94 protein-coding genes and 5 pseudogenes (2 of these 99 cut by a window edge) are annotated in these 115,343 nt (G+C 58.6%); 43 read left to right on the top strand and 56 right to left on the bottom strand.

The genetic code is table 11. The features are described from left to right. A protein-coding gene (rnt, locus tag V476_RS04675; RefSeq protein ID WP_003428806.1) for a ribonuclease T crosses the window boundary here: on the bottom strand, positions 1-656 show its 5' portion. It extends 22 nt beyond the left edge of the window; only the first 656 of its 678 coding nucleotides appear in the window; it begins with the start codon at positions 654-656; the stop codon falls past the left edge of the window. After that, the gene (gene pyrC, locus V476_RS04670; protein WP_003428805.1) at positions 653-1,696 is read right to left on the bottom strand and encodes a dihydroorotase; all 1,044 of its coding nucleotides are present in this window, start codon (positions 1,694-1,696) and stop codon (positions 653-655) included. The genes rnt and pyrC overlap by 4 nt, the downstream gene beginning before the upstream one ends. Positions 1,697-1,845: 149 nt before the next feature. On the opposite strand from pyrC, the gene V476_RS04665 reads away from it, so the two are divergent. Continuing rightward, complete coding sequence (locus tag V476_RS04665; RefSeq protein ID WP_003428804.1) at positions 1,846-2,748, top strand: flagellar protein MotY; 903 nt, start codon at positions 1,846-1,848, stop codon at positions 2,746-2,748. Positions 2,749-2,868: 120 nt separating this feature from the next. Beyond that, positions 2,869-4,086 carry an argininosuccinate synthase gene (locus V476_RS04660; protein WP_003412906.1) on the top strand — a complete coding sequence of 406 codons (1,218 nt, stop codon included), beginning with the start codon at positions 2,869-2,871 and terminating at the stop codon, positions 4,084-4,086. Positions 4,087-4,474: 388 nt separating this feature from the next. Here V476_RS04660 and V476_RS04655 read toward each other — a convergent pair whose 3' ends face one another. Continuing rightward, entirely contained in the window at positions 4,475-4,996 is a 522-nt protein-coding gene (locus V476_RS04655; RefSeq protein ID WP_024960409.1) for a hypothetical protein, read from the bottom strand. Between the two features lie 1,274 nt (positions 4,997-6,270). Here V476_RS04655 and V476_RS04650 point away from each other — a divergent pair. Beyond that, on the top strand, positions 6,271-6,897 hold the full coding sequence (locus tag V476_RS04650) for a response regulator transcription factor (RefSeq protein WP_002554843.1): 627 nt from the start codon (positions 6,271-6,273) through the stop codon (positions 6,895-6,897). Between the two features lie 152 nt (positions 6,898-7,049). On the opposite strand, the gene V476_RS04645 is transcribed toward V476_RS04650, so the two are convergent. The 4 genes from V476_RS04645 to metG all read right to left on the bottom strand — a co-directional run bounded on the left by V476_RS04645 (position 7,050) and on the right by metG (position 11,026). Then, positions 7,050-7,232: a PA3496 family putative envelope integrity protein gene (locus V476_RS04645; RefSeq protein ID WP_003363588.1), complete on the bottom strand. Its 183-nt coding sequence runs from the start codon at positions 7,230-7,232 to the stop codon at positions 7,050-7,052. Positions 7,233-7,338: 106 nt separating this feature from the next. Continuing rightward, on the bottom strand, positions 7,339-7,977 hold the full coding sequence (gene nth, locus V476_RS04640; RefSeq protein ID WP_024960408.1) for an endonuclease III: 639 nt from the start codon (positions 7,975-7,977) through the stop codon (positions 7,339-7,341). Beyond that, a complete protein-coding gene (rsxB, locus tag V476_RS04635) occupies positions 7,974-8,849 on the bottom strand; it encodes an electron transport complex subunit RsxB (protein ID WP_024960407.1) in 876 nt (291 codons plus the stop codon). Before rsxB ends, nth begins: the two co-directional genes overlap by 4 nt. A 128-nt stretch (positions 8,850-8,977) precedes the next feature. Next, the gene (metG, locus tag V476_RS04630) at positions 8,978-11,026 is read right to left on the bottom strand and encodes a methionine--tRNA ligase (protein WP_024960406.1); all 2,049 of its coding nucleotides are present in this window, start codon (positions 11,024-11,026) and stop codon (positions 8,978-8,980) included. A gap of 185 nt (positions 11,027-11,211) precedes the next feature. On the opposite strand from metG, the gene apbC reads away from it, so the two are divergent. Then, positions 11,212-12,306, top strand: coding sequence for an iron-sulfur cluster carrier protein ApbC (gene apbC, locus V476_RS04625; protein ID WP_024960405.1), 1,095 nt, complete (start codon positions 11,212-11,214; stop codon positions 12,304-12,306). Between the two features lie 148 nt (positions 12,307-12,454). Here apbC and V476_RS04620 read toward each other — a convergent pair whose 3' ends face one another. Continuing rightward, the gene (locus V476_RS04620; protein WP_002554837.1) at positions 12,455-12,664 is read right to left on the bottom strand and encodes a cold-shock protein; all 210 of its coding nucleotides are present in this window, start codon (positions 12,662-12,664) and stop codon (positions 12,455-12,457) included. Positions 12,665-12,983: 319 nt separating this feature from the next. On the opposite strand from V476_RS04620, the gene dcd reads away from it, so the two are divergent. Both dcd and V476_RS04610 read left to right on the top strand, forming a co-directional pair. Then, on the top strand, positions 12,984-13,550 hold the full coding sequence (dcd, locus tag V476_RS04615; RefSeq protein WP_002554836.1) for a dCTP deaminase: 567 nt from the start codon (positions 12,984-12,986) through the stop codon (positions 13,548-13,550). A gap of 113 nt (positions 13,551-13,663) precedes the next feature. Continuing rightward, the gene (locus V476_RS04610) at positions 13,664-13,882 is read left to right on the top strand and encodes a hypothetical protein (protein ID WP_004389919.1); all 219 of its coding nucleotides are present in this window, start codon (positions 13,664-13,666) and stop codon (positions 13,880-13,882) included. 65 nt (positions 13,883-13,947) lie between these two features. On the opposite strand, the gene pdeM is transcribed toward V476_RS04610, so the two are convergent. The 12 genes from pdeM to V476_RS26645 all read right to left on the bottom strand — a co-directional run bounded on the left by pdeM (position 13,948) and on the right by V476_RS26645 (position 28,760). Beyond that, positions 13,948-14,604 (bottom strand): ligase-associated DNA damage response endonuclease PdeM, encoded by a 657-nt coding sequence (pdeM, locus tag V476_RS04605; protein WP_024960404.1) that lies wholly within the window; start codon positions 14,602-14,604, stop codon positions 13,948-13,950. Next, entirely contained in the window at positions 14,601-17,093 is a 2,493-nt protein-coding gene (locus V476_RS04600; protein WP_024960403.1) for a ligase-associated DNA damage response DEXH box helicase, read from the bottom strand. The genes pdeM and V476_RS04600 overlap by 4 nt, the downstream gene beginning before the upstream one ends. Positions 17,094-17,355: 262 nt before the next feature. Beyond that, complete coding sequence (locus V476_RS04595; RefSeq protein WP_003412889.1) at positions 17,356-18,120, bottom strand: ABC transporter ATP-binding protein; 765 nt, start codon at positions 18,118-18,120, stop codon at positions 17,356-17,358. A gap of 9 nt (positions 18,121-18,129) precedes the next feature. Next, a complete protein-coding gene (locus tag V476_RS04590) occupies positions 18,130-19,248 on the bottom strand; it encodes a succinylglutamate desuccinylase/aspartoacylase family protein (protein WP_024692274.1) in 1,119 nt (372 codons plus the stop codon). Between the two features lie 12 nt (positions 19,249-19,260). Beyond that, positions 19,261-19,971 carry an ABC transporter permease gene (locus V476_RS04585; RefSeq protein WP_004404160.1) on the bottom strand — a complete coding sequence of 237 codons (711 nt, stop codon included), beginning with the start codon at positions 19,969-19,971 and terminating at the stop codon, positions 19,261-19,263. Next, positions 19,968-20,696 (bottom strand): ABC transporter permease, encoded by a 729-nt coding sequence (locus tag V476_RS04580; protein WP_003363567.1) that lies wholly within the window; start codon positions 20,694-20,696, stop codon positions 19,968-19,970. The genes V476_RS04585 and V476_RS04580 overlap by 4 nt, the downstream gene beginning before the upstream one ends. Positions 20,697-20,773: 77 nt before the next feature. Further along, positions 20,774-21,556 carry a transporter substrate-binding domain-containing protein gene (locus V476_RS04575; RefSeq protein ID WP_003428785.1) on the bottom strand — a complete coding sequence of 261 codons (783 nt, stop codon included), beginning with the start codon at positions 21,554-21,556 and terminating at the stop codon, positions 20,774-20,776. A gap of 343 nt (positions 21,557-21,899) precedes the next feature. After that, complete coding sequence (locus tag V476_RS04570; protein ID WP_024960402.1) at positions 21,900-23,603, bottom strand: ATP-dependent DNA ligase; 1,704 nt, start codon at positions 23,601-23,603, stop codon at positions 21,900-21,902. Beyond that, positions 23,600-24,646 (bottom strand): ligase-associated DNA damage response exonuclease, encoded by a 1,047-nt coding sequence (locus tag V476_RS04565; protein ID WP_010436866.1) that lies wholly within the window; start codon positions 24,644-24,646, stop codon positions 23,600-23,602. Before V476_RS04565 ends, V476_RS04570 begins: the two co-directional genes overlap by 4 nt. Positions 24,647-25,161: 515 nt before the next feature. Beyond that, positions 25,162-27,636, bottom strand: a complete 2,475-nt coding sequence (locus tag V476_RS04560) for a penicillin acylase family protein (protein ID WP_024960401.1) — start codon at positions 27,634-27,636, stop codon at positions 25,162-25,164. A gap of 170 nt (positions 27,637-27,806) precedes the next feature. Beyond that, entirely contained in the window at positions 27,807-28,451 is a 645-nt protein-coding gene (locus V476_RS04555; protein WP_024960400.1) for a glutathione binding-like protein, read from the bottom strand. 108 nt (positions 28,452-28,559) lie between these two features. Continuing rightward, on the bottom strand, positions 28,560-28,760 hold the full coding sequence (locus V476_RS26645; RefSeq protein WP_003314401.1) for an SEC-C metal-binding domain-containing protein: 201 nt from the start codon (positions 28,758-28,760) through the stop codon (positions 28,560-28,562). 158 nt (positions 28,761-28,918) lie between these two features. Here V476_RS26645 and V476_RS04545 point away from each other — a divergent pair, with 158 nt between their 5' ends. The 3 genes from V476_RS04545 to V476_RS04535 all read left to right on the top strand — a co-directional run bounded on the left by V476_RS04545 (position 28,919) and on the right by V476_RS04535 (position 30,473). Continuing rightward, entirely contained in the window at positions 28,919-29,575 is a 657-nt protein-coding gene (locus V476_RS04545) for a LexA family protein (protein WP_024960398.1), read from the top strand. Positions 29,576-29,703: 128 nt separating this feature from the next. Then, positions 29,704-29,952: a DUF1654 domain-containing protein gene (locus tag V476_RS04540; RefSeq protein ID WP_003314405.1), complete on the top strand. Its 249-nt coding sequence runs from the start codon at positions 29,704-29,706 to the stop codon at positions 29,950-29,952. A gap of 191 nt (positions 29,953-30,143) precedes the next feature. Then, positions 30,144-30,473, top strand: a complete 330-nt coding sequence (locus tag V476_RS04535) for a hypothetical protein (protein ID WP_003314406.1) — start codon at positions 30,144-30,146, stop codon at positions 30,471-30,473. A gap of 9 nt (positions 30,474-30,482) precedes the next feature. Here the strand turns inward: V476_RS04535 and V476_RS04530 are convergent, their stop codons facing one another. Beyond that, positions 30,483-30,974: an LEA/WHy family protein gene (locus V476_RS04530; RefSeq protein ID WP_003314407.1), complete on the bottom strand. Its 492-nt coding sequence runs from the start codon at positions 30,972-30,974 to the stop codon at positions 30,483-30,485. A 117-nt stretch (positions 30,975-31,091) separates the two neighbouring features. Between V476_RS04530 and V476_RS04525 the strand changes: the two genes are divergently transcribed. Both V476_RS04525 and V476_RS04520 read left to right on the top strand, forming a co-directional pair. After that, entirely contained in the window at positions 31,092-31,643 is a 552-nt protein-coding gene (locus tag V476_RS04525; protein ID WP_024960397.1) for a hypothetical protein, read from the top strand. Between the two features lie 111 nt (positions 31,644-31,754). Beyond that, positions 31,755-34,190 (top strand): TonB-dependent receptor, encoded by a 2,436-nt coding sequence (locus V476_RS04520; protein WP_024960396.1) that lies wholly within the window; start codon positions 31,755-31,757, stop codon positions 34,188-34,190. Positions 34,191-34,433: 243 nt separating this feature from the next. Here V476_RS04520 and V476_RS04515 read toward each other — a convergent pair whose 3' ends face one another. Continuing rightward, entirely contained in the window at positions 34,434-34,907 is a 474-nt protein-coding gene (locus V476_RS04515) for a YchJ family protein (protein ID WP_003314410.1), read from the bottom strand. Positions 34,908-34,910: 3 nt separating this feature from the next. After that, a complete protein-coding gene (locus V476_RS04510; RefSeq protein ID WP_003314411.1) occupies positions 34,911-35,408 on the bottom strand; it encodes a DUF6231 family protein in 498 nt (165 codons plus the stop codon). A gap of 642 nt (positions 35,409-36,050) precedes the next feature. Here V476_RS04510 and V476_RS04505 point away from each other — a divergent pair. The 8 genes from V476_RS04505 to V476_RS04470 all read left to right on the top strand — a co-directional run bounded on the left by V476_RS04505 (position 36,051) and on the right by V476_RS04470 (position 43,371). After that, the gene (locus tag V476_RS04505; RefSeq protein WP_003314413.1) at positions 36,051-36,728 is read left to right on the top strand and encodes a hypothetical protein; all 678 of its coding nucleotides are present in this window, start codon (positions 36,051-36,053) and stop codon (positions 36,726-36,728) included. A gap of 24 nt (positions 36,729-36,752) precedes the next feature. Further along, the gene (locus V476_RS04500) at positions 36,753-37,640 is read left to right on the top strand and encodes a 2Fe-2S iron-sulfur cluster-binding protein (RefSeq protein ID WP_024960395.1); all 888 of its coding nucleotides are present in this window, start codon (positions 36,753-36,755) and stop codon (positions 37,638-37,640) included. 14 nt (positions 37,641-37,654) lie between these two features. Beyond that, positions 37,655-38,866 (top strand): ATP-grasp domain-containing protein, encoded by a 1,212-nt coding sequence (locus V476_RS04495; RefSeq protein ID WP_024960394.1) that lies wholly within the window; start codon positions 37,655-37,657, stop codon positions 38,864-38,866. Then, positions 38,863-40,026: an ATP-grasp domain-containing protein gene (locus V476_RS04490; protein ID WP_024960393.1), complete on the top strand. Its 1,164-nt coding sequence runs from the start codon at positions 38,863-38,865 to the stop codon at positions 40,024-40,026. The genes V476_RS04495 and V476_RS04490 overlap by 4 nt, the downstream gene beginning before the upstream one ends. Before the next feature lie 14 nt (positions 40,027-40,040). Continuing rightward, a complete protein-coding gene (locus tag V476_RS04485) occupies positions 40,041-41,138 on the top strand; it encodes an arginine deiminase family protein (protein WP_024960392.1) in 1,098 nt (365 codons plus the stop codon). Positions 41,139-41,153: 15 nt separating this feature from the next. After that, the gene (locus tag V476_RS04480) at positions 41,154-42,101 is read left to right on the top strand and encodes a DMT family transporter (protein ID WP_024960391.1); all 948 of its coding nucleotides are present in this window, start codon (positions 41,154-41,156) and stop codon (positions 42,099-42,101) included. 243 nt (positions 42,102-42,344) lie between these two features. Then, on the top strand, positions 42,345-42,620 hold the full coding sequence (locus V476_RS04475) for a DUF1145 domain-containing protein (protein ID WP_003363526.1): 276 nt from the start codon (positions 42,345-42,347) through the stop codon (positions 42,618-42,620). After that, positions 42,613-43,371, top strand: coding sequence for a hypothetical protein (locus V476_RS04470; protein ID WP_017279540.1), 759 nt, complete (start codon positions 42,613-42,615; stop codon positions 43,369-43,371). Before V476_RS04475 ends, V476_RS04470 begins: the two co-directional genes overlap by 8 nt. Positions 43,372-43,440: 69 nt before the next feature. Here the strand turns inward: V476_RS04470 and V476_RS04465 are convergent, their stop codons facing one another. From V476_RS04465 to V476_RS04455, 3 genes are all read right to left on the bottom strand, one after another. Then, positions 43,441-44,472 (bottom strand): purine-nucleoside phosphorylase, encoded by a 1,032-nt coding sequence (locus V476_RS04465; RefSeq protein WP_024960390.1) that lies wholly within the window; start codon positions 44,470-44,472, stop codon positions 43,441-43,443. Between the two features lie 26 nt (positions 44,473-44,498). Next, on the bottom strand, positions 44,499-45,458 hold the full coding sequence (locus V476_RS04460; protein ID WP_024665270.1) for a nucleoside-specific channel-forming protein Tsx: 960 nt from the start codon (positions 45,456-45,458) through the stop codon (positions 44,499-44,501). Between the two features lie 180 nt (positions 45,459-45,638). Continuing rightward, entirely contained in the window at positions 45,639-46,103 is a 465-nt protein-coding gene (locus V476_RS04455; RefSeq protein WP_024683172.1) for a CopD family protein, read from the bottom strand. Positions 46,104-46,210: 107 nt separating this feature from the next. On the opposite strand from V476_RS04455, the gene dinG reads away from it, so the two are divergent. The 5 genes from dinG to V476_RS04430 all read left to right on the top strand — a co-directional run bounded on the left by dinG (position 46,211) and on the right by V476_RS04430 (position 52,459). Continuing rightward, the gene (gene dinG, locus V476_RS04450; RefSeq protein ID WP_003402334.1) at positions 46,211-48,355 is read left to right on the top strand and encodes an ATP-dependent DNA helicase DinG; all 2,145 of its coding nucleotides are present in this window, start codon (positions 46,211-46,213) and stop codon (positions 48,353-48,355) included. 109 nt (positions 48,356-48,464) lie between these two features. After that, the gene (locus V476_RS04445; RefSeq protein ID WP_024960389.1) at positions 48,465-49,613 is read left to right on the top strand and encodes an EstA family serine hydrolase; all 1,149 of its coding nucleotides are present in this window, start codon (positions 48,465-48,467) and stop codon (positions 49,611-49,613) included. Positions 49,614-49,766: 153 nt separating this feature from the next. Next, the gene (locus V476_RS04440) at positions 49,767-50,903 is read left to right on the top strand and encodes an OmpA family protein (RefSeq protein WP_024960388.1); all 1,137 of its coding nucleotides are present in this window, start codon (positions 49,767-49,769) and stop codon (positions 50,901-50,903) included. Between the two features lie 296 nt (positions 50,904-51,199). Then, on the top strand, positions 51,200-51,847 hold the full coding sequence (gene pdxH, locus V476_RS04435; protein ID WP_024960387.1) for a pyridoxamine 5'-phosphate oxidase: 648 nt from the start codon (positions 51,200-51,202) through the stop codon (positions 51,845-51,847). 147 nt (positions 51,848-51,994) lie between these two features. Beyond that, positions 51,995-52,459 carry an outer membrane lipoprotein gene (locus V476_RS04430; RefSeq protein WP_003314430.1) on the top strand — a complete coding sequence of 155 codons (465 nt, stop codon included), beginning with the start codon at positions 51,995-51,997 and terminating at the stop codon, positions 52,457-52,459. A gap of 106 nt (positions 52,460-52,565) precedes the next feature. Here the strand turns inward: V476_RS04430 and V476_RS04425 are convergent, their stop codons facing one another. The 8 genes and pseudogenes from V476_RS04425 to V476_RS26640 form a co-directional block, all read right to left on the bottom strand. Then, complete coding sequence (locus V476_RS04425) at positions 52,566-54,179, bottom strand: NAD(P)/FAD-dependent oxidoreductase (RefSeq protein ID WP_024684620.1); 1,614 nt, start codon at positions 54,177-54,179, stop codon at positions 52,566-52,568. Between the two features lie 97 nt (positions 54,180-54,276). Beyond that, positions 54,277-54,957, bottom strand: a complete 681-nt coding sequence (locus V476_RS04420; RefSeq protein WP_003314432.1) for a COG3650 family protein — start codon at positions 54,955-54,957, stop codon at positions 54,277-54,279. A gap of 256 nt (positions 54,958-55,213) precedes the next feature. Beyond that, a complete protein-coding gene (locus V476_RS04415; RefSeq protein WP_003314433.1) occupies positions 55,214-55,915 on the bottom strand; it encodes an ABC transporter ATP-binding protein in 702 nt (233 codons plus the stop codon). Beyond that, positions 55,916-56,683 carry a high-affinity branched-chain amino acid ABC transporter ATP-binding protein LivG gene (gene livG / locus V476_RS04410; protein WP_003314434.1) on the bottom strand — a complete coding sequence of 256 codons (768 nt, stop codon included), beginning with the start codon at positions 56,681-56,683 and terminating at the stop codon, positions 55,916-55,918. It abuts the gene before it with no gap. Next, positions 56,680-57,945 (bottom strand): high-affinity branched-chain amino acid ABC transporter permease LivM, encoded by a 1,266-nt coding sequence (locus V476_RS04405; protein ID WP_003314435.1) that lies wholly within the window; start codon positions 57,943-57,945, stop codon positions 56,680-56,682. Before V476_RS04405 ends, livG begins: the two co-directional genes overlap by 4 nt. Then, on the bottom strand, positions 57,942-58,865 hold the full coding sequence (gene livH, locus V476_RS04400) for a high-affinity branched-chain amino acid ABC transporter permease LivH (protein ID WP_003314436.1): 924 nt from the start codon (positions 58,863-58,865) through the stop codon (positions 57,942-57,944). Before livH ends, V476_RS04405 begins: the two co-directional genes overlap by 4 nt. Before the next feature lie 227 nt (positions 58,866-59,092). Continuing rightward, positions 59,093-60,217, bottom strand: a complete 1,125-nt coding sequence (locus tag V476_RS04395) for a branched-chain amino acid ABC transporter substrate-binding protein (protein ID WP_003425596.1) — start codon at positions 60,215-60,217, stop codon at positions 59,093-59,095. Positions 60,218-60,292: 75 nt separating this feature from the next. Beyond that, positions 60,293-60,544, bottom strand: a pseudogene (locus V476_RS26640) (hypothetical protein); the annotation flags it as partial. Between V476_RS26640 and V476_RS04390 the strand changes: the two are divergent. Further along, on the top strand, positions 60,543-60,848 hold the full coding sequence (locus V476_RS04390; RefSeq protein ID WP_024960386.1) for a DUF2288 domain-containing protein: 306 nt from the start codon (positions 60,543-60,545) through the stop codon (positions 60,846-60,848). The pseudogene V476_RS26640 and the gene V476_RS04390 sit on opposite strands and share 2 nt — an antisense overlap. A gap of 149 nt (positions 60,849-60,997) precedes the next feature. Here V476_RS04390 and V476_RS04385 read toward each other — a convergent pair whose 3' ends face one another. Together V476_RS04385 and rapA are read right to left on the bottom strand one after the other, a co-directional pair. After that, a complete protein-coding gene (locus V476_RS04385; RefSeq protein ID WP_024960385.1) occupies positions 60,998-63,289 on the bottom strand; it encodes a putative bifunctional diguanylate cyclase/phosphodiesterase in 2,292 nt (763 codons plus the stop codon). A 240-nt stretch (positions 63,290-63,529) separates the two neighbouring features. Continuing rightward, positions 63,530-66,376 (bottom strand): RNA polymerase-associated protein RapA, encoded by a 2,847-nt coding sequence (gene rapA, locus V476_RS04380; protein WP_003425586.1) that lies wholly within the window; start codon positions 66,374-66,376, stop codon positions 63,530-63,532. A 233-nt stretch (positions 66,377-66,609) separates the two neighbouring features. Between rapA and V476_RS04375 the strand changes: the two genes are divergently transcribed. Both V476_RS04375 and V476_RS28550 read left to right on the top strand, forming a co-directional pair. Then, positions 66,610-66,951 carry a hypothetical protein gene (locus V476_RS04375; protein ID WP_003348204.1) on the top strand — a complete coding sequence of 114 codons (342 nt, stop codon included), beginning with the start codon at positions 66,610-66,612 and terminating at the stop codon, positions 66,949-66,951. 100 nt (positions 66,952-67,051) lie between these two features. Beyond that, a complete protein-coding gene (locus V476_RS28550) occupies positions 67,052-67,210 on the top strand; it encodes a hypothetical protein (protein ID WP_003314444.1) in 159 nt (52 codons plus the stop codon). Positions 67,211-67,421: 211 nt separating this feature from the next. On the opposite strand, the gene V476_RS04365 is transcribed toward V476_RS28550, so the two are convergent. Both V476_RS04365 and V476_RS04360 read right to left on the bottom strand, forming a co-directional pair. After that, positions 67,422-69,071 (bottom strand): pectate lyase family protein, encoded by a 1,650-nt coding sequence (locus V476_RS04365; RefSeq protein ID WP_024960384.1) that lies wholly within the window; start codon positions 69,069-69,071, stop codon positions 67,422-67,424. Positions 69,072-69,244: 173 nt separating this feature from the next. Then, a complete protein-coding gene (locus V476_RS04360) occupies positions 69,245-69,715 on the bottom strand; it encodes a MaoC family dehydratase (RefSeq protein WP_003314447.1) in 471 nt (156 codons plus the stop codon). 368 nt (positions 69,716-70,083) lie between these two features. Between V476_RS04360 and fadD2 the strand changes: the two genes are divergently transcribed. Both fadD2 and fadD1 read left to right on the top strand, forming a co-directional pair. Next, the gene (gene fadD2, locus V476_RS04355; RefSeq protein ID WP_024960383.1) at positions 70,084-71,772 is read left to right on the top strand and encodes a long-chain-fatty-acid--CoA ligase FadD2; all 1,689 of its coding nucleotides are present in this window, start codon (positions 70,084-70,086) and stop codon (positions 71,770-71,772) included. A 354-nt stretch (positions 71,773-72,126) separates the two neighbouring features. After that, positions 72,127-73,818 (top strand): long-chain-fatty-acid--CoA ligase FadD1, encoded by a 1,692-nt coding sequence (fadD1, locus tag V476_RS04350; RefSeq protein ID WP_024693515.1) that lies wholly within the window; start codon positions 72,127-72,129, stop codon positions 73,816-73,818. A 108-nt stretch (positions 73,819-73,926) separates the two neighbouring features. Here fadD1 and V476_RS29260 read toward each other — a convergent pair. Together V476_RS29260 and V476_RS04345 are read right to left on the bottom strand one after the other, a co-directional pair. Further along, a pseudogene (locus V476_RS29260) lies at positions 73,927-74,058 on the bottom strand (IS110 family transposase); the annotation flags it as partial. A 32-nt stretch (positions 74,059-74,090) separates the two neighbouring features. Continuing rightward, positions 74,091-74,336 (bottom strand): type II toxin-antitoxin system Phd/YefM family antitoxin, encoded by a 246-nt coding sequence (locus tag V476_RS04345; RefSeq protein WP_003402372.1) that lies wholly within the window; start codon positions 74,334-74,336, stop codon positions 74,091-74,093. Positions 74,337-74,509: 173 nt separating this feature from the next. Between V476_RS04345 and hrpA the strand changes: the two genes are divergently transcribed. The 4 genes from hrpA to V476_RS04325 all read left to right on the top strand — a co-directional run bounded on the left by hrpA (position 74,510) and on the right by V476_RS04325 (position 85,967). Further along, positions 74,510-78,421 carry an ATP-dependent RNA helicase HrpA gene (gene hrpA / locus V476_RS04340; RefSeq protein ID WP_024960382.1) on the top strand — a complete coding sequence of 1,304 codons (3,912 nt, stop codon included), beginning with the start codon at positions 74,510-74,512 and terminating at the stop codon, positions 78,419-78,421. 241 nt (positions 78,422-78,662) lie between these two features. Next, the gene (locus tag V476_RS04335; protein ID WP_003425567.1) at positions 78,663-79,784 is read left to right on the top strand and encodes a beta-ketoacyl-ACP synthase III; all 1,122 of its coding nucleotides are present in this window, start codon (positions 78,663-78,665) and stop codon (positions 79,782-79,784) included. 120 nt (positions 79,785-79,904) lie between these two features. Beyond that, entirely contained in the window at positions 79,905-84,800 is a 4,896-nt protein-coding gene (locus tag V476_RS04330; RefSeq protein ID WP_024960381.1) for an NEL-type E3 ubiquitin ligase domain-containing protein, read from the top strand. A 39-nt stretch (positions 84,801-84,839) separates the two neighbouring features. After that, positions 84,840-85,967: a GNAT family N-acetyltransferase gene (locus V476_RS04325; protein WP_016568774.1), complete on the top strand. Its 1,128-nt coding sequence runs from the start codon at positions 84,840-84,842 to the stop codon at positions 85,965-85,967. A gap of 723 nt (positions 85,968-86,690) precedes the next feature. Here the strand turns inward: V476_RS04325 and V476_RS04320 are convergent. The 3 genes from V476_RS04320 to V476_RS04310 form a co-directional block, all read right to left on the bottom strand. Then, a complete protein-coding gene (locus V476_RS04320; protein WP_016568773.1) occupies positions 86,691-88,523 on the bottom strand; it encodes an ABC transporter ATP-binding protein in 1,833 nt (610 codons plus the stop codon). 101 nt (positions 88,524-88,624) lie between these two features. Further along, a complete protein-coding gene (locus V476_RS04315; protein ID WP_024961436.1) occupies positions 88,625-89,188 on the bottom strand; it encodes a peptidylprolyl isomerase in 564 nt (187 codons plus the stop codon). Positions 89,189-89,420: 232 nt separating this feature from the next. Further along, a complete protein-coding gene (locus V476_RS04310) occupies positions 89,421-90,344 on the bottom strand; it encodes a LysR family transcriptional regulator (RefSeq protein ID WP_003402385.1) in 924 nt (307 codons plus the stop codon). Positions 90,345-90,411: 67 nt separating this feature from the next. Between V476_RS04310 and V476_RS04305 the strand changes: the two genes are divergently transcribed. After that, on the top strand, positions 90,412-90,726 hold the full coding sequence (locus tag V476_RS04305; RefSeq protein WP_003314461.1) for a hypothetical protein: 315 nt from the start codon (positions 90,412-90,414) through the stop codon (positions 90,724-90,726). A 187-nt stretch (positions 90,727-90,913) separates the two neighbouring features. On the opposite strand, the gene V476_RS04300 is transcribed toward V476_RS04305, so the two are convergent. Beyond that, positions 90,914-95,746: a M10 family metallopeptidase C-terminal domain-containing protein gene (locus tag V476_RS04300; protein ID WP_024961437.1), complete on the bottom strand. Its 4,833-nt coding sequence runs from the start codon at positions 95,744-95,746 to the stop codon at positions 90,914-90,916. Between the two features lie 267 nt (positions 95,747-96,013). Between V476_RS04300 and V476_RS04290 the strand changes: the two are divergent. Continuing rightward, a pseudogene (locus tag V476_RS04290) lies at positions 96,014-96,891 on the top strand (carboxylate/amino acid/amine transporter). A 1-nt stretch (position 96,892) separates the two neighbouring features. Here V476_RS04290 and V476_RS04285 read toward each other — a convergent pair. Next, positions 96,893-97,627: an SDR family NAD(P)-dependent oxidoreductase gene (locus V476_RS04285; RefSeq protein WP_003314465.1), complete on the bottom strand. Its 735-nt coding sequence runs from the start codon at positions 97,625-97,627 to the stop codon at positions 96,893-96,895. Positions 97,628-97,705: 78 nt separating this feature from the next. Then, on the bottom strand, positions 97,706-98,251 hold the full coding sequence (locus V476_RS04280) for a BRO-N domain-containing protein (RefSeq protein WP_024961439.1): 546 nt from the start codon (positions 98,249-98,251) through the stop codon (positions 97,706-97,708). Positions 98,252-98,704: 453 nt separating this feature from the next. Here V476_RS04280 and V476_RS04275 point away from each other — a divergent pair, with 453 nt between their 5' ends. Then, a complete protein-coding gene (locus V476_RS04275) occupies positions 98,705-99,280 on the top strand; it encodes a DUF1349 domain-containing protein (protein WP_024961440.1) in 576 nt (191 codons plus the stop codon). 56 nt (positions 99,281-99,336) lie between these two features. Here the strand turns inward: V476_RS04275 and V476_RS04270 are convergent, their stop codons facing one another. The 3 genes from V476_RS04270 to V476_RS04260 all read right to left on the bottom strand — a co-directional run bounded on the left by V476_RS04270 (position 99,337) and on the right by V476_RS04260 (position 101,678). Further along, on the bottom strand, positions 99,337-99,774 hold the full coding sequence (locus tag V476_RS04270; protein WP_024961441.1) for a DUF3757 domain-containing protein: 438 nt from the start codon (positions 99,772-99,774) through the stop codon (positions 99,337-99,339). A gap of 473 nt (positions 99,775-100,247) precedes the next feature. Beyond that, positions 100,248-100,631, bottom strand: a complete 384-nt coding sequence (locus V476_RS04265; protein WP_024961442.1) for an MFS transporter — start codon at positions 100,629-100,631, stop codon at positions 100,248-100,250. Between the two features lie 45 nt (positions 100,632-100,676). Next, positions 100,677-101,678 carry an AraC family transcriptional regulator gene (locus tag V476_RS04260; protein ID WP_024961443.1) on the bottom strand — a complete coding sequence of 334 codons (1,002 nt, stop codon included), beginning with the start codon at positions 101,676-101,678 and terminating at the stop codon, positions 100,677-100,679. Between the two features lie 91 nt (positions 101,679-101,769). Here V476_RS04260 and V476_RS04255 point away from each other — a divergent pair, with 91 nt between their 5' ends. Next, positions 101,770-102,813 (top strand): SDR family NAD(P)-dependent oxidoreductase, encoded by a 1,044-nt coding sequence (locus V476_RS04255; protein ID WP_235810953.1) that lies wholly within the window; start codon positions 101,770-101,772, stop codon positions 102,811-102,813. 58 nt (positions 102,814-102,871) lie between these two features. After that, entirely contained in the window at positions 102,872-103,168 is a 297-nt protein-coding gene (locus V476_RS04250; protein WP_003314475.1) for a YciI family protein, read from the top strand. Positions 103,169-103,536: 368 nt separating this feature from the next. Here the strand turns inward: V476_RS04250 and V476_RS04245 are convergent, their stop codons facing one another. The 4 genes from V476_RS04245 to V476_RS04235 all read right to left on the bottom strand — a co-directional run bounded on the left by V476_RS04245 (position 103,537) and on the right by V476_RS04235 (position 107,768). Then, positions 103,537-105,657: an alpha/beta hydrolase domain-containing protein gene (locus V476_RS04245; RefSeq protein ID WP_024961445.1), complete on the bottom strand. Its 2,121-nt coding sequence runs from the start codon at positions 105,655-105,657 to the stop codon at positions 103,537-103,539. A 275-nt stretch (positions 105,658-105,932) separates the two neighbouring features. Further along, positions 105,933-106,214, bottom strand: coding sequence for a type II toxin-antitoxin system RelE/ParE family toxin (locus V476_RS26635; protein ID WP_003319672.1), 282 nt, complete (start codon positions 106,212-106,214; stop codon positions 105,933-105,935). Beyond that, positions 106,204-106,395: a type II toxin-antitoxin system RelB family antitoxin gene (relB, locus tag V476_RS04240; RefSeq protein ID WP_003319671.1), complete on the bottom strand. Its 192-nt coding sequence runs from the start codon at positions 106,393-106,395 to the stop codon at positions 106,204-106,206. Before relB ends, V476_RS26635 begins: the two co-directional genes overlap by 11 nt. A gap of 62 nt (positions 106,396-106,457) precedes the next feature. Beyond that, positions 106,458-107,768 (bottom strand): mechanosensitive ion channel family protein, encoded by a 1,311-nt coding sequence (locus V476_RS04235; protein WP_032633502.1) that lies wholly within the window; start codon positions 107,766-107,768, stop codon positions 106,458-106,460. 159 nt (positions 107,769-107,927) lie between these two features. On the opposite strand from V476_RS04235, the gene V476_RS04230 reads away from it, so the two are divergent. Both V476_RS04230 and V476_RS28800 read left to right on the top strand, forming a co-directional pair. Beyond that, positions 107,928-109,040 (top strand): XAC2610-related protein, encoded by a 1,113-nt coding sequence (locus tag V476_RS04230; protein ID WP_024961447.1) that lies wholly within the window; start codon positions 107,928-107,930, stop codon positions 109,038-109,040. A gap of 262 nt (positions 109,041-109,302) precedes the next feature. Then, a pseudogene (locus V476_RS28800) lies at positions 109,303-109,422 on the top strand (IS3 family transposase); the annotation flags it as partial. 126 nt (positions 109,423-109,548) lie between these two features. Here V476_RS28800 and xopAF read toward each other — a convergent pair. Then, positions 109,549-110,190, bottom strand: a complete 642-nt coding sequence (gene xopAF / locus V476_RS28795; RefSeq protein ID WP_308457697.1) for a XopAF/AvrXv3 family type III secretion system effector — start codon at positions 110,188-110,190, stop codon at positions 109,549-109,551. A 577-nt stretch (positions 110,191-110,767) separates the two neighbouring features. Next, positions 110,768-111,317: pseudogene (locus V476_RS04220) on the bottom strand (mechanosensitive ion channel family protein); the annotation flags it as partial. A gap of 339 nt (positions 111,318-111,656) precedes the next feature. Here V476_RS04220 and V476_RS27955 point away from each other — a divergent pair. Further along, on the top strand, positions 111,657-112,571 hold the full coding sequence (locus V476_RS27955; RefSeq protein ID WP_146050739.1) for a hypothetical protein: 915 nt from the start codon (positions 111,657-111,659) through the stop codon (positions 112,569-112,571). 74 nt (positions 112,572-112,645) lie between these two features. Here the strand turns inward: V476_RS27955 and V476_RS04210 are convergent, their stop codons facing one another. After that, the gene (locus V476_RS04210; protein ID WP_024961148.1) at positions 112,646-113,539 is read right to left on the bottom strand and encodes a LysR family transcriptional regulator; all 894 of its coding nucleotides are present in this window, start codon (positions 113,537-113,539) and stop codon (positions 112,646-112,648) included. A gap of 105 nt (positions 113,540-113,644) precedes the next feature. Between V476_RS04210 and V476_RS04205 the strand changes: the two genes are divergently transcribed. Together V476_RS04205 and V476_RS04200 are read left to right on the top strand one after the other, a co-directional pair. Beyond that, complete coding sequence (locus V476_RS04205; RefSeq protein ID WP_024961147.1) at positions 113,645-114,907, top strand: MFS transporter; 1,263 nt, start codon at positions 113,645-113,647, stop codon at positions 114,905-114,907. After that, a protein-coding gene (locus V476_RS04200; protein WP_024961146.1) for an alpha/beta hydrolase crosses the window boundary here: on the top strand, positions 114,904-115,343 show its 5' portion. It continues 589 nt past the right edge of the window; only the first 440 of its 1,029 coding nucleotides appear in the window; it begins with the start codon at positions 114,904-114,906; its stop codon lies beyond the right edge, outside the window. Before V476_RS04205 ends, V476_RS04200 begins: the two co-directional genes overlap by 4 nt.

Below are 115,343 nucleotides of genomic sequence, written 5' to 3'. Positions count from 1 at the left end.
CCGCCCATTTCTTTCCAGCGATTGACGATGCCGCAGAACAGCTCTGCCGTCTTCTCGGTGTCGTAACGGGCCGAGTGTGCCTCGCGCCCGTCGAAGTCGATGCCGGCAGCCTGACAGGCCTTTGCCAGCACGGTCTGACCATAAGCCAGGCCGGCGAGGGTGGCGGTGTCGAAGCTGGAGAACGGGTGAAACGGGTTGCGCTTCATGTCCATCCGCGCGACGGCGGCATTGACGAAGCCGAGGTCGAAGCTGGCGTTGTGCCCGACCAGCACCGCGCGTTTGCAGCCATTGGCCTTGAGGGCCTTGCGCACGCCGCGAAAGATGTCGTTCATCGCGGTTTCTTCGCTGACTGCCATGCGCAGCGGGTGATCGAGCTTGATGCCGGTGAACTCCAGCGCCGCCGCTTCGATATTGGCACCTTCGAACGGTTCTACGCGGAAGAAATAGGTGTGTTCCGGGAACACGAAGCCTTTTTCATCCATGCCGATAGTCACCGCAGCGATTTCCAGCAAGGCATCGGTGGCTGAATTGAATCCGCCGGTTTCTACGTCGACGACCACTGGCAGGTAGCCGCGAAAGCGCGCCGCCATCGGGTGACGGGAACCGCCGCCACCGCCGTGGCCTTCGTGTTCGTCGTCAAAATTATCTTCACTCACGCGTGTTCCTCCAGACGCCAGCGCAGTGTTTCACCAGCGCGCAGCGGGATAACAGTCAACTCACCGAACGGCAGGCTGGCAGGGGCGGTCCACTCGTCACGCACCAGCGTGATGGTGTCCTGATTGGCGGGCAAGCCGTAGAACGCCGGACCGTGAAGGCTGGCGAAGCCTTCCAGCTTGTCCAGAGCGTTACGCTGCTCGAAAGCTTCTGCATACAGTTCGATGGCTGCGTAGGCGGTGTAGCACCCGGCGCAACCGCACGCATTTTCCTTGGCATGCTGGGCATGCGGCGCAGAGTCGGTGCCCAGGAAGAACTTGCCGCTGCCGCTGGTGGCTGCGTCGAGCAGGGCCGTCTGATGCGTATTGCGCTTGAGGATCGGCAGGCAATAGAAGTGCGGACGAATCCCGCCGACCAGCATGTGATTACGGTTGTAGAGCAGGTGATGCGCGGTGATGGTCGCCGCGACATTGGCGGAAGCTTCATTGACGAACTGCACCGCTTCACCGGTGGTGATGTGTTCGAACACCACTTTCAGGGTCGGGAAGCGCTCGACTACACGACGCAGGTGCTCATCGATGAAGACCTTCTCGCGATCGAATACGTCGATTTCGCCACGTGTCACTTCCCCGTGCACCAGCAGCAGCATGCCGACTTCGGCCATTGCTTCGAGGGCAGGGAAGATCTTGTCGATGCTGGTGACACCGGAATCGGAGTTGGTGGTCGCGCCGGCCGGATACAGCTTGGCCGCATACACGAAGCCACTGGCCTTGGCGGTGCGGATGTCGTCGGGCGTGGTCTGGTCGGTGAGGTACAGCACCATCAACGGCTCGAAGCGGCTGCTGGCCGGGCGTGCAGCCAGAATGCGCTGGCGATAGGCATCGGCTTGCTGCGCGTTGCGTACCGGAGGCACGAGGTTGGGCATGATGATTGCGCGGCCAAAAGTTCGCGCTACGTCAGCAACGGTATGAGGCAAGACAGCTCCGTCACGGAGGTGAATATGCCAGTCGTCGGGACGCAGGAGGGTCAGGCGGTCAGACATTGGGGATTCCAGGCGGGTCAAACTCGCTGGGAATGCTACCGGAAAAGACTCTCTCAGGCATCCGCTATCAAGTTTTGCATGAAGTTACCGATAGCTCCCTTGTCAGTCGGTAATTTTCTGTTTCGCGTTCATTTCCAGTGGAGCCTCCCGTGCGCCAGCGATATTTAGCCCTGCTCAGCATGTTTGCCAGCCTCCCGGCGATGGCTATCAGTTTCCAGACGCGTCTGGAGAGCATCGAGTGGAAGGTCGAAGGCGATCAGTTCGAATGCCGCCTGACTCAACCGATCACCGACTTCGGTGCTGGTGAGTTCGTGCGCCGCGCGGGCGAGCAGGCGACGTTTCGCCTCAAGGCTTCATACAACATGCTCGGTAACGGCACTGCGACGCTGCTGGCCGCTGCTGCACCGTGGCAACCGGGCCGCGGCGACATCAACCTGGGATCGGTGCGCGTCAGCAATGGCGATATTCCCTTCAATACCTCTCAGGCTCAGGCCGGACGTCTGATCAGCGGTCTGATGGACGGGCGCAGTCCGCTCATTCGCCACTACACCCGGGACGGCGGCCAGATGGAAGTGCGTCTGCTGCCGGTCAAGTTCAGCAAGGCATTCAGCGATTACCAGGCATGCACTGCCAAGCTACTGCCGATGAACTTCGATCAGATCAAACAGGCTGAGGTGGGTTTCCCGGGTGGCGGTATCGAGCTGGATGCCCGCGCCAAGGCGCGTCTGGACAACATGGTCGCCTATTTGAAGGCCGACCCGACCGTGAATCGTATCGAACTGGACGGTCATTCGGATAACAGCGGCAATCGTCTGACCAACCGTGACCTTTCCCGCCGTCGCGCGCTGGCCGTCATGGATTACTTCAAGGCGCAAGGTATACCCGAGCAGCAAATCACCCTGCGCTTTCATGGCGAGCGCTACCCGCTGGCGCCCAACACCAATGAAGCCAACCGTGCGCGCAACCGTCGTGTGAACGTGCACCTTGAGCGTGTTGCGCCCGATGAGCGCCCGGTGCCGGTTGCGTCTGCCAGCGCAGCGCACACTTCTTAAAGCCTGTAAAAAACATCTGTCAGACGTCGCCTTGTCGTCACAAGCTGTCGCGCCCCTGTAAATTTGCCGGTTTGAACGGTAGAATCAGCGGTTTTCCGTACAACCCGGTGGAGTGATGGCATGGCGGACGTAAACAAGGTAGTTCTCGCGTATTCCGGTGGTCTGGATACTTCGGTAATCCTCAAGTGGCTGCAAGATACGTACAACTGCGAAGTGGTGACCTTTACCGCTGACCTGGGTCAGGGTGAAGAAGTCGAGCCGGCACGCGCCAAGGCGCAGGCCATGGGCGTGAAAGAAATCTACATCGATGACCTGCGCGAAGAGTTCGTGCGCGATTTCGTCTTCCCGATGTTCCGTGCCAACACCGTCTATGAAGGCGAGTACCTGCTGGGTACCTCCATCGCCCGTCCGTTGATCGCCAAGCGTCTGATCGAGATCGCCAACGAAACCGGCGCTGACGCCATTTCCCACGGTGCAACCGGCAAAGGTAACGACCAGGTACGTTTCGAGCTGGGTGCCTATGCGCTCAAGCCAGGCGTCAAGGTCATCGCTCCGTGGCGCGAATGGGATCTGCTGTCGCGCGAGAAGCTGATGGACTACGCCGAAAAGCACAACATTCCCATCGAGCGTCACGGCAAGAAGAAATCTCCGTACTCCATGGACGCCAACCTGCTGCACATCTCTTATGAAGGCGGCGTGCTGGAAGACACCTGGACCGAGCACGAAGAAGACATGTGGCGCTGGACCAAGTCCCCCGAGGACGCGCCAAACGTTGCGACCTACCTTGAGCTGACCTATCGCAATGGCGATATCGTTGCGCTGGACGGCGTCGAAATGACTCCGGCCACTGTGCTCGCGACCCTCAACCGCATCGGTGGCGAAAACGGTATCGGCCGTCTGGATATCGTTGAAAACCGTTATGTGGGCATGAAGTCCCGTGGCTGCTACGAGACGCCGGGTGGCACCATCATGCTGCGTGCTCACCGCGCCATCGAATCGATCACTCTGGACCGCGAAGTCGCCCACCTCAAGGACGAACTCATGGCCAAATATGCCAGCCTGATCTACACAGGTTACTGGTGGAGCCCGGAGCGTCTGATGCTGCAGCAGATGATCGACGCGTCCCAGGCCCACGTGAATGGTGTGGTGCGTCTGAAGTTGTACAAGGGCAATGTGATCGTCACCGGCCGCAAGTCGGATGATTCGCTGTTCGACGCCAACATTGCGACGTTCGAAGATGACGCAGGTGCCTACGATCAGGCCGATGCAGCGGGCTTCATCAAGCTCAACGCATTGCGCATGCGGATTGCAGCCAACAAGGGCCGCAAGCTGTTCTGATACAGCAAGTTGTTAGACAAGTGCAGCCCGTTCAGGGCTGCACTTCAAATACTATCGACAGGGTCATTCTTTCCAGGCGTCATGTAAAAAGACGTCAAGGCAGTGAAGTCATCGTGGTTGATAGGCAGGGTATATGTGCTATGCAAGGTAGCCGTACACCTGGAGAGCAATGCCTGTTTTACCATGCATTTCAGCGTGCAGCCTTCGCCAGAAGCATCAAGTATTTAGTCTTTGAAAATCTTCTTACAGTGATCGCTGGTAAAGTGCGTATTTGTTTTGGTGTTTTCCTACAGTAGCTGTAGAAGTTCAGGGCAGGGAATAACAGCGTTTTCCATCGGCCAGCTGAAACGTATCGCACACTGTTTTTTTTTTGCGTAATTATTCAGGGTCAGTCGCTCTCCTGTCGTGGCCGGAATTCAAACCGGTATGCCTTGCCGATGCTGAGTACATGGCGAAGGCTAAGATCGAGTATCCGGGCAATCTCGGACGCGGTATAGCCCAATGCCGAGTAGTGCATGGCGTGACCTGCAACGACGTCATCGATGTTCGTAACGTCATCAAGGGCCTCGCTGCGTGGGACAATCAAGGGCTGGCTGAGGTTGATGGTCACGCCATGTTCTGTGGCCAGTCGGCGAACATCCCTTTTATTCATCCGCAATGAATACTGTAGCGCGGTAAAACCGGCCCCCTTGCCCGCCAGATACCTCAGTTGCTGCACTTTACCAGCGACTTCAAGCCTCTGTTCTGCCGCACGTTTTGTACGCGGTGATGACGGGGCGGCTAATTCAGCGGTCTCTCCTTCTGGAATGACTGCAATAACACCACCACGGGCAATAAAGGCTTCCACTGCGGTAGTGAGATCAGACGCGGTGGGCATTGATGACCGCGTACGAGCGTATTTAGTGTTCATGGTACATCCCTTTTGAACATGGTTATACACAGGGCCTACTCGAAAGAGTTGCCAGGAGCCCTGAGCGTTTCCAGAAAGCAGCGATGCCGGATCGGCTAGATACCCAGTGCGCTATTTCATCCGGCCGCGCACTATATGAAGCCTGCTTGAACGCACCGTTGAGGGAGTGCGCAAGTGCAGTACGCAGCAGCAGGAAGTCATATAGCTGCGCGTATTCAAAGGCAGTAATTAATAAAAGTTGCTGTTAAAAAAGTAACGACTGGTAATAAATTTTGCAAGAGGAAAATGGTTGGGTACATGAATTGATTGAGTGATTTTTATAATGTCTTACGAGTTGTAAAGTTGCGTCTGCTAATCGTGTAGTCCATTTCCTATTCGAAAGAACGTGTCTGGCTTTGAAATAAAAAATGGTATTTGCTACTTGTCGAAAGAGCTAATTATGGTCTTGAATGATGTAGGGTTATGCTATGGTGTATGTAAGATTTTGCGACACTGAAAGGATGGGCCTTGTTGGATATAGCCATGTCAATGATAGGTTTGTAGAAGTGTGGCACTTTGAGGTTGTGTGTTTGTTTGTAGGATTTTTCTTGCCATTCTGTGAGGGTTTTCCTTAAATAAATATTTGTACGAAATTCTGTAAATAATGTGTAATTTTTAAACCTTGTTTACGTATGTAGCGTGTGGGATGTATCCAGTGGTCTTTGGACCTGTGTGTACAGGGCAGGGCATCTGCATGCAGAGACTTTCAGTCGCCCTGCTAGAGGGGCGTTATGTGCAGGTGTCGCTTTCCGGGCGGCAGACTGATAGCCATGGGCTGTGACAGCAGTCGGGCGCTACCGGGGGCGGGGATCGACCTGTTTTTTTAATGATTCAGCTAAAGGGAATTGGTTTAAGTAGCTGGCGATAAGCCATGTGTCGAGTCGGTTCGTGACACTGATGCAGGAATGCTTTGGCAATACGGTTAACAGGTGCAACAGGGTCACATTTTTGAATGTAAGAGTTAGGCGGCCGCCTGTTGTACGCATTTATCTACTGATGCTGCGATGCTTGTGCTGCGGCGATCAGCAACAATATTCACCAGGTTCCGAAAAGGAAGGCTCTGTGAGAATTAATAAAAAATGTACGTTCCTGCCAAGTATTGTAGGAAGTTTCTGCTGTAATTGTAGGAATGGTCTTTGGCTGTCAGTCCACAAGGGTGAGCGCCATGCAAAGCAGTAAACGACTAAGTTATTGTGCTGGCTCTGAAAATTCGAATAGCGAAAAATGGACTGCCCATGAATAAAGTGCTGATCGTGGATGATCATCCCGTCATTCGCCTTGCTGTACGCATGCTGATGGAGCGTCATGGCTATGAGGTCATCGCGGAGACTGACAACGGTGTGGATGCGCTGCAACTGGCGCGTGAGCACCTCCCGGATATCGTCATTCTTGATATCGGTATCCCCAAGCTCGACGGGCTGGAGGTAATCGCCCGTCTGTCAGCCATGACGTTGCCATTCAAGGTTCTGATCCTCACCTCTCAGGCGCCGGGCCACTTCTCCATGCGCTGCATGCAGGCCGGGGCCGCCGGCTATGTCTGCAAGCAGCAGGATCTGACCGAGCTTCTAAGTGCCATCAAGGCGGTACTGTCAGGGTACAGCTACTTTCCCAACCAGGCGTTGCACACTGTTCGCTCCAGTATGGGCAACGCGAGTGAGTCGGACATGGTTGACCGACTTTCCGGCAGGGAGATGATGGTTTTGCAGCAGTTGGCCCGAGGCAAGACCAACAAGGAAATTGCAGACGGCATGTTTCTGAGCAACAAGACCGTCAGCACCTATAAAACGCGTTTGTTGCTCAAGCTCAACGCACATTCTCTGGTCGATCTGATCGAGCTCGCGCAGCGTAACGGGCTGGTATGAATAAGGCACTGTTTAAAAGGGGGCGTGGCTGATAACCGGTCGTGCAGGTCGGCTATCGAACATTCATTTTCCGTATTGATCACGTATCGAAGCCTCTTCTGGAGAGGCTTCAAATGCCCTGATCGAGCAAGTCAGTGCGATTTCAGGGCTGTCTAGAAATCGAAGTCGTAATCAGCCAACTGCTTCTGCAAACGCCGCTCTTCAAGCAGGTTGTCGATGGTGCGCCGTTTGCTCAGGTTGGTCTTCGCCGGCTCGACAGTCACTGGTTCTGTGTCGTCCGTGTCGACGGAGACGAGGTCGTCGTCTACGTCCAGTTGTTCGTTGTCAGTGCTCATGAAGTCGACTCCAGGGCTTGTGCTCTCTGGCGCTTCTTATATCGACAATCCAAAGGTGGGTAAAAAAGATTTTTTCAATCGGCAAGGCAGCAATGATCGGTATGGCTCAATCGTCGGATGTTTTTGCCTTGTAATCGCACAGATCTTCTATACGGCAACTGCCGCACCGCGGTTTACGGGCCTGGCAAACGTAGCGCCCGTGCAGAATCAGCCAGTGATGAGCGTCGAGCAGGTAGTTTTTCGGCACAAATTTCATCAGTTGCCTTTCCACCTCCACTACATTTTTCCCTGGCGCGATGCCTGTGCGGTTGCTGACGCGGAAGATATGCGTGTCTACCGCCATCGCGATCTGGCGGAAAGCGGTGTTGAGCACCACGTTAGCGGTTTTGCGCCCGACGCCCGGCAGCGCCTCGAGTGCTTCCCGGGTTTGCGGTACTTCACCGTTGTGCAGCTCCACCAGCAGGCGGCAGGTTTCAATCACGTTTTTGGCTTTGCTGTTGTAAAGGCCGATTGTCTTGATGTACTCGGAAAGCCCCGCTACACCCAGTTCGTAGATGGCCTGTGGTGTATTGGCTACCGGGTAAAGCCTGGCAGTCGCCTTGTTGACGCTTACGTCGGTGGCCTGGGCGGAAAGGATGACGGCTATCAGCAGTTCAAAAGGCGTGGTGTAGGCCAATTCGGTTTTTGGGTCCGGATTGTCCTCATGCAGCCTGCGAAAGATTTCCTGGCGTTTTGCGGCATTCATGGGTGGAGCTTTTCCTCGGAATTAGCCTGTGCGGGGGGTGGCAGAAGTGCTGCAAGTGTCTGCTCGGCAGCTTCGTATTCGCGCTGCAATTCCACAAGCCTGGCGGCCTGCTCCGCAATGGGGGGGTGACCAAACGCCTTGAGCGACTTGTTGAGTTGCGCGCGGCTCATGGCCAGCGCAATTCGGGCTTTTTTCAAGGCCTCATCCGGTCCGGCAGGCTTGTCGTTCCGGGCGAGTGCAACGGCGGATCGAGGCAACACGTCCCGAGCGGATTCAACGCGCTGCGACCGCGCAAGGCGCTCTGCCAGCCGCTTTTGCTGCTCCCGGTGCAGGCGTGCATTTCGTGCTTCGAAACGCATTCGGGCATGACTACGCTTGCGCTGCCGCGCCTCCTGCAGCTCGGGGGTAGGGGCCAGACCGCCGACGATGGGCGTGACCGTTGCCAGTGGCAGCGGATGCATTTCAATACAATCCACCGGGCACGGCGCAACGCACAGATCACAGCCTGTGCATTCATCGATGATCACGGTGTGCATCAGCTTGGCTGCGCCGAGAATGGCATCCACGGGGCAGGCCTGAATGCATTTGGTACACCCGATGCACTCTGCTTCGCGAATGAAGGCAACCTGTGCAGGTGCAGTGCCGCGTTGCATATCCAGTGTCAGGACCGGAACAGACAGCAGTTCGGCCAGCTGGACTATCGTTTCGTCGCCGCCCGGGGGGCACTTGTTGATGGCTTCGCCGCCAGCGATGCCTTCGGCGTAGGGCTTGCAGCCGGGATGGCCGCACTTGCCGCACTGAGTCTGCGGCAGAAGGGCGTCGATACTGCGGATGAGGTCCACGTCGGGAAGCAGGCGAATCAATTCAGTCATGGTCTTGCCAGGTGACCAACAGGTGTTCTGTCTATCTGGAGAGCAGCATTATCGGACAGATCAGGGAGCTTGCGAATGCGTAAAGGCCCGGTATCTGCCTGATGGCAGGATACCGGGCCTTGCGTTTTTTACTTGATGCGCTGGCCTGGCTTGGCACCGCTGTCGGGGCTGAGCAGATAGATCTCCTCACCGCCGGGGCCTGCCGCCATCACCATGCCCTGCGAAATGCCGAAACGCATTTTTCGCGGCTTGAGGTTGGCGATCATCATGGTCAGACGGCCTTCGAGTTCGGACGGGTTCGGGTATGCGCTCTTGATGCCGGAAAAGACATTGCGCTGCTCGTCGCCGATGTCCAGAGTCAGGCGCAGCAGCTTGTCGGCACCCTCCACGTGTTCGGCCTTGAGAATCAGCGCGACGCGCAGGTCGATGGCGGCAAAGGCGTCAAAGTCGATTTCCGCCGAAAGCGGCTCTTTGGCGAGTTCGCCATTACCGGCAGGCGCGGTGTCCGCCGACGAGTCGGTAGCGGTCAGGTCTTCCTTGGAGGCAGTGGCCATGGCCTCGACCTTGACCGGGTCGATACGGGTCATCAGCGCCGAGAAAGGGTTGAGCTGATGATTGGTCAGCAAGATCTTGTGGTCTTCCCAGGTCAGTGGTTCGACGTTGAGAAATTTTTCTGCATCGGCGGCCAGATTGGGCAGGACCGGCTTGAGGAAAATCACCAGTTGGCGGAACAGGTTGATGCCCAGCGCACAGACGGCCTGGACTTCATCCTGCCTGCCTTCCTGTTTGGCCAGCGCCCATGGCGCTTTTTCCGCGATGTAGGCATTGGCGCGGTCCGCCAGGGCCATGGTCTCGCGCATGGCGCGGGCGAAGTCGCGGGCTTCGTAGGCATCGGCAATGCTGGGTGCAGCCGCCAGAAACGCGTCGGTCAGCTCGGGCGCGGCATTGGCTTCGACCATCACACCGGCGTTGCCCTTGTGAATGAACCCGGCGCAACGGCTGGCAATGTTGACAACCTTGCCGATCAGGTCGGAGTTGACCTTTTGCACGAAGTCTTCGAGGTTCAGATCGAGGTCGTCGACGCCACGGCCCAGTTTGGATGCGTAGTAATAGCGCAGGTACTCGGGCGGCAGGTGGTCGAGGTAGGTGCGCGCCTTGATAAAGGTGCCACGCGATTTCGACATTTTCTGGCCATTGACGGTCAGGTAGCCGTGGACATTGATGCCGGTCGGTGTGCGCAAGTCAGCGCCTTCCAGCATGGCAGGCCAGAACAGAGCGTGGAAGTTGACGATGTCCTTGCCGATGAAGTGATAGAGCTCGGTGGTCGCGCCCTTTCCCCAGTACGCATCGAAGTCCAGGTCTGGACGACGCGCACACAGGTTCTTGAAGCTGGCCATGTAGCCGATCGGCGCATCAAGCCACACGTAGAAGTATTTGCCTGGCTCGTCGGGAATTTCAAAGCCGAAATAGGGCGCATCGCGGGAGATGTCCCACTGCTGCAGGCCACTGTCCAGCCATTCGGCGATCTTGTTGGCAACGGCGTCCTGCAGGGTACCGCTGCGTGTCCAGCGCTTGAGCATGGCGTCGAATGCAGGAAGGTCGAAGAAGAAGTGCTTCGAGTCCTTTAGCACCGGCGTGGCACCGGAAATCGCCGACTTGGGGTCTTTCAGATCCGTCGGGGCATAGGTGGCGCCGCACTTTTCACAGTTGTCGCCGTACTGATCCTCGGCCGCGCATTTCGGGCAGGTGCCCTTGATGAAGCGGTCGGCCAGGAACATTTTCTTTTCCGGGTCGAAGTACTGGGTAACCGAGCGCGTCGCGATATGACCCGCATCGCGCAGACGCTTGTAGATCATGCTCGACAGTTCGCGGTTCTCGTCAGAGTGCGTCGAGTGGAAATTATCGAAGTCCACCAGGAAGTCGGCAAAGTCGGCGCTGTGTTCGGCCTTGACGTTGGCGATCAGTTGCTCTGGCGTAATACCTTCCTTTTCGGCGCGCAGCATGATTGCCGAGCCATGGGCGTCGTCCGCGCAGACATAGATGCATTGATTGCCGCGGTGCTTCTGAAAACGCACCCACATGTCGGTCTGGATGTACTCGAGCATGTGGCCAAGGTGAATGGAACCATTGGCATAGGGCAGGGCGCTGGTAACGAGAATCTTGCGTGGCTCGGACATGGGGCTCGGCTACTTGAAGTGAAACGGAGACCGGCCACTATAAAGGTCTGAACGATTTTTTTCACCCGTGCGGTTGTGGGAATGCTCCTGAATGGTTGGGCGCGGTTTAGTGAAATCATGTGGGCTGCTGGCAGAACAGGTACGATGGTCGGCTGTTCCAGTCAGTCTTTTTACGGAGTAAGCCCATGAGCGCAGTCAATCGCGCAGCGGTGGAGACGATTCTTCGCCAGTACACCGACCCCTATCTGAATCAGGATCCGGTCACTGCCGGTTGCGTCCGGTCCATCGATATTCACGGGGCACAGGTCAGCGTGCAACTCGAATTGGGCTATGCCGCCGACCTGTTCAAGAACGGCTGGGCGCACGTGCTGAAAACCGCCATCGAGAATCTGGACGGCGTCAGTTCGGCCACCGTCGCCATCAGCAGTGTAATCAGCGCGCACAAGGCCCAGAGCCAGATTCCGGGGCTTGCCAATGTGAAAAACATTGTCGCCGTCGCGTCCGGCAAGGGCGGTGTCGGCAAGTCCACGACCGCCGCCAATCTGGCCTTGGCGCTGTCTCGCGAAGGCGCTCGCGTCGGTATCCTCGATGCCGATATCTATGGGCCGAGCCAAGGGGTGATGTTCGGTATTCCCGAAGGCACGCGGCCGAAGATCAAGGACCAGAAGTGGTTCGTGCCGGTCGAGGCGCATGGCATCGAGGTGATGTCGATGGCCTTTCTGACCGACGACAACACGCCGATGGTCTGGCGCGGACCGATGGTGTCGGGGGCTTTGCTGCAATTGGTCACGCAGACTGCCTGGAATGACCTGGACTATCTGGTCATCGACATGCCGCCCGGCACCGGTGATATCCAGTTGACGCTCGCGCAGAAAGTCCCGGTGGCGGGGGCCGTGATTGTCACCACACCACAGGATCTGGCTTTGCTGGATGCGAAAAAGGGTGTCGAGATGTTCCGCAAGGTCAACATTCCGGTACTGGGCGTGGTGGAAAACATGGCGGTGCACATCTGCTCCAACTGCGGCCATGCCGAGCATCTGTTCGGTGAAGGTGGCGGCGCGAAGCTGGCGACGCAGTATGATGTCGAGCTGCTGGCGTCACTGCCGCTTTCGATGCTGATTCGCGAGCAGGCAGATGGCGGCAAGCCTACGGCGATTGCCGAGCCGGAGAGTCAGATTGCGATGGTGTATCAGGAGCTGGCACGTCACGTCGGTGCGCGGATCGTGTTGCAGGAAGCTGCAAGTCCAGCCATGCCGACGATTTCGGTAAGCGACGACTGATTGGATGGTGATGATCGGGCGGGGGAGGTGCTGTGCTTCTCTCGTTCTGGTCAGGCGTCCAGCGGGTGTTCAGCCAGCGAGAGGTCAAAAGGCGGGCAATAAAAAACCCCGCTTTTGAGGGCGGGGTTTTTAAGCGAATCAGTACAAGTTAGATAACTTGAACTTCTTCAGCTTGCATGCCTTTCTGACCGCGGGTAGCGATGAAAGAAACCTGTTGGCCTTCTTTCAGGCTTTTGAAGCCGTCGGATTGGATAGCTTTGAAGTGCACGAACAGGTCGTCACCGGATTGTGGAGTGATGAAGCCGAAGCCTTTTTCATCGTTGAACCACTTAACGGTACCAGTTTGGCGATTGGACATAGTATATCTCCTTGGACAAAGTTAACTGCGGCGTAGGAAGAGCCCTGGCCGAGACTGAGTGCAAAGAGCTGGAAAATTCATGGAGATGGTTGGATCGAAATTCAACATCGTGTAGAGATTCTCAGTGACACAAGCAACACAGTGACGCCACCTTAACCCTTTTTTCCGAACGTGCCAATGGTCTGTTGATGATTATTTCCATTCGCAGCGAAACAGCCCGGCCGGTCACGCGAACTCGCGATCTGTTGCCTTTGAACCCTCGGCCTCAGCCCGGTAAGATGCCGGATATCTTTTTCACCTCGCTATTCAGGACACCGCCATGAGCATCAAATCGGACAAGTGGATTCGCCGCATGGCGCAGGAACACGGGATGATCGAGCCCTTCGTAGAGCGCCAGGTACGTGGCGAAGGCGCTGATCGGGTGATCTCTTTCGGGGTGTCCAGTTATGGCTACGACGTGCGTTGCGCCGACGAATTCAAGGTCTTCACCAACATCAATTCGGCCACGGTCGACCCGAAAAACTTCGATGAAAAAAGCTTCGTCGATATCAAGAGCGACGTGTGCATCATCCCGCCCAACTCGTTTGCACTGGCGCGCACCGTCGAATATTTCCGCATTCCGCGTAACGTTCTGACCATCTGCCTGGGCAAGAGCACCTACGCGCGCTGCGGCATCATCGTCAATGTCACGCCGCTCGAGCCTGAGTGGGAAGGCCATGTAACGCTGGAGTTTTCCAACACCACCACACTGCCGGCCAAGATCTACGCCAACGAAGGCGTGGCGCAGATGCTGTTCCTTGAGTCCGATGAGGAGTGTGAAGTGTCCTATAAGGATCGGGGTGGCAAGTACCAGGGTCAGCGTGGCGTCACCCTGCCGCGTACCTGATTTGCGCTCCAGCTGACTAGTGGAATTGAATTAATACTCTATTACGCACTCTATCTGTTCACATGCTTTCGCATAATTCATTACGTGCGAAAGCCTTTGATCTGGAGTGCCCTATGAAGACTACTTTCAAAATCTCTGAACAGGTTCAATCTCCGCTTAACGAGATCGGGCTGCTCGCCTGGTCATTGATGGCTCATTCCGATCTCAGCCCGGAGCTGAACATGGTCGGTGGCGGGATCCCGGGTAATCCAGATCCCGATACTCCGTTTCAGCCAACCGAGCCAGGCGGGCCTACTGTTCCTGACGAGCCGCCACCTGCACCTGTGGCCTGATTATCAGAAAACTGCCTGCTGTTCTCGTGAGCAGCGGGCAGTTTTGTATGTGGCGACCGGCGACGCTATGCCACTCGCCACACGGCATCACCGCCGGTCACGTAGATCGTACTGTCCGGTGCGGGGCGAATCTGAAAACCGCCCGTGAACTCGCCGAAGGCTGGCAGCAGACTGACTTGCCGGCCCAAGTAGAAGCACGCCAGCCGCAAGCTTTGCCGGCCGCGCCCGTGTAGTCGATACACCGGATGAACGTGCCCGGCCAGTACGTGCAGGTCAGGGTGCGGATCGGGCTCGTGCTGCAGGGCAAATGGCCCGAGTGCCAAGGGCTCGGGGACCACATCAATGCCCAGAGAGGCGGGCGGATCGCCGGCTCGTTTGTCATGGTTGCCGCGGATCAGTGTGATGCGTAGTGTCGAACGCTCTGCCCGCCATTGTTGCAGCGCCGCCAGCGTGCCGACCGCGTGAGATTCCGGCGCGTGCAGGAAATCGCCCAGAAAGATCAGATGATCGCAGGGATAGGCATCCAAAAGGCTGTCCAGGCGGCGCAGATTCGCCTGTGTAGTGCCGTGCGGCACCGGTTGGCCGAGCTTGCGATAGGCGGCCGCCTTGCCAAAGTGCGCATCGGCAATCAGCAAGGATCGTTTGGCGGGGTAGTAGATGGCCTTGTCGGCCAGCAGCCACAGCTCTTCTCCTGCCAGCGTGACAGCCAGATACGGGCTCATTGTTCAGGCTCCGGGCCAGCGGCTTTCTCCAGGTCGCGGACCATGCGCGCGATGCGGTCGGCAAGTTTCTCCGAACTGAGGCTTTCGCGAAAGCGCTCGACCAGCAACGGAAAGGCCAGCGGGGTCGCGCGCTTTATTGCGTGCAGGTCCAGCGTGCGGCTGTTGATCTGGCGCAACGTCAGTTCCAGACGCTGCAGGTCCAGTTCCTGACGCAGGACTTCCTGTTCGGCCTGGGTCAGCAGCATGTTGTCAGCGTCGTACTGCTTGAACACCTCGAAGAACAGCCCGCTGGATGCCTGAAGCTGACGATTGCTCTTGGCTGCGCCAGGGTAGCCGGAAAACACCAGTCCGGAGATGCGCGCGATTTCCCTAAAGCGCCGCAGGGCCAGTTCGCCAGCGTTCAGGCTGGCGATAATATCGGCTAACAGATCCGTTTCGCTGAACAGTTCAGCCTGCAACGTCTGCGCCCAGTCGATCTCGCTGGCGCTGAGCAGCTCCAGCCCGTAGTCGTTGACGGCGATGGAAAAGGTCAGCGGCTGATGCCGGCTCAGGCGCCAGGCCAACAGGCTGCCCAGCCCCAGATGCACGTGGCGGCCGGCGAACGGGTAGAGGAACAGGTGCCAGCCTTCCCGGGACTTGAGTGTTTCGGCCAGCAATGTGTCGCGTCGTGGCAGCCCTGACCACTGCTGCTGCACTTCCAGCAGGGGTTTGATGGCGCGCATTTCCGGGCTGTTGAATTCGCTCCGCGCAGCGGCATCGAACTTCTCCACCACGGCATCCGCCAGTTCGCTGGACAGGGGCATTCGACCGCCATTCCAGCGTGGTACGGCGGCTTTCTTGCCGGTCGCGCGTTTGACGTAGGCCGTCATGTTTTCCACTCGAACCAACTCCAATAAGCGTCCGCCGAACAGAAAACCATCACCGGGTTTGAGTCTGGCGATGAAGCCTTCTTCGACGCTGCCCAGCGAGCCACCACCGCCGCCTTTTTTCCAGTATTTCAGGTTGACGGTGGCCTCGCTGACGATGGTCCCCACGCTCATGCGGTGGCGTCTTGCAAGACGCGCATCGGGGACCCGCCAGACGCCGTCCTCGTCAGGTTCGGCGCGGCGGTAATCAGGGTAGGCGGTCAGCGAGTGGCCGCCGTTGCGGACAAACGCCAGCGCCCATTGCCATTGCTCGTCGCTGAGGTCGTGGTAAGCCCAGGCGCTGCGTACTTCGGCCAGCAGCTCATCGGGACGGAAGCCACCGCCCAGGGCGATGCTGACCAGGTGCTGGACCAGCACGTCCAGCGGCTGGTGTGGGGATTCGCGGGGCTCGATCATCCGAGCTTCGACGGCGTCATGGGCGGCAGCAGCTTCGACCAGCTCCAGGCTGTGGGTCGGCACCAATGTCACGCGCGAAGGGCGACCCGGTGCGTGGCCCGAGCGCCCGGCGCGCTGCATCAGGCGTGCGACACCTTTGGGCGAGCCGATTTGCAACACGCGCTCGACCGGCAGAAAGTCCACGCCCAGGTCCAGGCTGGAGGTACACACCACGGCCTTGAGTGCGCCTTCCTTCAACGCGCGCTCGACCCAGTCGCGGACCTCTCGGGCCAGCGACCCATGGTGCAGGGCAATCAGCCCGGCCCAGTCGGGGCGGGCTTCCAGTAGCGCCTGATACCAGATTTCCGACTGCGCCCGGGTGTTGGTGAACACCAGACAGCTCGCGCTGCTTTCCACCTCGGCCACGACCTGCGGCAACATGCGCAGGCCCATGTGCCCGGCCCACGGGAAGCGTTCGATGGACGGCGGCAACAGCGTATCGACCTGCAAGTCCTTGACGATTTTGCCTTGCACGGTCACGCCGCCGTCGCCGATCAGTACCTGCTGCGCGTGTTGCTGATTGCCCAGCGTCGCGGAAATACCCCACACGATCAGTTGCGGATTCCAGCGCCTCAGGCGCGCCAAGGCCAGTTGCAACTGCACGCCGCGCTTGTTGCCGATCAGCTCGTGCCATTCGTCCACCACCACCATCTTCAGTGTCGACAAGGCGACCTGAGCGTCGGCACGGGTCAGCAGCAGCGTCAGGCTTTCTGGGGTGGTGATCAAGGCAGAGGGCAGCCGCCGACTCTGCCGGGCGCGTTCGCTGCCGCTGGTATCGCCGGTGCGCAAGCCGACCGACCACGGGATGTCCAGTTCGGCCAGTGGCGCCTCAAGGGCGCGGGCGGTATCGGCGGCCAGGGCGCGCATGGGCGTGATCCACAGGACACTCAGCGGCTCGGCAGGCGGTTTGCGTTTGCGGGGTTTGTTGTCAGCGGTGAGCGTATTGGCTTTGGCGAAGCGGTTGAGCGCGGCGAACCATACGGCGTAGGTCTTGCCCGAGCCGGTGCTGGCATGCAGCAAACCGGACTCGCCATTCTTCACCGCCGCCCAGACCTCTTTCTGGAACGCAAAGGGCTTCCAGCCTCGGGCGAGAAACCATCGTCGAGCGAAATCGGTGGGTCTGCTCATCCGTTTGAGTGTGCTCTGAGTGGCGTTAAGTCAGAGACAGCAGAGAAAGGGTAATAGTTTTAAATGGTTATGTGGCTGATCGTTCCTGGATTGCCTATCGTGCCGATACCAGGGATACCACCATGACTATCGTGCCGATGCTCCGCGTCGGCATGCCGTTCTGGACGCTCTGCGTCCTCTTGATGACGTAGAGCGTCTTCCACGCTTGAGCGTGGGAACGAGATTTGAGGGGGATCGAGACGTGTGTACGCAGCAATCCGTGCTACTTCAGATTGCCGCTCAAGAACTGCTGCAAACGCTCGCTTTTCGGGTTGTTGAGGACTTCGTCCGGGTGGCCGGATTCTTCGATCTGGCCCTGGTGCAGGAACACAACCTGGCTCGCCACCTTGCGCGCGAAACCCATTTCGTGGGTGACCAGAATCATCGTCCGGCCTTCTTCAGCCAGGCCCTGAATGACCTTCAGCACTTCACCGACCAGCTCCGGGTCCAGCGCGGATGTCGGTTCGTCGAAGAGCATGATTTCCGGCTCCATCGCCAGCGCACGGGCGATGGCCACGCGCTGTTGCTGGCCACCGGAAAGAAACGCGGGGTACTGATCGGCGACACGCTCAGGCAGGCCGACCTTTTCCAGGTATTTGCGCGCGCGAGCTTCGGCTTCGGCCTTGGGCACGCCCAGGACCCGGCGCGGCGCCATGGTGATGTTTTCCAGCACGGTCATGTGCGCCCACAGGTTGAAGTGCTGAAACACCATCGCCAGCCGCGTACGGATACGCTGCAGCTCATCCGGGTCGGCAACGCGCATACCGTCCTTGTCGCTGACCATGCGTACTTGCTTGCCATCCAGGCTCATCGCCCCGTCACTGGGCTGTTCGAGAAAGTTGATGCAGCGCAAAAAGGTGCTCTTGCCGGAGCCACTTGCCCCGATCAAACAGATGACGTCACCGCTGCTGGCCTTGAGCGATACGCCTTTGAGCACGTGATTGTCGCCATAGCTTTTGTGCAGGCCATCGATGGTCAGTTTGTACATGACAGGTCCTCAAGGAGAAAGTAGATAGCCGCTGCGATAGGCATGGGTGCCGGCGATGTGCGCAATGACCATGCCGGCAGTCGCCATGCGGCGCAGGGAACGCGCATACAGCAGGCCTGCGTTGAGGGCATGGATGCAGGTCACGGTATCGCTGATCGGGTCGATGACCTCGGCAATCAGTTGGCCGGCCTCGACGTGTTCGCCGGGCATTGCGCAGAACACCAGCAGGCCGCCGACCGGCGTAGCCACCGGTTCGACCGCTGCCAGTGGCGTAGCGGGGTAGAGCAGTTCGGGTAGCGGCTGCAGATCGCCGTCAATCATGCCGGCATCGATCAGGTAATGAATGATCGCCTGGCAGTCGCGGCTGGCCAGCGCATGGTTGACATCGCCTTGCCCGCGCAGCTCCAGGGTCACCGAAAAGCTGCCCATGGGAATCGGAAAGCGCTCGCCAAAGCGTTGCTGCAATTGCCACCAGACCAGCGTGAAGCACTCATCGAACGACTGCCCGCCTGAGTCGGTCGCCAGCAGGCTGGCGTGCGCGCCCAGGTAGCGTGATAACGGTTCGACTTTCGGCCAGGCTTCGGGCGTGGTGTACAGGTGCTCGACCGACTCGAAATCACAGTGCAGGTCCAGCACCATGTCGGCATCGCAGGCCAGGCGCTGCAGGGTCAGGCGCAACGAATGCAGTTGTGTGGTCGCCGGTACGGCATTCAGCGCCGCCAGCAGGCTGTCCCTTACCAGCGCGCAGTTGTGCTCTGCGTCGTTAGTCAGTCGGGCTTCGATGTCATCACCGACCTGAGTGCAGAGGTCGCTGAACCCGCGATTGAAGTTCTGGCCGCTTTCCAGCTCGTAGCGGCCCAGCGGGGTGTCCATCAGCACTTGTTCCAGACCGATCGGGTTGGCGACGGGCACCACAACGATTTCGCCCAGCAGTCGCCCGGCGTTTTCCAGTTCGGCCAGACGCTGCTTCAGGTACCAGGCCACCAGCATGCCCGGTAGCTCGTCGGCATGCAGCGACGCCTGAATATAAACTTTGCCGGCGCCGTTTTGCGGCCCGTAATGAAAGCTGTGGATTTGCCGGCCAGTGCCGGGCACTGGCGAAAGCAAGTCATGGGTGTGATGGCGCATGTTCAGTCCTGATTAATGGGCCGGGCCGAGAAAGGCCAGCCAGCGGCGTTCGGCAAGGCGGAACAGCCCGACCAGAATGAACGTCACGGTCAGGTACATGACGGCGGCGATACCGAAGGACTGGAAGGTCATGAAAGTGGCGGAGTTGGCATCCCGCGCGACTTTCAGGATGTCCGGCACCGTGGCGGTAAAGGCCACAGTGGTCGAGTGCAGCATCAGGATCACTTCGTTGCTGTAATACGGCAGTGAACGGCGCAGCACCGACGGCATGATCACGTAGGCATAAAGCTTCCAGCCGGTCAGGCCATAGGCCTTGGCCGCTTCGACTTCGCCGTGGGCCATGCTGCGGATCGCCCCGGCAAAGATCTCCGTGGTGTAGGCGCAGGTGTTCAGGGTGAAGGCCAGGATCGTGCAGTTCATCGCATCGCGAAAGAACGCATCGAGCATCGGCTGTTCACGTACTGCGGCAAGGCTGTAAATGCCGGTGTAGCAGATCAGCAGCTGTATATAGAGAGGCGTACCGCGAAACAGGTAGGTGTAGAACTGCACCGGCCAGCGCACCCAGCGTTTTCCAGACACCCGCGCAATCGACAGCGGGATCGACACGCAGAAGCCGATGACGATGGAGGCGCTGAGCAGCCACATGGTCATCGCCAGGCCGGTCACGTTGACGCCATCTGTATAAAGGAAGGGTTTCCAGTATTCCTGCAGCAATTCGATCATCGCTGTGCCTCCCGGCTGCCTGCGGCGTAATACCGCTCAGCCCAACGCAGGGCGAAGTTCGAGGCGCTGGTGATCAGCAGGTAAATCAGTGCCGCCAGCACCAGAAAGTAGAACAGCTGATAGGTGCTCTTGCCCGCATCCTGTGACGCCTTGACCAGATCAGCCAGACCGATGATCGATACCAGCGCAGTCGCCTTGAGCAGCACCTGCCAGTTGTTACCAATCCCCGGCAGCGCGTAACGCATCATCTGCGGGAACACGACGTAACGAAAGCGCTGACCGCGTTTCAGTCCATAGGCTGTCGCTGCCTCCACCTGACCGCGAGGCACGGACAGAATCGCGCCGCGAAACGTCTCTGTGAAGTACGCACCATAGATGAAGCCCAGGGTGATGACGCCTGCGCCGAACGGGTTGATCTCGATGTATTCCCATTCCATCGCGTCGGTCAGCATGGTGAGCCAGGTTTGCAGGCTGTAGAAAATCAGCAGCATCAACACCAGGTCCGGAACACCACGGATCAGTGTCGTGTAAATTTGCGCCGGCACGCGCAGCAGCGCGGAGCTCGACAGTTTGGCGCTGGCCCCGATCAGTCCGAGCAGAATGCTCAGAGCAAGCGACAGCACAGCCAGTTTGACGGTCATCCAGGTGCCTTCCAGCAACAGCGGGCCAAAGCCCTTCAGGCTGAATGCCGAGAGTCCCAGGTTTTGCATGAGTGCATCGAGCATGGATAGGCCTTGTTACCAACAAAAACGCCCACCGATCGGGCGACGAATGATCGCCGAAATCGATGGGCGTCGGGGTGTTATTTACCGCTGTAGAGGTTCAGGTCGCCAAAGTGTTTTTTCTGGATTTCAGCGTAGGTGCCGTCTTTATGCATCGCCTCGATGCCTTTATCCAGCAGCGCTTTGAGTTCCTTGTTGCCCTGGGCAATGCCGATGGCGGTTTTGGCTGGCAGCAGTTCGCTGTCGATAGGCTTGCTGACTTCGTAGTCAGCACCGGCCGGCGATTTCAGGAAGCCCAGTTCGGCCTGTAGCATGTCCTGGATCGAGGCGTCGAGACGACCGGAGGTCAGGTCGGAGTAAACCTGGTCTTGGTTGGCATAGGCCTTGGTGGAAATACCTGCCTTGTCCAGTACGGCCTTGGCGTAGGCTTCCTGGATGGTGCCTTGCTCATAACCCACGGTCTTGCCTTTCAGGCTGGCCGGGTCGGCGGTAAAGCCTGCACCCTTCTTGAACACCAGCGAGGTCGGGCCGGAGAACAGTTCGTTGGAGAAGTCGATGACTTTTTCGCGAGCAGGGGTCACGGTCATCGAGGAAATGACGCCGTCGAATTTGCGTGCCTTGAGGCCGGGGATCATGCCGTCGAAGTCGCTTTCGACCCATTTGCAGGTGACTTTCAGCTCTTTGCAGATCGCATTGCCCAGATCGATATCGAAGCCGACCAGGCTGCCATCGGCCGCTTTTGATTCGAACGGTGCGTAGGATGGATCGACGCCAAAGCGCAGTTCCTTGTATTCCTTGGCCATGGTGTTACCGGCGGCGATGCACAGAGCCAGTGCAGAAAGAGTCAGCCATGCTTTTTTCATTGTTCAGTCCTTAAAACCTTAAATGGGGCGTTGGGAATACGCGAAGCGTGCTACCGGCAAGTGCCAGACAGGCATTGGGTAGCAATTTCCGAACCAGAGGAACGAACGTGCGTTTGAAATGTAAGGCGTTGTCGCTATTTCGTATAAACGGCTGGCAATTGGCCGCCCATGCGCGCTTACAGGGTTGCTGTTCATCGCCCGGTACTACGCAGGGAGCTTTGTCAGGCGAGACAGAGCGGAAGATTGGTAACGAATCAGGAAGTTTCCTATAAACGATCAGGATGATTTGCCTGTTGGTGTTTCAAAAAGGTGCACGGTATTTGCTATGCGCCCTTTTGGTGCTCTAGTTCAGCAGGTCTTGCAGCGTCGCCAGACTGTCGGCTTCGGCGACCGGCTTGTCTTGCCGCCAGCGCAGCATCCGAGGGAAACGCACCGCGATGCCGCTCTTGTGACGCTTGGACAGGGCGATACCTTCAAAGCCCAGCTCGAACACCAGCGTCGGAGTGACGCTGCTGACCGGCCCGAACTTCTCCACCGTTGTCTTGCGAACGATGGCGTCGACCTTGCGCATTTCTTCATCGGTCAGCCCCGAGTAAGCCTTGGCGAACGGCACCAGCGTGCGCTCAGTGGCGTCGGGCGGGCCGTCCCAGACTGCAAAGGTGTAGTCGCTGTACAGACTGGCGCGTCGTCCGTGACCGCGTTGCGCGTAAATCAGCACGGCGTCGACGCTGAACGGGTCGATTTTCCATTTCCACCACACCCCCATGTCCTTGGTGCGACCGACGCCGTACAGCGAGTCGCGAGCCTTGAGCATCATGCCCTCGACGCCCAGGCTGCGCGAGGCCTCGCGTTGGGTGGCCAGGTCGAGCCAATCCTTGCCTTTGAGCACCGGGGAGGGCATCAGCACCTCGCTCTGGCAGGTTTCGATCAGGGCTTCCAGTTGCGAGCGGCGCTCATGTTGCGGGCGACTGCGCCAGTCATCGCCTTGCCACTCCAGCAGGTCATAGGCCAGCACCACGACCGGAACGTCGGCAAGAATCTTTTTGCCCAGCGTCTTTCGGCCTATGCGCTGTTGCAGCAGGGCGAACGGCTGAACCGAAGGCGCAGCCACAGGCGCATCGCTGTTCAAGGCAAACTCCGCATCGGCATCGGGCTTCGCATCGGGGGCTTTCCAGACCACGATTTCGCCGTCGATCACCGTGCCGTCCGGCAGGCACTGCACCAGGCTGTGCAACTCCGGAAAACGGTCGGTTACCAGCTCCTCGCCGCGCGACCAGATCCACAAGCGCCCGTCACGTTTGACCAGTTGCGCGCGAATACCGTCCCACTTCCATTCCACCTGCCAGTTCTGCGCCGGACCGAGCAACGCCTCGAACTGATCGGCGGGCTGTTGCAGCGAGTGGGCGAGAAAAAACGGGTAGGGCTGGCCGCCGCGTTGGGCGTGCTCATCTTCGGATTCAGGCGCGATCAGCTTCAAATAGCGCTCGGCGCTGGGCCGGTGCGACAGGTCGGTGTAGCCCACCAGTCGTTGTGCGACACGCTTGCTGTCGATGTCTGCCAGCGCCGCCAGCGCACGGGTGACCAGCAGCTTGGACACGCCGACGCGGAAACTGCCGGTGATCAGCTTGATGCAGACCATCAGGCTGCTGCGGTCCAGCTGCGACCAGAACAGCGGCAGCCGCTCGGCGAGTTCTTCAGGCGGCAGACCGCGCAATGGCAACAGCTTGTCTTCCATCCATGTGGCCAGGCCTTCGTCATTACTGTGGTCGGCCTGGGGCAGCAACAGCGACAGGGTTTCCGCCAGGTCACCGACTGCCTGATAGCTCTCTTCGAACAGCCATTCCGGCAGACTTGCCAGGGTCATTGCCTGTTCGCGCAGTACACGGGTAGGCACCAACTGTCGTGGGCGTCCGCCTGACAGAAAGTACACTGCCCAGGCTGCGTCCTCTGCTGCCGCCTTTTCGAAGTAGTCGCGCATTGCGGCGAGTTTGGCGTTGCTTGACGTGGTCGCGTCCAGCTGTGCGTAGAGTTCAGCAAAGGCTTTCATGATTGAGCCTCACCCGTGCCTGCCGCCTCGGGTTCGCTGGTTGCCGGGTTGCTGTCCTCTTCATCACCGTATTCGGTGCTGAAGCCCTGCGCGTCCAGGCCCAGTTCTCGCAGGTAGCGCACCAGTATGCCGACCGAGCCGTGGGTCACCATGACGCGTTCGGCGCCGGTCTGTTCAACAGCCCATAGCAAGCCTGGCCAGTCGGCGTGATCGGACAGCACAAAACCGCGATCCACACCGCGCCGGCGTCGTGTGCCGCGCAGCATCATCCAGCCGCTGGCAAACGCATCGCTGTATTCGCCAAAGCGCTTCATCCAGCTGCTGCCACCTGCCGAAGGCGGTGCCAGAATCAACGCCTGACGCAGCGCGGGATCGGTCTTTTTGAAATCGCCGGCGTACTGGGTTTCCGGGATGTAGATGCCGCCTTCACGATACACACGGTTCAGCGGCTCTACGGCGCCGTGTACCAGTATCGGCCCGATCTGCGCGTCAATGCCGTGCAGGATGCGCTGGGCCTTGCCGAACGAGTAGGCGAACAGCACGCTGGCCTTGCCCTGGGCTGCATTGGCACGCCACCACTGGTTGATGCCTTCGAAGATCTGCGCCTGCGGCGCCCAGCGATAGATCGGCAGGCCGAAGGTCGATTCGGTGATAAAGGTATGGCAGCGCACCGGCTCGAAGGCCGCACAAGTCCCGTCCGGCTCGACTTTGTAGTCGCCGGAAGCTACCCAGACCTCGCCTTGGTACTCCAGTCGCACCTGCGCCGACCCCAGCACATGCCCGGCCGGATGCAGGCTCAGCTTCACGCCGTGATGGGTGATGGTTTCGCCGTATTCCAGGGTCTGCAGATTGATGTCCTGCCCAAGGCGCGAACGCAGAATGCCTTCGCCACTGGCGGCTGACAGGTAATGCTCATTGCCGGTACGGGCATGGTCGCCATGCGCATGGGTGATGACGGCGCGTTCGACAGGACGCCATGGATCGATATAGAAATCACCAGGTGGGCAGTACAAACCTTCGGGGCGAGCAACGACAAGATCCATGGGGCAACCGTATGGATGGGCTTGTTAGCTATGAGCCGGGAAGGATCTGGAAGTTCGGGGAGTTTGCGTGAGCGCTGCGGAGCGTGAGGCGCGATAAATGTCCAGAAGAACACTATCGTGCATAAAAGCGCTTTTTTGTCGCGATGGCACAGACGACGCAGAGTGCGACGTAAGTGACGGCTGAGTCCTGGCGCTGATCCGGGGGTAGCCTGGCAGGACGCCAGGCTAGCCGCACCGCGCCATGGATGGCGCGTTGCGGCGACCCCCGGATCAGTGACAGGGCGAAGGAACCCGACGAAGTCGGGCCGGAAACGGAGCGAAAGGCTTTGGTTACTTTGGCCTCATCAAAGTAACTCGCCGAGGGGCGAAAAGGTGACTTGAGTCGAGCCTAAATCCACCTGACACCGCAGAACCGCTGTGTGACGCAGAGCGTCACGAAAGGCATTACCACGCTGGAGCGTGGGAACGATAGGTGTCCTGGAGAACATCCTCGTGCCCATGCTCCCTTTCGGCGCTTACTTGCCCGGTGTCAGCGTCAGGCGTTGCTTGCCGTAGCCCTTTTCGTAGTTCTGTTGTTGCACCGGAATCGACTGGTACTGGCCTTTCTGCCACGGCTCGATACTGTTGGCGTAATACGGGCTGGCCGGGTTGTCGGATTGGCCGGTGCTGATCAGGCCGGTCATTGGTTCGACCAGGCTGAAGTCGACAATCATGCGCAGACCGGGGGCCATGCGGGCGTCGAAGCCCTTGCCCCACTCGAAGCCGGACACGTTCAGCGTCGTGTGATCACCACCCGCTGGTGTGGCGCTACGGTTGAACTCGCCGCCACCCAACTGCTTGGCCAGCGGGCTGGTCGAGACCCAGTTGTCACGGTGCAGTTTGCCCCATTGCCAGGCCTTGTGATCGCTGCCCAACAGGCTGTCGCCACTGGTGATGGCAGCCGCCAGACTGCGCGCGAGGATGGCCGGTTTGTCTTCCTTCTGCGGGGTTTTGACGTCATCCCAATAAGGACTGTCATCTCGGCCCAGTAGATGGTCGGCCTGTGGTGAGTAGGATGAGCTGGCATTGGCCACCAGTGCCTGCCAGGCAGGGCTGGTTTCCGGACCCAATTCATCAAGGAAAATCTGCTTGGCGCTTTCCTGCAGAAACAGCTCGTACAGCGCCGCATCGGCCGAGGTAGCACTGAGCTTGCCATCGAACGCCATCAGGCGCGTGAACGCTTCGCGGGCCTTGTTGCGATCGGCTTCGGGCAGGGCATCGATGGCCTGTTTGAGCGGCTTGCTCATGCCCGGCGCCTGGAACATGGTCTTGAGCTTGGCGGCGAACGTCGTGGTCTGGTCGTATTGCATGGCGATGGTGCTGCGCAGGTCCTGCTTGCCACCGTTGGCCAGTTCGGCAATCCGCTCGGCGCGCTCCGGGTAGCCCCACGAGTTGGAGAGCTGCATGCCGTAGCCTTTCGGAATGGTGCGCTGGTTGGCCGCTGCGAGCCAGCCTTGGCGCGGGTCCTGATCATAAGGGTGGAGCATTGAGTCGGCAAAACCGTCCCAGTCGTACTTGCCATCCCAACCCGGCGAAGGCAGCAGACCCTGGCCTTCACGGCGGTTCGGGAAGCGGCCGGTGACCTGCCAGCCAATGTTCGAGGCGTCGGCAAAGATCATGTTCAGGGTGATCGCCCGAATCTCGCGGCTGGTATCGAAGGCTTTCTCGACGTTGGGCGCACGGGACAGATCGAAGAACGCATCCAGGCTCTTGTCGTCCTTGAAGTTCGGGACTTGCAGCGCCAGGCTCAAACCATTGCCGGGCGGGGTTGCAGAGGCGTTGAGCAACGCGCCGTGGCGGGTTTCGTACACGGTTTCACGCAGCGGGCTGCCGCCCTTGACCAGAAAGGTTTCCTGATGCGCCGCCGCTGGCACCCATTTGCCGTCAGCCATGTAGGAGACGCGGTTGCCTTCGCGCTTGATCTTCTCCAGAAACAGGTCCTGGTTGTCACCCTTGACGCTGCTCATGCTCCACGCCAGCTTGCCGTTGAAACCGCTGAGCACCAGCGGCATGCCAGCGATGGTGACGCCGGACACCTGATATTTCGGTGCGCGTATCTGCACGAAGCTCCAGGCAGAATTGAGCCCGGCAGGCAGCTGCATGTCACTGGCCAGCAGACTTTTGCCGTTGCGACTGCGTTGTGGCGCGATGGCCCAGTTGCTGGAGGCCGCAACGCCGAGCATGTTCAGGTCCGAGAGCTGCAGGGCGATCCTGTTCAGATCGCTCAGGCCGGTGACCTGATTGTTGAGGTTCAGGCCCTTGAGCTTGTCGGCTTCGGCAAATGGTAATTCTTCGTCAGGATAGGTCGGCAACAGCCAGGCGAGTTTGTCCGCGCTGACTTTCTGCGCCAGAACCAGCGCCGACAGCTCTTCCTGCAGGTTTACCGACAGGCTGAAATTGAGCAGGCTGAAGATCAGCGCCGAGTCTTCCGGCTTCCAGTATTCCGGCTTGTAGCCCGAACTGGCGATCTCGGCAGGCAGCTTGTCGCGATAACGGAACAGGTAGGCGTTCACACCGCGTGCATAGACATCGAAGAAACGTTTCAAGCGTGGCGACGCGGCGTTGTACAGGTCGCTGGCGTTCTGCTTGAGGTTGACCGAGCGCATCAGGCGGTCGACGTCCAGCGCATCCGCGCCGGCCATTTCCGACAAGCGGCCCTGTGCTAGCAGACGCATCCCGAGCATCTGACCGATTCGATCACCGGCATGAACGTAGCCGAGCGTGAACAGCGCATCGTGGTAGCTGCTGCTTTCTATCAGCGGCATGCCCATCGTGTTGCGGCGCACCGAAACATTTTGCGCCAGCCCTTTGAGCGGGAATGTCCCGGAAACAGGCAGCACGGTCTCGGGATCGCCGCCGCCCAATTGGCAGCCGGCAAGGCTGAGGAAGCTCGCCGCAGCGGCGGCAGCGCCGAATCGGGGTAGAAAATGACGAAGGGCTGGCGAGGCCATGGGCAAGCTCCTGGAGGGGTAACGTACAAAAGCCGCTACGTTAGAGAGCAGCCCGCCAGCGCGCAAGCGGGAAGGGCGAGTTTATTTCAGGATTTTGCAGAAGTGACCAGACGGCTCTTGTGCCATTGCTCAGCGCAGGCACAAGAGTCGCCATTTGAGTCCAAGGGGACTCAAGGCTTCGACGGGTTGATCTTCTCGACCAGCGCATACGCGCGTTGGGTCGCTTCTCGACCGGCGATGCTGTCGAACCAGCGCTTGAGGTGCGGGAAGCCGTCCAGATTCTGCTGTTGATAGGTGTGCGGCACGATCCATGGGTAGATCGCCATGTCGGCGATGCTGTACTCGTCACCCGCCACAAACTGGCGATCGGCCAGACGCTTGTTCAGTACGTCATACAGTCGTGCGGTTTCTTTGACGTAGCGCTCGATCGCGTAGGGGATCTTTTCCTTGGCGAAACGATTGAAGTGATGATTCTGACCGGCCATCGGACCGAGCCCGCCCATTTGCCAGAACAGCCATTGCGACACTTCCTGGCGACCACGTAGATCCTGCGGGATGAATTGCCCGGTCTTCTCGGCGAGGTACAGCAGAATGGCGCCCGACTCGAACAGGCTCAGCGGTGCGCCGCCGTCAGCAGGCTGGTGATCGACAATGGCCGGGATGCGGTTGTTGGGGGCGATTTTCAGGAATTCGGCTTTGAATTGCTCGTCTTTGCCGATGTTCACCGGAAAGATCGTGTAGGGCAGACCTGCCTCTTCCAGAAACAGCGTGATTTTGTGCCCGTTGGGCGTGGTCCAGTAATGCAGGTCGATCATTGAGCGCTCCATGTGGGTGACCGAAACCCCATGTTTTACCTTGCTCACCTGCCGTCTACAAATGAAAACGGCCTGCAATGCAGGCCGTCGTCCATAATGCTCCGCGCCTTACGCGCCGTGGCATTTCTTGAATTTCTTGTCGCTGCCGCACGGGCAAGGATCGTTACGACCGACATCTTTAAGGGTATTGCGCACCGGTTCCTGGTGAGCGTGACCGCAGTCTGGACCGTGTACATGGCCGTGCTGGTGGTCGTGGTGATCGTGATCATGGTTGCAATCGGGGCCATGCACATGGGCTTGCTGGTTCATCGGTTTTACTCCGCAATTAAATCTGGCGCGCATTATCCCGCAAATCACGGCCAAGCAGTATCGGGATATTGGGATTCGCACAGCGCCATTTTTTAAGTATGCTTAGTATAAGTTGAGCATTTTTCAGTATTCTTTATTACCGTGTGCGGAGCCGACTCATGACCCGACAGGAACGTATCGCCAGGGCAATCGCCACCAGCGGCCTGAAGAAAGGTGAGATTGCCGCCCAGTGCGGCGTGGCCAACTCTGCCGTTACCCAATGGATCAGTGGGGAAAGCAAAAGCCTGCGGCCGGAAAATCTTTACGCACTGGCCAGGGCCACGGGCTTTCGTGCCGAATGGCTGGCGATTGGCGAGGGGCCGGAACAGGCGCCTGCCTTCGACGCCAACGTTGCGCTGATCGATCAGCCGAAAATGTCCTTCCGCTATCCGGTGATCAGCTGGGTGTCGGCGGGCTCCTGGGAAGAGGCGGTTCAGCCTTATCCCGACGGCTTTTCCGACCGCTATGAAATCTCCGACTACGACTCCAAGGGGCCGGCGTTCTGGCTGGAGGTCAAGGGCGATTCGATGACCGCGCCCACCGGCGTCAGTGTGCCGGAAGGAATGATGATTCTGGTGGACACGGAGGCTGATGTGCAGCCCGGCAAGCTGGTGATCGCCAAGCTGCCCGCCAGCAACGAGGCGACGTTCAAGAAGCTGGTCGAGGACGGTGGCACACGCTACCTGAAGCCCCTGAACCCGGCGTACAAAATGATCGAATGCGGTGCCGACTGTCGCATTATCGGCGTAGCGGTGAGGATGACTGGCAAGCTGTAAGCCTCGCATGACAAGGCTTGCAGGCTTTTTCGCCAAAGATGCTCGGCAGGAAACGTCCTACGAAATGCTTGCGAGGTTCATACAGCTGGAATACTGTATTTATATACAGTTATGCCTCGGAGGCTATCATGGCTGGCAATGATACTGGATCGACAGGCAGGTCTTCCTACGAACAGATCGGCAAGCGCATTCAAAGGCTGGTCTCCGCGCCGAATGTTCAAAAGACCCAGTGGGTCATCGTCGCTCGTCGTGATGATGAGCCCGTGGACAGCTGGAACGTGGTGCTGCAGGAAATCGAAGAGACCGAAGGCATCGAGATTGACCGTCAGCCAGACGGTTCGGTAAGGATTGGCTGGCAGCGCTACATCGACAACTGACCTCAAGCCTCTGATGTTCGCCCGGTGGCGCGGCGGGTTGGTGGCATACGTTTGCTTGTGGTTTTAAGCATGCTTAATTTTTTCGGTTTTCTAACGGTGCCTGCGCCGCAGCAATCCGCGGCACGCCCCCCCAGTGTCTGAATTTTTCTGTGTTCGTGAACGGCTGTATTTCTTGAACGGAGTCAGAAGCGATGGATATCTTGAATGGTTTGGCAGACCGAGGCGAATGGCTGGTAGCCGGTCTGGTGGGTGCGATCATTTCTGGCTGGTGGCATAAGGCAGGTCTGCTCGACTGGCGTGCCTGGCTGGTTTTTCTGGTGACCGGCGTGGCCTGTGCAGTATTCCTCACCGGCATCGCCAGTGATTACCTTGGCGTGGCAGATCCGCGCAACACTACGGGGGTGGGGTTTCTGCTGGGATCGTTCGGCGGTGCGCTGATCAGTGCCGTCAACCGGGCATTGTGGGCCGCGGACATCTGGAAGTTTCTTCTGGAGCTGATCAAGGGCAAGCTGGGCGGATAGGCTGAATGATTAACGGCGCTGGATCAGGTCTTCCGGCAGCACGTCGCCTGAAGTGCCGATGCGCACGTTGTGCCTGAACACGATGCCGGTCTTGAGCTTGCCGTCCAGCTGATAATGAACCGGCTCATCAGGCTTTTTCAGCAGTTGAGCGATGTACCGTGCGTAGCGCCAGAGGTTGGTGCGAATCGGCACAACAAAGGTTTTGCGGCTATTACCGTCGACGACAAACCAGTCGCTGAACGTGTCATCGACAAGGACCATGTCATTGAGGGTGATCTTGTACTTCAGGCCACGTACCAGCAAGCTGTCTTCGTTGGGGTTATCGACTTCGAAGTACAGCTTGAAATCCTGCTGTGTCAGCCTCGCCTTGACCACCTGGACCTTCAGCAAATGCACTTCCGGTTCCTGAGTGCGGTCAAAACTCAGGAGCGAGCATCCGCTGAGCCCGGACAGGATCAACGCAAGGCTTATGATTCTTGTAATGTGCGCCTGAAAAAACATGGATGTGCTCCCTTTGACGCCTGAGTCTACCAACTCGACGTTCAACGGCAACGCGCTTATTGCGCTGTCTGACGCTTCGCCATACTTTTATTGACGTGCATATCGGTGTCTTCTTCCATGAATCTCTACGAAATTGTCTTCAGTGCCGAACTGGTCGCCGGAGCACAACCCGAGAAGGTAAGGGCTAACCTTGGCAAGCTGTTCAATGCAGATGCCGAACGTCTGGACCTCCTGTTCTCGGGACGCCGACTGGTTCTGAAAAACAATCTCGACGCAGCAACGGCAGAGAAATATCGCGCCACCCTCGAGCGCGCGGGTGCTCTGGTGCGTGTGCTGGAAATGAATACACCATTGCCTATGGAAGAGGTCGAACTGGCGCCGCCGCCCGACGCACCGAACTGGTTGCGCAAGACCCCGGTCAGTCCTGGGCGTTTGCAGATCAAACCGCGCGACGCCTATATGGCTGCTTTTGTGGACGTCGATGCGCCGGATTACTCGGTCGCAGAAGCGGGCGTCGAGTTGCTGCCCGACAAGCCTCAGCGTGTTGCGCCGCTGCTGGATCTCTCGCGTTTGAGCCTGGCCCCGGTGGGCAGCGACATGGGACAGGTCGAAAAATCCGAGTCGCAGGAGGCGCCCGATACGTCGCACCTGAAGATCATCCCGGAGTGACGCTGCGAGTCTGCTGAATCCTGAAACGGAATTATTTTCAATCAGCCCTGTTACTTTCGAGCGCTCGTCCGGCTAACAGGCATTGAGAAGTATTCCATCAGGAGTTGCCCGATGTCCCGTTCGTTAGACACCCTTCTGCGTCCCAGTCTGTTGGCCGTGGCGATCGCCCTGTGCACGCCTATGACCAGCCCGCTGTCGATGGCGGCGCAGCAGGCCAGCCTGGTTGCCTACGATCTACCCGCAGGCCCGATGGCGACCACGCTGAATCAGATATCCAGCCAGGGTGGTCTGGCACTGAGTCTTGACCCGGCGCTGGTCGCTGGCAAAACCAGCTCGGCGGTGAAAGGCAATTTCGACGCGGCGACGGCCTTGCGCGAGGCCCTGCGTGGCAGCGGCCTGCAACTGGTGCAGAGCAGTGCCGGGACGTACACGCTGATGGCCATGGAACAGAGCGCCTTGAACCTGTCGGACGTGAACATCAACGCCAACAGCACGCCCCTCGAAGGTTCGGAGGCAGCAGGTTATCGCAGCGAGAACGTCAGCAGCGTCGGCGCGCTGGGTGGCATGCGGCTGCAGGACACGCCTTATTCCATAAGCGTCACGCCTCAGGCATTGCTAAAAAACATCCAGGCGACCTCGCTGGACGATGTCATCAAGCACAACCCGTTCACCCAGATGTACTCGCCGACCAGCGCCGGTTATGCCAGTGCCGTCAATATTCGTGGTTTCAGCAGCGCGGGCAGCCTGAACATCGCCAATGATGGCCTGCGGTTCACCAACGGTGCCGACGGCAGCAACTACATGGAAGAGATGGAGCAACTGGAAGTCATCACCGGTCTGACCGGCTTCCTGTATGGTCCAGCCTCGCCGGGCGGGCTGGTCAACTACGTGCTCAAGCGCCCGACCTATCAACGCTACAACAGCGTCACCCTGGGCAATGCCGGGGGTGAGAATTACTACCTGCATGGTGACTTCGGCGGGCCGATCGACAGCGAGGGCAAGTTCGCCTATCGCCTTAATGTGCTGACCCAGGATGGTGAAACGGCCGTCGATCTGAACAAGCGTCGTCGCGAGATGATTTCCCTGGCACTGGACTGGAACGTGTCCGACGACCTGCTGGTACAGTTCGACGCCTCGCACAAGAAGACCGAAATTCGCGGCCTGACCAGTTACTGGTATTTCGGCGACCAGTCCCTGCGCCCCAGCGCGGCATCGCTGGACAACGACAAGCTCTACAGCCAGAAGTGGTCGTTTTCCGATTACGAGTCCGACAAGGCCGGTGTGCGCGCCAAGTGGCGTTTGAACGACACCTTCACCTTGCGCGCGGCCTTCGCGGCCCAGCAGTACACCTCGGAGAACACCTACACCGGGCCGACGGTCTACAGCGCGGGCCTTTACTCGCAGCCGCTGTATGCCTTCGCTCCGATTGAAACCGAAGAAAAGACCGGCTCGCTGTTCCTCGATGCGGCGTTCGATACCGGCTTCATCGGTCACAAGGTCACCGTGGGCTATCAGGGCAATACCTCGCGCCAGAAGCAGTACGAGGATCACGTTCCGTACACGCCCGATCAGCCGGGCCCGCAATACACCTCGCCAGTGGGCACAATACCGCTGGACCAGACGCCTCAGGTTGGCAAGCCTGCGTACTCCATCGGGCATGGCGACCAGCGCCTGGCCAACAGCTCGGAAAGCAACAACGTCCTGATCGGTGACGTCATCACCTTCAACGAGCAGTGGTCGGCGATCCTGGGTGTGACCAACACGCAGATCAAAACCTACGCCAACGAGTTCGTCTACGCCAAGGCGTTCGGTTCCGCCGAAACCGAGACCACCTACAACGAGAGCAAGACTTCGCCGAACATCTCGCTGGTCTATAAACCGCTGCCGTGGCTGACCACCTACGCCACGTATATAGAAGGCCTGCAATCGGGAGGCGTCGCGCCTAGCGGGACCGCCAATGCCGGCCAGGCGTTTGCGCCTGAAATCAGTGAGCAATACGAAATCGGTGCCAAGGCGACGCTAGGTGAAACCCTGTTGACCCTGGCGCTGTTCAACATCGAGAAGCCCAACGGTTACACCACTGCCTCGAACATCTACGTTGTGGACGGACGTCAGGAGAACAACGGCCTGGAATTCAGCGTCACCGGCAAGGTCATCCCGGAACTGACCGTAGTTGGCGGCTTTACCTTGCTCGACCCGAAAATCAAGAAAACCGGCGTCGCAGCGGATGAAGGTAACGTACCGACCAACGTCGCCAAGCAACTGGCCAAGGTTTATGCCGAATACGACATCAACCCTATACCAGGCCTGGCCATGACCGGCGGGGCGTTCTACACCGGCAAGCAATACACCGATCAAAGCAACGAAAACGACCTGCCGTCCTTCACCACCTTCGACGCCGGAGCCCGCTACCGCCTGCGCCTTGCAGAAAACGACCTGACCCTGCGCGTCAACGTCAGCAACCTGACCAACAAAGAATACTGGCTAAACAGCAGCTACCTGGGCGACCCACGCACCGTCGCGTTCTCGGCACAATTGGAGTTTTAAGGCGAGCCCAATCCACCTGATAACGCAGACCGCCGTGTGACGCAGAGCGTCACGAACTGCATTCCCACCAGAGCGTGAGGAACGATAGTCAGGGGGTGAAAAGGTGACCTGAGCCGAGCCCTAATTCACCTGGAATCGCAGAACCGCCGTGTGACGCAGAGCGTCACGAGCTGCATTCCCACGCGGAGCATGGGGACAATAGTCAACCGCGGAGTTCTCGACGTTCAAGCAAAGAGCCGCAACTCAGTCCACATAAGCCGAACAGCATTTCTTGAACTTCTGCTCACTGCCACACGGACACGCATCATTACGCCCAGCCTTCAACGGCACGGTTGAATCGATAAAATACCAGCGCCCCTGATTCTGCACGAACGACGAACGCTCCTTATGACTGTGCTCACCATTGCCATCATGCCAGCGAGCGGTAAAAGTCACGAACGCATGCTCCGGCTTGCCGCCGAACACCTCCGAGCTTTCTACCTCCAGCCCCAACCAAGTGCTCTGCGCACTCCACTGAGCGATAGCCTCACGGTCCAGCCCGCCTTGCTGCACCGGCAGAGTGGTCTGGACCAGATAGTCAGTCAGCCCCAGCACATAGGCGCTATAACGCGAGCGCATCAGCTTTTCCGCGCCTGGCGCAGGCTGACCTGCGTGATAGCGACCGCAGCAGGCCAGCAACAGATCGCCGCTGCCGCAGGGGCAAATGGCACTACTCATAGGTCACCACCAATACTTTCCAAAATTCTCCGGGTTAGCCCAGTACTTCGCGTTCAGCCAGTCGGGCACCTGTTTGTACTCACGCAAGTCGTACGTAAACAGGTTCAGCACCTGCTCGTCGCGGGCGAAGCGTTCGCTGGACTGCAGCGCCAGCGAGAAAAAATCCGTCTCCTGCCAACCGCAGGCCTGCAAGTCGGCGAGCACCGCGATGCGGCTGGCGTTGAGGTTGCGGATGCCACCCAGCAGTTCCAGGCCAGTGCGCTTGGGGATGTGTTCGAGACAATCGACCACCAGCGCCAGATCGAAACGTTGCGCCGCCAGATGGGCAGGCAGCGCACCGGGTTCGGCCAGCGCGACCTCGGTCTGCGGGTGGGCCTCCTGAAAGGCTTGCAACGCCGGGAACGCCTGAGCGCCGATCAACAGCAGACGCTGCGGCGCATAGCGATCGAGCAGGGCAGCCAGCGCTTGTTGGGGCGTACGGTTCGAGTAGCCGACGGTCATTGAAAGTCCTCTGGTTAGCTGACAAGACTAGCCTGCCCGACGAGGTCTGGAAAGCGTCGTTCACGGGCTTTCAGGTGCAGCGACCGGGTTATTAAGCCATTTGGCAGATACTTAGATTATAAAGTTACTTGCAAGCTGTTTTCAGACGCATTAGGATCCGCAACACAAATTGGATCCCAAGAGTGGCTGCATGGACGCGACGTATAAATACCTACTATGTAACTCAATTGTAATCTCTGCGATGCCTTGATAAAGGCGTGGTATGTGCTGTGTGTCCAGCGGACACGCAGAATATTCTGGCCATGGGCTATTAGACGTGCAACGTTCATTATTATGGACCGTCTTTCTGTGCGCCTTGAATACGTAAAGCGATGATATTGCCCGGGCCATTCGGGTGCGTGTCAGTGACGGCTGTTAAAAAACACAGGCTGTTTAGCTGCCGCCTCTGGCAATAGGCAAGGTCACTTGTTTGACGTCATTTTTTATTTTACGCAATCGTTGTTTGACCTATCGATCAGCTTTCGCTCGCGGTTCTGGCCGTCGGTCATTTGTTTTGTTGTGATACGGATAACACGATTCAGCAGGGCGCTGAATATTAAATATCATTAAGCCATTAATGATTAACATGGAGAGAAGCAACCGATGATATCCACCGCTGAGATGCTAAAGACGCTTGAAAGCACTGTTGATACCTGCCTGGAAGCAGAATTCAAAAAAGACACCGTCATGGGCGAGTTCCATAAAGGCGACTGGTTCAATGAGTCTTACTACAAGCGTCATATTCTGGAGTGCGTGATCCGCATTCACATGAACAACGAACTGGACGCACGTGCTGTACAGGTTGCGGCAGTCGACAACATTTCCGCCGCCAAACAATTGTCTTACTATTTGTATGATGAGTTCGGCCACGACGAAATGTTCGGTCAGGACCTCATCACGTACGGCTATTCTCCTTCCGACGTTCAGGCGCAGTTCGCCTTCCCGGAAACCTGGAAACTCATGGGTTACCTGAACTTTTGCGTCAGCAAGTTCGGTCCTTTGTCCTCGATCACCTGGGACTGGTTCCTCGAATACTACGGCGACAAATACAGCTCGTTCATCACCCAGAAGGCCAGTGCCAGCATGGGCCAGCCAGCGGTCAGCGGAGCGGCTTCTCACGTGGCTTTCGACGAAGCCGAGGATCACAGCGGCATGATGAACAATATGCTGGCGTCGGTTATCAAGGACGAGAAGGATCTGCAAAAGGCTGTCGTTCATATCAAGGCATTCATACCGATGGTCGGTGAGTACTTCCAGGCCCTGCGTGCAGCAACGCTTTAATACACCTTACTCAAGGTCGGTGTAATGGCAATCTACAGTGTGCGTATTGGAGACCAGACTTACACCGCCGAGAGTCAGCAACCCCTTACCGATGCCCTTCCTCATGAAGCGTTGGTAAGGGGGTGTCTCAAAGGGGTGTGCAGAGTGTGCAAGTGCACACTTGTTTCGGGGCGCGTTCTGGAACAGGGAAAAGTCGTTGCCTTGAATGAAGCCTTTCTGCCATGCGTCAGTCGTGCTGAAACGGATATTGATATTCGTGTAGCGATCAGCACCTTTCATAAGGCCAGGCTGAAAAGCAAACGGATGCTGTCCGGGCAAATAATGGAAGTCGTGCTCGAGGTCAAAAAGGTTTTCTATAACGCCAAGTCGGTCATCAGTTTGAAATATCCCGAGGGTTCAGCGGTGCGCAGTTATTCTGTGGTGACCTTGGGTGGCAAGGATTACGACAGCCTGACCTGCCATGTGAAATTGCGTGAGGGTGGCCTGTTCTCGGGGTTATTGTTGCAGTGGCCAGTGGGCGAACCGCTGGAATATTCAATTGCAAGTCCTGCCTTGCCGGTCTATGAACAGTCCCTGAGTCGTTTGAATGTCGTGAGTGGTGGAAGTGGAATGGGCGCGGCATTGAGTCGTGCGCAGGAACTGGTAGCGAAGTACGGTATTCGTGAAGTTGCCATTTACGCCGTCAATCGTGCAGGCCTCAGCGATTATCACGCAGGGTGTATAGAGATGTTCCGCAAAACGGTTGAATGCGACGTTCACGTGACCAACTTTCCTTTTTCCGAATGGACCCACCCTGACTTCGCCATTGGCGAACACTTGATGCACGACACGCTCACCATCGGCGTCGGGTCGGATGGGGTGATCGGCAAGTTAAAGAACCTTCCCTTGTGTGAACTTGAAAGTTTTGGATAGTCGGAGACTGAGCCATGTCCATCGTTGTCATTGATCCTGTTTCATCCGGTATTAACTATATCAATGCGGCGCAGCAGCTGGGCGTCGGTGTCTATGTGTTTTCCTGTGACGGTGGCGAGCAGGAGCTCAACGCTGAGTTGCGGGCCAAGGTACGTCAGGTCATCAAAATCGACACCGGTGATTTTGAGGCACAGCTGAAGAAAATCAATGAGTTGGGAGACGTCCGCGCCGTTCTTCCCGGTGTGGAGTACGCCGTGTCCATGGCCGCGCGCCTGGGGGCAGCGTCAGGCACAACGCATCTGCACGACAGTGCAGTAGAGAAAGTGCGCAACAAATTCAATTTCCGCAGCCGGCTGACTGAGGCGGGGCTGAGCACGATCGGCTTTTTCCTTCTGGATGCCCACGCGCCGGTAGCTGTGCCGGAGGGCTTCAGCTTTCCGGCGGTGGTCAAGCCGATCGATATGGCGGGCAGTATCGGTGTGCGCAAGCTCTACAACCATCAAGAGTTGATCGAAGCAGTGGAGACATTTCGTCAATCACTGCCCGACGACATCGGCTTTACTGCCAGTGGCCAGCTGATTGTCGAAGCGTACATTCCCGGCACTGAATACAGTGTCGAAGGCATCGTGCGCAGCGATGGCAGCGTCACCCTTGCGTCCATCACGGAGAAACTGCTCGGCTCGGAGCCGTACTTTGTCGAAGTCGGTCACATCGTGGGCCAAGGCTATGAAGAAGGATTTCGCAGGGTACTGACCGACTATTCGCTGGCGGTGCTTGAGGCCATAAAGCTGAACGTCGGGCCGTTCCACCTGGAGTTGCGTGTAACGCCACAAGGTCAGCCGGTAGCGGTTGAACTGGCGGCCCGTCTTCCAGGCGACAATATCGTCGAGTTGATCAGGCGTGCCAGCGGCATTGACCTTGCCAAAGAGACACTGTGTGAGTACCTGGACATCGACAGTCGGGCCGTGCCACATGCGAACGGCGTCAGTGCCATCGCTTTCATCCCCCGAGGCGACAAGAGCGAATTTACCGAGCTGCAAGGGCTCTCCGACATTTTCGACAGTCCGTATTACCTTTCGCATCAGGTCTATTACCGATCCGGCGACGCTCTTGGCTCGGATCAGGACTGGACCTCAAGAATCGGCTACGTCATGTTCGGCGGTACCGACGAGGCGCTTGTAAGAAGCCTCGTCGGGCGGGTACACACAGAGGTTGGAATCGTATGAAGCATGTCCTGATCATCAACCGCTATGACGACGAGCTTTCGGACTACCGCAACTACATCGATCACTCGCAGGTCGATGTCTCCTACATATCACTGGCAGGGCACTCGCGGCTGATTGATCCGCAGGTCAGCGCCAACGTAGTCGAAGTCAGCGCACTGGACGCCGATCTGATACTTCAGGAAGCGCGGGCCATTCATCGTCGTCAGCCTGTCGATTTCGTGATCGCCTTTTCGGAATACGATCTGGACGCCGCTGCGCTGGTGCGTACCGAATTCAACATACCCGGTGCCAAGGTCGCCGATAACCTGCTGTGCCGTAACAAGGCGAGCATGAAGGAAGCATTGACCGGTTCTTCGGTTCGTTATCCTCAGTATCGGAATGTAGCGTCGCGTGGCGGCGTCGAAGCCTTCTGTCATGAGCACGGCTTTCCGGTCATCCTCAAGCCCCAGGTTGGCGCAGCCTCGGACGGCGTGGTGAAGATCGAGCGCCTGGAAGATATACCCGACCTGCCGGATTTCAATGGCTACGAAGTCGAAGAGTACATAGAAGGCGATATCTATCATGTCGACGCGATACTGGCGGCTGACAGCATGCCGTACTTCAAGGTGTCGAAGTACCTGAACACCTGCCTGGACTTTCGCAATGGCCTGCCGCTCGGCTCGGTCACGGTCGATGACCGGGCATTCATCGCGCGAGTGCGTGCGTTCACCGAAGAAGTCTGCCTGCGCCTCAACCTGCACAACCAGGCCATTCACCTGGAGATCATCGAACGTCGTGGCGAGCTCGTATTTCTGGAGATCGGCGGTCGAGTCGGTGGCGGTGAGATTCCGTTTGTCGCGTTGCGCAGCGAGGGGATCGACCTGTATGAGCTCTGGACCCGCGCCGCGCTGGAAGTGGCTATCGCTCCGGTAGACACCCGAATCACCGGTTTTCTGATGATGCCCAATCCGTTCCCCGGCGGGTTCACCTTCGATCCGCTGATGGAGCTCTCCCATCCGCTGCTGACCTATAGCAGCGTGCAGTCCCAGGGCGATTCAAATGCGTTCAGCTACGAGGATATCCCCGCCAGATTGCACTTCGCCGCCGACACCCAGGCTGCGATAGAGCAGGCCATTGTGCAGTGCATGAGTATTTTGCAGACGTCGATTCGCGCAACCTGATTTCTGGAACCTGAATGAAAGTGCTCCTGCAGCTTCCCTCTGTCGTGCAGCCTGTTTCCATGTCGGTCTTCATGGAATCGCAGCAGCCGTATTCGCTTCGGCAGGCAGATGCCGATGTCATGGCTCTGGCCAGCTCTTTCAATGCAGCGGGTTTCCCGACCGTTTTCCTGTCCGATGCGCTGTTCAGCGAAGACGGTCCGCATGTGGCCATCGAGGATATGCGGCGCTTGGCAAGGCGGGCGTTGCGCTTTGCCGACAATGTCGAACACGGGCGCCAGCAGCTTGCTCACCAGCAATTGCTCCGCTGCAGTCGGCAGGAGTTGGCCGAGATCATCATCAACCAGCCCGAGCTAAGGCTGCATTACGATGACGAGTTGGGCCGGATCAGTCCGGACGCTACCTACGAGAGCTACCGTATTCAACCGCTGTACGGGCTTCTGTTTCCGCGGGACCACTTCATGAACGTCGGCGGGCAGCCGGTTTTCGGGCGGCTAAAGCGTCAGGACAGGGCGCGCGAGGTTGACGTGGTGAAGCAGGTGGTCGCTGCCCATGGTCACGTTCCTGTCGAACTCGATCAGGTGCTCGAGGGCGGTGATTATCTGGAAAACGAACACATATCCTTGATCAACACCGGCTTTCGTACCGAGGCACCGGTGCTCGAGTTCTTGCTGGCTTCAAGCTTGCTCAAGGGCGAGGTTGTGCTGGCGGTGCAGGACATATGGCGTAATCCCGAACAGTTTCACCTGGATCACTACGCCTGCCTGCTGCGCGACGCCCTGCTGATCGACGCGACAAGAGCGGACGCAGCCGACCGCTCCCTGGTCAGCGTTTATCGGCGCATGTCATCGGGCTGGCAACTGACTGGCAAGGACCTGACGTTTCGCCAGGCAGCACAGGTTGCGGGTATCGGCCTGATACTGCTGGACGACGAAATGATGGCGGCATGGTGCGCAAATGCATTTTCATTGGGCAATCATGTCTGGATCGATCAAAACGCACCGGTACGCCTGCTTGATCAGCTGGCTGAGCTTGATTGTCATGTTCATTTGATCGCCTTTACAGAGCATCAAAAGCAGTTCGGCGGCATTCATTGCGCGACTCAACTCCTATAACTTCGAGGGACCGTCATGAAGGTGGGTAATAAGGCGTTTCTGCCTGTTCTGGCACTGATCATAAGTACCATCGGTGTGGCCTCCGCCATTGCGTTCGTCAAGCTCAGTGAAGTGGATGCCACGTCTACCCTGATGCTGCGAATGTTCATGGCGGGCGGTATGGCCTCTGCGCTGGCCGCCTGGCCAGCAGGTAAAAACACTGAGACCGGGGCTGTCGGTACGGCGCGCAGCCGGCGGGCGATGCTCTGGCTGCTGGTGCTGTCGGGCGTGGTGTCGTGTGTGGATCTGCTGTCCAATCACTGGGCGGTCAAGCTGACCAGCATGGCCAACACGTCGATCCTGATGAACCTGTCCCCGGTGTTTGTGGCGCTGCTGTCCTATCTGTTCATGAAGGAAAAAATCGGCGTCTATCAAGTGTTGGCGCTGACCCTGAGTATCGGCGGGGCTTGTCTGCTGGTGTTTGACGGCAGTGCCAGCGTGGCGTTTTCCAGCCAGAGCGTGACTGGCGACCTGCTGGCCCTGAACTCCGCGCTTTTCTATGCGATCTACCTGATCCTGATCAAATCGCTGCGCGACTGCTTCACGTCTCGCAAGATCATTATCTGGAATAGCTTTACCTGTGCAGTGCTGTTGCTGCCCATCGCTTTGCTCACCAGTGCGAAGATTCTGCCGGACACCGTGCAGGGCTGGGTGGTCATTGCGTTGCTCGCGCTGATCAGCCAGCTTCTGGGCCATGGCCTGATGGCGTATGCACTCAGGCACGTCGATGTCGTACTGGCCTCTGTTTCGGCACTGGCCCGTCCGGTGGTGGCGATTCTGATCGGGTTCTTCTTTTTCGATGAGCAGCTCACGTTGGTTCAATGGGTTGGCGTCGCTGCGGTATTGGTGGGTGTCTGGTGGTACAAGCGTCCGGTGCCGGTGGTACGTCCAGTCGTCCAGGCCAAGACTCCCAGCGAGGCCTGACAGGCTCGATACACACCAGAGGTCCTGTAAAAAGCTCTGCACCCTTGTGACAGGGCTTTCTGGTGTCCGCTAACCTTGATTGCAGCATTGCCGCACACAATAATTGTCCAGCGCCGAGATCATTCCGGATCTTTCTCAATACACCGCTGGCATATTCGGCGTACAGCACGTCTACTGTGCGGCGACGAAAAGCATGCGAAGACTGCAATTTCGTAACGGATCATGACAAGGGGTGGGCGGGCAATGAAGGTGTTTTGGGGGCTGGGGAAGATATTGATGCTGGGCTTTTGGCTGGTGGTGCTGGTCAACGCGGCGATTGAGGCGCCCAGCCCGTTTGGCGTGATGATCGACATGGCCGGCGCGGTGCTGTTGTTGACTCATTTGCTGGAGCTGATTCTGTTCAACGGCAGCCTGCGCGGTCGCCGGCATCCGTGGCGCGACCGGGGCAAAATCATCCTGTTTGGCATCTTTCATGTTCAATCCATCGGCCGTTCGGTCAGGGGGCACACTCATGCGTAAGCTCGTTCTGCTGGCGGCGTTGTTCAGCCCTCTGGCCATGGCTCAGGCAATTATCGTCGCTCCACACTCGCTGATGCGTCTGCCTGGCAACAGCAGCGTTCTGCAGGTCGAGCGCCTTGAAGTGTCCGACTACGGCACTCTGCTGATTCCGGCCGGTATCGATGATGTGAAGATTGGCGAGCTGGTACTGGGGCACGAAGCGCGAATTGCCATTGTCCCTGGTGTGCAGTCGTTCAACATGGTCGTGCTGCACGGTGAGTTCGGCACCGGCAGCCAGATCACCGCACGGGGTGCGCCGGGTACTTTCGAGAAACCGGCACGGCCAGGGCGCAACCTGACCCTGCGCCTGCAGAGCCTGGATGCCGAAGAACTGTCGATTGACGCCCGCGGTGGCGCAGGCAGCCCAGGCTATGCCGGTCTGGATGGCGGCTCGGGCGAAGCCCCGGGCTGTACCTGGGGCCAGGCCGGGCGTGGTTATAACGGCGACAGCGGCGGCAATGGCCACGATGGCGCTGCGGGCGCGCAGGTTCGTCTTGAGCTGCCACAGAGCTATCCGGCCGAACGCATCAAGGTGAATGTCGCGGGCGGCGCGGCGGGCAAAGGTGGCGAAGGCGGCAAGGCAGGGAAGGGCGGTGCGTCGAAAGGCTGTGTTGTCTACCGCGCTGAAGGCGGCAAGTCTGGCAGACAGGGTGAGCCAGGTCTGCCAGGTGCTCCGGGACCGGAAGGCGCGTTGATCCTGCAACGTCTGTAGTCTGTGAGAGCCTGTTCGGATCAGGTGCAAGGCCATGATCCGGACAGTCGCGACCCGCTTCACATCACATTATTGCGGTACGCCTTTTTCCCAATTCTTCCAGTCGCCGACAATCGCCTGCACCAGCGGGTTGCCGGTGCGGTAGAGGTTTTCCAGCGCCGGGACGAAGGCACCCTGATCGGCATACTTGAGCAAGTTGTCCACCTCGCTGTAACCCGGATACGGACGATCGAAGTCGGAGCCCGCGCGGACGACAGCCAAGCGATTGACATCGACCTTGCCTGCCTTGCTCGCTCGCAGCAGAGCCTCGTAGGTGGAGTTATCCTCTTGCTGGGTGGTGCAATACTCGCCCTTACCGTCGGTCAGCAGCTTGGTCCAGACTTCCGCACGCTCGCTCAGACGCGTCCCGGAAAACCAGGTATTACCTGCCAGCGTGTCGCACTGCGTGACCTGCGGCGGCTGGTTGGCAGGCGCATAAGGGTATTTGACGCGCCAGGCCGCGGATTCCTTGCTTTCGCTGAGTATCACCTTGTGCGACAGGGCAAACGCCTTGGCCTGCAGCTTGGGGTTGAGCTCGAAGACTTCTGTCTTGTAATCCAGCGGCGGCTTCTCGTTCGGTCCCTTGGTGTTGATGCCCAGATAACCGGTCGGCCATTCCTTGGGCACATCGCGGGAGTCGATTTCCCACTGCGTGCCGAACTCCACCAGATAATGCGCCCAGGCCGTGGTGCCGAGTGTGCCGCGGTGCGGGTTGATGCCGGCAATGCCCGCGACAATGAAGTAAGTCTTGCGCAGGTCGAATTGCGGCGACAGGGCCAGCGCCAGGGTCGATGCCGCAGCGTTGGTCTGGCCCATGCCGGTGACCAGCAGGCAGACGTCTTGGTCATTGCAGCGGATGGCCGGGTACTCGGCGGCAAGGCCAGGCACCTGGATTTCCTTGGTCAGATGCAGCCGGTCGATCCAGTTCTGTGCTTCGGGCGCAAACATGGCGACCAGCATGACCTTGGGCGTGACCGGTGCCACCGGCGCGGTAGCCGCCCAGACAGCAGGGCTGAGTAGTGCCAGCGTGGCGCACAGTGTGTTGCGAGTGGTGTGTTTCATGAAAACTCCTGTCGTCATAATAAGGTTCAGAATTGGTAACCCACGCCTGCGTAGTAGCCCCAGCCATCAGAGCGCGCGCGGAAGTTGCCATCGCCGAAGTTCAGCTCGCTGCCGTCCTGCCAGTTGCCGCCATTGTGGAAGTAGCGGCCAACCAGGGTGAAGCGCAGATGCGTGAAGGCGTAAAGCAGCACATTGGTGGCGACCGTGGAGTTGCCGGTGCGTGCCGGATCGTTCTTGAGGTCCGAGCCGAAATCGAAGTTGGTGAAGCCGATGTAGGTCAGCGAGGCGCCGTTGTCGAAGGTGCTGATCGGTACGATATATTTGAGCTGGGCACGATAGCCGTCCCACGAATATTCGTTGCTGGCACCGTAGTTCTCCCACTGGTAGCGGCCATAGAAGTTGGCCGACAGATTGACCCGCGAGTGGGTATCGATGTCAGTGCCCAGGCCGCTGTACAAGGTGTTGGCCCGGTTCGCCGTATTGCTGCCGTGGTCATAGATCCAGTCGAAGGCGACGTACCATTCTTTGAATGGGCCGATGGCCAGACTGCGCCCGGCAAGGTAGTCGATCGAGACGCGTGGCTCGTGTTCCATGAACAGCGGCGAGCCATGGTCCCAGACACCTTTGTCATTATCATTGCCGATGCCGAGGATCTTCGGTACGTCGACATAGCCGTACAGCTCGAACGGCCCTTTGCGGCCGAAGTATTCGTACTCCAGGTAGATGTCATCGTTGGGCTTGGGGCCGAAGCTGATGTCCTTGCTGCCGATCAGCGTCAGGTCCTGATTGAGCCAGTCTGAAAAATACGCGCCTTTACCTTCCTTGGGCGAGGCGGGCGGGCTGAGTGCTTCGCCTTGCGCCGAGTCTTCGGCCGCGGCGGGCTGTGCCAGGACGCTGGTACAGGGCAGCGCCGCGGCGGCGGCGAACAGCAGTGGCATAAGGAATCTTGAGGGCGTTGCAGGTCGAGTGAATGGCGGCTGTGGCATTGAAGCTCCTTTTCGTGGGCGCGTACTGCTGATCGCAAGCGTTTGCACAGCCCATGCCAAACTGTTTCAAGATGTTGAATGCCTTGGATATCATGTGCAGAAGATGACTGATCGGGCAGGAAAATGCCCGCAAGCTGTGCGCGGTGTCACCGCCAGTGCCCCGTGATGTTCCGTTTTGCCTCAAAGGCCCGGACGAGCAGCGGCGAGCATGACCACGGCCAGACCGATAATCAGGTTGATGCCGACCAGGCGGCGGATATTGCCCAATGCCGCCGCGCCCTCGGCCCACTGTTCGGTTTCCACTGCACGACGCAGCTCCGGCAGTTGCAATGACTGGATACGCAAAAACAGCGCAACCATGACGACGTACAGGCCCATCATGATTTGCACATAACGCGGCGCGGTTTCAAAGCCGGTGAAGTTGAGCTGAATCATGCCGATGCCGGTTATCGGCAGCAGCACCACCGCAGCCCAGACCCAGGCGAAGAAGCGCGGAAACACCTGGACCCACACTTTCAGGCGAGAAGGGCCTTCAAGTGCTGCAATGACTGCTGGGCGCAACACCATCCAGGCGAAAAACATGCCGCCAACCCACACCAGGGCAGCCAGCAGATGCAATGTATAGACAGTAGAAAAAGCGGTCATCGGACACTCCGTTCTGCGCGGATGGATTTAGCGCGCTATGATAGCGCCCACTCAGAACTACTGAAAATTTATCCAGCCTTTTTAGCCGTGCCCCCGAACCGAAGCCAATGATCAGTACCGAACTCAAAACCCAGATCCAGGGCGCTTACTCGCGTTTCCTCGAAGCTAAGAGCCTCAAGCCACGCTATGGCCAGCGATTGATGATCGCTGAAGTCGCCAAGGTGCTGGGGGACATTGACACCGATGAAGAGGGCCGTCGTTCGGGCGATCCAGCGGTAGTGGCCGTCGAAGCCGGAACGGGTACCGGCAAGACCGTGGCCTATGCCATCGCCTCGATTCCCACCGCCAAGGCGGCAGGCAAGCGGCTGGTGATCGCCACCGCGACCGTCGCCCTGCAGGAGCAGATCGTCTACAAGGACCTGCCGGACCTGATGCGCAACAGCGGTCTGAATTTTACCTTCGCCCTGGCCAAGGGGCGCGGGCGTTACATGTGCCTGTCCAAGCTCGACGCATTGCTGCAGGAAAGTGACGCGACCAACGCGACCGCGCAGCTGTTCGAAGAAGAAGGCTTCAAGATCGAAGTCGATGAGGCCAGTCAGAAGCTTTTCACCAGCATGTTGCAGAAGCTGGCGGGCAACAAGTGGGACGGCGATCGCGACAGCTGGCCGCAGGAACTCGCCGATCAGGACTGGGCGCGTCTGACCACCGATCACAGCCAGTGCACCAACCGGCACTGCCCCAACTTTCAGCAGTGCGCCTTCTATAAGGCGCGTGAAGGTATGGGCAAGGTCGATGTGATCGTCACCAACCACGACATGGTGCTGGCCGACCTGGCACTGGGTGGCGGTGCGGTGCTGCCGGACCCGCGTGACACCTTGTACGTATTCGACGAAGGTCATCACCTGCCGGACAAGGCCATCGGCCACTTTGCCCACTACACCCGATTGAAATCGACCGCCGACTGGCTGGAACAGACTGCCAAGAACCTCGCCAAGCTGCTGGCCCAGCATCCGCTGCCCGGCGATCTGGGCAAGCTGATCGAGCAGGTGCCGGAGCTGGCCCGCGAGATCAAGGGCCATCAGCAGTTCATGTTCGGTGCCTGCGAGCAACTGGCGGATTTCCGCGCCGGTGAAGACATGCAGGGCCGCGAGCGTCCACGTCACCGCTTTGTCGGCGGCGTGATTCCCGAGCACATCCGCGAAATGGGCATCGAGCTCAAGAAGGGCTTCGCGCGCCTCGACGACCTGTTCACGCGCCTGACCGAGCTGCTCAAGGAAGGCATGGACGGTGAGGTCAACATCGGCATCGCCAGCCATCAGGCCGAAGAATGGTATCCGCTGTTCGGCAGCCTGCTGGCCCGCGCGCATGGCAACTGGGAATTATGGACCGCCTTCACCGCCGAAGACCCGGAAGACAGCCCGCCAATGGCGCGCTGGCTGACCCTGGCCGACAGCGGTGCAATGTTCGATATCGAGGTCAATGCCAGCCCGATCCTGGCGGCGGAAATGCTGCGCCGCAACTTGTGGAACATCGCCTACGGCGCGCTGGTCACCTCGGCGACGCTTACCGCGCTGGGCAAATTCGACCGCTATCGCATGCGTGCCGGGCTACCCAAAGGGGCGGTGACCGCCGTGGTACCAAGCCCGTTCCATCACGCCGATGCCGGTGTGCTTCGTGTACCGGACCTCAAGGCCGACCCGCGTGACTCGGTGGCGCATACCGCCGCGATCATCCGCGACCTGCCCGGTCTGGTGGAGGGTTCGCGAGGCACGCTGGTGCTGTATTCGTCGCGCAAGCAGATGCAGGACGTCTTCGACGGCCTGGATCGTGACTGGCGCAAGCAGGTGTTCATTCAGGGCAACCTGTCCAAACAGGAGACCCTCAACAAGCACAAGGCACGCGTCGACAGCGGCGAGTCCAGCGTACTGTTCGGGCTGGCCAGCTTCGCCGAGGGTGTGGATTTGCCCGGCGCCTACTGCGAACACGTGGTCATCGCCAAGATCCCGTTCGCAGTGCCGGATGACCCGGTCGAGGCTGCGCTGGCCGAGTGGATCGAAGCGCGTGGCGGTAACCCGTTCATGGAGATCGCCGTGCCCGACGCCTCGTTGCGTCTGGTGCAGGCCTGTGGTCGCTTGCTGCGTACCGAAGAGGACCGCGGCACCATCACGCTGCTGGACCGCCGCGTGGTCACCCAGCGCTATGGCAAGGCGATTCTCAATGCGCTGCCACCGTTCCGTCGGGAAATAACGTGAGCCAAAGATGAAGAGCGTTTCACATCTGTTCCCAAACCGCTCGATCGCTGAAACAATACGGCCCGTTTAGCCTGTCGCCAGGCTCATGTTGTCAGTCAGGAGTCAGCCGTTGCAGATCCAGGGTCATTACGAACTTCAATTCGAAGCAGTACGTGAAGCCTTTGCGGCGCTCTTTGACGACCCGCAGGAGCGCGGCGCCGCCTTGTGCATTCAGGTTGGTGGCCAGACCGTCATCGATCTGTGGGCGGGCACTGCCGACAAGGACGGTGCCGATGCGTGGCACACCGACACTATTCTCAACCTGTTCTCCTGCACCAAGACCTTCACCAGCGTGGCGGTTCTGCAACTGGTCGAAGAGGGCAAGTTGAAGTTGGACGAACCCGTGGCCAGGCTTTGGCCCGAATTCGCCGCTGCGGGCAAGGCCTCCATCACCCTGCGCCAATTGCTCTGCCATCAGGCCGGGCTGCCCGCGTTGCGTGAGCCATTGCCTGCCGAAGCGCTTTATCAGTGGGACACCATGACCGCCGCCCTGGCAGCCGAAGAACCCTGGTGGACACCGGGTCAGGGGCATGGTTATGCGGCGATCACCTATGGCTGGCTGGTGGGCGAGATGCTGCGCCGCGCCGATGGTCGAGGCCCTGGGGAATCCATTGCTGCGCGTATCGCCCGCCCGCTGGGGCTGGATTTTCATGTTGGGCTGCCGGATGACCAGTTTCATCGCGTGGCCCACATCGCGCGCGGCAAAGGCAATGCCGGTGACGACGCTGCCCAACGCGTGCTGCAAGCGACGATGCGCGAGCCGGCTTCGATCACTGCCAAGGCGTTCACCAACCCGCCGTCGATCATGACCAGCACCAACAGGCCGGAGTGGCGCCGCATGCAGCAACCGGCGGCCAACGGCCACGGCAATGCACGCAGTCTCGCCGGTTTCTATAACGGTCTGCTCGATGGCAGCCTGCTTGAAGCCGACATGCTCAATGAGCTGACCCGGGAACACAGCCTCGGTCAGGACAAGACATTACTGACTTCGACCCGTCTGGGGCTGGGCTGCATGCTCGATCAGCCGGGCGTTGCCAACGCGACCTACGGCCTGGGGCCCAAAGCCTTTGGCCATCCGGGGGCGGGCGGCTCGGTAGGGTTCGCCGATCCTGATGACGAGGTTGCCTTTGGCTTCGTTACCAACACCTTGGGGCCCTACATTCTGATGGACCCACGTGCGCAGAAACTGGTCGGGGTTCTGCGTGAGTGTTTGCAGTAAGTATCGGCTATAAGTGCTTGTTTCATACCGACTGTCAGTTAAATGGCTGTAACAGGAACCGTACGACGGTTTCTTTTTCCAACTGCATCTTTATGCATGTTATACCGGCGTAGTTACGTCCTTCTGTCTGATCAAAACCGTTGCGGGTTACCCATGTCGTCTAATAAAAGCCTCGTTCTCGCCCTGTGCATCGCCGTGACCGGCTGTGCCCAAACCCCACAATCCGACTCTGCTGCAACCGGAGGCCATTGGTGGCAGTTCGGTTCCGGCAGCGACTCCGCTGACGCAGGCACCGCTGCCAAGGCCCCGGCATCGAGCCCGGCGCCCGCTCCGGTTGCCAAGGCTGCTGCCACGCCGGCACCTGTGGCAGGTGCTGAAAACAGCGCGCCGTGGTACTGGCCGTTCGGTTCGAACGATAACGCGCAGGCCAAACCTGATGCCGTGGCCGACAAGCCGGCAGCCAAGCCCGCTGCGCCGGCGATGGTTGCCAAATCGGAGACCGACACCAAGTGGTGGTGGCCGTTTGGCAACGACTCCTCCAAGGACGAGCCGAAAGCGCTGGCGATGCCTGATCCGAAAGTGACCCAGGCCTGGCTGGACGAGTACGAGCCGCGGCTGCGCGCTGCAATCAAGGACAGCCCGTTCCAGCTGGAGCGTCGCGAAGACCTGCTGGCAATCACAGCGCCAGTCGACAGCTCGTTCAACCCTGACCGTCCGGCCATGCTGCTGCCGAACACGCTGGGTCCGATCACCCGTCTGGCCAAGGTGGTCGAAGGCGATCAGAAAACTGCCGTGCTGATTCTCGGTCATGCCGACACTTCGGGTCCTACCGAAGCCAACCAGAAGATCAGCCAGGAACGTGCGCAATCGGTTGCCGCGATTTTCCGTCTCAGTGGCCTGGAGCGTAACCGTCTGAGCCAGCGTGGCATGGGTGCCGTGATGCCGCGCGCTGCCAACGACAGCCTGCAGGGCCGTGCGCTCAACCGCCGGGTCGAGATTCTCATGACGCCGCAGGACACCATGCGCGCGCTGATGAGCCGCTACGCACTGCCGCCAGTGGCGCCGACCATGGTCGCTACCCAGGACGTCAAGCCGGTTGCCCCGCCACCTGCCGCCGCACCTGCCAAGAAAGCCGCTGCGAAGAAAGACACCGCCAAGAAAGCTGCACCGGCCAAAGCCAGCACCGCCAAGAAGGCCGCGCCAGCCAAGACCACCGCAGCAGCTAAAAAACCAGCAGCGACCAAGGCCAAGGCGCCCGCCAAGAAAGATGACAGCCAGGCCAGTAACTGAGGCCTGGTTACCTCACGACTTTCGTCTCCACGCTCCGCGCTTTGCGTTGTGCACAAGTCCTGAATAGCCTGAAAAACAAGGCTTTCAGGCTTCTGCCCGGAGGGCGTGGGAGCGAACTTGTTCGCGAAAAGGCCGGTACAGTCTGCGAAACGTATCGTCTGAATCACCGTCTTCGCGAACAAGTTCGCTCCCACGGCCTTCGGCCAGAATCAAAAACGAATGTGTGATAACGGCGAGCGCCGAGCCTCGTAACGAGAGTTAGCTAACGTTCATGATATCTGCGCAGGAATGAAACCATGACTCAGACCCTGGCCGACATGCGCCGTGATTACACGCGCGACGGGTTGACCGAAGCGCAATCGCCGGACGAGCCCTTTGCACTCTTTCATGCATGGTTTGCCGATGCGGTGAACACCGAGCAGCCGCCTGTCGAGGCTAACGCCATGACACTGGCGACGGTTGATGAGCAAGGACGTCCACATTGCCGCGTCTTGCTGCTCAAGGGCCTGGACACTAAGGGGTTCACGTTTTTCACTAACTACGAAAGCGCCAAGGGCCAGCAGATCGCTGCACGTCCATTTGCCGCGATGACCTTCTTCTGGCCGACACTGGAGCGCCAGGTGCGTATCGAGGGTCGGGTGGAGAAAGTCTCTGCGCAAGAATCCGACGCTTATTACCAGGTGCGCCCTCTGGGCAGCCGTCTGGGTGCATGGGCCTCGCCACAGAGTCGCGTGATCGCGGATCGCGACGAACTGGAAGGCCTGATCAGACAGACGGAGCAACGCTTCGCAGACACCCAGCCACACTGTCCCGAGCACTGGGGTGGCTACCGTCTTTTGCCCGAGCGGATCGAGTTCTGGCAGGGCCGCTCCAGTCGACTTCACGACCGTTTGAACTATCGTTTGATAGACGACAGATGGACACGCGAGCGCCTTGCACCCTGATTGAATTATTCGTTTGGCCAATCGTCTGAGCGTTATACGGGTTATGGCTGTATGAGGCCTGAATCAATTTAATTTGCAGGCTCGGGGCCGTGACAGCACCTTTGTCGGGTAGTCTAATGGCCACTGATTCCTCTGGAGATTCCTTTTATGCGCAAGTCTGCTCTTCTGGTTGCTTCGTTCACTGCCATGGCTCTGACGCTGGGCGGCTGTACCTCGAATCTGACCGGTGATTCCTATTCCCGTGATGAGGCCAGGACCGTACAGACAGTTCGCATGGGGACGATCGAATCCTTGCGTCCGGTCAAGATCGAGGGCACCAAGACCCCGATCGGCGGCGCGGCGGGTGCCGTTGTGGGTGGTGTGGGCGGCAGCGCTATCGGTGGGGGTCGCGGCAGTATCGTGGCAGCGGTCATCGGTGCAGTGGCCGGTGGTCTGCTGGGTTCGGCGACCGAGGAAGGCCTGACCCGTACGCAAGGTGTCGAAATCACCGTGCGTGAGGATGACGGCAGCATGCGTGCCTACGTGCAGCAGGTTCAGGAAAACGAGATTTTCCGGGTCGGCGAGCGCGTGCGCATCATGAGCGTCAACGGCACCAGCCGCGTTACCCACTGATCTGCAACACCGCACAGCAAAACCCCGAGCCGCAATGCTCGGGGTTTTTTATTGCCAAGCGTGAATGCTCCCACAAGGCTTATGTACAACGATAGTCAGACTGGGCTCAGCCCTCGATCCCCAGCATGTCGCGCACCAGCGCTTCAGCCACCCGAATGCCGTCCACGCCAGCCGAGAGAATCCCGCCCGCATAGCCAGCGCCTTCACCCGCCGGGTAAAGGCCTTTGGTGTTGAGGCTTTGCAGAGTCGGCCCGCGGGTGATGCGCAGCGGTGCCGAGGTGCGGGTTTCGATGCCGGTCAGCACAGCGTCGTGCAGTGAGAAGCCTTTGATCTGCTTGTCGAACGCAGGCAACGCTTCACGAATCGCTTCGATGGCAAAGGCGGGCAGGGCCTCGGCAAGGTCCACCAGCTTCACCCCCGGCTTGTAGGACGGTTCAACGCTGCCCAGAGCCGTCGAGGCCCTGCCTGCAATGAAGTCGCCAACCAGTTGCGCAGGCGCTTCGTAGCTGCTGCCGCCGAGCAGATAGGCGTGAGATTCCAGACGCTCCTGCAACTCGATACCGGCCAGCGGGCTGCCAGGGTAGTCCTGTTCCGGCGAGATACCGACCACGATGCCCGAGTTGGCATTGCGCTCGTTGCGTGAGTATTGGCTCATACCGTTGGTGACCACTCGGCCGGGCTCTGACGTCGCTGCCACGACCGTGCCGCCAGGACACATGCAGAAGCTGTAGACCGAGCGACCGTTGCTGGCGTGATGCACCAGCTTGTAATCGGCTGCGCCGAGCTTCGGGTGACCGGCGTATTTGCCCAATCGTGCGCGGTCGATCAACGATTGCGGGTGTTCGATGCGAAAGCCCACCGAGAACGGCTTGGCTTCCATGAACACGCCACGGCCGTGCAGCATGCGGAAGGTGTCGCGGGCACTGTGGCCCAGCGCCAGAATCACGTGCCGGGACGCGAGCTGTTCGCCGCTGTCCAGTTGCACACCCAGCAATTGGCCGTCCTCGATCATCACGTCGGTCACGCGCTGCTGAAAGCGCACTTCGCCGCCCAGCGCTTCGATCTGATGGCGCATGTTCTCGACCACGCCCGTCAGGCGGAACGTGCCGATATGCGGCTTGCTGACATAGAGGATTTCTTCCGGGGCGCCGGCTTTCACGAATTCGTGCAGCACTTTGCGGCCGATGAATTTCGGGTCCTTGATCTGGCTGTAAAGCTTGCCGTCGGAAAAGGTCCCGGCACCGCCCTCGCCGAACTGTACGTTGGACTCGGGGCTGAGGACGTTTTTGCGCCACAGCGCCCAGGTGTCCTTGGTGCGCTGGCGAACTTCGGTGCCGCGCTCGAGGATGATCGGCTTGAAGCCCATCTGCGCGAGCAGCAGCCCGGCAAAGATACCGCAGGGTCCGAAACCCACGACGATCGGGCGCTCTGTCAGCCCCTCGGGAGCGTGACCGACGACTTTGTAGCTGACATCAGGTGCCGGGCCGACGTGGCGGTCATCGGCCAGCTTGCGCAACAGGGCTTCTTCATCCTTGACCTGGAAGTCGATGGTGTAGATGAAGCACAGCTCGGAAGACTTTTTGCGCGCGTCGTAGCTGCGCTTGAAGAGGGTAAAATCCAGCAGTTCGCCGCTGTCGATACCCAGGTGCTTCAAGAGCGCAACGCGCAGGTCTTCTTCCGGATGATCGATCGGCAGCTTGAGTTCGGTGATTCGTAACATTAAGGGGTCCAGTTTTCGGGCCGCAGGTTCAGCCCGACAGCACTACAAGAACCGGCGATTATAAGCGCTGAACCCCTTTGGCGGCGAGCCTGAGCGATCAGTCGTCGCGTGAACCGCCGTAATAACCGCAGCCACGCTGGGCCTGGCCGTTTATGCGCAGTTCTGCGGTGAGGTGTTGCACCGAGCCGTCGACGCTGTCGACGCAGCGCTGTGGCGCAACCCAGATCTCGATGCGCTGATTGTTGGCCTCGCTGCTGACGCTGAAACTGCCGTCCGGCAGCTTCTCTTCCACGTAGGGCAGCGCCAGTGGCGCAACGCCCTCGCGCTCCAGAACCATGCCCTTGCCGCTGACATTGACGTTCCAGGCGGGCTTGTTGCCATTGACGTGCAATGTCAGACGTTTGAAATTGAGGTCTTCACAGGCCTGGCCGGGACGTTCGACGCGGTACAGCTGATGCAGGTCCAGCTGACCGTCACTGTTGGCCGCCTTGCTCGCGGCAAAGCTGCCGCGCAGATCGGCAAACACCGTGCCTTTGCTGTCTGCCAGCGAGGCCGCTTCCTGCAGAATGCCGGTGTTGCCGCGATCCTTGACCACGTAGCGACGCTGTTCGTTACACGGCTTGAACAGCAACTGGCCGTTTTCCCCGGTCAGGTCGCCCTGCATACGGAGCATACCCGCCGTGGAAACCTTCGGTTCCTCGGTCTGTTTACCGAGCAACTGACACCCGGCAAACAATGGTAGAAGAGCAAATACGAGGACGGAACGGGCAGCGAACATGATGTGGTCTCCAGACAAGTGCCGCCACGTTACTCAGACTGGAGGTGCATCACAAGGGTCGGGATGCTTATCGCGCGAGCAGTGGCTTTGACTATCGTGCAGGTTTGACGCTGACCGTAGGAGCGAACCTGTTCGCGAAAGGGCCGTTTTGCTCGACGAAAATACATCGTTTAAACGAACGCCTTCGCGAACAAGCGAAGCGTCGCCCGATTCGCTCCTGCAAAACCGTTTCGGCCTCTCGGGACGTGGCGTACGCTTACCCGCCCAGATACGCGTCCCGCACTTTCGGATCGACCAGCAGTTCTTCACCTGTGCCTTGCATGACCACGCGGCCGTTTTCCAGTACGTAGGCGCGGTCGGCGACTTTCAGGGCCTGGTTGGCGTTCTGTTCGACCAGAAACACCGTCACGCCATCGCGGCGCAGCTGTTCGACGATCTCGAAAATCTGCTGGATGATGATCGGCGCCAGACCCAGTGAAGGCTCGTCCAGCAACAGCAACTTGGGCTTGCTCATCAGTGCACGACCAATGGCCAGCATCTGCTGTTCGCCGCCGGACATGGTGCCGCCGCGCTGATTGAAGCGTTCCTTGAGGCGCGGAAAGAGGTGCAGAACCTTGTCCATCTGTTCCTGATAATCCTCTTTTTCCGTGAAGAAGCCGCCCATCGCCAGATTCTCTTCAACGGTCAGACGCGCAAACACCCGGCGGCCTTCCGGCACCACGGCAATGCTCTTGCGCATGATGATCGACGACTCCAGCCCGACCAGTTCCTCGCCCATGTAGCGAATACTGCCGCTTTGGGCGCGCGGTGAGCCGCACAGGGTCATCAACAGGGTGGACTTGCCCGCGCCGTTGGCGCCGATCAGGGTGACAATTTCACCTTGGCGTACTTCCACGTTGACGCTGTGCAGCGCCTGGATCTTGCCGTAGAAGGTGGAAACGTTTTCGAACTGCAGCATTTACGCTTCCCCCAGGTAGGCTTTGATCACATCGGGATTGTCACGAATCTGTTCCGGCGTGCCATCGGCCAGAGGCGTGCCCTGATTGATCACCACGATGTGGTCGGAAATGCTCATCACCAGTTTCATGTCGTGCTCGATCAACAGGACCGTCGCGTTGTGCTCGCTGCGCAACACGCCGATCAGTGCTTTCAGATCATCGGTTTCCCTGGGGTTCAGACCCGCTGCCGGTTCGTCGAGCATCAGAATGCGCGGACGCGTCATCATGCAGCGGGCGATTTCCAGGCGGCGTTGCTGACCGTAGGCCAGCGTCCCGGCAGGGCGGTTGGCGAATTCCCTGAGGTTGACCGCTTCCAGCCAGTGCTCGGCGTAGTCCATGGCTTCACGTTCGCTGCGGCGGAACGCGGGCGTCTTGAACAGGCCGGACAGGAAGTTGGTGTTCAAATGCCGGTGCTGGGCAACCAACAGGTTTTCCACGGCGGTCATTTCCTTGAACAGGCGCACGTTCTGGAACGTACGCACCACACCCTTGCGCGCGATCTGGTGGCCAGCCAGGCCCTGGATCGGCTCACCGTCCAGCAGAATCGTGCCTGCGCTCGGCCGGTAGAAACCGGTCAGGCAGTTGAAAACTGTCGTCTTGCCGGCACCATTGGGGCCGATCATCGACACAACCTGCCCCTGATTGACGGTCAGGGCAACGCCATTGACCGCCAGCAGGCCGCCAAAACGCATGCTCAAGCCAGTGGCTTGCAGTAATGGGCGGCTCATTTCGGCAGCTCCGCTTTCAATTTCATTTCGGGGCGCTGCATCGGCAGGAAGCCTTGTGGACGCCATATCATCATCAGCACCATCAGCGCGCCGAACATCAGCATGCGGTAGTCACTGAACTCACGCATCAGCTCAGGCAACAGGATCATTACGATCGCCGCCAGAATCACGCCCAGTTGTGAGCCCATGCCACCCAGCACCACGATGGCGAGGATGATTGCCGACTCGATGAAAGTGAACGACTCCGGAGTGATCAGACCCTGACGTGCAGCAAAGAAGCTGCCCGCGAAACCTGCGAACGCAGCGCCAAGGGTGAAGGCCGAGAGCTTGATCACGGTCGGGTTCAGACCCAGTGCGCGGCAGGCGATTTCGTCTTCGCGCAAGGCTTCCCAGGCCCGTCCGATCGGCATGCGCAGCAGGCGATTGATGACGAACAACGCCGCCAGCGCCAGCAGCAGGGCGATCAGGTAGAGAAAGATGACCTTGTTGATCGAGTTGTACGGCAGGCCGAAGAACTCGTGGAAGGTCTGCATGCCCTCAGCGGCCTTGCGCTCGAAGGTCAGACCGAAGAGGGTCGGCTTTTCGATGTTGCTGATGCCGTTCGGACCGCCAGTGATATCAGTCAGGTTGCGCAGGAAGATACGGATGATCTCGCCGAACCCCAGCGTCACGATGGCCAGGTAGTCGCCGCGCAGACGCAACACCGGAAAGCCCAGCAGGAATCCGAACAGCGCCGCCATCAATCCCGCGATCGGCAGGCAGATCCAGAAGCCGAGCCCGTAATAATGCGACAGCAGGGCATAGCTGTAGGCGCCGACGGCATAGAAACCGACATAACCCAGGTCAAGCAGACCTGCCAGGCCGACCACGATGTTCAGGCCGAGGCCGAGCATCACGTAGATCAGGATCAGCGTGGCAATGTCCACCGCGCCGCGCGACCCGAAGAATGGCCAGATGAAGGCCAGCACGATGAGCGCCGCAAGGCCCCAGCGCTGGGTTTTCGGCTGGGTCAGGAAGTCGCTGGTCTTTTGCGGGATCAGCGGCTTGTCGGAGCCGCGACGCAGGCCGCTGATCTGCTCGGCAAACAATACGCGCAGAAACAGCAGGACCGAACACACGGCAATGATGGTCAGGGTCAGCGGGCTGGCGTTCTGCACTTGCAGGGTGACGCCGGAAAAAGCCAGTTTCAGGCCGAACACCGGGTAGGCCACGGCCCAGACCAGTAAGGCGCTGAACAGCGCCTGTTTGAAAGACTTGCTCATACTTTCTCAACCTCCGGACGACCCAGAATGCCGGTCGGTCGGAACAGCAGCACCAGGACCAGCAGGCCGAAAGCCACGACGTCCTTGTACTGATCACCAAAAATGTCGGCACCGAAGGCTTCGGCGACGCCCAGCACCAGGCCACCGAGCACAGCACCCGGGATCGAACCGATACCGCCCAGTACCGCAGCCGTGAAGGCTTTCAGGCCGACGAGGAAACCGGCGTTGGGGTTGATCACGCCGTATTGCATGCTCAGCAGCATGGCGGCGACGGCGGCCAGTGCAGCACCGACCACGAAGGTCAGGGCGATGATGTTGTTGGTGTTGATGCCCAGCAGATTGGCCATCTTCATGTCCTCGGCGCAGGCGCGGCAGGCGCGGCCCATTCGCGAGCGGGAGATGAACAGGGTCAGGCCGGTCATGGCCACCAGGGTGACGACGAACACCACGATCTGCATGTAGGAAATCAGCACTTCCTCTGCGCCACCGGGCCCGAACGAGAGGCTGCCGGGCAGCAGGTTGGGGATGGCGAAGTTGCCCGAGCCTTGGGAAAGCTGGACCGAGTTCTGCAGAAAGATCGACATGCCGATGGCAGAAATCAGTGGAATCAGACGGTTGCTGTTGCGCAACGGACGGTAGGCCACGCGCTCGATGCTGTATCCGTAGGCACTGGTCACGATGATCGCAGCGGCAAAACCGGCAATCATCAGCAACGGCAGGCTGTGAATCCCCAGCATCGCCAGACCGGCGAGGGCCATGAAAGCTACATAGGAACCGATCATGTACACCTCGCCATGGGCGAAGTTGATCATTCCGATGATGCCGTACACCATCGTGTAACCGATGGCGATCAATGCATACGTACTGCCAATGGTCAGGCCATTGACCAGCTGCTGCATGTAGTGGAATAACTCGGGCATTTACCGCGCTCCTAAAAACCTGATCTGCATTTCTCTGACCTGCGCCGGGGTGGCATTCTGTCGATGCGTAGCCTGTTGCGCTATCAAGGAACCGCTATTGACGGTTTTAAGATTTTCAGGGGGCCTCGTGCACGCCGTTCGGGTCGCCGAAACGTGCGTACGGGCCTGGATTCGTAAAACAAAGCCCACTGCGCTGGCAGTGGGCTTTGAGGGTTGACGCAAGCAGCTTATTTGGCGGCTTCGGTCTTGGGTTTGCCGAAGTGCCACTCGTAGACCACGAACTGGAAGTTCTTCAGGTCACCTTTTTCGTCGTAGCTCAGCTCGCCCATTGGCGTCTTGAAGGTACCGGCATGGATGGCAGCAGCCACCTTGGTGGTGTCTTCGGACTTGGCGGCAGCGATGCCGTCAGCAATGACCTGCACGGCGGAGTAGGACGGGTACACGAACGGGCCGCTCGGGTCCTGGCTCTTGGCCTTGAAGGCTTCGGTCAGTGCCTGGTTGGCCGGGTCCTGGTCGAAGGATTTTGGCAGGGTGACCAGCAGGCCTTCCGAAGCATCACCAGCGATTTGCGAGATCGACTCGTTGCCGACACCTTCAGGGCCCATGAACTTGGCATTCAGGCCTTTTTCCTTGGACTGACGCAGGATCTGGCCCAGCTCAGGGTGGTAGCCGCCGTAGTAGACGAAGTCGACGTTGGCCTGCTTGAGCTTGGCGATCAGCGACGAGAAGTCCTTGTCGCCAGCGTTGATGCCTTCGAACAGTGCAACCTTGACGCCTTTTTTCTCCAGCGTCTGCTTGACGGCTGTTGCGATACCTTCGCCGTACTGCTGCTTGTCGTGGATGACTGCAACGATTTTCGGCTTGGCGACGTCGGCAATGTAGTTGCCGGCGGCCGGACCCTGGGCGCTGTCCAGACCGATGGTGCGGAACACCAGTTTGTAGCCGCGCGCGGTGATTTCCGGGCTGGTGGCAGCCGGGGTCACCATGATGATGCCTTCGTCTTCGTAAACGTCGGAGGCTGGCTGGGCGGAGCTGGAGCAAAGGTGACCGACCACGTATTTCACGCCGTCGTTGACCACTTTGTTGGCGACCGCAACGGCCTGTTTCGGATCGCAGGCGTCATCGTATTCGACGGCTTCAAGCTTTTTGCCATCTACGCCGCCTTTGGCGTTGATCTGCTCGATGGCCATCTTGGCGCCATTGAACTGCATGGTGCCGTATTCGGCGACAGGGCCGGTCTTGGGACCGGCGATGCCGATCTTGATGGTGTCAGCTGCGAACGAATGGCTGGCAACCCCCGCCATAACCAGTGCGGCAAACAGCCTTGAAAGCTTATTGGTACCCTTAGTCATGATGCTCCACTCTTGCGTTGTAGTTTTTATAATCCTGATGGCCAAGGCTCCAGGACCGATTCGATCACCGGTTGTCCCACGCCGCCAACTGTACCGGAACAGTTTAGAGCGCGGTTCGCTGGCTTGGAAAGCCGAGCGTCTGGGGACAAACCTGTGGGTGTCGCTTAATCGAAAGAAAGTTACAGAATCGAACCGCTTGAGCGTCTGAAATCACTTCAGATCCATAGGGTTATCTGCACTTCCCTGCGATAAATCGCCTGCTTCTGGGCTTGCCGGTGGGAAAGTCAGCGCTATCATTGCGCCGATTTTCTTTTTGGTGAAACCCATGACGCAAGAACCTAGCACCCTCTATGCCAAACTGCTTGGCGAAACCGCCTCAATCACCTGGACTGAATTGCAACCATTCTTTGCCAAGGGTGCCCTGTTGTGGGTCGAGTTGCCTCTGGATTTGATCGAAGTCGCCGAGGCAGTGGCCGAAAATGATGCAGCCAGGGTGTCTGCATGGTTGGCTGAGGGGCGGGTTGGCAAGGTGTCTGAAACCAAGGCGCTTGAGCTGGTGGAGACAGATCCGCTGCTCTGGGCTGTAGTAGTGGCACCTTGGGTTTTGATTCAAAGCAGGGCGCAGGATTGATTTGCGCACCAGTCAGGTGCCGCGCGGTTTTCCGGAGTGAGTTGGAAGGTAACTTTTCGGCAGCCCGCGTAGCGTAAAAACCCACCTTGCAGGTAGCGGTTCCGCGGGCTGCACTGTTTCTTTAGGCGGTGGAGCCGTGCGCCGCCCCCTCAGGTACGGACAGGTCTGGGACTGGCGAAATCGTCATTGTCACGCAGTTCGGCAAACACATCAGGAATGGCTGGTGTTTCGCTGTCCGACTCCTCGCTGTGCTGTTGTGGCAGGGCAGACCAGCGGGTAGTGGGCTCGCGCTGGTTCATCTGTCTGGCTAGAGGCAGGATGCGCTCCAGCGGCTGGGGCCTGCTGAACAGATAACCTTGTACGTAATCACTGCCAAACTGCCTGAGAAACTCCAGTTGATCCTGGGTTTCGACGCCTTCGGTCACCACTTTCAAGCGCAACGTATGCGCCATGACGAGGATTGCCTGAACGATTTCCATGTCCTGCGGGGACTGCGGAATGTCGATAATGAACGAACGGTCGATCTTCAGCGTGTCCAGTGGCAGTCGCTTGAGATAGGCGAGCGACGAGTATCCCGTGCCGAAGTCGTCAATCGACAGTGAAACACCCAGGCTGCGAATGTGCTTGAGCATCTGGATGGTATTGCTGATGTTGCCCATCAAGGCATTTTCGGTCACCTCCAGTTCAAGCTGTCCAGGTGCTGCGTCAGCATCGGCCAGCGCCCGTTCAACCTCTTCGACCAGTTCGTTGCGGCCCAGCGTCAGCGCTGAACAGTTGACGGAGATGATCAGCTGTTCCAGCCCTTCCTGGCCTAGAGTGCGCAGGTCGTGACAGGCGCGGCGCAGCACCCAGTTATCCAGCTCGGCAATCAGGCCGTTAGTCTCGGCAATGCTGATGAAGCGTGCGGGTACCAGCAGGCCGTGGTGCGGGTGATTCCAGCGTACCAGCGCCTCGAGCTTGGCAACGTGGCCAGTGCGCATGTCGACAATAGGCTGGTAATACACCTGCAGCCCCTTCCCCTCGCGCAAGGCATTGCGCAGTTCTTCTTCCAGTTGCAGTTCCAGACTGGCTTTGGTCTTGAGCGCCGGGTTGAAGAAGTTGACGCCGTTGCGCCCTTTGTCCTTTGACTGGTAAAGCGCGAGGTCCGCGTGCTTGAGCAGCTCATCGCAGGTCGAACCATCACGCGGGAACACGGCAATGCCGATACTGGTGGTCATGACCATGCGCCTGCCTGCCAGCGCGATGGTCTCCTTCATTTTGTGCATGACTCGATGAGCCAGATGTCTTGCCTCTTCGTAGTCCGGAATGCTCAGCAGAATGCAGAATTCGTCGCCGCCGAAACGCGCAACCACGTCCTGGGCACGTGTAGCGCTGCGGATGCGCTCGGCGATCACCTTGAGCAGCTCGTCACCCGCGTCATGGCCCAGGCTGTCGTTGATGCGCTTGAAGTGGTCGATGTCAAGGAACATCACCGCAAGCATGCCTTTGTTGAAGGTGTGCTCCTGCAGCTTCTCGGCGAAGATCTGATTGAAGCCGCGACGGTTGATCAGGTTGGTCAGTGGGTCGTAATGTGCAACCTGCTGAAGCGAGACGCGTGCCTGATCAAGCTGGCTGAGCAGCACATTGACCCGTTGCAGGTCATGCTCCTTGCCTTGCAGTTTCTTGTCGGCCATTGCTGCACTGATGCTGCCGGCGATGATCAGCAGGGCGATGGCTGCGATGGTAAGCCCCAGCTGTTGGCTGTTTTCGGTAGTTGGGCCGTGCAGCGCAACGCCTTCTGGTATTACCAGTTGCAGCGCCTTCATGCCCATCAGGTGCATGGTCAGCAGGCCTGCGCCCAGCAAAAGGCTGACCGCGTAACGGAACATCTGATGAAACATGCCGCTGTACTGGCGCAAGTGCCGGGACAGGGTCAGGAGCGCAATGCTGGAAAGAACCGCCACCAGAATCGACAGGGCAAACATCCGCGGCTCGTAGTACTGCGTGGCAGTGGAGCGCATGGCCGACATGCCCAGGTAGTGCATGACACTGATGCCAATCCCCATCACCACTGCGCTGATCAGACAGCGCTTCAAGGTCAGCTCGGGGATAGTCAGCGCTCGCATGGCCACCAATGCGGTGATCAATACGATCAGCAGGGAAATCAGCGTGATGGAGAGGTCATAGGCGATTTTGAGGGGTGCCTGGAAGGCCAGCATACTGATGAAGTGCATCGCCCATACGCCACCGGCCAGGCAAAGCGCGCCCAGCGCTTTCCAGAGGCGACGACTTTTGAGGGCGTCGACCTGGATGACACGGTCCGCAATGTCCAGCGTGGCAAAGCACGCAGCACAGGCCACGCCGTAAGCCAGCGCGACCAGAAACAGGTTGTGACTACAGTCGATCAACAATTGCACGTCCGCTGGTGGGGCAGCGAATACGTTCAAACCCAGCCAATCCATAGCTTGCCCTATTCTCACTGCAAGGGCGCCAAGGCTGAAGGCCTGGCGTTCTAGGCTGAGTATAGAAGCTGTTTACATCCTGCCAATACACGAGGTGCCAATTTGGCATCAAAGTGATGGCTGGCGCGTCTGGACTCTATGCTTGGGAGGACGCAGAGCGTCCGGAAAGGCATGCCCACGCGGAGCATGGGCACGATAGGGGGGCGGATATCGCGTGGCAGGTGGGTGTGTAACCGGCCCTCAGCCTGCGACCAGTACCCGGATCGCTTCCAGACGCAGGGCCGCTTTTTCAAGCATGGCCAGACCCTGTTCACGTTGAGCGCGCAGAGCCACCAGTTCACTGTCGCGCACGGTCGGGTTGACCGCTTGCAATGCCGTCAGGCGGGCCAGTTCTTCTTCGGTATCGGCTGCCAGACGGCGCTGCGCTTCGGCAACGCGCTCTGCGTGTTTCGGCGTGATTTTCTCTTCTCCCGCGTTGATCCTCGGGGTCAGTTGGTCACGTTGCGCCTGAATGAACTTGTTGGCGCTGGCACGGGGTACGCTTTCGAGCTGATCATTGAGCGTGTTGAACGACACACGGCTGGCCAGATCGTTGCCATTCGGGTCGAGCAGGCAGCGCAGCGCGGCAGGCGGCAGATAACGCCCCAACTGCAGCGAGCGCGGCGCAACCACTTCGCTGACGTAGATCAGTTCCAGCAGAACGGTGCCCGGCTTGAGTGCCTTGTTCTTGATCAGCGCCACGGCGGTGTTGCCCATCGAACCGGACAGCACCAGATCCATGCCGCCTTGCACCATCGGGTGCTCCCAGGTGATGAACTGCATGTCCTCGCGGGACAGCGCCTGATTGCGGTCGTAGGTGATGGTCACGCCTTCGTCGTCGCCCAACGGGAAGCTGGCGTCGAGCATCTTTTCACTCGGCTTGAGGATCAGGGCGTTTTCCGAATGGTCCTCGCTGTCGATGCCAAACGCGTCGAACAGGGTTTCCATGTAGATCGGCAGGCTGAACTGATCGTCCTGATCGAGGATCGCTTCGACCAGCGCTTCGCCTTCGCCAGCGCCGCCGGAATTGAGTTCCAGCAAACGGTCGCGACCGGTATGCAGTTCGCTTTCCAGGCGCTCGCGTTCGCTGCGGGCTTCATCGATCAGTGTTTGCCACTCGTCGTCGTCACCGCTTTCCAGCAGCGGCAGCAGGCGCGGGCCGAACTGATGCTGCAGGGCGTTGCCGGTCGGGCAGGTATTAAGGAACGCGTTGAGCGCTTCGTGATACCACTGGAACAGGCGGGCCTGCGGACTGGTTTCCAGGAACGGGACGTGCAGCTCGATGGTGTGCTTCTGGCCGATCCGGTCCAGACGCCCGATACGCTGCTCCAGCAAGTCCGGGTGCGACGGCAGATCGAACAGGACCAGATGGTGGGAGAACTGGAAGTTGCGGCCTTCGCTGCCGATTTCCGAACAGATCAGCACCTGGGCGCCGAACTCTTCGTCTGCAAAGTAGGCCGCTGCACGGTCGCGCTCGAGGATGTTCATGCCTTCGTGGAACACCGTCGCGGGGATGCCGGAACGCACACGCAGCGCATCTTCCAGGTCCATGGCAGTTTCGGCGTGGGCACAGATGACCAGCACCTTGACGCGCTTGAGCATTTTCAGGGTATCGATCAGCCAGTCGACGCGGGGGTCGAAGCGCCACCAGCGCTCTTCTTCACTGACTTCCGATTGCGACTGGAAGCTGACTTCCGGGTAAAGATCGGCATGCTCGCCGACCGGCAATTCGAGGTATTCGACAGGGCAGGGCAGCGGGTATTGATGCAGCTTGCGCTCCGGGAAGCCCTGCACCGCGGCACGGGTGTTGCGGAACAGCACGCGGCCTGTGCCATGACGGTCGAGCAGTTCGCGAATCAGACGCGATTTGGCTTCTTCGTCGCCGGTATTCACCGCGGCCAGCAGCGAATCGCCTTCGGCACCCAGGAAGCCGTGAATGGTCTCTTGCGCCGCAGCGGACAGCTTGCCCTTGTCGAGCAACTCCTGAACGGCCTGAGCCACCGGGCGATAGTTCTCGCTCTCGGCGCGGAAGGCCTTGAGGTCGTGGAAACGGTTCGGGTCCAGCAGGCGCAGACGGGCAAAGTGGCTGTCCTGGCCCAGTTGTTCCGGCGTCGCGGTCAGCAGCAGTACGCCGGCAATGACTTCGGCCAGCTGTTCGACCAACGAATATTCGCGGCTGGCCTTGTCTTCGTGCCAGACCAGGTGGTGCGCTTCGTCAACCACCATCAAGTCCCAGCCCGCCGCAAACAGGGCGTCCTGGGCTTTTTCGTCTTCGACCAGCCATTCCAGGGCAACCAGCGCGAGCTGGGTGTCTTCGAACGGGTTGCCGGCATCGCTTTCCATGAAACGCTCGGCGTCGAACAGCGCAACCTGCAGGTTGAAGCGGCGACGCATTTCCACCAGCCACTGGTGCTGCAGATTTTCCGGAACCAGGATCAGTACGCGGTTGGCGCGGCCCGACAGCAGTTGGCGATGGATCACCAGACCGGCTTCGATGGTTTTACCCAGGCCCACTTCGTCGGCCAGCAGAACGCGTGGCGCGATGCGGTCCGCGACTTCGCGAGCGATGTGCAACTGGTGGGCGATAGGCTGTGCGCGCACGCCACCCAGGCCCCAGAGCGAGGACTGCAATTGACGGCTGGTGTGCTCGAGCGTGTTGTAGCGCAGCGAAAACCATGACAGCTGGTCGATCTGGCCGGCGAACAGACGATCGGTCGCCAAGCGGAACTGGATGAAGTTCGACAACTGGGTTTCCGGCAGCGTGACCAGTTCGTTCTGCGCATTCAGGCCGTGGTAGACCAGCAGGCCATCGACATCGTCGACTTCGCGAACGGTCATTTTCCAGTTTTCGAAGTGCGTGATCACGTCGCCAGGGGAGAAGCGCACTCGGGTCAGCGGCGCGTTACGCAGTGCGTACTGACGTGTTTCGCCAGTGGCCGGATAGAGCACGGTCAACAAGCGGCCGTCCTGTGCCAGAACGGTGCCCAAACCCAGCTCGGCTTCGCTGTCACTAATCCAGCGTTGCCCCGGTTGATACTGCTGCGCCATGCTGCCTGTCTCCCGCTTGAAAAAGCTGAGTATGTTAACGGAACGCGCCCCGAAGGCCAAAGGCAGCGTGAAAAAACTCATGGTCAGCGCCGGAACCTATCGAATTTTTGGTTCCATGACACTTATTTCACTGAGAGGAGTCAAAAAAGATCTTATAAACCATCACTGGCTATTTCAGCCCGGTTCAAGTTGCCTCGTGCACGGCCGACACCCCGGTAAGAGGAGATAAAACCATGCTGCAACCTATGCTTCCGTTAAGTGTGGTGCCAGTGACATCACAGCTGGATCCGGCCAAACGCATGCCGGACATTCCACCTGTCGCGCCAGTGCAGCAGAGCTCCAGCGAGACCTCCATCGACCTGCGCAATGAAGATACTGAACGCAGCGCGTTGCTGTTGCGTGAAGAGCAACAGCGCCAGCAGCAACAGCAGCAGGCTCATGGCGGTGGAGAAGCCGAGGAATACGTGGGGCTGGTGGTTCCGGGTGATTCGCTGAACGCCGACAATACCGTACCCGTCGTACCGCTCATCGACGACGAGCCGCGTCAGGGGCTTTGGGTGGATATTCAGATCTGATCGCTGCACCGCCCATGTCTGTACGGGTCACGGGACTGGTCAGGGCTGCTGCGATTGAGCATTATTGGCCCTGATTTCCCGTGTTCGAGAACCGCAAGCCATGAGCGACGACGCACAACTGATCGACCTGGGCGCCGAGCGTGCCAAGCGTATCCACGATCTGAATGACAAGCGCCTCAATGAAGTACGCAACGCCTTCGAGCAGGCCATGCCGTTGAGCAAGCAGAAAAAGTCCGGCAAAAAGCCCAAGAAGCGCTGACCCAGCCTCCACGCTCCTGATCTGATCAGTTTGGTTTCACAACAGCTGATCTGGATCAACTCGCCTTTATGCACGCTGCCTTAGTCTTGTTCCATCGGATGCGCTGTAGGCGGACACGCGCCTACCTGCATTCAATGAGCACGCAAGGCACTTGGGGCGACTTCGGTCGCCCTTTTTTTCGTCTGCATGCCACGCCCTGCATCGAGCGCTATCAGTTCACGGTGTTGGCGCCGGCATGGGCCAGGTCATAGGCTCTGGCGGCTTCGGCGGTCTTGATGTCGCTCTGATAGCTCGGCGTCCAGGCGGTCACCGCTGACTTCTGGGTGAAGCTGACATTGCTGCCGATGTCCTTGAAGTGCGCATCGCCATAGTCATCCAGCACGCCGGAGTTGCTGGCCTTGTCGGAAACATCCACTCCTTTTGCGAAATAGTTGGCCTGCGAAAGGATGGTCGCATCCCCCGTCGCGGTAAAGCCAAGATGGAAATTGTCGATCGAGTTGTTATAAGCATGAAATAGCCCATGACGCATCAATCCGGGTGCTCGTACATCAAGGTTGCTGAACACGTTGTTGGCAATGGTCATGCGCGGGTAGCCCTTGTACTCGGCCTTGGCTTGAGCGGAGTCGTCCGGCTGACCGAGAATCACGCCATATTCGTTGTTCTGGAATTTCGAGTTGGTCAGGCTGACGTTGTCTGCCGTTCCGCCGACATAGAGCAGCTTGTCCAGACCTTTGGGGTTCTGATCCTTGGTGCCTGAATAGGTGTTGTGGTCGATCCAGTATTTCTGACCGCTGCTGATGAACATCTGCATGTCACCGTTTTCGCGATAACGGCTGTCGTGGTCGAAGTTCAGGTTCTGGAAGATGTCATTGCTGGCGGTCTTGCCGCTGGCCAAGTAGATGTTGTGCAGACTGTTGCCCTTGTCGGTGCCGAGCAGAGTCTTGTTGGCGCCAAAGTTGATGGTCACTTTGCTGTCGGCAGACAGATTGGCCCCCAGTTTGACGGTGCGGGCTTTATCGTCCTCCATGTACTTCTTGAGGTCCGCCACGGTATTGACCGTAACGACTTCGCCACCGTTACCGCCGGTGGTGTTGGCCTCTTTGGCGAAACCTACGATGCCGGACATGTCCGCGCCCTGGCCATGCGCTGCCGGGGTCACGGTTTTCGCTGCTTTAACCGTGTTATCGGTCTTGGTGGTGTCCGTCGAGGTTTTCGGCAGGGCAGGGTCATTGACCACTGCCGGGTTTACCGCATCGGGCCTGGCGGGTGTCTTGTCTGGAGTGGCACTGCTTCGCTCGGCCGTCCGGTCTGCTGTTTGTGACGGCGTAGCGGACGTCGGCTCTGTATTTTTTTGCAGTGATACAGGTTTTTCTGAAGGGTGATCGTTCTGCACCACAAAGGGTTTTTCTGCGTTGCCCTGAGGTGTCGAAGGCGACGAGGAAGAGGAAGAGGAAGAGGACGAGGGCGATGGCGATGGCGAGGGCGATTGAGCGAGTGTCGGCGTCTGGGCGCGTTGAGTCTGTGCAGGCCCAGAGCCGTTCTGTAGATTGCCTTCCAGCAGAGAGAGCAGGCTGTTGAGGATGTTGCGGATCGCTTGCACAAGTTTGTTCAGTACCTGCTCACCGTTGCCACCCAGCATGTTTGAAGACGTGCTCGTGTCAGTCGGCTGGACTCTGGAGCCTAGTGTATTCAGCGAAGAGTGCGGGCCATTGGCCTGCTGTGTCAGGCCGAAGTCGATCAGGTTGCTATTGTGGCCCGGCTTGATGCCCTGACCTTGAAGCTGCAGTTGATCGGTCTGCGCCGGAGCATCCTGCGCAGGAGTCCCGGAGACGGGGTAATAGTTTCTGTTGATCGTATTCATGGCTGATTTCCCCGCCTGTGGGATGAACAATTCGTGATCCGGATAGGGAGTGCTACTGGTTCCCTGAGTGGAAAGCGCAGGAAAGCAGTTCCGGGTGCATCATGAATTTTTGTTCAGGCCACTGGCGAGTCGGTCGGTCGTGCGCGCTGCGTGGCGCACGCCCGTGCGCGGTATCAGCCGAAAGTGATCTCGGGCAATACGGTCAGGTCGACGGTCTGCTGCTTGCGCGGGGCGAGAATCTCGGCTTCGCCGTCCACAACCAGCTCATCGTTCTGATTGAAAACGCGGGTGGCGATGCGCACGCGGAACTTCGGCAGTTTTTCCAGGATTTCCAGGCGCACCGTCAGGGTATCGCCCAGTTTTACCGGCTTGAGGAAGGTCATCTGTTGACCGATATAGATGGTGCCGGGGCCAGGCAACTCGCACGCAACCGCCGCACTGATCAGCGCGCCGCTGAACATGCCGTGGGCAATACGCTCCTTGAACATGGTCTTGGAGGCGTATTCGGCGTCCAGGTGGACCGGGTTATGGTCGCCAGACATCGCGGCGAACAGCTGAATATCACGCTCTTCCACTGTCTTGCTGTAGCTGGCGGTCTGACCGACTTCAAGGGCTTCGTAAGGCGTGTTGGTGACTTGAGTCATGTGGCTGTCCTGACAATAAAAATGAATTGAAGCGCGCCGGTTCGTGCAACCCGACCTGGCCTTGATTTGTAACACTTGATGACCTGTCGCCGCCAATGCGCGGACAAGATCATTCAGACGCTTGCTGGCGCTCCCCGGATCACATTCAAGGCAAATAATAAGCAAACGTCGTGTGAATACGGCTACTGCGCTATCGGGCAGGTGTCTTTACCAGCCCGATTGCCGTGCGCAGTGTATCGCTGGCGACAGATTTCAGTCTGAACAGAGACAAGATTCATGCTGCTGATGAGGCCCGGATGATGATTTGCCTGAGGTGCTTTAACTGCTAACGTCCGCTCAGACCTATGCAGGGAAAAGGGATAAAAATAATGCAAGCTGACTTCTGGGATGACAAGCGTCCGGCGGGTGTCGACGCCGAGGTGGATCTGCAGACCTACCAATCGGTCGTCGAGGTGTTTGAGCGCTGCTGCAGGAAATTCGCCGACCGACCTGCGTTCAGCAACATGGGCGTGACGCTGACCTACGCGGAACTCGAGCGTCACTCCGCCGCCTTCGCCGCGTATTTGCAGCAGCACACGCAACTGGTGCCGGGTGACCGCATTGCCGTACAGATGCCCAATATCCTGCAGTACCCGATCGCCGTATTCGGTGCGATGCGTGCCGGTCTGACGGTGGTCAACACCAACCCGTTGTACACCGCGCGCGAGATGCGCCATCAATTCAAGGACTCCGGCGCCCGGGCGCTGGTCTATCTCAATCTGTTCGGCAAGCTGGTGCAGGAAGTGCTGCCGGACACGGCCATCGAATACCTGATCGAAGTGAAAATGGGCGACATGCAATCGGCTGCCAAGGGCTGGCTGGTCAATACCATTGTCGACAAGGTCAAGAAGATGGTCCCTGAATTCCATCTGCCTCAGGCCGTCGGCTTCAAGCGAACGCTGCGCCTGGGGCGCGACAGCCGCATGCAGGTCGTGCCGCGAGGTCTGCAGGATGTTGCCGTTCTGCAGTACACCGGTGGCACCACGGGGCTGGCCAAGGGCGCGATGCTCACCCATGGCAATCTGGTCGCCAACATGCAGCAGGTCTATGCCTGCATGCGTCAGCAAGGGCCGCAAGGCGGATCGCTGTTTGAAGAAGGCAAAGAGGTGATGATCGCGCCGCTGCCGCTCTATCACATCTACGCGTTCACGGCGAACTGCATGTGCATGATGATCAGCGGCAATCACAACATTCTGATCACCAACCCTCGCGATATCGGCGGCTTCATCAAGGAACTGGGCAAGTGGAAGTTCACTGCCATGATCGGCCTCAACACACTCTTCGTTGCGCTCATGAACCATCCGGAATTCAAGAATCTGGATTTCTCGGCGCTGAAAAGCACCAACTCCGGCGGCACTGCACTGGTCAAGGCCACGGCCGAGCGCTGGGCGCAGATCACCGGCTGCATGATCGTCGAAGGGTACGGCCTGACCGAGACGTCGCCTGTTGCCAGTGCCAATCCCTACGGCACTCTGGCGCGCTTGGGAACCGTGGGCATTCCCGTGCCCGGCACCGCCATGAAAGTCATCGATGACAATGGCATCGAGTTGCCTTTCGGCGAGCGTGGCGAGCTGTGTATCAAAGGGCCGCAGGTCATGAAAGGCTACTGGAACCAGCCTGATGCCACAGCCGAATGCCTGGACGCCGAAGGCTGGTTCAAGACCGGTGACATTGCCGTGATTGGCGCTGACGGGTTCGTCAGTATCGTCGACCGCAAGAAAGACCTGATCATCGTGTCCGGTTTCAACGTCTACCCCAACGAAATCGAAGACGTGGTCATGGCCCATCCGAAAGTCGCCAACTGCGCCTGCATCGGCGTGCCGGACGAGCGCTCGGGGGAGGCCGTGAAGCTATTCGTGGTGGCGCGAGACCCGGGGCTGAGCATCGAAGAGCTCAAGGCCTTCTGCAAAGAGAATTTCACCGGCTACAAGGTGCCCAGGCAGATCGTTCTGCGTGATTCATTGCCAATGACCCCGGTGGGCAAGATTCTGCGCCGCGAGCTTCGGGACATTGCCTGACCCTTTAATCGTCTCCATCTGTGTACCTGACCCCGTTTGCAGATCGCTGCAAACGGGGTCGATTTTTTCCGGAAACAGGCGATTATGCTGAGGGGCCGCTCTGGTCCGGTGCTTTTGAGGCAGTGATGAGGTTTTATTAAATGTATTAAAAGTGACCAGATGTGATTTTATGGTCTTATTAGTGACTGTCTGGCCTTCTTATGCCTCTAGTCGGCCTTTGGCAAAGCTGCTACTCTCGGCGCGCTTTTTGATCAGTCATAAAGCGGAAAAAGCGTCTACTGCATAATTCCAAGCACAAGAAAATCATCGCTTCAGGCGATGTGAAGAATTCGCTATCGCTACGGAGCCGACTGAATGATTGATAACTTCTGGAAGGACAAGTACCCGTCCGGTATCCCTGCCGATATCAACCCCGACGAGTACCCTAACGTCCAGGCGGTCCTGAAGCAGTCCTGCCAGCGCTTCGCCGACAAGCCGGCGTTCAGCAACCTGGGCAAGACCATCACCTACGGCGAACTGTATGAGTTGTCCGGCGCGTTTGCCGCCTGGATTCAGCAACATACCGACCTGCAGCCGGGTGACCGTATCGCCGTGCAGCTACCCAACGTATTGCAGTACCCGATTGCCGTCTTTGGCGCGATTCGCGCCGGGCTGATCGTGGTCAACACCAACCCGCTGTACACCGCGCGGGAAATGGAACACCAGTTCAACGACTCCGGTGCCAAGGCGCTGGTGTGCCTGGCAAACATGGCCCACCTGGCCGAGAAGGTCGTACCCAAGACGCAGATCAGGCAGGTGATTGTCACCGAAGTGGCCGACATGCTGTCACCGTTCAAGCGCTTGCTGATCAACAGCGTCATCAAGTACGTGAAGAAAATGGTCCCGGCCTATCACTTGCCCAAGGCCGTCAAATTCAACGATGTACTTGGCAAGGGCCGTGGTCAGCCAGTGACCGAGGTGTCGCCTGGCAGCGCCGATGTTGCCGTGCTGCAGTACACCGGCGGCACTACCGGCGTGGCCAAGGGAGCAATGCTCACGCACCGCAACCTGATCGCCAATATGCTGCAATGCCGGGCGCTGATGGCGTCAAATCTGGACGAAGGCTGTGAGATCATCATCACGCCGCTGCCGCTGTATCACATCTATGCCTTCACCTTTCATTGCATGGCGATGATGCTGCTCGGCAATCACAACATCCTGATCAGCAACCCGCGTGACCTGCCGGCCATGGTCAAGGAACTGTCGAAATGGAAGTTCAGCGGCTTTGTCGGCCTTAACACGCTGTTCGTGGCCCTGTGCAATAACGAAGGCTTCCGCAACCTCGATTTCTCGGCGTTGAAAGTCACCTTGTCCGGCGGCATGGCCTTGCAGCAGGCCGCTGCCGAGCGCTGGAAGCAGGTGACGGGCTGTCAGGTCTGCGAAGGCTACGGCATGACCGAGACCAGCCCGGTGGCCACGGTCAATCCTTCTCAGTACGTGCAGATGGGCAGCATCGGTATTCCGGTACCGTCGACCCTGTGCAAGGTCATCGACGATGCGGGCAACGAGCTGGCGTTCGGTGAAACCGGCGAGCTGTGCATCAAGGGGCCGCAGGTCATGAAAGGCTACTGGCAGCGCCAGGAAGCGACCGATGAAATGATCGACAGCGAAGGCTGGCTGAAGACCGGCGACATCGCGATCATCCAGCCTGACGGCTATATCCGGATTGTCGATCGCAAGAAAGACATGATCCTGATCTCCGGTTTCAACGTGTACCCCAACGAACTGGAAGACGTACTGGCGACGCTTCCCGGCGTGCTTCAATGCGCGGCGATCGGCGTCCCGGACGAGAAGTCGGGCGAGACCATCAAGGTCTTCGTGGTCGCCAAACCGGGCGTCACCCTGACCAAGGACAAGGTCATGGAGCACATGCGCGCCAACCTGACCGGCTACAAAGTGCCGCGCAGCGTCGAATTCCGCGACGTGCTGCCGACCACCAACGTCGGCAAGATCCTGCGTCGCGAGCTGCGTGACGAGGAATTGAAGAAACTGGGTGTGAAGAAGTAAGAGCAGGCCCGAAACCGGATTGACGTTCATTTCCACGCCAGGCGCTCATCGTTATATAAAAATCTCGATGAGTGCAGAGCAGGGCTTTTGTAGATAATCTGTTCACGGTCAAGCTTTTATCAGGTGCTTTTCGCTGAAAAGCTTGGCTGTGTCAAAATCTTCTCCAGCGTGCATGCACGCCCACAAACCCGTCAGATATTTACGCATGACAGCACAGATGGCCTGTATTTTCCTTTTCCCACTCCTTCAAGGCCGAGGGCAGAAATTCAAGCTCAAAGGTCATCTATATCTACCGACACCGGCTTTTCATGTTGGCGAGATTTGATCAGCTCGGCCAGATCAAGGTCATCAAGCCTCTCCATCATTGCTTCAAACACCTCGGCAGGGACCATGTAGCCCATGACTTTATTGTGATTAAGGACGGCCACAGGTAAACCATGAGCGCCACTCAGGACCGCTGACGGATTTTTCTTGAGTTCAGAGACGCTGACCGCGACATCTGCAAGGATGCTTTGCATGATTTAGGACTCCAGTTAGTGCTAAATTTTGGTCTTTTTTGATGCGCTGGTGCAAGAGAGAAGATGCTGCGTCGTTGCCGTCATAGACCGCCCAATCCTCAGACCATCGTCACGACCCACCGCAATCTGCGACAATCCGCATCTGCCATTTGAAAAAAGACCCTGCGCGCCTGATGACCGACGAATCGCCCTCTATCGACCAACTTCTGAAAAACCTCGACCAAGCGATGATCAGCGAACGTCATCGTCTGCGCCGTCAGTTGCACGACCTGCGCAAAAAGCCCGACGAGGCGAAGCTGGCGCAGTGGGTTGCGCGCGTGCAGGCATCCTGCGCGCAGGTCACGGCGCGGCGTGAAAGTGTCCCGGCGATTCGTTATGACGATAACCTGCCCATCGCGGCCAAGCGTGACGAGATCAAGGAAGCGCTGCTCAAGCACCAGGTGCTGATCATTGCCGGCGAGACTGGCTCCGGGAAGACCACCCAGTTGCCGAAGATCTGCCTTGAAATCGGTCGCGGTCAGCACGGTCTGATCGGTCATACCCAGCCGCGCCGGATCGCCGCCCGCAGCGTGGCCAGCCGGGTTGCCGAGGAAATCGGTACGCCGCTCGGTGCGCTGGTCGGCTATCAGGTGCGTTTCGAGGACCAGAGCGACAGCAACACCCTGATCAAGCTGATGACCGACGGTATTCTGCTGGCCGAAACCCAGCACGACCGCTTTCTCGAGCGCTATGACACGATCATCGTCGACGAAGCCCACGAACGCAGCCTGAACATCGATTTCCTGCTGGGTTATCTGAAGACCCTGCTGCCGCGTCGTCCGGACCTTAAGGTCATCATCACTTCCGCGACCATCGACCTGCAGCGCTTTTCCGAGCACTTCAACGATGCGCCGGTGATCGAAGTGTCCGGGCGTACCTTCCCCGTGGACGTCTGGTATCGCCCGCTGACCAGCGAGCAGGACGAAGACGGCAACAGCGTTGAAGAGGACCTGACCGTCGATCAGGCGATTCTGGCCACGCTGGACGAACTGGCGGCCTTCGAGCGCAGCGAGCGCAAGAGCCCAGGCGATGTGTTGGTGTTCCTGCCTGGCGAGCGCGAGATCCGCGATGCCGCCGAGGTGCTGCGCAAGGCGCAGCTCAGGCACACCGAGATTCTGCCGCTTTACGCGCGCCTCTCGCCGGCCGAGCAGCAGCGTATCTTTCAATCGCACCCTGGTCGTCGCGTCGTACTCGCTACCAACGTCGCTGAAACCTCGCTGACTGTACCGGGCATCCGTTACGTGATCGACACCGGTACGGCGCGCATCAGTCGCTACAGCTATCGCGCCAAGGTCCAGCGCCTGCCGATTGAGGCGGTGTCCCAGGCCAGTGCCAACCAGCGCAAAGGCCGTTGCGGACGGGTCGAGCCCGGCCTGTGCGTGCGTCTGTACAGTGAGGAGGATTTCAACGGTCGGCCGGAATTCACCGACCCCGAGATCCTGCGCACCAACCTGGCCGCGGTCATCCTGCAGATGCTGCACCTGCGCCTGGGCGAGATCACCGACTTCCCGTTCATCGAGCCGCCGGACGGCAAGGCGATCAGCGACGGTTTCAACCTGTTGCAGGAGCTCTCGGCGGTCAACCGCGAGAATCAGCTGACCCCGTTGGGCCGCCAGCTGGCTCGCCTGCCGGTGGACCCGCGCATGGGCCGCATGCTGCTGGAAGCGGCGAAGCAGGGCAGCCTGCAGGAAGTGCTGATCGTCGCCAGCGCCATGTCGGTACAGGACGTGCGCGAGCGCCCGCCAGAGCGTCAGCAGGCTGCGGATCAGGCTCACGCGCAATGGAAGGACGCCGACTCGGACTTCGCCGGGATGGTCAATCTGTGGCGCGGCTTCGAAGAGCAGCGCCAGACCCTGACTGCCAGTCCGCTGCGTAACTGGTGCCGGCGCAATTTCCTGAATTACCTGCGCCTGCGTGAATGGCGCGATTCCCATCGGCAATTGAGCCTGATCTGTCGCGACCTGCAACTGACGGTCAACAAAGAGCCGGCCGATTACCCTAAGTTTCACAAGGCTATTCTTTCCGGTCTGCTGAGTCAGATCGGGCAAAAGGCCGACGAGGGCGATTACCTCGGCGCACGACAGCGGCGCTTCTGGATTCACCCGTCCTCCGGATTGGGCAAGAAGCGTCCACAGTGGTTGATGACCGCCGAACTGGTGGAAACCACCAAACTGTACGCGCGCATGGTCGCCAAGATCGATTCGGACTGGATCGAGCCGCTGGCCGGCCACCTGATCAAGAAAAACCACTTCGAGCCGCACTGGGAGAAGAAGCGCGGGCAGGTCGTGGCGTTCGAACAGATCACGCTGTTTGGCCTGATCGTGGTGGGCCGTCGCCCGGTGCATTTCGGACCTATCGACCCGGTGGTTTCGCGCGAGCTGTTCATTCTTGAAGGCCTGGTGCGTGGCGATATCCTGTCGCGGGCCAAGTGCCTGAGCGCCAATACCCGCTTGCTGGAACAGCTCGACGAGCTGGAAGCCAAGGCTCGACGCCGCGATATTCTGGCTGACGAAGACACCCTGTACAGCTTCTACGAAGCTCGCATTCCGGCCGAGATTCATCAGACGGCCACCTTCGACAGCTGGTACAAAACCGAAAGCCAGAAGAATCCGCAGCTGTTGATCATGCGCGAAGAGGACGTACTGGCGCGCGAGGCCAGCGAAGTCACCGCCGCGCAATATCCGGACACCCTGCGGCTGGGCGACCTGAGCCTGTCGCTGAGCTACCACTTCGAACCCAATCACCCGCGTGACGGCGTGACCTTGCGTGTTCCCGCGCCGTTGTTGCTGTCGCTGCCTGCCGAGCGTCTTGAATGGCTGGTGCCGGGGTTACTCGAGACCAAGTGCATTGCGCTGGTTCGCAACCTGCCCAAGGCGGTGCGCAAGAACTTCGTGCCGGTCCCGGATTTCATCAAGGCGGCGTTGCAGCGCATCACCTTCGGCGAGGGCTCATTGCCTCAGGCGCTGGGCCGTGAACTGCTGCGCATGACCGGTGTAAGGGTCAGTGACGAAGCCTGGGCCGAGGCGGCACAGCAGCTTGAAGGTCATCTGAAGATGAATCTGGAAATCGTCGATGGCAGCGGCAAGTTTCTCGGTGAGGGGCGCGATCTGGCCGAGCTGACGGCGCGCTTTGCCGAGGCGAGTCAGGCCGCGCTGGCCGTGCCGCAAACCGCGAAAAGCCAGCAGCCCGTGCAGGCCAAGGCCTTCGCTGCGGTGGCGCAGAAAACCCAGCAGAACATCGCCGGGCTGTCGATGACGGTTTATCCGGCGTTGGTCGAAGAGGGCGGAGCGGTCAAGGAAGGCCGTTTCTCGACCCAGGCCGAGGCCGAGTATCAGCATCGCCGCGCCTTGCAGCGTTTGCTGTTGCAGCAGTTGGCCGAACCCGCCAAGTTTCTGCGCAACAAATTGCCGGGGCAGACCGAACTGGCCTTGCTTCATCGCGAGCTGGGGCGCATCGATGCGTTGATCGAAGACATCCTGCTGGCCAGCCTCGACAGTTGCGTGCTGGAAGGTGAAGCCGAGTTGCCGCGCGACGGTGCCGGCCTGCTGTCGCTGGCTGAGCGCAAGCGCGCCGACTGGACCGAGCATGCCGAGCGGCTCGCGAAGCTGACGCTGGAAATTCTCAAGCTGTGGCACGGTCTGCAAAAGCGCTTCAAAGGCAAGATCGACCTGTCCCAGGCGGTGGCGCTCAACGATATCAAGGCGCAACTGAGCAAGCTGGTGTACCCCGGATTCGTCCGCGAGACTCCGGCGGTATGGCTCAAGGAGCTGCCGCGTTATCTGAAGGCCATCGAGATGCGTCTGGAAAAACTGCCGTCTCAGGTGCAGAAGGACCGGGTGTGGAGCATCGAGCTGGCAGGTCTGTGGACGCAATACCAGGCACGCGCCGACAAGCACGCGCAAGAAGGCAAGCGCGACCCGGAACTGGCGCTGTACCGTTGGTGGATGGAGGAATACCGCGTCTCGCTGTTCGCCCAGCAACTGGGCACGAAAATGCCCGTGTCGGACAAACGGTTGAGCAAGCAGTGGAGTCAGGTGGAGAGCTGATCTGCTGCTTCCTGTCACGAAGTGAAAGGCGTCTATCGTGCCTATATTCATTGGCCCGATAGCGCCAAAACCGGGCTCTGTGGCACACTCCGCGCCTGTCTTCACCGTGTCATGAAATGCTGCTCCCGGTTACGGGCAGCTTTTACAGTCGCACTGGTACGCAGGTCCCAAAAAGCAGTGGGCCTTCAGTTGCCGTGCGTGAGCAGGTCATTACCTGCAACTCAATAAGAGAGGAACGACCGTGCACAACGTCGTCATCAGCGGCACAGGCCTGTTTACCCCGGCCAACAGCATCTCCAACGAAGAGCTGGTGCAGTCTTTCAATGCCTATGTTGCACAGTTCAACAGCGATAATGCCGCCGCTATCGAACGTGGCGACGTGCAGGCGCTGAGTGAGTCCAGCGCCGCTTTCATCGAAAAGGCTTCGGGTATCAAAAGCCGCTTCGTCATGGACAAGGAGGGCATTCTCGATCCGCAGCGCATGAAGCCCAACCTGCCGGAGCGCAGCAATGACGAATGGTCGATCCTCTGTGAGATGGGTGTAGCTGCCGCCAGACAGGCGCTGCAACGCGCCGGCAAAACCGCTGCCGACATTGACGGTGTAATCGTTGCCTGCTCCAACCTGCAACGCGCCTATCCGGCAATCTCCATCGAGATTCAGCAAGCGCTGGGCGTTGCCGGTTACGGGTTTGACATGAACGTGGCCTGTTCGTCGGCCACCTTCGGCATTCAGACGGCCTGCAACAGCGTGCAACTGGGTCAGGCTCGCGCCTTGCTGGTGATCAGCCCGGAAATCTGCACCGCACACCTTAATTTCCGTGACCGTGACAGCCACTTCATCTTTGGTGATGGCGCCACGGCGGTGGTGATCGAGCGCGCCGATCTTGCCACGTCGCCTTATCAGTTCGATATCGTCAGCACCCGGCTGCTGACCCAGTTTTCCAACAACATCCGCAACAATTTCGGTTTCCTCAACCGTACCTCGGACGAGGGCCAGAGTGCGCCGGACAAGCTGTTCGTGCAGGAAGGCCGCAAGGTCTTCCGCGAGGTGTGCCCTATGGTCGCCGAGCTAGTCGCTGCGCATTTGCAGGACAACGGCATCAACATCACTGACGTCAGACGCTTCTGGCTGCACCAGGCCAACCTGAGCATGAACCATCTGATCGTCAAGAAGCTGCTGGGCCGCGACGCCAGTGTCGAAGAAGCGCCGGTGATTCTCGACACCTATGGCAATACCAGCTCGGCGGGCTCGGTGATTGCGTTTCACACCTATCAGGACGACTTGCCGCAAGGCGCTCTGGCGGTACTCAGTTCGTTTGGCGCTGGTTACTCGATCGGCAGCGTGATTCTGCGCAAGCGCTGATCGCGTTCGACGGGTAGCGCTCTTGAGACGGGCGCTGCCTGTCATACCCCGTTATGTCATGTGCAGGCCGTTGGGTCTTTATCGTATTGGCTATTCACAAAGCCATTAGCGGTATCGACCATGTTCACCCTCAGATACAACCCCTTTGAAACAATAGAATCGTCCGTTGCACACGCCTCTGTAACGCCTCCACCGCAGGACGCGGCGCCGTTCGAAGCGGAGCACGCCAACACCGAATTCATCAGGCTCAACTTGCCAGACTGGTATGTGGGCGCGTCTACGGCACTGCGCCAGGCGCTGCACGCCAGCCAGCAAAGCGCACGCCGTTGCGCGCAGGCGCTGGAGCCAATGCGCAACCGGCTGTTACCGGCGCAGCAGTTTGCAGCGCCCTTGCTGTCGAAAGCGTTTGTCGAACGTTTCAAGCTCGACCTCGACGTTGAAGCGTTTCAACTGATGACCTGGCGCTACGACAGTACCTGGAGCCCGGCCCCGCTTGAGCAGACTCTGCTCCAGGCGGCCTTGCAGAACTTCGCTCCGAGCAACAGAAGCCGCTTCGATCCCTACTCTGCAATCTTGCGCACAGGTGGCCTGCGCTACTGGCTGATCGACAGCGCCCAGCGCCGCTACAAGGTGGAATACCGGGACCGTCAGGCGATCGATCTCGAACAGTTCGCTGATTTTTGCCATGAGCTGGATCTGGGCCGCCAGTATCAGACCCATCTGGACAGCGTGTTCAAACCGCCAGGCCCGGCTGCGCAAGCGGTTGCCAGCGCATTCATGGACAGCGAGCGTGCCGCCGTCGAGGTGCTTGCGCATATCGCTGTGATGAAAGGCGATATCACTGAAGCGGCGTACCAGACCCTGCTGGACATGGTGAAGTCCGTTGACCAGCCGCGATGGGATGGCAAGGGCGTGCGTTATTGCCAACTGCACATGCTCGACACCTACACGTTCCCCGGCTCGCTGTTACAGGGTGCTTTGCTGATACAGCAGGATGACGCCAGGCCCGATGACGGTCCTTGTCTGGTCTACCTGCCTTCCGAGCCCTCGCATCCGATCAAGCAGTTCGCATCGTTGCGGGCCTTCAATGTCTGGCTGGTTACGGCGTTGGGTAGCGAACACTATCGACGCTACTTCAGCCGTTTCGTCAGCCTCGGCCAGGCTTCGGCATTTTTTACCAAACTGGACGCGCGGCTGTATCCGGCCAGGGATCGCAAGCTGAACCCCGATGCCGACCTGGTCGTGCAGGCGCAGCCATTCTCGAAGCCGCCATTCGAGCGGCTATACGACCATTTGCTGGCCAAAACCTATGACGACTCAAAGGCTATCGCGGTGCCTTCCGCTCAGGTGGACCAGCAGGCTCACGATGCACTGATCGAAAGCCTTGAAAACAATGGTATGAACCTGTTCAACGTGGCCGGGTTCTTTGTGCCGGTGCTGGGTGAAGTCATGTCCGTGGTCGCCCTCTATCAGCTCGCCAGCGAAGCGTTCGTTGCTTACGAAGACTGGAAGCACGATGAAGTCGAAGACGCCATGCAACATGTCTACGACATCGGCGAAAACGTTGCACAGATGCTGGTGGTAGGCGGCGTCGTGGCTGCGGTGAACGGGCTGCAACCCTCGATGTTCATCGAAAGCCTGGTGCAACGGCGTGTCGACGGGGCCGTACGTCTCGGCAAGCCGAGCATCGATGCCTATGCGCATACGGTTTCGTTGCCCGACAACCTGAGCAGCAACGCCCTTGGGCTTTATGAGCACGAGGGCAAGACCTGGTTGCCACTGGACGGCAAACTGTATCGCGTCGAGTCCGATGCAGACGGCACCCAATGGCGCGTCAGGCATCCGGTGAATGAGCGTTCGTACGCGCCGAAGCTCAAACACAACGGTGCTGGCGCATGGCGCCATGAATGGGAAAACCCCATGGGTTGGGACGAGGTAACGGCTTTCAGACGCCTGAACCCGACGTATCATGCGTTCCCGGAAGAAGACATTCAGAAAGTCCTGCGCATCACCGGCACCCAAGAGGCGTTGTTGCGCCAGGTCCATGTCGAGAACCTCCAGCCTCCGGCCTTGCTGAAGGACGCCATTCAGCGCGTTGAAACAGAACGGCAGTTGCACGCCTGCATCGACGCTCTTCAGGCCGCCGATGTGACTGATGTCCATGTTTCTCATCTTGAACCGTGGCTGAAACTGCTGGTGTCATCACCGCGCTGGCATGAGGCCCGCGGCCTGCTACTGATCGACGCCCAAGGCGCGCTGCTGGAAGCGTGGAACGCGGGATCGCAGATGACGCTGTCGTCCCATGTCACAGGGCCGACCGGGCAGCTCACTGAGGTGCTGGGTCAATTGCTGGAAAATCTGTCCGCCGATGAAGCCGCTCGTCTGAGCGGAAGCGACCGTGCCGACAGGGCCGTTCAACTGCGTGGCCTCAAGCGCTATCTGGCCGATTACGCCCAGACGCACGTCGGGCGCCTGCTGGATGACATGCAGGCGCTCAAAGGTCGCAGCGACGACCCGCATGTCCAGCTGATACAGCGCGACTTCGAAAGCCTGCCGAGCAGCGTGGCGCTCGAACTCATCGGCATGGCCAGCGATGCAGACAAAGCGCGAATGACCACTGAAAAGCGCATTCCTCTAGGGCTTGCCGAGCATGCCCGCGAGTATCAGCAGCAACTGCGGATAAACCGCGCCAACGAAGGCTTCTATCGGGCGGTAACCGATAATCCGGACACGCGGGCAGCGGGGCTGGGCATGCTGCAGTACGTGCCAGGCTGGCGTGGTGATGTTTCGATCGATCTGTTGAAGGATTCGCTGGAGGGCGACGAAATAGCCAGTCTCGACAGCGATCAGGCCTCATCGCACCGGCTGCTGGTCAATACCGAGCAGGGTGTTCAGTGCTTTGAGCCGTCGGGCGAGTCGCTCAGTGAAGTGGATCAGCAGTTTTTCAGGGCGTTGTTGCTGGCGCTTCCTGAGCAAGTGCGGCTCGACATCCAGCTGCCCGCTGATGCGGATGAGCTGCAACTGCGCAGCCTGTTGCGCAATACGGCAGTCGAACGACGTGAGCGCATGGCTGCCGTTCTGCAATTACAACTGATCAAGCCGGGTATCAAATGGCCGCAACGCTTGCCCCATGGCCGTATTGGCTACCCCCTGAGTGGACGGTTGCGACGTTTCTTTCGTCGTCTGGGCATCGGCGCGTCCAGGTACTCGCCGGAGCTTGCGGTAAAAAGCTTATACCCTGATTTTTCCGATGCAGAGGTGTCCGGTTTCCTGAACGCGTTGCGCGCCGAACACACCGGACTGGCGAGGGAGTTGTCGACTTTCGTCCGGCAAAGACTGAGCAGCCTCGCCGATGAACTGCGAACGCTCCAGGTTACCCTGGACACTTGGGTCGCGGAAACGCCCTTTTCTTCGATGCGCCGGCCGAGGGAGGTTGCCGCGACGCGCATTCACGACTGCTGGAAACGCTTGAGCGTTCAGTGCCGAAACTTTCAAGGTGACTTCTTGGGGTACGCGCTCGATCTGGATAATCTGCGTATCGGAGAACTACCGGATATCACGGCCAACTTCGACCATGTGGCGGTGCTGAAAGCCCGCGCCATGCAGCTTACCGATCCACAAGCGGATGCATTACTGAAAAACTTCAATAGACTGCGTTCGCTGAGCCTGGACTTCAATGACCTGCGATCCTTGCCGACTTCGATAGGGCAAATGCCTCAGCTTGCAGAGCTGTCCATCAGCCACAATCCGCTGATCTGGACAGAGTCCGCCAACGCGACGTTGCAGAACCTGAACCGCCTGGAAATTCTGGACCTCAATTTTTGCTCGCTCGGCGAGGACGTCCCCATCAATGCACTGAACTCCCTGCGCCTGTTGTTTCTGCGCGGCTCCGGCATTAGCAGATTGCCGGCATGGAACTGGCTTCGGTCTGAGCTGATTCGTATTGATGTGCGTGACAATCGCATCTCGGAAATATCCATCGATGAGCTCGATAACATCGAGCGCTCCCTCAGTTCCTCGCGCCTGCACTTGCATCTGAACGGCAATCCGTTGAATTCACCCACGCTGGAGCGCATCAGGCTGTTTCGCGAGGGAAGGCTGCGACCGCGATGGGGTGTCAGCCAGAGTGTCAATCCGGTTGAGGCCGGGGCTGACAGTGCGCCGTGGCTTTTAGGCCTGAATCGTGAGCAGGCCAATACCCGCACAAGGCTGTGGCAAGACCTGCGCGCTTGTGCCGGCTCCACGGATTTTTTTCAGATGCTAAGCGATCTGACACACTCGGCCGACTTTTCAAGTAACCGCGATGAGCTGATTGCGCGGGTCTGGTCGATGATCGAATCGGCGTCGGTAAACGCCGAGCTGCGTGCCCAGCTCTTCGATGTTGCTGCGCACCCGCAGACGTGTGGCGATGGACTGGCATTGGTGTTTGGCGACATGGAAGTGCGCGTCCAGATCTTCTCGATCATGTCATCCACGCCGGCGTCCGCGCAGCCACGCAAGCTGTTCAGGATGACCCGCAGTCTGGACCGTCTGGACCAGGTGGAGAAAATTGCCCTGCGCGAGATTGCGTTTCGCCAGGCGAGCGGCGAGAGCGTCGATGAGGCCGAAGTACGCCTGGCCTATCGCGTCGGTCTGCAAGCGCGGCTTGAACTGCCGGGCCAGCCGCGAATCATGTGGTTCCGCGCTATTGCCAGGGTGAGCGAAGCGGATTTGCAGGCGGCTTACAACGAAATCATCGATCGCGAAACCACCCCTGAGTTTTTTCAGTCGATGATTAGCCGGGAGTTCTGGATGAGTTATCTGGAAATTCGTTACGCCCCGGAGTTCGAGCCGGTCAAGCAGCCTTTCAATCAGCGCCTGGTGGCCCTGGATGAGTTGCCGCCTGACCAGCAATCCGATCAGCAGTACCTCGAGCAGATTGGCGTGATCTCCCGTGAGCGTGAGCGAGCGATCAACGAATTCGCGGTCACTCTTTCCAGGCAGATTGCGGAGGCGGTGAACATGACGGCTCAATAAGGGATATTCTTCACCCTGTCTGCCTATCGGGGAACCTGCATGCCTGTTCACGTAATCGACAGCCTCGCCACCGTCACGCCTGCCCAATGGGATGCGCTGGTCCCTGGCAATCAGCCATTCCTGCGGCATGCGTTTCTCAGCTCGCTGGAGGATAGCGGCAGCCTCGGCCCACGATCAGGCTGGCGTGCCGAACATGTGCTGCACTACGAAAACGATCAGTTGGTGGCGGCGTTGCCGGCCTACCGAAAGTGGCATTCGTATGGCGAGTACGTGTTCGATCACGCCTGGGCAGACGCCTGCCGTCGCGCTGGCATTGCCTACTACCCCAAGCTGCTGGTCGCCGTGCCTTTCAGCCCGGTCGGCGGTTCGAGGATTCTGTCCGCGACGCCTCAGGGTGGCATCGAGTTGCTCGGCGAGCTGCCGGCGTACCTGCAACGTGAGGGGCTGTCGAGCGCGCACGTGAACTTTACCGATCCGGCGGCCGATGCCCTGCTTGAAACCCAACCGGGCTGGTTGCAACGGATTGGTTGCCAGTTTCATTGGCAGAATCGCGGCTACCGCGATTTCCAGGATTTTCTCGACGCATTGAGTTCGCGCAAGCGCAAACAGATGCGCAAGGAGCGTGAACAGGTGGCCGGGCAGGGCATCGAGTTTGAATGGCTCGAAGGCGCGCAGATGAGCGAAGTGCTGTGGGACTTCGTGTATGCGTGCTACTCCAATACCTACGAGGTGCGCGGGCAGGCGCCTTACCTGACGCGTGAGTTCTTCAGCCTGCTGGCCGAGCGCATGCCCGAATCGATCCGTGTGGTCATCGCGCTGCAGGGCTCACGGCCTGTGGCGATGGCTTTCAGCCTGATCGGTGACGACAGTTTCTATGGGCGTTACTGGGGCTGCCTGGCCGAGTTCGACCGGCTGCATTTCGAAACCTGTTTTTACCAGGGTATGGACTACGCCATCGCCCACGGCCTGCAACGCTTCGACGCCGGTGCGCAGGGCGAACACAAACTGATCCGCGGCTTCGAACCGCAGATCACCCGTTCGTGGCATTACCTGATGCACCCAGGCCTGAAAGACGCGGTCAGCGAGTTTCTGGAGCAGGAGCGCGTCGGCGTAATGGCCTATGCCGAGGATGCGCGCAGCGCGCTGCCGTATCGGCAGGCGGAGTAACCGGCCAGAAGATATTCAGCGACTGCACTGACCTCTTCGCGAGCAAGCTCGCTCCCACAAGTTCGGTGTATACCTGGCCGACAGGTGAGCGGCTACCCAGAAGACATCCAGCGACTGCACTGGCACCTTCGTGAGCAAGCTCACACAACTTCGGTGTACACCTGACCGGCAGGTGAGTAGCTATCCAGAAGACATTCAGCGACTGCACGGGCCTCTTCGCGAGCAAGCTCGCTCCCACAAGTGCGGTGTACACCTGACCGACAGGTGAGCAGCTATCCAGAAGACATCCAGCGACAGCACTGGCACCTTCGTGAGCAAGCTCACACAACTTCGGTGTACACCTGACCGACAGGTGAGCAGCTATCCAGAAGACATCCAGCGACTGCACGGGCCTCTTCGCGAGCAAGCTCGCTCCCACAAGTGCGGTGTACACCTGACCGACAGGTGAGCAGCTACCCAGAAGACATTCAGCGACTGCACGGGCTTCTTCGCGAGCAAGCTCGCTCCCACAAGTTCGGTGTACACCTGACCGACAGGTGAGCGGCTATCCAGAAGACATTCAGCGACTGCACTGGCACCTTCGTGATCAAGCTCACACAACTGCTGTGTACACCTGACCGACAGGCGGGGTAGCGGGGAGATCACTGCCCCTGAAGATTTTATGGCTTGTGAAGATCTTGTGGGAGCGAGCTTGCTCGCGAAGAGGCCGGCAGCCTCGCCCTATCAATCCACGCCTACAAACCCACCGGTCTGATGCTGCCACAGCCGTGCATACAGCCCGCCATGCGCCAGCAGTTCGCTGTGCGTGCCGGTTTCGGCGATCTGGCCTTTCTCCAGAACCACCAGGCGATCCATGCGCGCGATGGTCGACAGGCGGTGCGCGATGGCGATCACGGTCTTGCCCTGCATCAACGTCTCCAGGCTCTCCTGAATCGCTGCTTCGACTTCCGAGTCGAGTGCCGAGGTGGCTTCGTCCATGATCAGGATGGGCGCGTCCTTGAGCAGCACGCGGGTGATCGCGATACGCTGGCGTTGACCGCCGGACAGCTTGACGCCGCGCTCACCGACATGGGCGTCGAAGCCGGTGCGACCTTCGGAGTCCGAGAGCAGTGGGATGAACTCGTCGGCGCGCGCCTTGTGAATCGAATCCCAGAGCTGTTCATCAGTTGCGTGCGGATTGCCATACAGCAGGTTCTCGCGAATCGAGCGGTGCAGCAGCGAGGTGTCCTGGGTGATCATGCCGATCTGCGCCCGCAGGCTTTCCTGGGTGATTTCGGAAATATCCTGGCCGTCGATGAGGATCCTTCCGCCTTGCACGTCGTACATGCGCAGCAGCAGGTTGACCAGCGTCGACTTGCCCGCGCCGGAAGGTCCGATCAGGCCGATCTTCTCACCCGGTCTGATGTCCAGGTTGAGGTTGTGAATGATCCCGTTGCCATTGCCGTAATGGAAATCGACGCCGTCGAACCGGACGCCGCCGTTTTCGATCTTCAGCGGCAGGGCGCCGGGTTTGTCATTGACGGTGACGGGCTGCGAGATACTTTCCAGGCCGTCCTGCACGGTGCCGATGTTCTCGAAGATGCCGTTGACCACCCACATGATCCAGCCGGACATGTTGACGATGCGGATGACCAGACCGGTGGCCAGTGCGATCGCACCCACCGAGATCATCGACTGCGTCCACAGCCAAAGGGCCAGACCGGTGGTCGCGACGATCAGTACGCCGTTCATGGTGGTGATGGTGGTGTCCATCGAGGTGACCACGCGGCCAGCCAGCTGACTTTTTTCGGTTTGATCGCGCATCGCTTCGCGAGCGTACTGCTGCTCGTGGTTGGTGTGGGCGAACAGCTTGAGCGTGGTGATGTTGGTGTAGCCGTCGACGATGCGGCCCATCAGTCTTGAGCGGGCATCGGACGAATCCACCGAGCGCTGCTTGACCCTCGGCACGAAATACATCAGCGAGAGGATGAACGCCGCGATCCAGGTACCCAGCGGGATCATCAGGCGCCAGTCGGCTTCGGCGAACAGCACCATTGCGCTGATCGCGTAGATCAGCACATGCCACAGCGCATCCACCGACTGCACGGCCGAGTCACGTAACGAGTTGCCGGTCTGCATGATGCGCTGAGCGATACGCCCGGCGAAGTCGTTCTGGAAGAAGTTGACGCTCTGTTTGAGCACGTAACTGTGGTTCTGCCAGCGAATCAGGTTGGTCATGCCGGGGCTGATCGTCTGGTGGACCAGCAGATCATGCAGGCCGACGAAAATCGGCCGCAGCAGCAGGGCTACGACGACCATCCAGATCAGTTCGGAAGCGTGAATGCTGAAGAAATTCTCCGGCGGCGTGGTTTGCGCCAGGTCGATGATGCGGCTCAGGTAACTGAACAGCGACACTTCGATCAACGCACCGATCAGGCCGACCACCAGCAACGCAGTGAACGTCGGCCACACCTGACGCAGGTAGTAGAGGTAAAACGCGAAGACGGTATTGGGCGGGGCTGCGGTAGGAGCGTCTTTGAAGATATCGATCAGTTTTTCGAAACGACGATAAAGCATTGGCTATCACACCCACGCAACGTGGGTTCTCCTTGATAAGTGGAGGCTCTCCCGTCCGGACCGCACGAAGCCCAAGGCTTCATGCGGTGCAGGTTTCCCGATCAGTTGACGCGTTTGGCGTAGTTGATCAGGATCGGGTCGATTGGCACGTTTTGCATGCCTTTCTGAGTAGTGGTGCGGGCGTTGACGATGTTGTCGACGACGTCCATACCCTTGACGACTTTACCGAACACCGCGTAACCGAAGTCGCGCGCGCCGTTGTCGAGCATGGCATTGTCATTGGTGTTGATGAAGAATTGACTGGTGGCCGAGTTCACGTCCGAGGTACGCGCCATGGCAATGGTGCCACGCACGTTATGCAAACCGTTCTGGGCTTCGTTCTTGATCGGATCCTTGGTCTGCTTCTGAACTATCTGCGGGGTGAAGCCACCGCCCTGCACCATGAAGCCCGGAATCACCCGGTGAAAGATGGTGTTGGTGTAGAAGCCGCTGTCGACATAGCCCAGAAAGTTCTGGGTGCTGACCGGCGCCTTGGTGTCTGCGAGTTCGATTTCAATCTGGCCGAAGCTGGTGTCGAGTACCACGTGCGTGGCTTTATCCGGGGCAGCCATCAGGTTGGCGGCGAACAGCACGGAGCAGGCGGCGAGAGCGATTTTTTTCAGCATGTGGCAACACGTCCTTCATTGAGAGATATCGACTGTGACCGGCAAGGTAACCACGTTTGGCTTTTTTTGCCCAGCGTATTGGCGGGTTTGCAGCACTTCAGGCGATCAGGCTGCACGTCCATGGACCGCACAGGATTTCAGACTGCGTTGCTGGCGATGAATTCCAGCCGCGTGCGATTGAAGTGCTGCATACAGCCCTGATTGTGCGCAGAGTGCCATGTGGCTGCTCCGGTCAGGCGTTTTGCGGCGTGCCGAGTGCAGCGGTGAGCGGGGTCGTGTCAAAGCTGCGGATCAGATCGATCAGAATCTGCGTGGCCGGGCCCAGTGGCCGGTCCTTGCTGGAGTAAAGATAGAAGGTCGGGTTGCGGCTGCCGCCCTTGTCCAGGCGCAGGGGCTTGAGCAAGCCTTCGCGCAGTTCGCGCTCGATCATGTGCCGCGGCAGCCAGGCGAAGCCCAGGCCGTTGCTGACGAAGGTCGCGGCGGTGCCCAGGCTGCCGACGGTCCAACGCTGTTCCGCACCCAGCCAGCCGAAGTCCCTGGGTTGCTGCCTGCCCGAATCACGGATGACGACCTGCAACTGGCTTTCCAGGTCTTGAAAGGTCAGCTCGCGATTGGCCTGATGCAGGGCGTGGTCCGGGTGCGCGACGGCGACGAACTCGACCGAGCTCATCTCGGTGCCCAGATGTCCGGCAATGCTATAGCCGCTGATGGCCAGGTCCGCAACGCCTTCGAGCAAGACCTCTTCGACGCCGGAGAGCACCTCTTCACGCAGTCGCACCCGGCAGCCGCGGCTCTGTGGCATGAACGCGGTCAGCGCCTTGACCAAACGTGCCGAAGGGTACGCCGCGTCGATCACCAGACGAACTTCAGCTTCCCAGCCCTGCTCCATATGGTGCGCGAGGTCTTCCAGCTGGCTGGCCTGCTTGACCAGTTGCCGCGAGCGGCGCAGTAGTACGCCACCGGCTTCGGTCAGCACCGCCTTGCGCCCGTCGATACGCAACAACGGCACGCCGAGTTGCTCCTGCATGCGCGCCACGGTGTAACTCACCGATGATTGCGAGCGATGCAACGCTTCGGCGGCCTGAGCAAAACCACCGTGATCGACCACGGCCTGCAATGTGCGCCACTGGTCGAGAGTCACGCGGGGCGCTTTCATGCTGTAATTCCTCTTTAAATACGGGCTTATTGTTCTACTCTGACAATCCCGACTCGGAGATTGCCGAATGAATCGACTGTGTTGTGCGCTGCTGGTCATGTTGCCGGTGACGGCCCTGGCGTACCCCATCGAGGTGGAAAAACAGTACCAGGACGTGAAGATCGATTATGTTGCTCACGACGTCTATCACGATACCGGGTCAATCACCGTCAACAACTACGGTGAAGTAGACGCCAAATGTTCGGTGGTGTTCATCAACGGGCCGGAGGCGCCGCGCACCCGACGTGTGCAGGTTGGCGCAGGCAAGAGTCTCGACGTTTCATCCCGATTCAATCGCAGCATCATAAAGCTGCGAATCAGGCTCAGCTGTCAGCCCGCCTGAGAGTAGAGCGCTCTTATGGATAAGACAAATTTATGGGTGGGGGCACAGAGGCTTCGCGTTTTTGCGCAACGCGTTGGTGTAGCACCGGGGTTGCGGGGGATGTCACTCACCCCGGTCGCTCTTGCAGATATTCTGAGGGTGCAGCCCCGTTTCCAGGGCTATTTATGAGTTATGTGCTTTGGGACGATCAGACAATGATGTCGGCGGCCTGCAGCGTCTGCACGCCCGTGAGCTGGATTTCGAAGTCCGCGCCGACGTTGTCATCGATGTTGCCGTACAGCACGCCATCGGCAAAACGCAGTTCACCGCTGTTGTGGGCGCTGAACGCGGCGTTGCCGATGAACACGAAGGCATCATGGCTATCGGTCAGCGGGCGGGCATCGAAGCCGGAGAAGTCCAGCTTGTCGCCTTCGACTGTCTTGAAGCCATTGATGATGTCGCGCAGTCCGCCCAGGCCCGTATCGCTGATGCCGTTGAACACGTAGTGGTCTGCGCCGGTGCCGCCGATCAGCGTGTCAGCGCCTGATCCGCCGATCAGCACGTCGTCGCCCGCGCCCCCGGACAAGGTGTCATTGCCAGCGCCTCCACTCAGGGTGTTGGCGTTCTTGTTGCCGGTCAAGGTGTCGGCAAACTGGCTGCCGATCAGGTTTTCAGTGCCCTTCAGTGTGTCCAGGCCCGAACCGCCGGTGGCTTGCTGAGCGCTGGTGTTCAGCGCAACGGTGACGCCGGCAGTGGTGAACAGATACGACACGGTGTCATTGCCGTCACGCCCGTCCATGACGTTGTCGCCAGCGCCCGCATAAATCAGGTTATCCAGAGCATTGCCGGTGGCATTGGCGGCCCCGGTGCTGTTGATGACGATGTTTTCCAGATTGGCCCCCAGCGTGTAGCTGGCCAGCGAGCTGTACACCGTATCCACGCCGCCCACTTTTGCATCGGCATTGGTCTCGACCACCCGGTCGGCGGCATCGTCGACATAATAACTGTCCGACCCATCGCCGCCGGTCAGCATGTCGGCACCTGCAGCGCCGTCGAGAATGTTGTTGCTGGCATTGCCGATGATGACGTTCTTCACGGCGTTGCCGGTGCCATTGATGGCAGACACGCCGGTAAGCACCAGGTTTTCCAGGTTGGCGCCCAGCGTCCAGCTGACAGACGACACCACGGTGTCCACCTGCGAGGGCGAGTCGTTGCTTTCGGTGACGGTATCGAAGGCGTTGTCGACTACGTAGATATCGTTGCCATCGCCGCCGCTCATGTCGTCTGCGCCCTGATCGCCGTCCAGCGTGTCATTGCCGGAACTGCCGACCAGCGTGTCGTCGTCACTGGTGCCGAAGATGTGGCCGCCTTCGTTTTGGCCACTCTCGAAAATGGCCGCCGGGTCGTTGTTGTCAGCGGCGTTGCCATGAAAGCCCAGGTCATCGGCGATGAAATCGGCCAGACGCTGGCCGACGATCTCGGCGGACTCTTCATGCAAGTGCCAGACGTCATCGGGGTAAACCAGCGGGTTGACCTCGTAACGCAGGGGCAGGTCGGTGTAGTCAACCGCCAGCTTGACGTCGGCGCGCTCGGTGGCAATAGCTTCCTGAACGCTTCTGACGTACCCGGTGCCTTCGACAATGGCGTTGATCTTTTCTTCGGTGTAACCGCGCGCCTTGGCGGCGTCGGCCTGGTAGTGCCCGGTTTCGGCGATGTACACGGTGAAATCGCCGATCTGCGCGTGCAAGTAGTCGAACACTTTCAGGGTCGAGGCCTTGTACAGCTCGGCTGCTGCCTGCTTGTCAGTGGCGCGGGCGATTTCCTGAGCGGCTTCTTCGCCCTGACCCCAGATGATCCCGGTGGTCACTTTGTCGATGGCGGTCAGCGACGCCAGTTGCGACTTGAGCAACTCGGTGGCGCGCAACAGCGCAGGGCCCGGCTCATCGGTGTCGACGAGCCACCAGGAAACACGCTGTTCATCCTGAGTGCCGGTCGAGTAGCCGACCACGGTGCTGCCGCCCACGGCGAGGTCGATGCCATCACCATTGGCGTCGGTGAACTGGCTGCGCACGTCGTAATCGGTGTAGCGGGTCAGGTCCTTGACCATTTCCGAGGTGCCGGACTGGTTATCGTCTTCAGTCATGCGCAGCAGGCGCGCATTGGACTGGCCCAGCGTCGGCAGGTAGAGAATCTCCTGCGCCTCGCGCTGGCCAAAGACGAAGTCCGCGTCGGTCAGGGTGTCGATCAGGTTGCCGCTCAGCGCGATTTCGAAGCGATTGCCGTCGGCATCCGCCGTGGCGGACTTGATGTAGGTCTTGTCGCCCGTCTCGTTGAGGGTCATGTACAGCGTGTGATCCTCGCCGTTGCCCAGCCCCAGAAAGCCCAAGGCGGAGACGTCTATCTTGTCCTGGCCGGGGGTGAAGTCATAGATCGTGTCGGTGGCGGTCAGTCCGCCAGCGTCATAATCGCGGTAGCTGTCGGTCAGTGCGCTGTAGACGAACGTGTCGCCATCGGCGCCACCGTACAGGGCATCGCGTCCTGCGCCACCGTTGATGATGTCGGCGCCGCTATCGCCACGCAGCGTGTCATCACCGCCCAGGCCCAGAATCGTGTCGTTGCCTTCGGTGCCGTACAGTGCCTCGGCGTTCTCGGTGCCGGTGAGGATCCCCGGTGTCACGTTGCCCACATTGATGGCAAAACTGTCGGCCACCGAAGCACCGGTCGCGTCGCTCGCGGTCAGCAATACCGAGTAAAGCCCCGATGCCGTGCCGCCCGGTGTGCCGCTGAAGGTCAGGGTCTTGCTGTCGAACTTCAACCAGTCGGGCAGGGCGCTGTTATCGGCCAGGGTGGCGCTGTAGGTCAGCGTGTTGCTGTCCGGGTCGCTGAAGCTGCCGGGCTGCACGGCGTAGGAGAACGCCTTCAGCTCGGTGATGTTCTGGTCCATCAGCGGCGTATTGAGCACTGGCGCCTGATTGGCGGCGGCTGCGGTGGAGAAGAGGAAGTTGGACGCACTCAGTTTGTCGGCCAGATTGCCTTGCAAGGCGATCTCGAAGCGATTGCCTGTGCTGTCGACCGCATCGGTCTTGATGTAGGTCTTGCTGCCGTCGGCATTGACGGACAGGTAGATGGTGTTGGCGCTGCCGTCGCCCAGGCCGCGCAGGCCGATGCTGGACAGGTCGATGCGGTCTTCGGCCGGGTTGAAGTCGGTAATCGTGTCGCTCTGCTTGGTGCCGCTGGCGGTGTAATTGCGATAGCTGTCCAGGCGCGAGTTGTAGATGAACAGGTCCGCGCCTGCGCCACCGGTCAGGGTGTCGGCATCGGCTCCGCCAGTGATCGTGTCGGCGCCCGCGCCGCCATCGATACGGTCCGTGCCGGCATTGCCGTTGAGCACGTCATTGCCGTCGGTGCCGGTGAGGGTATCGCCGCCCGCCGTGCCTTCCACGACATGCTGAAAGATGAAGTGGCTGGCATTGAGCGTGTCTTTCAGGTTGCCGCTCAAGCCCAGCTCGAAGCGGTTGCCGCTGGCATCGGCGTCGAGTGATTTGATGTAGGTGCGGTCCAGTGTGGCGTTGTAGCTGATGTTCAGCGTACCGCCCTTGCCGCTGCCCAGCCCGGTGAAGCCCAGGTTGGTCAGGTCGATGCGGTCCTGGCTGATGTCGAAGTCGGTGACCAGGTCGGTGGAACTGGTGGTCGCCGTGCGGTAGCTGTCGGTCAACTGATCGAAGCGAAAGGTGTCGGCCCCCGCGCCGCCGGTGAGCTTGTCGGCCCCGGCACCGCCGACCAGGATGTCGTCACCCGAACCGCCGTTCAGGGTGTCCTTGCCCGCCAGACCGAAGATCTGCTCGTGGGCTGCGCCACCAGTAATGACGTCGTTGCCCTCGGTGCCATTGACGGTCACCAGCGGGAACGCATCACCTGCAAAGCTGCCATCGCCATACACCAGGGTCAGCCCCTTGCTGGTGTGGCTGATGGTGTTGCCGACGATGCTGTTGCGGTCGGTGCCGTCTTCGTTGCGCTCGGCGACGCCGTAGGTGGAGTTGTCACTGCCGGTGATCGTGTTGCCACGGATCAGGTTGTCGCTGCCGCTGAAGAACTTGCCGGACACGCCTGTGGTGTCGTCGTAGGACTGAATGATGATTTCCGGAACCGGCGAGCCCAGGGAGTTGTTGCTCAGGGTGTTATCGAAGATATCCACCCCGGAACTGCCATAAATGCGCACGCCGGCGTTGCCATTGTCGTGGATGTCCACGCCGCTCACCGAGACCTGGCTGGACAGCTTGATCAGTACGCCTTCTGCCGCGTTGCCATATACCGCGCCGCCGGTGATGGTGATGTTGGCGGGCGAGGGGATGTTCTCGCTGCCGCGCTGCACCACGATGCCGGTGCTGCCATTGCCATAGGCAACGTTGTTGCTCAGGGTGAAGTCGTGGGTGCTGGTGACCACGTTGAAGCCGTGGCGATCGTTGTCATAGGCGACGTTGTTTTCAAACACGCTGTCGCTCAGGTAATCGGCCACGAAGCCGTCCAGGCCGTTGCCATGCGACACGCTGTTCTTGATCACCATGTTGACGGTCTGCTCGTGCGGGTCGAAGCCGTAGCCCGAGCAATCCTTGATCTCGACGCTGTCGAGGGTGACATTCGAATCCTTGCCATCAGAGCCTGGAATGTAACCGTTGAACCAGCCGTCCACCTTGCCGGTGGTGGCGTCCCGATTACCGTCCAGCGTCAGGTTCTTCATGCCGAAGTCGTGGGTTTCTTCGCCATAGGCCGAGCGCACGATGCCGGTCACCTTGGTGTCGGAGCCATCCGCGAGCTTGATGATCGTCTCGCCCATGCCTGCGCCCGACAGGGTGACGTTGCTCTTGAGCATCAGGCAGCCATCCGAAGGCTCCTCGCCACCGGACACGACGTAGGTCCCGGCCCCCATCACCACTTCACCGCCGCCTGCCGCAGCGGCTGCGTCGATCGCGGCCTGAATGGCTGCCGTATCGTCAGTGACGCCGTCGCCCAGTGCTCCGAAGTCTTTTGTGTTGAATATCATGGTGTTACTCCAGGCGACGACGAATGTGGATGAATTAAGTCAATATTGCAGCGCCGGGATGATAAGACCTTTTACTGTGGAAAAGTTGCCGATATAGGCTATATTTTCGTCGAAACCGACGACATGTACGTCAATAATGCGGCTGTCATATTTGTGACGGGTAACGCGGAGCGCGGCGACGGCTTGGCGTCAAAAAGCGGCGGCCGTCGAGTGGACAGTGAGTGACGCAACCGCTATGGTCGCGCCCTTCAAAAATGGGGGGCGAGCATGGGTTATCTACTTTTCGTCACACTGATTCAGGCTTTTTCATTCAGCCTGATCGGTGTCTATCTGGCTGGGCACGTCGACAGTTATTTCGCGGTGCTGGTCCGCGTGGTGCTGGCCGGTCTGGTATTCATTCCGCTGACCCGCTGGCGTCAGGTCGAACCCCGCTTCATGCGCAGCATGCTGCTGATCGGCGCGCTGCAATTCGGCGTGACCTATGTCTGCCTGTACCTGAGTTTCAGGGTGCTGACGGTGCCGGAAGTGCTGCTGTTCACCATCCTCACGCCGCTACACGTGACGTTGATCGAAGATGCGCTGACCGACGCTTCAACCCTTGGGCATTGCTGGCGGCAGTGGTCGCGGTGCTGGGCGCTGGCGTGATACGTTACGATGGCCTGGACGGCGACTTCCTTGGCGGTTTCCTGCTGCTGCAACTGGCCAACTTCACCTACGCCGCCGGGCAGGTGCTGTACAAGCATCTGGTGGCGCGCTACCCGAGCGACCTGCCGCATTACCGACGCTTCGGCTACTTCTACCTCGGCGCACTGGCCGTGGTGCTGCCGGCGTTCCTGATGTTCGGCAACCCGCAACACCTGCCCGAGGCGCCGACCCAATGGATCGTGCTGCTATTCCTCGGTCTGTGTTCGACGGCGCTGGGCATGTACTGGTGGAATAAAGGCGCGTGCATGGTCAACGGCGGCACACTGGCGGTGATGAATAACCTGCATGTTCCGCTGGGGCTGTTGATCAATCTGCTGATCTGGAACCAGCATGAGGACTTCACCCGCCTGCTGATCGGCGGCGGGATGATCGTGGCGTCGGTGTGGATCAGTCGCCTGGGCGTGCGACGCGTGCCGGAGAGCGTTTCCGGCACACGTTGAGTCAGACGTGCTGGCCGCCGTTGACGTGAATCTCCGCACCGTTCACGTAGGACGCGCCAGCCGTACACAGGAAGTAGATCAGCGAGGCGACTTCCTCGGGCTTGCCCAGCCGGTGCATCGGCACCAGCCGCTCGACAATCTCGGCGGTGCCGGGTGACAGAATCGACGTATCGATTTCACCCGGCGCAATGGCATTTACCCGTATCCCGTGCGGGCCGAAATCGAAGGCCATTTCCCGTGTCAGCGCCGACAGTGCTGCCTTGGACGTGGCGTAGGCGACCCCCGCAAATGGGTGAACCTTAGAGCCGGCGATCGAGGTGACATTGATGATGCTGCCTTTGGCCGCCTTCAACTCGTCAAACAAACCCCGACCCAGCAGCGCGGTAGAGAACAGATTGACGTTGAACACCTTGATCCAGGTGCTGTAATCCGACTCCAGCACACCCATGCGCCCGCCGTCCTCGGTCTTCGGTGAAACGCCGGCATTGTTGACCAGCGCATCGAGCCGCCCGCCGAGCTTGTCCTTGATCGCCGCCATGCTCTCGCTGACGCTGTCGATATTTTCCAGGTCCAGGTGAATGTGGTTGAGCAGACCTTCAGCCCACGGGCAATCAGCTACCCAATTCTGCCGCGATGCGGTAAACACCTCCCAGCCAGCGGCATTGAAATGCTTGACCGTGGCATGACCGATACCCCGGCTTGCGCCAGTCAGCAAAAGCTTTTTCTTGTCGCTCATGAGTGCGTTCCGGTTTTTAGGGTGGATGCATCATGTTTTTTGGTGGGAAGGGTGTCAACGGGGTTCAGGCAGTACCGGTCAGGCGGCAGTGCGCATTGTGTTGATGCGCTTCAACACCCTGCGCCATAACGGCCGCTTTGGCCGGGGCGCTGCCTCGGCCACCACATTCGGCATGTCGCGCAAGCGAACCCAGGTTTCGCTGCGCCAGTGCAGCACGCTCAGCGATGTGCCCGGCCATTGCAGCTGGCTCATTCTGGGGTTATCCAGCGTGACGTTCTGTTGATCATGCAAGGTCGTCAGCACCTCATGCGTCAGCCACTGACGCAGCGCGCGGTTCTCCGGCACGTAATGATGAACCAGCAGCGCTAGCACGCCGGACTCGCTGATCATCAATTGCCGCTGGCACTCGCCATGAGCTTCCAGCCAGACCTCGCGACGCTGATCCGCATCGAGCTTGAGCGTGGCACGCTCATCCAGCGCCCTGCCCATCAGACGGGCAAGGTCGGCGAGGCAGAACCAGGCTTGAGATTCGGTAAAAATGGCGCGAAGGGTGCGGCGGTGGCGGAGGAAGAGGATGGCTTCGAAATGGGGGGTGTGGGTCACGCAGGGGGTTGCAGTGAACATGGGTGCAGCTCCTGGATATGAGACTGCCACAAGACGTCGCTAAACGAATGGGTGGCAGCTGTGCGAAGGTTAGCGAACCGGTATCCAGGAAACCGGCAGACCCGAAGGTCTCCGACGCACAGCCGCCATAGCACGTACTTCAAGTTTAGCTTGATGCAGTGTGTGGGGCGCTGACACGCCTGGATAGAACGGATCGCTAAATCCGGCCGCTGATTTGGCAGCGAACGGCGGGGAGGTTAGCGTGGCAGGGATGGGGTGGCAAGGGTGTGGACGTGGGTTTGGGACGTAGGAAATGTCGTTTTTCTTGGGTGGGTGAGGTGCTTGAGGTTTTAGGGTGTGGTCAGATATCTGTGTTATCGGTTGATTTTGATTGCTGGGAAGGTGTCCATGCATATGGAGTAGATGGGTCAGTAAACCCTTGATCACCCTCGACAACCCCACACAGGAGGCGACATGTTCGACAAAGGCATCTGGCTGAACCCACCCCGGCATTGCAGCGTGACGGACGAGCGTCTGACAGTCACCACGGACCCGCAAACCGATTTCTGGCAGCAGACGCACTACGGCTTCTGTCGCGACACCGGTCATTTTCTGGGTGTTTCGGTGACCGGTGATTTCACTGCGCAAGTGAATGTGCAGGGTGATTTCAAGACACTTTATGATCAAGCGGGCTTGATGGTCCGCATTGACGAGCGCAACTGGGTCAAAACCGGCGTTGAAGTCAGCGACGGAGCCCTGATGTTGGGCAGCGTTTTAACCTGCGGACAATCCGATTGGGCTACAGGTGCGTTTGATGATTCGTCATCCGGGCTCTGGCTGCGAGTCACCGTCGCCAAGGGCGTGCTGCGCATTCAGCACTCCAGCGACGGGCTGCGCTGGCCATTGCTGCGCCTGGCACCATTCCCCGTGAGTGAGTCTTATGCCGTAGGCCCAATGTGCTGCAGTCCGGAACGGGGAGGGCTGGAAGTGGTGTTCTCTCATTTCGAAGTCATGCCTGCATTGGGCAAGGATTTGCATGATCTGACGTGAGTGACTCTTCAGCGAGCCATTGCAGGCTCGCTGAAGAGCGAAAGGGTTATTTCGTGTTACTGAACGACAGTGAACTTGCAGTTTTCAGGTGATGTTTTTTCACACACGTTATAGACGAGACCAAAAGGCCCATCTTCTTTCTTCCAGGCATTGCCTGCAGTTTTTATAGTGAAATCCTTATTGTTTTTAGCGATGAAACGCATGTCCAGCGCCTCGCGTCCACCGATGCTGTAGGTGCAGTGTTGCAACATCTGAGGTGCGTCTGCACCCTCTTGAATAGCGATGGCCAGGTCAAAGGACTGCACAGGCATTTTCTTTGTCACAACGCCTTGCAGCACGCCGGTCCACTCGCCGGCATTGCCGCTCGCACGGTAAACACCGGGTGAGACCTGTTCGATCTTTGCGACAGCAGGGCAGTTTTCCGATGCTTGAGAGGCCAGGGACACACCCAGCAGGGAAGTAGCCATTGCGGCGCTGATCAGTAATTTTTTCATGATATTCCTTTGGTTGAGGATTTAATCTTTGATGTGTGGATAAGCGTACGTGCGGATTTTTGGCGTAGTTAGACGACGCGAGCTTTTTCCAAGTCCGCCGTTTAGTTACATATTTCCATCGGGTGCTTAACAGCAAATGTGTTGCGTATTGTCTCGTCATTAAAGAAGTCTGTATTTCAGTAATGACTTGATCATATGCAATGTAGGTCGGGCTATCTTAGGCGTTAGTCTGTTTACTGTCTGTGCCTTCAGGCCTTAATTGTTTGTAGGAAATGGCGCTGCTTATGTTCGGATAATGGGCTGGCAGAAGCCTGTCATCGCTGACTATTTTCTTTGCGGAACAACTCGACCGGCCAGTCGATAAGGTCCGTGATTTTGCTCTGGCGTGACGGATTGCCAGCTATGCCAACTGATGGGGATGTGATGGCAGGGTCCAGTCTTCCATAATCGCCACCGAACCCTTGTTGTCGTGATCAACTCGCATTACAGGCAATTGCGCCTTTACGCTTGGCGACATGAGACACGGTGAGCCAGCCGGATGCGATTGCCAGTAGCAGCGCGCACGTCGACAGCATGCCGCCAACCCAATTGGGTGCTGCGTAACCGAACCCTGCCGCTATCACCCAGCCACCTAGCCAGGCGCCGATTGCGTTGCCCAGGTTGAACAGGCCTATGTTGACGGAGGCGGCAAGGTTTGGTGCTCCGGCCGCACGAGCCTTGTCCATCACCAGCCGCTGAATGGGCGACACGCTGGCAAAACCGAAGCCAGCCATCAGCAATACACAAACGGCCGAGGCCAGCCGACTTTCTACCACAAAGAAAAATGCGAACAGTACCAGCGCCTGTCCCGCCCGCATTACCCTCATCAAACAATCAAAAACATAGACCGGTTTCGGCGCTTTCTATTCTTCTGAATGCGCAGTCGATGGATGACGGGAGTTATCCATTTCAGCCCTGACCTTGCGCGGTGTACTTCCTGTCCACGATTGAAAGGCGCGAGCAAATGAATTGGCGTCCTCGAATCCCAGAAGAAACGATATCTCGGCACTCGACATTGCGGTGCTGCGCAGATAGTGGCGTGCCAGTGATTCACGCAGAGTGTCCAGTGTCTGCTGAAACGTCGTCCCTTCATCCTGCAGCCTGCGCTGGAGGGTGCGGGTACTGACGCCCAGTTTGCGGCTGATTTCCTGCATCGATACCGCGCCTGCCGGTAAAGACTCAAGCAGTGCGCTACGTACCCGTTCGACCATTCCGGATGTCCTGTCCAGATCAGACAATCTTTGTCGCAGACCGGGCTCGAAGAACAACCACATTTTGTGATTTTCCGTCAGGAAAGGGCGCCCGACATCCGCCGCTGCAAATACCACGCTGGCCTGCGGCGCATGCGTTACGGCAACGCCGAAGTAGGCTTGGTAGGCTTCAAGGTCCGCGCCAAGCGTCGACGGTGATGGCCAGTTCACCTGTAACGGCTGCACGGCACTACGTGTCGCCAGCCGTGCCAGTTGAACAAAGAACACGAGCTTGAATGCTAAAAATACGGCGGGCGGTTCAGCGGCGTCTAAAAAGTCCATGGTGACGGTGGTGTGCGCTTTAGTCGGCACGACCCGAATGACCATGGGCGCGATAAGCCTCACATATTTGGCAATCCGGTCGAGCGCTCCGCTGAGATTGGCGCTGCACAGCGCGGCAAAAAGCTCTGGATCAAACCAGTCCGAGGACATGACCCGAGCGATTTGCAACGGCGCGGGGACTTCAGCATTTATGGACTTGGCTTCAGCTTCGATGGCCCTCCAAAGCATGAAGAAGTTTGCAGAGTCCAGTCGAACGTTCTGCCGCGTAAACAAGTCGCCCGGTAGCTGCGCGCGACGCAGAACGGGAGCTGTTGCCAGCCCTGCATCTTGCATTAATACCCGCCACCCTGGCCAAACCGAGTAGTCCAACGCTGAGCTGCGCTTACCAGTCATGGGAAATTCATTCACTCGAGGAAGGTGGGTTTTGAATATTCAGGGGCTCAGTTTAGGTCGCCAACCGCGCCACGACAATGGCGAATGGCGCCAGAAAAACTTTAGTAAAACTGGCGCGTTTCGAGGTCAGGTTGGCGCGTTAGGCGAGTGTCATTTGTTCATTGTGTGGGCAATGTATGCACTGTCTGAGGTGCTGAATGGCCAAAGCACTTTCGAGGACAAAACCGCATTTGCACCTCTCCTCTCACGTCAGGGTAGTCGTATGAAAAAGACAGTTTTAATTACAGGTGCTTCATCGGGCTTTGGGTTGATGCTTGCGACTCATCTTCATCAGCAAGGCTTTAACGTTGTGGGCACGAGTCGTTATCCAGAGCGGTATGCGAGCAGCGTTCCGTTCAAATTGCTGCGTCTGGATGTTGATGACGATGGCTCCATCCAGTCTTTTACTGAAGCGCTTTTTAAAAATATCACTACCTTGGATGTGTTGGTCAATAACGCGGGTTATATGGTCACCGGTCTTGCCGAGGAGACACCGATAGAAACAGGTCGTCAGCAGTTTGAAACAAACTTCTGGGGCACTGTCAAAGTGACGAACGCTGTCTTGCCCCACCTGCGGCAACAAAAAGCTGGGCAAATAATCACGGTCAGCTCTATGGTGGGGCTGATAGGGCCGCCTAACTTGTCTTACTACTCGGCATCCAAACATGCCGTGGAGGGCTACTTCAAGTCTTTGCGCTTTGAATTGAGTCAATTCAATATCCATGTCAGTGTGATTGAACCTGGTTGGTTCAAGACCAATCTGGGAGGCAATGCCATTTCCGTAGCGGGCAGCCAGATTGCTGACTACGATAATTACCGTAAAAAAGTAAACGTGGTTACCCAAAAAGGTATCGACGAGGCAGAATCACCTCAGGCCGTCGTGAACGCTATCGTCAACGTCATCGCTACAAAAAAACCGCCGTTTAGCCATCCAGTGGCAAAGATGGCCGGAATGATCTTATTCCTTCAGCGTTACCTGCCGAGCCTGTTTGAGAGCGCAATATTCAAAAGTATTGCATCAGGTAAAAAACTCTAGAATCGCCATAAAACTCTGTTTTTCGACTCCTATGCATTCAGGCAATGAGAATTAACTCATGAAATATTACCTTTGCAAATATATCCCGCCACGTGCAGATTTCCTGACAAGCATGACGGCTGACGAGCGTCAGTGGATGAGTCAACACGGCAGTTATCTGAATGAGCTGCTGGAGCAGGGATTGATCGTGGCCCACGGTCCGGTAATCGACCCTGCCGGAAGCTACGGTGTTTCGCTGTATCAAATCGAGGATGATCAGGATATCGCGGCGATTACCTCTCAAGACCCTATCGTAAAGAACGGGAGTGGATACTACGAACACTATGCAATGCTTCATTTGAAAACGCGTGGATGATTCGCCTGTGGCGGTGATGCCATCTGCTGATAGCGATGGCATCAGCTACTACTCACGCAGTTGACATCACGCTGCCGGTGGTTTGTATCCGGCAAGCATTTTCAACAAGTAAACACACCTTTATAATCCCAGCAGCACATCCTTGAGATACGCATACGGATCATGCCCACCCAGCCGCGCGGACTAGGTCAAGCTCATAATCGCCGCCGCCCGTTTCCCATTGCATAACGACCCTGCGAACAGCCTGTTTTTGCGATCGAGAGCCTAAAGCCGCAATGACGCGAGCTTCCGGGTATTTCTTGCCAGACCTGGCATGAAAGGCGGCAAGGATTAAGACAACTCTTTTTCGAAGGTATGATCACCCCTGCTCAAGGCCCTACACGCACACCTTTCTCCTGCGCCTCCTTCACAAGCCGCTCACGGTCTTCAGGAAGCAGCATCCGCGCTTCAACCAGCGAGTCTGCAGCTTTACTCACTGCAGACACATAATCCTCCTTCGTGGGGTAGCGTTCCTCCAGGGAAAGGCGAGGGTCTCCGGCCACGATTCGCTCTTTCTTCGTCGCGGCAAACGGGAGGAAGCTGCCTTGGAAGTTACAAAAGCCACCATCAAAAAACTCGGGGCGGAAGGTGTTCCAACCCGTGTGAGTCCCGATGGGAGCACCCAGATACACATCCCGAACGCCACCCACATCAATTCCGTCTGCATCCACTTGAGGTACCAAAAGGCCGTAACTGCCAACCCCCGATTTCGGCGGCTCGTTTGTGAGAATGCCAGAGCTGTTTTCGGGACGAAAACCAGGTCCAAAATCAAGAACTTGCAGGCTATTCACGGCACCGGTATAGCGGAGCTCGGGGCGCGAAACGCTACCGTAATTGGTCGCGGGGATGAGTGGGAAACTGACCCTGTCCGCCGGCACGAGGGTACCGTCCGCCACAGAAGGCTTCATCGAAGCGGGCGGTGCTGTATCATCACGAACCCAGCCAACGAGATTGATGAACGCTGCGCGCATTGTCCAGGTGTGTGGATTGGGATTTGATTGAACCTGGCAAAGGCCGAAAGGTGGGTTAGCCGGGAGTGGCAAAGACGGCGGGGCATGCTGCGTACTTGCCATAATAAAGGTGCGGACGTTTTCCGGTTCAGGTGCATCGCGCAAGCCGAGTGGATCGGTAAGGCCAAGCGACTGGCGTCCCTCCCAAAGTTCAAGGGCCGTTGCCATGTGGAATATCAGAGGGCAAGTGTTGTTATCGTTGCAGCGATCCAGCAAACCCTGCGAGCGTCCGGTAACAGGATCGGTTTCCCGGCCATAGGTAAACGGAAAATCGTAAGCAGGGGAGTCATGATCGACCTGCTGGCCCCACGCCCGACCAGGTTGAGCAAATCGGATGTTGAGCGGCATCAGGCCGCCTCCAATATGCGGCATCGCACCGTCATAGACCCGCTGACCTGCCTCGCTGCGGTTGAAACCCAGCGCGATCATGCTGCGGATGAATCGTCCGGCCTGTGATGAGCCAGTGATAATCGACTTGACCTTAGGCCCATGCACTACAGGGTTGGGCACACCGGTATCGTCATGCTCAGCCTGCTGGAAAAACGCACCAACATCCCGTGCGATCGCAAAACCAATACCCATTACCGCCGGCTCCTTGGCCCGGTAAATCAGCTCGTAAAGCTTACCGGGCTGAAAACCCGCGGGTAGGCATATCTGGGTTTCGTTCGGCGTATTGCAATCGCCAAACTTCCAGTCATTCACTGGAATTTCCTGTCGGGGCGCATTTGCCCGTGAACGCACCGTCAACGTCGGACGAAAGCCATTCGCGAGCACTTTGGTATTGTCGGTTTCAACCGATTTATAGCTGGTATGAGGCGGCGTGGAGGTGAACCAACCTGCGGACAGGTTAAGGCTGACGGTCGGTGAAAGCGTGGTCAACTCACTGCGCACCACACCTGTTACCGGCGCCCCATCAGTATTTATGGCCGTCGGCAATTGCACCATCATGCGGTTGTCGCCCGGGGCAACGTCCCCCTGCCAGGCAAACGCGATCAGCGTCGTACCCTGGCGCTGTAGAAAACCGTCCCCGGCGACTTCGAAGTTGTTGAACGCTGCTGGACTACCCTGCATATCAGCGTTGAACAATAACATCGCGCGCTTAGAGCCTCGATTTGGCACATCAAAGAGAAGAATATCATTCGATTTGGCCACGTCAGCGGGACGCAGGATTGCAACATCAGTCGTGTATTCAACCATCCCGCGCCCGTTACGGGGTGCAAGTTCGATGTCTTGAATAATCTTGTTTTCAGGCGCTCCTGGGTCTAATTCACCATGAGCGCGCGCAAAGACGCGTTCGTAAGCCCCTGTATTCCCGAAGCTTTCGCCTCCGAAAGCGGGTTCGGTCCGCAGGATCTCCAATTGTGTAATACGGGCTTGGGCGGGTGCTGCAACGATCATCATGGAGCTTGCAAACGCTGCAGCATGAAGTATGCGATTCATCTTTACCCCCAATTTGTCATTTTTTTATGGATGGCTTTTGATGCTCTGATGACGATGATTTGTACAGACCATAGGGCGTCAAGCATAGCCCGCAGCTAGCTCGGTTATCATGAATTCGTCAGCGTTCTGAGAGCACACATTACCAACTCCAGCATGGGTTGTTTTCTGCAAAGTCAGATGGCGGTTCGGTATTTCTGGACTGATTAGGTAGCTATTGCCGCAGAATCGATTGCCTTTTCTGATTCGACATAAGCACCAACACCTCAATCGAAGATCTACCCAGCGTCGGTAGGGTAGGCTTGCCTGGCGTGAAGTACAGCGAGAACTTCGATCCGATCTGTCACTTTGTAAACAACGAGATAATTAGGGTGGACAACGATTTCCCTTGTTCCAGGCACTCGCCCATGGCGATACAAGTAAGGATGTTGAGGTAGGGCTGAAGTGGCTACTTCTATTGCCATTCCCAGTTCGCTGGCTGCTCGTATATTTCTGTCTGCGATGTAGGAAAGTATTTGCTTCAGGTTCATTCGTGCTGCCGGCCGCCACTCAACTAGCATCTGACGGGGGCTGCTTAGACTCTAGAAGCGCACGCATCTCGGCCATGACCTGATCGTGTGAAATATTGGGTGCCGGATCATTGATTGACGCCTGGACCTGCGCACGAAACCACTTGTCGTAGCTGGCGGCCTGTTCCTCGGTTTCAAACTCCGACACGATTGGAGAAATTCGAGCGCTCATGATCAAGCTCCTGTTGGCGGTGGATCTATCTTAGGCCTTCAGTTACGCATTGTCTGCGCCGTTCAGCCTGAATGTTTTGTAGGAAACGGCTCTACCAACGGTGTAGCCCCCACCCGCGCCGACTCCCCCCTCAACCCCACCCGCATATCCGCCCCACTAGGCTGCTGATACAAACTCAACCCGAACTCCGGCATCACCGTAATCAGATAATCGAAAATATCCCCCTGTATCCGCTCGTAATCCACCCACACCGTGGTGCGGGTGAAGCAGTAGATTTCCAGCGGGATGCCCTGCGAGGTGGGTTCGAGCTGGCGAACCATGCAGGTCATGTTCGGGTTGATATCGACGTGGCTTTTCAGGTACGCCAGGGCGTAGGCGCGGAAGGTGCCGATGTTGGTCATGCGTCGGCGGTTGGCGGACATTTGTGCGACGTTGCCTTGTGCCTGGTTCCAGGCCAGCAATTCGGCCTGTTTGCGGCCGATGTAGTCGGTGAGCAGGTGGATTTGCATGAGTTGCTGTTCTTCATCGTCACGCACGAAGCGCACGCCGCTGGCGTCGATGAACAGGCTGCGCTTGATGCGCCGTCCGCCGGATTGCTGCATGCCGCGCCAGTTGCGGAACGACTCTGACATCAGGCGCCAGGTCGGGATGGAGACGATGGTTTTGTCGAAGTTCTGCACCTTGACGGTGTGCAGGGTGATGTCCACCACGTCGCCATCTGCGCCGACCTGCGGCATTTCGATCCAGTCGCCGACGCGCAGCATGTCGTTGCTGGTCAGCTGCACGCTGGCGACGAAGGAGAGCAGGGTATCTTTGTAGACCAACAGGATGACCGCCGACATGGCGCCGAGGCCGGACAGCAGTAGCAGGGGCGAACGGTCGATCAGGGTGGCGACGATGATGATCCCGGCGAAGACGTACAGGATCATCTTCGACAACTGCACGTAACCCTTGATGGAGCGCGTGCGGGCGTGTTCGGTGCGCGCGTAGATGTCCAGCAGGGCGTTGAGCAGGGCGCCGATGGCCAGGGTCATGAACAGGATGGTGAAGGCCATCGCCAGGTTGCCGATGACGTTTTTGCCTGTGGCGCTCAGCCCGGGGACCAGGTTCAGGCCGAATTGAATGACCAGCGACGGCACCATTTGCGCCAGGCGATGGAAAACCTTGTTGTGGCGAAAGTCGTTGATCCAGTGCAGCGATGCCTGACGGCCCAGCATCCTCACGGCATACAGCACCAGAAAGCGCGCCACGCGGCCAAGCACCAGTGCGGCGGTCAGCAACAGGATCAGCGCCAGCCCGGTACGTATCCACGGGTGCTGATCGAGCATGTCCCAGATTTCCTGGGTCCTGAGCCAAAGCGAGTGAATATCCATAAAAGCATCGGGCCCGTTGAGCGAGGAGGGGGGCGTGATTAGAACATTTACCGGGTCGGACGGGGCGGCCTGTGAGCACGAAGTGCACGATGGGCAATGATTTCAAATTGTATCAATTGCTGAAGTAAACTCATCGCTCATTATCAAAGGAGTCGCGTCTTGCACCTATCCATCGTTCAACGCTGTGCGTCACGTCTCGGGTTGCAGGCCTTGTGGGTACTGGTCGGCCTGGCCTCTTCGACACTGGTCAGTGCCGCCGGTGCGTTACCGACCTACGGTGAAATGGACGCAGCAGGGTTCGCGGGCTCGCCCCGGGAGAACTACGCCCTGCAGGACTTTTCCGATAAATACCGTGCGACGCTGGATATTTCCGCCAAGGACGATGTATTTCGTCCCGGCGTGATCAACGTGTACGACAAGGCCAGCGGTGCGGCCTTGATTCGCGTGCAGTCGGATGAACTGGTGCTCGGCACTGACCCGAAAACCGGCAAGGTCAAAACCAACGTGCACGAGTTGCCCTATGGCGAACAAAGCGTACTGATCTATCAGGATTTCAACTTCGATGGCATCAAGGATCTGGCCTTGATGGACGGGCAGAACAGCTGCTATCACGGCCCCTCGTATCAGGTATTTCTCGGCACGGCCGATGGTTTCCGGCACAGCGATTCGTTTACCCAACTGGCGCAAAACAACTGCGGCCTGTTCAGCGTGAATGAGAAAGCCCGCAAGATCGAGACCATGACCAAAGACGGTTGCTGCTGGCACCAGACGTCTACGTACAGCATCCGTAATGGCGAGCCGGTTCTGGAAACGCAGACGGTCCTTGACCACACCGGCGGGTCGGGACTGCCGACTGAAACAGTCAGTCGCAATCAGAATGGCAAGATGACGCACACCACCAGCATCGTCTGGGAGGAAGACCAGCAGCGTGAGATTCTCCTGTCATTCAGGCTCGCGCCGTCCGGCAAGCGCATTGTGTTGTTCCGTTCAGGGGACGCAAGCCCGGTCTTCTACGCGGCCGTGGACAGCAAGAATCAGGTCGGGCTGCTGTTTCCCCAGGCTGACGGTGAGCAACTGAAGTACGACGCTACCAGTCACGTATTGAGCTTCGTGCGCGGCGACACCGCTTACCGGATCTTGGGTGACGCAAAGGGTGCGCCCACCGCCATGCAAGTGGTGGTGCGTGGCAAAACCACCGAGCTGAAACTGCTGGCCGAACCCGCTCAAGGTTCGCTGAACAAGGTCGCGGATGCGTTGAAAGCCGCGCAGTAATCAGGCGGCGGGGCGCTAGCCCCGATACCTCACCGCCTCGACAAACGCACTGAACGCCGGCGACGCCTGTCGCCGGTTCGACTCAGATGCAGCTGCATCAGATCCGGGCCATGCCAATGCCAATCATGCTGCTACTGTATTTCGTATGCGAAACTTCATGAGATGCCAAATTCAGCTCTGGCTTGATATCAATCCGCCTTGTAGTGGTCTAATGATTCCGGACACTCATTTAGGCGAGAATATCGCCAGACAGGGGTGTCTGATGATCAAACAATGCCGTACCTTCTTCGCTGAATTCAAGCGCGAGGCCTCAACGCCAGAGCAGCAGAAAATCCAGGAACTGGAAGCCCGTATCGCCCGTCTTGAGCGGGAGAAATCCGTTTAAAAAAGGACACCTCGCTCTTGCTACTACGACCATTGCTTGCGATGTCGGGCTCCCCCCCAAGCGGGTTCGTCTACGGAACTGTTCAGGCAAAATCGAAGCGCTGCCGACAGCTGCAGTATCGTGTCATAAAGCGACCAAATGCTTTATGAATTGAGTCGAGTTGTCATTAAGAATAACGGCGCCAAGCAGTGTTTCAGATGTTCGGTTTGCACAAGTTTCGTCGAATTCAAGCGGGATTCCTTCAGCAGCAAGCAGGTTTTTCAATGCCTCCGCAGTGCTGACTGAGAAATCACCCTCTCTATTTCCTCCATGCAGGGCTGCGCGCATTGTTAGCCCCTGTTCCTTAATATCCCGCAGATAATCGCGCACGGACGCTAAAACTTGTTTTGGCATAAGGTCTTCGCGACGAAAAGGGAACAGATGGAATACGCGAACTTTCGCCCCCGGCCTACGTTCACCCGTACCGGCATCTACGTTTTCCGCCGCACACGCGACAGCAATGCACGCACTCATATTGTCTGTGATGACAGGCATATTTACCTGGCTCGTGCCGGCACTGTATAAATGCCGAGTCTCTCCATTATTGGGGACATTGTAGTTGAATCCGGCCACTTTGACAGTCGTGGTTCTGTCAATCTGGAAACTGTAATCCAGGCCTGTTTCAGAGTGATATACCTGCACCCAGGGAAGTGCGGATTGACTACGATCCTTTATTAAATTACCGCGATGCCGTCTTTCTGCTTGATAAGCTGCTAAAGAAACCATGCTAAGAGTATAATCTTCGCCGCACCGCGCGAGTTGAAAATGAGAAAATGTTGCAGGACGTTCGTCCACCTCGTCTGAGGCTCTATCGCTCGCACATGCCGTTTGATGACTAGAAGCAGGCCTGGCATTTGAAGGGTTTACAGGCACTTCCCAACGGTCGCTATCACTGTAGCTGTAGCTGCTGCCAGAATGTTTTGAAATACATAGTCCCATGACGGTTCTCTCTTCGATGTAGGATTAAGCGATAGGCGCGCAGCGACATAACCGAAAACTTAGTATGGTCATTGCCAGGCCCCACATGTCTAATGTATAGAATTCGCTAGTTTGCTTTCTGTTGGTTATGTGATGCTTGGATTTCGATTGCGACACTGCTCAATGTCGAGCGGGCGGCACACGTTTGAATGGTATGTTTGATCGTATGTGCTGAGCAGTTGGATACGTGCATGCGTGTAGCTCAAAAAAGAAAGCTACTGAGTGGCTAAAACTCTTCAGCGGTTCCATATCCCCAAATCACGATAGCTGGGAGCGGGGAGCGATGGAATCACTACCCCATTCCAAGAACCTTCAAATCCCAACCTCAACGCTCTCTCGTCCAGTCAGCTTTGGCTTGATTCACAGTCTCCCCCCTCAACCCCACCCGCATATCCGCCCCACTAGGCTGCTGATACAAATTCAACCCGAACTCCGGCATCACCGTAATCAGATAATCGAAAATATCCCCCTGTATCCGCTCGTAATCCACCCACACCGTGGTGCGGGTGAAGCAGTAGATTTCCAGCGGGATGCCCTGTGAGGTGGGTTCGAGCTGGCGAACCATGCAGGTCATGTTCGGGTTGATGTCGACGTGGCTTTTCAGGTACGCCAGGGCGTAGGCGCGGAAGGTGCCGATGTTGGTCATGCGGCGGCGGTTGGCGGACATTTGTGCGACGTTGCCTTGTGCCTGGTTCTATGCCAGCAATTCGGCCTGTTTACGGCCGATGTAGTCGGTGAGCAGGTGGATTTGCATGAGTTGCTGTTCTTCATCGTCACGCACGAAGCGCACGCCGCTGGCGTCGATGAACAGGCTACGCTTGATGCATGCCGCGCCAGTTGCGGAACGACTCTGACATCAGGCGCCAGCCCGGTACGTACCCACGGGTGCTGATCGAGCATGTCCCAGATTTCCTGGGTATTGAGCCAAAGCGAGTGAATATCCATAAAAGCATCGGGCCCGTTGAGCGAAGAGGGGGGCGTGATTAAAGCATTTACGGCTCAGAAGGAGCGACCCCCTCATGACAGAACACACAATAATCGCTGTAATGATGGTCGGTCAGAACTCTCTGGTCTCGCCAGTCTGTTTCGTGCTCCGCCAATACGTTAGAATTCAAAAAGAGAACAGGCATAGAGGCCTGTTCAATATCGCTAAGGGTTGAATTCCATGCTGATTGTCATGGAGGATAGAATAAATTTATATGGGGGTTTCACATATGCATGAACAAGCGTTATTGACAGAAAATCATCCAAGTCTTGGAAGTGTCGGTGCTTTAGTCGGAATAAACCAGATAGAAGAGTTATACAAGACATCTGCATCAGCCAATAACGCTGTTAAAGTGAAATGTGCTAACCCTTCATGTGGCGTCAAGGTAAGCATCGTTATACCAGACAAGGAAAAAGCAGGTAGAAAAATTTCACCCTCTGCTCACTTCAGGGGGCATCATCCTGAGGGGTGCGACAGACAGCCCCAACCCTCATCTACAACAACTACCAGCGCATCCTCGCAGCTAAAAGCGAATCCAGTGAAAAAAGATTTTCCGCAGGTTTGGGTAGATCCATCAAGTACAGCGGTGAACTCATCTGGAAGCTCGCTTGCTTCTGCAAACCAGGACCAACGGACAGGATCAGGAGTTGGCGGGCGCTCCAAGGCTGGCCTTGGTGCCAGTGAAGGTCGTTCAGAGATGGTAGAGAGGTTTGCCAAGGCGTGGTTGGAAATGACTGCTCAATCCAGAAGAATGAGTTCCTTGAAAGCGCCATGGAACCCGGAAGGCACCTACGATTCTGCTTTTTACTCGTTTGAGCTCAATAGCACTAAATTTCTTGGGAAAGTGGGCACTAAAATATTTACTGCTCCCGTCATTTTCGTAGATAAGGACGGGAAAGATTTTTATTTAGTTCTACAAGAGAAAACCCTCGGGCAAGCTCCGAAGGTTGTCGTGCTAACTTCAGAGGTTTTTGAGGTCGGAGCAGCGGGTCGTGCATTGCTAAATCAGCTGAATACTTTTGATCCTGACCAAAAAATCTACCTGTTTGTTTATGGTGCTTTTAAATATAACTCTGGTGCCAGTCGGTCGGAATTGGTGGTGAAGCACCCGCATTTTATTTATATTGATTTACCCACCTTATGAAGCGGCCTCAGCTTCTGATACGCCGCTGAGGTCGGTTGCCGACGAAATTGGTGGATCTGAGTGTAGCCTCCTGATTACCCCCGATACCTCACCGCCTCGACAAACGCACTGAACGCCGGCGACGCCTGTCGCCGGTTCGGGTAGTACAAGTGAAAGCCTTCGAAATACGGGCTCCAGTCGACCAGCACTTCTTTCAGGCGGCCGCTGGCGATGTGCGGTTCGGCCATGGAGTCCGGCACGTAGGCCAGGCCCACGCCGTCCAGTGCGGCGTTGAGCACATGGATCATGCTGTTCGACGTGAACTGCCCATTGACGCGTATGTTGAGCTTGCGGCTGCCCTTCTCGAACTCCCAGGCGTAGCAGCTGCCGTTCGGCGAGTGGCGGATGTTGATGCAGGTGTGTTGAGTCAGGTCCTGAGGCTGCAGCGGGACGGGATGTCGCTCGAAGTAGGCCGGCGCCCCGACCACTGACAAGCGCCAGTCAGGCCCCAGGCGCACGGCAATCATGTCCTTGCTGATGGATTCACCCAGACGGATGCCCGCATCGAAACGTTCGCTGACAATATTGGTGAAGCCGTAGTCGATGCAGATCTCGATCTGGATATCCGGGTACTGCGCCAGAAACCCCGCAAGCATAGGGCGGATGATGCCTTCTGCGGCGTCATCGGAGCAGGTAATGCGAATGGTGCCGGCGGGCTTGTCACGCAGCTCGCCCAACACTTCGACTTCTGCAGCAATCTGATCCAGCAGCGGCCCGATCGAGCGCATCAGCCGTTCGCCTGCTTCGGTCGGGGCTACGTTGCGGGTGGTTCTCGCCAGCAGGCGCAGGCCCATGCGCTCTTCAAGGCCGCGCAGGGTGTGGCTCAGGGCTGAAGGCGTAACGCCCAGCTTGGTGGCCGCCTTGGTAAAGCTCTGATCGCGTGCTACCTGCAGAAAGGCTTGCAGATCATTGAGTTTGGGTGTGCTCATTGCTGAATCCTCCTCACAAGCGCGTTTAAATTGTGGTGTCTAATCATCCTAATACCTTTGCCCTAACCTGTGCCGACTATTTTCAATATCGCCAGGTCAGGACGCATGCAAGCATTCGATTCAACGCTAAAGGGGGCTGAGACGACAGCACATCCGCCAGCCTGGGGCGCCGTGTTTTCGATGGCGCTGTGTGTGGTGGTGCTGATTGCGTCGGAGTTCATGCCGGTCAGCCTGCTGACACCCATCGCGCAGGATCTGGGCATCAGTCAGGGGCAGGCAGGGCAGGCGATTTCGATGTCCGGTTTTTTTGCCGTGTTGACCAGCCTGCTGAACACGCCACTGACCGGGCATCTGGATCGCAAGCCGGTGCTGCTGGGCTTCAGCCTGTTGCTGATGGTGTCTGGCGTGATCGTTACGCTGGCCTCCAACGGCTGGTTGTTCATGACAGGCCGTGCACTGCTCGGGATCGCCATTGGCGGCTTCTGGTCGATGTCGACCGCTACCGTTATGAAGCTGGTGCCGAAGCAATCGGTCGCCAAGGGCCTGGCATTGATCAACGGCGGCAATGCGCTGGCTGCAACGGTCGCCGCGCCATTGGGCAGTTTCATGGGCCAGTACATCGGCTGGCGTGGTGCGTTTTTCCTGGTCATCCCGCTTGCGGCGCTGGCGTTTGCCTGGCAGTGGCTGAGCCTGCCTGCCATGCGCAGCCAGCCGAACAACCGGGCACGCAATCCGTTCCGCCTGCTGCGTAACCCGCAAGTGGCCGTCGGCATGAGCGCGATCCTGTTGCTGTTCATGGGCCAGTTCGCCGTCTTCACCTACCTGCGCCCGTTTCTGGAAGAGATCACCGGGGTCAGCGTCAACACGTTGTCCCTGATGCTTTTGGCGCTGGGGGCCAGCGGGCTGGTCGGCACCTACCTGATCGGCAGGCTGCTGCACAAAGGCCTGTATGCCTGCCTGATCGTCATTCCGCTGCTGATGGCGGTGCTGGCCGTGGCGCTGACTGGTCTGGGTCATTCACCTCAGTCCGTCGCCATTGTGCTTGCCGTCTGGGGCCTGATTGCCACGCCGGCACCAGTCGCCTGGGGCCTCTGGTTGAGCCGCACGCTGCCCGACGATGCCGAGGCGGGCGGCGGCCTGATGGTGGCGACCATTCAATTGGCGATCACCGCCGGGGCCGGCATCGGCGGCGCGCTGTTTGACAGCCTTGGTTGGTGGAGCCCGTTCGCATTCGGTGGCGTGTTACTGGCGTGTTCGGCCGCGCTGGCCTGGACGGCACGCGACAACGCGTCCCTGCAGGAAAGCAACACCGGTCAGGGCGGGCGAGATAAACGCGGGTCAATTTCTCAACGAGGTAACACGCCATGAAAAAGATTCTTTTGATGCTTGGGCTTTTAATAAGCTCATACGCTGCGACAGGAGCAGACATGTCTCACGGTGCCGATAATTTCTACACAAGCGACAAGGTCGTTGCGCAAAAAGTGCTGTTCAACAACCAGTACAAGATGAAAGTCGCGGGCAATCTGTTTTTACCCAAAGGCTCGAACCCGAACGTTAAAGCTCCGGCCATCATCGTCGGCCATCCGATGGGGGCGGTGAAGGAGCAAAGTGCCAATCTGTACGCGCAGAAACTGGCCGAGCAGGGGTTTGTGACCTTGTCGCTGGATTTGTCGTTCTGGGGCGGGAGCGAAGGCCAGCCGCGTAACGCCGTTTCACCCGATCTCTACGCCGAAGACTTCAGTGCCGCAGTGGACTTCCTGGGCACTCAGACCTTCGTGGACAAAAAACGAATCGGCGTGCTGGG

The organism is Pseudomonas syringae KCTC 12500, assembly GCF_000507185.2.
Taxonomy (GTDB): Bacteria; Pseudomonadota; Gammaproteobacteria; order Pseudomonadales; family Pseudomonadaceae; genus Aquipseudomonas; species Aquipseudomonas syringae.
Note: the sequence above shows the minus strand (reverse complement) of the source record. Positions and strands in the feature narration are given on the sequence as shown.

Bases quoted from the DNA above. Each gene is read 5' to 3' on its own strand.
- pyrC (WP_003428805.1), bottom strand. From the start codon at position 1,696: ATGTCTGACCGCCTGACCCTCCTGCGTCCCGACGACTGGCATATTCAC.
- V476_RS04660 (WP_003412906.1), top strand. From the start codon at position 2,869: ATGGCGGACGTAAACAAGGTAGTTCTCGCGTATTCCGGTGGTCTGGAT.
- V476_RS04655 (WP_024960409.1), bottom strand. From the start codon at position 4,996: ATGAACACTAAATACGCTCGTACGCGGTCATCAATGCCCACCGCGTCT.
- V476_RS04650 (WP_002554843.1), top strand. From the start codon at position 6,271: ATGAATAAAGTGCTGATCGTGGATGATCATCCCGTCATTCGCCTTGCT.
- V476_RS04645 (WP_003363588.1), bottom strand. From the start codon at position 7,232: ATGAGCACTGACAACGAACAACTGGACGTAGACGACGACCTCGTCTCC.
- nth (WP_024960408.1), bottom strand. From the start codon at position 7,977: ATGAATGCCGCAAAACGCCAGGAAATCTTTCGCAGGCTGCATGAGGAC.
- rsxB (WP_024960407.1), bottom strand. From the start codon at position 8,849: ATGACTGAATTGATTCGCCTGCTTCCCGACGTGGACCTCATCCGCAGT.
- metG (WP_024960406.1), bottom strand. From the start codon at position 11,026: ATGTCCGAGCCACGCAAGATTCTCGTTACCAGCGCCCTGCCCTATGCC.
- apbC (WP_024960405.1), top strand. From the start codon at position 11,212: ATGAGCGCAGTCAATCGCGCAGCGGTGGAGACGATTCTTCGCCAGTAC.
- V476_RS04620 (WP_002554837.1), bottom strand. From the start codon at position 12,664: ATGTCCAATCGCCAAACTGGTACCGTTAAGTGGTTCAACGATGAAAAA.
- dcd (WP_002554836.1), top strand. From the start codon at position 12,984: ATGAGCATCAAATCGGACAAGTGGATTCGCCGCATGGCGCAGGAACAC.
- V476_RS04610 (WP_004389919.1), top strand. From the start codon at position 13,664: ATGAAGACTACTTTCAAAATCTCTGAACAGGTTCAATCTCCGCTTAAC.
- pdeM (WP_024960404.1), bottom strand. From the start codon at position 14,604: ATGAGCCCGTATCTGGCTGTCACGCTGGCAGGAGAAGAGCTGTGGCTG.
- V476_RS04600 (WP_024960403.1), bottom strand. From the start codon at position 17,093: ATGAGCAGACCCACCGATTTCGCTCGACGATGGTTTCTCGCCCGAGGC.
- V476_RS04595 (WP_003412889.1), bottom strand. From the start codon at position 18,120: ATGTACAAACTGACCATCGATGGCCTGCACAAAAGCTATGGCGACAAT.
- V476_RS04590 (WP_024692274.1), bottom strand. From the start codon at position 19,248: ATGCGCCATCACACCCATGACTTGCTTTCGCCAGTGCCCGGCACTGGC.
- V476_RS04585 (WP_004404160.1), bottom strand. From the start codon at position 19,971: ATGATCGAATTGCTGCAGGAATACTGGAAACCCTTCCTTTATACAGAT.
- V476_RS04580 (WP_003363567.1), bottom strand. From the start codon at position 20,696: ATGCTCGATGCACTCATGCAAAACCTGGGACTCTCGGCATTCAGCCTG.
- V476_RS04575 (WP_003428785.1), bottom strand. From the start codon at position 21,556: ATGAAAAAAGCATGGCTGACTCTTTCTGCACTGGCTCTGTGCATCGCC.
- V476_RS04570 (WP_024960402.1), bottom strand. From the start codon at position 23,603: ATGAAAGCCTTTGCTGAACTCTACGCACAGCTGGACGCGACCACGTCA.
- V476_RS04565 (WP_010436866.1), bottom strand. From the start codon at position 24,646: ATGGATCTTGTCGTTGCTCGCCCCGAAGGTTTGTACTGCCCACCTGGT.
- V476_RS04560 (WP_024960401.1), bottom strand. From the start codon at position 27,636: ATGGCCTCGCCAGCCCTTCGTCATTTTCTACCCCGATTCGGCGCTGCC.
- V476_RS04555 (WP_024960400.1), bottom strand. From the start codon at position 28,451: ATGATCGACCTGCATTACTGGACCACGCCCAACGGGCACAAAATCACG.
- V476_RS26645 (WP_003314401.1), bottom strand. From the start codon at position 28,760: ATGAACCAGCAAGCCCATGTGCATGGCCCCGATTGCAACCATGATCAC.
- V476_RS04545 (WP_024960398.1), top strand. From the start codon at position 28,919: ATGACCCGACAGGAACGTATCGCCAGGGCAATCGCCACCAGCGGCCTG.
- V476_RS04540 (WP_003314405.1), top strand. From the start codon at position 29,704: ATGGCTGGCAATGATACTGGATCGACAGGCAGGTCTTCCTACGAACAG.
- V476_RS04535 (WP_003314406.1), top strand. From the start codon at position 30,144: ATGGATATCTTGAATGGTTTGGCAGACCGAGGCGAATGGCTGGTAGCC.
- V476_RS04530 (WP_003314407.1), bottom strand. From the start codon at position 30,974: ATGTTTTTTCAGGCGCACATTACAAGAATCATAAGCCTTGCGTTGATC.
- V476_RS04525 (WP_024960397.1), top strand. From the start codon at position 31,092: ATGAATCTCTACGAAATTGTCTTCAGTGCCGAACTGGTCGCCGGAGCA.
- V476_RS04520 (WP_024960396.1), top strand. From the start codon at position 31,755: ATGTCCCGTTCGTTAGACACCCTTCTGCGTCCCAGTCTGTTGGCCGTG.
- V476_RS04515 (WP_003314410.1), bottom strand. From the start codon at position 34,907: ATGAGTAGTGCCATTTGCCCCTGCGGCAGCGGCGATCTGTTGCTGGCC.
- V476_RS04510 (WP_003314411.1), bottom strand. From the start codon at position 35,408: ATGACCGTCGGCTACTCGAACCGTACGCCCCAACAAGCGCTGGCTGCC.
- V476_RS04505 (WP_003314413.1), top strand. From the start codon at position 36,051: ATGATATCCACCGCTGAGATGCTAAAGACGCTTGAAAGCACTGTTGAT.
- V476_RS04500 (WP_024960395.1), top strand. From the start codon at position 36,753: ATGGCAATCTACAGTGTGCGTATTGGAGACCAGACTTACACCGCCGAG.
- V476_RS04495 (WP_024960394.1), top strand. From the start codon at position 37,655: ATGTCCATCGTTGTCATTGATCCTGTTTCATCCGGTATTAACTATATC.
- V476_RS04490 (WP_024960393.1), top strand. From the start codon at position 38,863: ATGAAGCATGTCCTGATCATCAACCGCTATGACGACGAGCTTTCGGAC.
- V476_RS04485 (WP_024960392.1), top strand. From the start codon at position 40,041: ATGAAAGTGCTCCTGCAGCTTCCCTCTGTCGTGCAGCCTGTTTCCATG.
- V476_RS04480 (WP_024960391.1), top strand. From the start codon at position 41,154: ATGAAGGTGGGTAATAAGGCGTTTCTGCCTGTTCTGGCACTGATCATA.
- V476_RS04475 (WP_003363526.1), top strand. From the start codon at position 42,345: ATGAAGGTGTTTTGGGGGCTGGGGAAGATATTGATGCTGGGCTTTTGG.
- V476_RS04470 (WP_017279540.1), top strand. From the start codon at position 42,613: ATGCGTAAGCTCGTTCTGCTGGCGGCGTTGTTCAGCCCTCTGGCCATG.
- V476_RS04465 (WP_024960390.1), bottom strand. From the start codon at position 44,472: ATGAAACACACCACTCGCAACACACTGTGCGCCACGCTGGCACTACTC.
- V476_RS04460 (WP_024665270.1), bottom strand. From the start codon at position 45,458: ATGCCACAGCCGCCATTCACTCGACCTGCAACGCCCTCAAGATTCCTT.
- V476_RS04455 (WP_024683172.1), bottom strand. From the start codon at position 46,103: ATGACCGCTTTTTCTACTGTCTATACATTGCATCTGCTGGCTGCCCTG.
- dinG (WP_003402334.1), top strand. From the start codon at position 46,211: ATGATCAGTACCGAACTCAAAACCCAGATCCAGGGCGCTTACTCGCGT.
- V476_RS04440 (WP_024960388.1), top strand. From the start codon at position 49,767: ATGTCGTCTAATAAAAGCCTCGTTCTCGCCCTGTGCATCGCCGTGACC.
- pdxH (WP_024960387.1), top strand. From the start codon at position 51,200: ATGACTCAGACCCTGGCCGACATGCGCCGTGATTACACGCGCGACGGG.
- V476_RS04430 (WP_003314430.1), top strand. From the start codon at position 51,995: ATGCGCAAGTCTGCTCTTCTGGTTGCTTCGTTCACTGCCATGGCTCTG.
- V476_RS04425 (WP_024684620.1), bottom strand. From the start codon at position 54,179: ATGTTACGAATCACCGAACTCAAGCTGCCGATCGATCATCCGGAAGAA.
- V476_RS04420 (WP_003314432.1), bottom strand. From the start codon at position 54,957: ATGTTCGCTGCCCGTTCCGTCCTCGTATTTGCTCTTCTACCATTGTTT.
- V476_RS04415 (WP_003314433.1), bottom strand. From the start codon at position 55,915: ATGCTGCAGTTCGAAAACGTTTCCACCTTCTACGGCAAGATCCAGGCG.
- livG (WP_003314434.1), bottom strand. From the start codon at position 56,683: ATGAGCCGCCCATTACTGCAAGCCACTGGCTTGAGCATGCGTTTTGGC.
- V476_RS04405 (WP_003314435.1), bottom strand. From the start codon at position 57,945: ATGAGCAAGTCTTTCAAACAGGCGCTGTTCAGCGCCTTACTGGTCTGG.
- livH (WP_003314436.1), bottom strand. From the start codon at position 58,865: ATGCCCGAGTTATTCCACTACATGCAGCAGCTGGTCAATGGCCTGACC.
- V476_RS04395 (WP_003425596.1), bottom strand. From the start codon at position 60,217: ATGACTAAGGGTACCAATAAGCTTTCAAGGCTGTTTGCCGCACTGGTT.
- V476_RS04390 (WP_024960386.1), top strand. From the start codon at position 60,543: ATGACGCAAGAACCTAGCACCCTCTATGCCAAACTGCTTGGCGAAACC.
- V476_RS04385 (WP_024960385.1), bottom strand. From the start codon at position 63,289: ATGGATTGGCTGGGTTTGAACGTATTCGCTGCCCCACCAGCGGACGTG.
- rapA (WP_003425586.1), bottom strand. From the start codon at position 66,376: ATGGCGCAGCAGTATCAACCGGGGCAACGCTGGATTAGTGACAGCGAA.
- V476_RS04375 (WP_003348204.1), top strand. From the start codon at position 66,610: ATGCTGCAACCTATGCTTCCGTTAAGTGTGGTGCCAGTGACATCACAG.
- V476_RS28550 (WP_003314444.1), top strand. From the start codon at position 67,052: ATGAGCGACGACGCACAACTGATCGACCTGGGCGCCGAGCGTGCCAAG.
- V476_RS04365 (WP_024960384.1), bottom strand. From the start codon at position 69,071: ATGAATACGATCAACAGAAACTATTACCCCGTCTCCGGGACTCCTGCG.
- V476_RS04360 (WP_003314447.1), bottom strand. From the start codon at position 69,715: ATGACTCAAGTCACCAACACGCCTTACGAAGCCCTTGAAGTCGGTCAG.
- fadD2 (WP_024960383.1), top strand. From the start codon at position 70,084: ATGCAAGCTGACTTCTGGGATGACAAGCGTCCGGCGGGTGTCGACGCC.
- fadD1 (WP_024693515.1), top strand. From the start codon at position 72,127: ATGATTGATAACTTCTGGAAGGACAAGTACCCGTCCGGTATCCCTGCC.
- V476_RS04345 (WP_003402372.1), bottom strand. From the start codon at position 74,336: ATGCAAAGCATCCTTGCAGATGTCGCGGTCAGCGTCTCTGAACTCAAG.
- hrpA (WP_024960382.1), top strand. From the start codon at position 74,510: ATGACCGACGAATCGCCCTCTATCGACCAACTTCTGAAAAACCTCGAC.
- V476_RS04330 (WP_024960381.1), top strand. From the start codon at position 79,905: ATGTTCACCCTCAGATACAACCCCTTTGAAACAATAGAATCGTCCGTT.
- V476_RS04325 (WP_016568774.1), top strand. From the start codon at position 84,840: ATGCCTGTTCACGTAATCGACAGCCTCGCCACCGTCACGCCTGCCCAA.
- V476_RS04320 (WP_016568773.1), bottom strand. From the start codon at position 88,523: ATGCTTTATCGTCGTTTCGAAAAACTGATCGATATCTTCAAAGACGCT.
- V476_RS04315 (WP_024961436.1), bottom strand. From the start codon at position 89,188: ATGCTGAAAAAAATCGCTCTCGCCGCCTGCTCCGTGCTGTTCGCCGCC.
- V476_RS04310 (WP_003402385.1), bottom strand. From the start codon at position 90,344: ATGAAAGCGCCCCGCGTGACTCTCGACCAGTGGCGCACATTGCAGGCC.
- V476_RS04305 (WP_003314461.1), top strand. From the start codon at position 90,412: ATGAATCGACTGTGTTGTGCGCTGCTGGTCATGTTGCCGGTGACGGCC.
- V476_RS04300 (WP_024961437.1), bottom strand. From the start codon at position 95,746: ATGATATTCAACACAAAAGACTTCGGAGCACTGGGCGACGGCGTCACT.
- V476_RS04285 (WP_003314465.1), bottom strand. From the start codon at position 97,627: ATGAGCGACAAGAAAAAGCTTTTGCTGACTGGCGCAAGCCGGGGTATC.
- V476_RS04280 (WP_024961439.1), bottom strand. From the start codon at position 98,251: ATGTTCACTGCAACCCCCTGCGTGACCCACACCCCCCATTTCGAAGCC.
- V476_RS04275 (WP_024961440.1), top strand. From the start codon at position 98,705: ATGTTCGACAAAGGCATCTGGCTGAACCCACCCCGGCATTGCAGCGTG.
- V476_RS04270 (WP_024961441.1), bottom strand. From the start codon at position 99,774: ATGAAAAAATTACTGATCAGCGCCGCAATGGCTACTTCCCTGCTGGGT.
- V476_RS04265 (WP_024961442.1), bottom strand. From the start codon at position 100,631: ATGCGGGCGGGACAGGCGCTGGTACTGTTCGCATTTTTCTTTGTGGTA.
- V476_RS04260 (WP_024961443.1), bottom strand. From the start codon at position 101,678: ATGCAAGATGCAGGGCTGGCAACAGCTCCCGTTCTGCGTCGCGCGCAG.
- V476_RS04250 (WP_003314475.1), top strand. From the start codon at position 102,872: ATGAAATATTACCTTTGCAAATATATCCCGCCACGTGCAGATTTCCTG.
- V476_RS04245 (WP_024961445.1), bottom strand. From the start codon at position 105,657: ATGAATCGCATACTTCATGCTGCAGCGTTTGCAAGCTCCATGATGATC.
- V476_RS26635 (WP_003319672.1), bottom strand. From the start codon at position 106,214: ATGCTAGTTGAGTGGCGGCCGGCAGCACGAATGAACCTGAAGCAAATA.
- relB (WP_003319671.1), bottom strand. From the start codon at position 106,395: ATGAGCGCTCGAATTTCTCCAATCGTGTCGGAGTTTGAAACCGAGGAA.
- V476_RS04235 (WP_032633502.1), bottom strand. From the start codon at position 107,768: ATGGATATTCACTCGCTTTGGCTCAGGACCCAGGAAATCTGGGACATG.
- xopAF (WP_308457697.1), bottom strand. From the start codon at position 110,190: ATGGTTTCTTTAGCAGCTTATCAAGCAGAAAGACGGCATCGCGGTAAT.
- V476_RS27955 (WP_146050739.1), top strand. From the start codon at position 111,657: ATGCATGAACAAGCGTTATTGACAGAAAATCATCCAAGTCTTGGAAGT.
- V476_RS04210 (WP_024961148.1), bottom strand. From the start codon at position 113,539: ATGAGCACACCCAAACTCAATGATCTGCAAGCCTTTCTGCAGGTAGCA.
- V476_RS04205 (WP_024961147.1), top strand. From the start codon at position 113,645: ATGCAAGCATTCGATTCAACGCTAAAGGGGGCTGAGACGACAGCACAT.